This is a genomic window from Empedobacter sp. GD03797 (assembly GCF_029842105.1).
GTDB lineage: Bacteria > Bacteroidota > Bacteroidia > Flavobacteriales > Weeksellaceae > Empedobacter > Empedobacter falsenii_C.
In genome coordinates this window covers 57,672-166,970 of the sequence record NZ_JAOCFS010000005.1, presented here as the reverse complement: position 1 = coordinate 166,970, position 109,299 = coordinate 57,672, and the positions used below count along the sequence as shown (strand labels likewise).

The window sequence follows — 109,299 nt, the reverse complement described above, 5'->3', positions numbered from 1 at the left end:
GTGTTCAATAAAGTTATAGGTTTTAAGTGCTACGTTCTACGTATAACATAAAACATAAAACTTATTACGTAATACTTCAAAAACACCCCTATAATCCCCTCAAGAGGATTATTTGTTTAGAATTTTATTTTGTAAGCCTTAAATCTTACGTCTTATAACTTAAGATTCTTCACTTCACTACGTTCCAAGTAACAGTATTATTTTTGTTTATAATTTAAATTTAACAAGCGAACGCCCAAATTTATTATCTTTACTCAAAACCTAAACATTATGGAAGAAAATCAGTATGATAATCAATTGTTACCAAAAGAAAGTTGGTTTAAACGCAATTGGAAATGGTTAGTGCCTGTTGGCTGTTTGTCGTTTGTCATTTTATTTTTTGCGTTACTAATTGGAGGTGCTTTTTGGGGTTTTAGTAAGATAACTTCGGATAGTGATGTGACGAAACATGCAATCAATATTATTAATCAAAATCCTGAAGTTCAACAAAAATTGGGGACTGATATAAAAACGGATGGAATGTTTAGTGGAAATATTTCTGTTTCGAATAATACTGGAGAAGCCAATATTTCTGTTCCGATAAAAGGTACAAAAGGTTCTGGAACTGCAATTATTGTTGGAGAGAAAGAATTTGATAAATGGAATTATGAAAAGATTGCGGTTCAGGTTGATGAAACTGGAGAAGTGATCGAAATAAATAAAGTAAAAGAGTAAGCTAACGAATGAGTTAGCTTTTTTTGTTTTACATTATTGATAAAGATTTAATTGTTTATTCAAAATAATAACTTTACTTTTGATTAACATTTGGTGCGAACTTAACCGTTCGGTAACAGGGAATCAGGTGAAAATCCTGAACAGACCCGCTGCTGTAAGCTCCATATTTTTTTAGATACATATATCCACTGTTCGTAGAATGGGAAGGATTTCTAAAAAGGGAGTAAGTCAGAAGACCTACTAAAATGATAAATGTTGAATGCTTTCGGGGACTAAAGCGTGAAGTTCAAATTTTGGATAGGTTCGTCCTTTCAATACTTCTTCATACACTCTCGTTAGCAACAATTGATTATTGCTAAATGAGAAATCTAAAAACTATAATTATTTGTTGCAGCTTGATTTTGCTTTCATGCCGCATTGCCTCTGCGCAAATTATTCATGATAGTATTTTAGAGCTTCAGCAAGTAAATATCTTAAAGAATAATGTAAAAGCCGTTGTTCCTGTTCAGGAATTGAAGGGAGAGCAACTAGAGGCTTTAAATAGCCATTCTGTGGCAGATGCTGTTCGTTTTTTTGCAGGTGTACAAATCAAAGATTACGGTGGAGTTGGAGGTTTAAAAACGATTGATGTTCGCGGGATGGGATCTCAACATGTTGCTGTTTTTTATGATGGAATTCAATTGGGAAATGCACAGAATGGAATTGTCGATTTAGGGAAATTTTCTTTAGACGATATGGAAGTGATTTCTTTATATAATGGTCAAAAAAGTAATATTTTTCAATCAGCGAAAGATTATGCTTCTGCTTCTGCGATTTATCTTCAAACCAAAAAACCTGTTTTTATTGGTGATAAAAAAACGAATGCTACACTTCGTTATAAGTTAGGTTCGATTCAATTAATCAATCCTTCTATTCGTATTGAACAAAAAATTACGGACAGATTATCAGCTGTTTTGAGTGCTGAATATGTTAAAACTAATGGTGTATATAAATTCCGTTATCAACGCAAAAATTTGGATGGAACAACTGCATACGATACAGTTTTGAAACGTAGAGATGGACAAGTTGGTGCCAAACGTTTGGAATTAGGATTGATTGGAAAAGGAAATCAATCGAATTGGAATGTAAAAGGATATTTGTATGATTCGGATCGAGGAATTCCTGCTGCAATTGTTCGTGGTCGATTTGATGGACGTGGACAAACTTTGGTTGATCGAAATTATTTTGTTCAAGGAAAATATGAGAAACGATTCAGAAATTTTCAATCGAAGATAAACGCAAAATTTGCTTACGATTTCACTCATTATACAGATACAGTTTCGACCGTAAAAACAGAAAATAAGTACACACAACGCGAGTTTTATGTGTCTTGGGCAAATCTTTATTCGATTACAGATAATTGGGATGTGAATGTTGCAACAGATTATCAGTTTAATAATATGGGAGCAGATTTAAAGAATTTTTCTTTTCCTTCTCGTCATACAAATCTTGTTGCGTTCGCGTCTACTTATCGTCTTGGAGGTTTGAGTTTGCAAGGAAGTTTATTGGGAACTTTTGTAAAAGAATCAGTAGAAATGAACACAAGTGCTCCAGATAAAAATGTATGGACGCCAACAATTATTGCCAATTATCAACCATTCAAATCTCATGATTTTAATGTCAGAGCATTTTACAAACGTATTTTTAGAATGCCAACGTTCAACGATTTGTATTATACAAATATTGGTTATTCTAATCTTCGACCAGAATATTCAACGCAATATAATGTTGGTTTTACATATTCTAAATCAACTCCAAATTTTTTCAAAAATATTACAATTCAAGCCGATGCTTTTTACAATGAAGTAACTGATAAAATTGTTGCTGCGCCTTCGGGAAGCCTGTTTCGTTTTACGATGTTGAATTTGGATGAAGTTAGAATAAAAGGGTTGGATGTTAAAATTCGATCAACATTCCAACTAGGAGAAATAGAAGTTTCACCAATGCTTAACTATGGTTTTTTGCAAGCGTTGGATTATTCGAATTCGAAGAAAAGTTACTACAAAAATCAAATTCCATATACACCAAAACATAGTGGCTCTTTTGTGTTAGCTGCTTCTTATAAAACGTGGAATTTTAATTACAGTTTTATTTATGTGGGCGAACGTTACAATGTTCATCAAGATAATATTAAAATAAATCGTCTTAATCCTTGGTTTACAAATGATTTAGGAATACATAAAGAATTTAGGTTGAATCAAAATTTGTTCAAAGTTTCTTTTGAATTAAATAATATTTTGAATCAACAATATGATGTGGTTTTAAATTATCCAATGCCAGGAAGACAATTCAAACTAATACTAAGCGCAAACTTATGAGAAATTTCAAACAATTATTCGTCTGTTTTTTAACAGCAATCACTTTTTATGCTTGTCAACAAGATACTTATTTGATTGAGAAAGAAGAAGAAGGTGTAACTGATCCCGAAAAAACAGATGTCGTTGGTTTTTATTTGCTAAACGAAGGAAATATGGGAAGCAATATGGCTACGGTAGATTATATGGACTTTACAACAGGAACTTATAATCGAAACATATATGCAACCGTAAATCCTACTATGGTAAAGGAATTGGGTGATGTTGGGAATGATATAAAAATTTATGGAAATAAATTATATGCGGTTATCAATGTATCAAACTTTATCGAAGTAATGGATGCAAGAACAGCCAAACATTTGGGAACAATTCCTTTAGAAAATGGTCGTTACATCACGTTTGCAAATGGTAAAGCGTATGCATCTTCGTATGCTGGTCCTGTTACAATCGATCCGAAAGCACCTTTAGGAAAAGTGGTCGAAATTGATACGATTAATTTATCTGTTACGCGACAAGTGACGGTAGGTTATCAGCCAGAAGAATTAGAAGTTGTTGGGAACAATTTGTATGTAGCAAACTCAGGAGGTTATCGAGTTCCTGAGTATGATAAAACAGTTTCAGTGATTGATTTATCAACATTTAAAGAAACTAAAAAAATTGATGTTGAAGTAAATCTTCATCGTTTAAAAAAAGATGCAGATGGAGATTTATATGTGACTTCTCGTGGTGATTATTATAACGTTCCATCAAATTTATATGTGTTAGATAGTAAAACGTATCAAATCAAAAAGAAATTTGATATTCCTGTTTCTAACTTTACGATTGTTGATAACAAACTCTATTATTATTCAAACGAATTTAGTTACACAACTTTCGAATACACAAAAACTTATGGTGTAATTGATACCAAAACAGAACAAGTTATTAACAAAACATTGGTCAATGATCCTGTTATTAATGAAATTGAAACGCCTTACGGAATTGCTATTAATCCTCAAACCAAAGATCTTTTTTTAACCGATGTCGGAAATTATGTTTCGATGGGTTACATCTATTGTTTTGATAAAAATGGTGCTTTTAAATGGAAAACTGCTGCCGGAAATATTCCTGCTCATTTTGCTTTTGTCTATAAATAAAATTTACATATGAAATATTCTAAAATCTTACTAACCGCACTAAGTTTTGCTTTAATACAAAGCTGTAGTGATGATGAAAACATTATCGAGACAAATCCTGATAATGCTACTTTACAAGCATCTTATGATGCAGCACGTTTAAAAATTGTTTCAATTGAACCAACTGTTTCTGGTTTCGAAAATGCAACATATACATGGAAACTTGGTAATGAAATTATTGGTAATCAGAAAACCTTAGGTTTTGTTTCTGATAAAGTTGGTGCTTATGATTTAACATTAGAAATTACTTCAGGAGCAACTTCTAAAACAATAAAAACAAAGGTTAATGTTACACAAGAATTATCTACTTACAGTAAATACATTTCTCAAGTTTTTGATTATTTGCCAGCTGTAGGTCAGTTTACCAATAAACTACCTGCATATGTTGATGGCGATACACAAACAGAAATGACAGCTAAAGCAGGAAAAGCTTTAGTTGGAGAAAAATCTACAATGATTACACTTGGTGGTTACGGAGGTTATGTGGTATTTGGTTTTGACCATACAATTTTGAATCAGAAAGATAAACGTGATTTTAAAGTTTTAGGAAATGGTTTTGCTGGATCTTCTGAACCTGGAATTGTGATGGTAGCATATGATAAAAATAAAAATGGAAAACCAGATGACGACGAATGGTACGAAATCGCAGGAAGTGAGTACACGAATCCAACTACAATAAAAAATTATACAATTACATATCACAAACCAACAGTTGAAGATTCTAATGCGACTCCTGAATATATAAAATGGGAAGATAACCAAGGAAAATCTGGTTTTAAAGCGAAAAATACGTTTCATAAACAACCATATTATCCAATTTGGTTTGGGCAGAATCAGTTAAAATTCTCAGGTACACTTTTGGCAAGCAATTATACAGAGAAAAATGGTATTTGGACTGGTAAACAATTGGCTTATGGTTATGTAGATAATGCACCAAATAATAGCGAAGATTCAAACATTGATATCGATTGGGCTGTTGATAAAAATGGTAATCCAGTTAAGTTAATGGGAATCGATTTTATCAAAGTTTACACGGCGATAAATCAAGAAGCTGGTTGGTTAGGCGAAATCTCAACAGAAGTTGCAGGAGCTTATGATTTGCATTTATAATTTTTAAAATAACATTCTAAATATTTTTATCCGAGGCTATCATTTTTGGATGATGGTTTCGGATTTCTAAAAAACAATACATGAAGAAATTTTTACTTTCGATTTTTACAATAGCTGCAATTCAAACAAGTTTTGCACAAACAAAAGAATATACAAACGGCGTTTTTATTGTGAATGAAGACTGGTTTGGTAAAGCAAATGGATCAATTAATTTTATTAATGCAAACGATTCGGTTGATTATAATGTTTATAAAACAGTTAATCCTGGTGAAGAATTTGGTGTAACTTCTCAATATGGAACAATATATGGCGATAATTTTTACATTGTTTCGAAACAAGGAAATCGTTTAGTTGTAGCAGATTCCAAAACATTACAGAAGAAGGCAAGCTTCGAAGCAATTGGTGCTGATGGTAGAAGTTTTCTTGGGGTTAATAGTAAAAAAGGTTATATAGGATCTGCAAAAGGAATTTATCTTTTTGATATTGAGAATTTAAAAATTGGTTCTCTGATTGATGGAACTTCTAAAGTTGGTCAAGTAGGAAATATGATTCGTACATCTAAATTTGTTTTTGCTGTTTCAAGTACTGGAGGAATTTTAGTTATCGACCCAAAAACACATCAAATAAAACAAACGATTGCTGGAAGTTTTATTTCAGTTGTGCAATCTAAAGATGGAAATGTATGGGGAGCTTTATCTAAAAAATTAGTCAAAATAAATCCTACGACTTTAGAAACTACAGAAATTGCTATTCCTACGAAAACAGTTCCAACTCCTTCTGCTTGGAATGTTGGTACTTTTTGTTCTTCAACACAAGATAATAGTATTTATTTTCTATCAGGAATCAATGTTGTGAAATACGATGTAACAAATAATAAATTTGAAGAAACTTTTATAGAAATTCCTGGTCAAGATACGACACCAAAGGAAACATATTATGGAGCAGGTTTAAGGATTGATCCGTTGACAAACGAACTAGTATTAACTACTATTGGTTCAGGTTGGGGAACTAATTCGCAAATTAATTATGTGCATAGATTTTCTGATAACGGAAGTCTTAAAAAATCTGTGAAATTAAGTGAGTATTATTGGTTTCCTTCAATGCCTGTTTTTCCAGATAATGCAGCACCAATTATCAATGATTTAGAGACGACTTATCATATCAATACAGCAACAACAATTGATTTGAAAGATAAAGTTTCTGATTTAGATAATTTATCAGCAGCAATTGTAAAAGATTTAGAAATCATTGAAAATGATGATGTAGCAGAAATTTCGATTAATGATAAGGAAGAATTAGTCATTAATCCATTAAAAAATGGAACAGCTAAAATCAAAATTTCTTTCAATTCGAATGGAAAAGTTGTTTCACAAAACATCACAATTTCATCAGCTGTTTTAGGAACAAGTGATCTGAATAAATCATCAATTAATGTTTATCCAAATCCTGTTAACAATGTATTGTTTATCGAAACAAATGAAGCTTCAAAAGCTGAAATTTTCGCTATTACAGGAACTAAAATGACAGAGAAAACACTTCAAAAAGGGAAAAATCAATTAGATGTTTCTTCTTTACCAAAAGGTGTTTACATCATAAAAGTTAACAATTCTACTTTCAAAGTAATCAAAAAGTAGTGTGTTATTTATTTGTGGAAAAAAGGTTGAGCATTGCTCAACCTTTTGTTTTTTATTAAATATTGATTCCGTACGTATTTTTTATTTCGGCCATCACAAAAGAGCTGTGCGTACTCCCGATGCTTTCTAAAGCGCCCAATTTATTGAAAACAAAATCTTGATATTGCTTCATATCCAAAACTTGTACTTTTAAGATAAAATCATATTCGCCCGAAATATTATAACATTCCACCACTTCATCAATCAACAAAATATCTTCCACAAGTTTATTTCCAATCGTACGATCATGTTGTTTTAGCTTGATGCTGCAAAAAACCATAAAGCCTTTGTTTAGTTTTTCGGCATCCAAAACCGCTCTATAATTTTTGATATAACCTTGTTGTTCTAACCTTTTTATACGTTCAAAAACGGGTGAAGGAGATAAATTAACTAAAGCTGCAATTGCTTTTACTGTCAATTTCGAATCTTTTTGTAGAATTCTTAATAATTCTAAATCGGTTTGATCTAATGTTTCCATCCAAATAATATTCTTTTCAATACGATATTTTATTGTTGTTTAAGTGTTTTGTTTTGTAAAATTAATCATAATAAGTGTTATAATCTTATTTTTTAAAGTTTTATAATCGTTTATTTTGTCTTATTACATTTATGAAGAAATAAATAACAAATTATTGGGGAATCGTGTGAGAATCACGAGCTGTCGCGCAACTGTAAGTAATTCAAATTACAAGTCAGATTACCAATAGAAACAAAAGATGATACTTTCGCGATTTGAAGTCAGTCTGTCAAAATAGGTTTACTATTTATCAACTCGCGTTTGTGTTTTTGAACATTAAAAAACAATCAAAATGCAAACACAAATTTTAGGTTATCCAAGAATTGGCGCTAACCGAGAACTAAAAAAAGCCTGCGAAAATTATTGGGCAGGTAAAATTGAACTACAAGCTTTATTGCAAACAAGCCGCACAATTACCAAACAAAATTGGGCATTGCAACAAGCTGCCGGAATTGATTTAATTCCGTGTAATGACTTTTCTTTTTATGATCAAGTTTTAGATTTTACATTATCAGTTGGTGCAATTCCAGCGCGTTTCAATACGGTTGCGCTAAATAAAAAGAACACAGAATTAGACTTATATTTTGCGATGGCAAGAGGCTATCAAAAAGATAATTTAGATATTACAGCGATGGAAATGACAAAATGGTTTGATACCAATTACCATTATATCGTTCCAGAATTTGTAAAAAATCAAGAATTTAAATATTTCTCAAACTTAATTGTAAATGAATTTATCGCTGCCAAAAAAGAAGGTTTTAATCCAAAAACTGTTTTAATTGGACCGATTACGTATTTATTATTAGGAAAAGAAAAAGAAGAAGGATTTGATCGAATTGATTTAATTCAGAATTTATTGCCAGTTTACTTTGAAATTATTCATGATTTAATCAATCATGGAGCAAATACAATTCAGTTCGACGAACCTTTTTTAGCTTTAGATTTAGACGAAAAATCGAAAACGGCTTATCAAGAAGTTTACAAAAAAATAAGAAAAGAATTTCCTCAACTTACGATTCAGGTCGCAACTTATTTTGATGGATTGAAAGATAATACAGCTTTAGCAATCAATTTACCAATTGATATTTTGCATCTTGATTTGGTTCGTGACGAAAATCAACTTGATGAAATATTGAATCAAACTCCTTCTCAATTAAAACTTTCTTTAGGTTTAGTTGATGGTAGAAATATTTGGAAAAATGATTTTCAAAAATCGCTTTCAACGATAGAAAAAGTTGTGAACAAAATTGGAGAAAAACGTGTTATTATTTCAACATCTTGTTCATTATTACATTCACCTTGTGATTTAGATTTAGAAACAAACGAAAAAAATCTTCCGACTACAATTAAAGATTGGTTTGCATTTGCGAAGCAAAAATTAGAAGAAGTTGCTTTCTTAAAAAATTATTTTTCAAATCCGAATGACAAAAAATTGATTCAACAATATGAAGCGAATCAATTCTCAATTAATAATAGAAAAAATTCTCAATTAATTCATCAAACTCAAGTTAAAGAACGAGTAAATGGAATAAAAGACGAAGATTATAATCGTGCAAATAGTTTTGGAAACCGAAAAATTGTGCAACAAAATGTATTGAATCTTCCTCCTTTTCCTACGACAACAATCGGCTCTTTTCCACAAACGCAAGAGGTGAGAAGTTGGCGTGCGAAGTATAAAAAAGGTGAATTATCTGCCGAAGAATATGATACTTTATTGAAACAAGAAACGAAGCGTACGATAGAATGGCAAGAAGAAATTGGCATTGATGTTTTGGTTCATGGTGAATATGAGCGCAATGATATGGTGGAATATTTTGGTGAAAAATTAGCTGGATTTGTCTTTTCTAAAAATGGTTGGGTTCAGAGTTATGGAACGCGTTGTGTAAAACCACCGATTATTTTTGGTGATGTTTATCGCCCAGTTCCAATGACGGTTTATTGGTCACAATATGCGCAATCTATCACAGAACAAAAAGTAAAAGGAATGTTGACAGGACCAGTTACGACTTTGCAATGGTCTTTTGTTCGCGACGATCAACCAAGATCTACGACATGTAAACAAATTGCGTTGGCGATTCGTGATGAAGTTTCGGATTTAGAAAAAGCTGGAATTAAAATTATTCAGATTGATGAGCCTGCAATTCGAGAAGGTTTACCATTGAGAAAAGATGAATGGCAAAATTATTTGAAATGGGCGGTTGATTCGTTCAAATTAGCCTCAAGTAATGTTGAGGATTCTACGCAAATTCATACGCATATGTGTTATTCAGAATTCAACGATATTATTCAAAATATTGCAGATTTAGATGCGGATGTTATTACAATTGAATGTTCGAGAAGTCAAATGGAATTGTTAAATGCTTTTTCAGATTTCAATTATCCAAATGATATCGGACCTGGAGTTTATGATATTCACTCGCCTCGCGTTCCGTCGAAAGAAGAAATGGTTGATTTGATAGAGAAAGCGGCAAAAGTTATTCCGACAGATCAATTATGGGTGAACCCTGATTGTGGACTAAAAACGCGTCATTGGGAAGAAACCGAAAAGGCGTTGATTGAAATGGTTGCGGCGACTAAGGAATTAAGAAAAATACATACGCCAAAAGCGATTTAAACTTAACATCCTACTTTTATGACTTAAGTAGTGTAGTGTTATTTATTTGTGAAGAAAGGTTGAGCATTGCTCAACCTTTTGTTTTTTAATAATAATTTATTGTTCGTTTTACAATATATTTTAAATCTCCATTTGTTGAAATAGAAGCTTTTATCCAATTATTTTTCGAATCATATTCATACGAAACTTGATAAGAAGTTAAAACAGTTTGTCCATTTCGGAAGGATTGTTTTTTGAAGTTGACAATTTCATTTTTCGAATCAAAATCAGCTTGATAAGCTAACGTTTTATTGGCGTCAAATGATTGTAATTTCGAAATATTTCCGTTCTCAAAAAACATTATTTTGCTCGAATTTCCAGCAATTTCTTCCTGAAAAATAGGTGTTTCTTTATCGTAAATATAATACGATTTTCGCCCTTTTTTTCCATCAAAAGAAGTCATTTCGTCCAAAACCAATAAACCGTTTTTGTTATATGTCAAATTATTCCCACTAATCGTAGAACCTTCCACTTTTGTTGTGATTTTATCCAACTTATTCGAATAATTAAAAATCGTTTCATAACTCGATTTTGACGATTTTCCTTCGATCTTTTCGGTCAAGTTTATCAACCGATTTTTATTGTCATAAACAAAGTTTTTGTCAGATGCAATTCGTTTTGGATCTTCACCATTGTTAATAACTATATTCGTCTGTTTATCAATAAAATTTGAGTTATTGTAGTCGTAATTAACATAGTTATAAACAGCTAATTTTCCTTGATAATCTAAATAATTTGTTCGCTTTGTTAACAATCCTTTTTGATTAAATTCTAACGAAATTTGATTGTAAAATTCATTCTCCAAAAAAGGTAAAGTTGTGGTATTTCCTTTTGCATCTGTTGCAGTTGAAGTCACTTTTTCAACCTTTCCTTTCAGATTAAAATCAGCTAAAGTTATTTTAACTTCATAATCATTCGTCGAAATTTTTTGTGCAAAATTAACTTGTGATGCAGTCAAACAAATTGTCGTTAAAATTATTTTTTTCATGTTTTGTTTAAAATTGATAAGCGATCTTAAAGTTAAGATTTAAATTGAAATCTGTAGAAGAACCTTCTTTTTTATAATGATTTTCTAAACCGCCCATAAAATCATCAAAAATTCGAGTATCAACACTTTCTAAATTTGTAACATTCGAATATTTTACATTTCTATTTTTCACACCTAAACCAACTTTTGGAATAAAAACTAATCCTTTATGAGTTGGAATAAAAATATTGTAATTGATATTCAATCCATATTTTACACGTTTATAATCGGCTTCGTCATACGAATATAAATACGAAAAATTTTGAGCATCATTTCGGTAATATTCACCATTTTCGAGATGATCGGTGTGATGAATATAGAAAAACTCAGAAGAAATAAGATGTTTTACTCGCCTGTTTTCGCTTAGATTGATAAAAAATTCTGGTCGAATCTCAAAAAGTTGATAATCTTCGTTGATTTTATATTTTGGTTTGTGACTAACAGGAATGCTATGATAACTTCCGTAGCCAATTTCAGAGCCAATCCAATAACGTTCGTTCAGTTTATACATGTATCCAAACGCCCATCTTGGAGGCGATAATGCTGCTGAAAGAACGCTAAAAGTGATGACATTTTTGCGTTCATCGTTTGATTTTTCTTGTGCAGAAATCAATTGTCCAAAACCAATGACGAACAAAAAAAGTAAAAAATTCTTTTTCATATAAATAGTGTTTAAAGGAAAGAGAATCATTTACTTAAAAGGTTGCGTGAACCAAGATTATTTTGAAGTTAATTATTTCTTCAATTCATACCAAAAACAATCCAAATTCCACATGTCCAGATGAAAAGTTTCAGTGACTTCGAAACCGATTTTTTCCAACACATTTCTTGATGCTGCATTCTCTGTATGTGTTATGGCATTTAGTTTAAAATCAGTCATATTTTCACGGTAAAAATCCATGCAAGCTTTCGCAGCTTCTGTCGCATAACCTTTTCCCCAAGTTTCTTTACGATAACGATAGCCAAAATCTAAGAAATCAAATCGATTATTCATGGCTTCTTTTTCGGTCATGTATTTAAAACCTGTCCAACCAATCATTTTTCCCGATTCTTTTTCCACAACAGCCAATCGTCCATGTCCAAGTTCTTGGTATTGAATCAATAAATTTTCGATGATTTCTCTTGTTTCATCAATCGTTTTAATTGGTTGATTTTTCAGAAATGTATGCACTTCTGGTTGAGAATCCATCTCATAAAAATCTTGCAAATCATCCATCGTAATTGGACGTATTATTAAACGCTCCGTTTCTAATGTTGGTAAATATTTCATATTTATTGAGTTAAGAATAATCTTTATTGTAAATCAGATTAAATTATTTTTATATTTACAGCTAATCTATTACTAAAATACATAAAATGAAACAACAAAAAGTATCTAATGCTTTTATAGCAGCTTCTTGGATTGCCTTAGGCTCGGGAATGATTGGATATATTATTGGATTGACGCGCGCCGAAATGGAATTAAACGAGAAAGGTTATTACTTTACCGTTCTTTTATTTGGACTTTTCGCCGTAGTATCTTTGCAAAAAGCGGTTCGAGACCGATTGGAACAAATCCCTGTAACCGATATTTATTACGGAATTTGTTGGTTTGGAACTATTGCTTCAATCACGCTTTTAATCATAGGTCTTTGGAATGCAACAATCTTACCTTCGGAGAAAGGTTTCTATGCATTTGCTTTTTTATTGGCAATTTTTGGGGCTATTGCTGTGCAAAAAAATACAAGGGACAATATGGCTAATTAATATGTTTTGGGCGTTCCCTACGGGCGGGCTTTTCGTTACAATCTTTGCTATTCAGCAAAGGATTTTCACTACAATCCCTAACGCAAAATAAAAGTAAAAGCCTCGCAATTGCGAGGCTTTTATCTATATTCTCAATACTAAAATCTAGTATCTAAAATCTTTTTTATCCAACGATATTAATGATTTTTCCATGAACGATAATGATGTTTTTCGGCGTACGATCACCCAATTGTTTGATTGTACGTTCGTCATTCATTACAATTTCTTGAATTTCATCTTTTGACAACGATAAAGGTAATTCTAACAAGAATTTCATTTTACCATTGAATGAAACTGGATATTCTTTTGCATCTGCAACTAACCATTTTTCTTCGAAAATAGGGAAATCTGCATGCGCAATTGACGTTTCATGTCCTAATTTTGACCATAATTCTTCTGCAATATGCGGTGCATAAGGCGAAATAATAATTGCCAAAGGCTCTAAAATTGCACGTTTAGTTGTTTTTAATTTTCCTAATTCGTTTGCCGCAATCATAAAAGTAGAAACCGATGTATTAAAAGAGAAATTGTTTACATCTTCGTCCACTTTTTTGATGGTTTGATGCAACACTTTCATTTCTTCTTTTGTTGGCTCATCTTCTGAAACGAAGAAAGTTTCTTCTGCACCTGAATGATATAATCTCCAGAATTTTTTCAAGAATGAATAAACGCCAGATAAACCTTGTGTATTCCATGGTTTAGATTGCTCAACTGGACCTAAAAACATTTCGTATAAACGTAAAGAATCTGCTCCATATTGATTACAAATATCATCAGGATTTAAAACATTGTAATAAGATTTTGACATCTTTTCAACTTCGCGTCCTGTGATGTATTTACCATCCTCTAAGATAAATTCTGCATTAGCAAAATCTTCGCGCCATGCTTTGAATTTTTCTGTATCTAATTCGTCGCCTCCATCTTTTAACAACTTAACATCAATACGGATTGGAGTTGTTTCATGCTGATTTTTCAAAGATTTGGAAACAAAAGTATTTGTTCCATTAATTCTATATGCATAAGCGGTCATTCCCAAAATCATTCCTTGGTTAATCAGTTTTTTTGCATATTCATCTGTTGGAACGAATCCTTTATCAAACAAAAATTTTTGCCAAAAACGAGAATACAACAAGTGACCAGTCGCGTGCTCAGATCCACCCATGTACAAATCTACATTTTGCCAATAATCAACCGCTTCTTTTGATACAAACTCGTTGTCATTTTTTGCATCCATGTAACGTAACCAATACCAAGAAGAACCTGCCCAACCTGGCATAGTGTTCAATTCGATAGGGAAAATTGTTTCATTATTGATTAAACTATTGTCTACAACTTCGTTTGTTGTTGTATCAAAAGCCCATTTTGTCGCACGTCCTAATGGTGGCTCACCATCTTTTGTTGGCAAATATTCGTCAACTTCTGGTAAAATAATTGGCAATGCAGCTTTTGGAATTGTATAAGGCATCTCGTCTTTGAAGTAAACCGGAACCGGCTCTCCCCAATAACGTTGACGAGAGAAAACTGCTTCGCGTAAACGGAAGTTTGTTTTTCCTTGTCCAAAACCTTTTTCTTCTAAAGCTTCAATTGCTTTTGCAACCGCTTGTTTATAATCTAATCCGTTTAAGAAATCAGAATCTTGTAATTCGAATCCACCTTTTTCTGTAAAAGCAGCTTCAGAAATATCTTTTCCTTTGAAAATATTAATAATTGGTAAATTGAAATGATTTGCAAAAGCAAAATCACGTTCATCACCAGCTGGAACAGCCATTACAGCACCCGTTCCATAAGAAGCTAATACATAATCACCAATCCAAATCGGAAGTTGTTTTCCTGTGAAAGGATGAATGGCATAAGCGCCTGTAAATTCTCCCGTAATATTTTTAGCATCTGCTAAACGATCTCTTTCCGAACGCTTTGAAGTATAATCGATATAAGCATCAACTTTTGCTTTGTGTTCTGCAGTTGTAATTTGAGAAACCAAAGGATGTTCTGGCGCTAAAGTCACGTAAGAAACACCAAAAACAGTATCAGGACGAGTTGTAAATACTTCAATTTTAGCATCGTCGAAATTCGAAATTTGAAATTCGATACTTGCTCCAGTCGATTTACCAATCCAGTTTTTTTGTGATTCTTTGATTGGATCTGGCCAATCTAATTTATCTAAACCAGTTAATAAACGATCAGCATAAGCCGTGATACGCATCATCCATTGTGTCATTTTTTTGCGCACAACAGGGAATCCTCCACGCTCAGATAATCCGTTAATCACTTCGTCATTCGCTAAAACAGTTCCTAAATCTGGACACCAGTTTACTTCTGCTTCTGCTAAGAATGTTAAACGATATTTTAATAAAATTGCTTGTTGTTCTTTTTCAGAATAAGCATTCCATTGCTCTGCTGTAAAGATTTCGATATCATCATCTGCCACAGCGTTTACATTCGCATTACCTTCTGATTTGAATGTTTCAATTAATTTAGAAATTGATTCAGCTTTATCAGTTGAATTATCATAATATGAATCAAATAATTGATTGAAAATCCATTGTGTCCATTTATAATATTCAGGTTCCGAAGTTCTGATTTCGCGATCCCAATCATATCCTAAACCAATTTTTTTCATTTGGTTTTCGTATCCAGCAATCACATTTCCTTGTTTATCAACTCCACCTTCGATATTCGTTGTTGTTGTAATCGCAGGATGTTGACCCGTTTGAATCGCATATTGCTCCGCAGGCAAACCAAAAGAATCGTAACCCATTGGGTGTAAAACGTTGAAACCCTTTAATTTTTTGTATCGAGAATAAATATCAGACGCAATGTATCCAAGTGGATGACCTACGTGTAATCCTGCTCCAGATGGATAAGGAAACATATCTAATACGTAAAATTTAGGTTTTTCTGATTGATTTTCAGCTTTGAACGTTTTGTCTTCAATCCAAAATTTTTGCCATTTTGGTTCGATTTCATTCGGATTATATTGCATTATTGGAAGTTATATTAAAATTAAATTTATGCAAATTTACATTTTTTATGTATCTTTTGGGTTAGAATAGCGATATTTGTACATTAACAATCAACACCTAAACCAAATCCATGAAAAAAGAATTGATATTATATTATATCGGTATCCTTATTTTTTTTACTATCCTTATTTTTTCTGTTCGACATATCGTAAATACAACACGCATTTTTGTGGGGTATGAAGATGGTTTTAATCCTGTTAATATCAAATGGAATTTTGATGAAAAAGATTCAACACTTCGTGTCAAAGATCCTATTTATGTCAGAAATGATTACTATTTGATTGATTACAAAGACAAAGCATTCTTAAAAAAAGATACAATTCTTTATGCTGAACTTTTTGAGGATTCGTTGGCTGTAAAAGGAAATGTACTGAATTTGAAACCTCCTTATTTCTTGTGGAAAGAGGCTAAAAATGATACATTAAAAGTTTTTAAACACAACATTACCTTGAAATTTACGAAGAAGCAAGAACAATATTAAGCCTTCTGTAAATAGAAAGAAAAAGTAGAACCTTTTCCTATTTTACTTGTCACATAAATTTTCTGTTTATGGGCCTCTAAAATATGTTTTACAATTGCTAAACCGAGTCCAGATCCGCCATTATTACGATTTCGAGATTTATCAATTCGGTAAAAACGCTCAAAAATTCGGTCAATGTCTTCTTGTTTTATGCCAACTCCTTGATCTTTAATCGAGATTTGAATTTTATCATCATATTCTTCAAAATCGATGTCAATTTCTGTATTTGGATTAGAATAATTGATGGCGTTTACAATTAAATTGATTAAAACTTGTTGTATTTTCTGAATATCACCTACAACTTTTATCGGTTGATGAATAGGATAATTTAGAGAAATTTTGATGTTATTTTTTTCAGCTTTAATTTCTAATAAATCAATCACATCTTGTACAAGCGCTGTCAAATTGAAAACCGAAAATTCGATATTGATTCGTCCACGTTCAAGTTCTGCAATCATGTCCAAATCTTTGACCAAATAAATCAATCGATCAACCGATTTATTGATTCGGTTTAAGTATTTATCACGAATAGATTCATCTTCAACTCCGCCTTCTATCAGCGTTAACAAATAACCTTGAACCGAAAAAAGAGGTGTTTTCAATTCATGTGAAATATTTCCAAGAAAATCTCTTCTGTAATTTTCACGTTCATGTAAAACATCAATTTCTTTGGATTGATCTTCTGTAATGGTAGAAATTTTTTGAGAAAGTTCTTCAAAATCCATTGTACTGGATTGAAATTGTGGAATATTTTTCGAGATTTCAGTAAAATCTTTTCTTCGTTGATTTTTTAAAGAAAACCAATAAAATATTGATAATCCAATCAATAAAAGAAGCATTAAACTGATGAAAAATAGTTTTTCTTGGAGAATAAAATCAATATTTCCAAACCATAAAAAAGAGAACAAAACAAATCCTAAAGCCAAGAATAATGTACTGAGAAAGGCAAATAGAAAGATGTTTTGAACTTTGAAAGTTGAAGCCATTACGAGCTTTTAGTCATTTATTTTGTATCCAATTCCTTTGATTGTTGAGAAACGATCGTTTCCAAATTTTTCGCGTAATTTGCGCATATGTACGTCAATTGTACGTCCACCAACTACAACTTCATTTCCCCAAACTTTCTCCAAAATTTCTTCACGTTTGAAAACGCGTTCTGGATTTGAAGCTAATAAAGCAATCAATTCAAATTCTTTTCGTGGTAACAAAAAGTCTTGTCCTTGGTAATTTACTTTATATGTTTCGCGGTTAATCTCGAAATTATTTAGCTTGATAAATTCGTCTTTTGGCGCTTCGTTAGGTTGTTTTAATTTCAATAAAGCATTTAGTTTACTAATTAAAACTTTTGGTTTGATAGGCTTTAAAATATAATCATTTGCACCAGCATCATAGCCAGCTAATTGAGAAAAATCTTCGGCACGAGCAGAAAGAAAAACGACTAAAGTATCTTGAAAAGAATCTAACTTTCTCAACTCTGCACACATTTCCATTCCGTCCATTTGTGGCATCATTACATCTAATAGAATCAAATCTGGGCGAAAAATTTTGGCTTGTTTCAAACCTTCTAGTCCGTTTTGAGCTGTTTCTACTTCAAAACCTTCTTTTTTTAAGTTGTAACCAATGAATTCTAAGATATCTGGTTCGTCGTCAACTAATAAAATTTTAATGTTCTTCATAATTGTTTGTAATAACTAAATAAAATTAGTCGATGTAAAATTAAGCTTAAATTTTAGGAGAAATTAGGTAAAAACATTTCTTAACATTCATTTAAAGTTACGATAATTTCATAACAATTACCTAACAAAACCTTTACAATTTCTAAAAATGTTTTTCATTGGATTGCAGCAACTTTGCCATCAAACAAACACGAATTATACAATCGCAATGAAACGCAATTTAACTTTACTTTTATTATTAGGTTCGGCAGCACTTTTTGCACAGACTAATATTAAATTAGAAGGAACTTTATTTGATCAAAAAACAAACCAACCACTTTCTGAAAAAACTTTTGTGGTTGAAGGATTAAATATTCAAGCAAAAACAGACGATAAAGGTCACTACGAAATTTCTGTTCCAGATGATACGTATCAATTGGATATTAAAGTAGACGGTTATCAATCTGTTTCTCAAAATTTATCAGATTCGAATACATTAAATATGTATTTGAAACCAGAAGATTTCAAGGATGGAAAAATTGATTTATCAACTGCTGTTGTAACAGGTAGAAAAGATAAATCTGGAGAAGCTTCTTTACTTAATATTCAGAAAAAATCTGTGAAAATGGTAGAGAATATTGGTGCAGCAGAATTGGATCGTAAAGGTGTAAGTGATGCGGCTTCGGCAGTTGCGAAAATGGCTGGTGTTACGAAACAAGAAGGAACAGGAGATGTTTTTGTACGTGGATTGGGAGATCGTTATAATTATACTTCATTGAATGGTTTACCTATTCCGTCAGAAAATCCTAGTAACAAGAATATTAAATTAGATTTATTTCCAACAGACGTTATTGATTACATTTCATTGAGCAAAACATTCAATGTAAGAATGATGGCTGATTTTGGAGGAGCAAATATCGATATTGCATCAAAATTATACGAAGGAAATGGTTTATTAGAAATCGGAACAGGATTAAATTTGAATTCTAACGCGATTACCAATAAAAACTTCAATTTGCAAGATGGACCAAATTGGTTTGGTTTTCAAAAAACAAAAATTCCAGCAAACGCAACAACTGGATATCATTTTACAAATAGTTTCAATCCACAATCTAAATCTGCTGTAGCAGGAGGTTTCAATATAAAAGGAGGAAAAAGTTACAAGTTTGAAAACGGAGCAAAATTTGGATTCTTTGCAACAGCTGCTTTTGATAACTCAGCTCAAAGTATCGAGAAAGGTTTAGCTCGTTCTGTTGATGCTCAAGGAAATAATTTGAAAGGTTTCAACGATTATACAAAAGATAGTTATAATACAAATACAACAGGAATGGTGAATTTGTATTATGATTTTAATCCAAATAATAGATTAAGAGCAAATAGTATTTTTATTAATAACACTTCTCAAAGTTTACAAGAATACAAAGGATTTATTAGAGATTTAGCGGAAGATAATAATGGATTTATTCGTCGTGGAACTTATGAAAGAAACCAAGTTTTTGTCAATCAATTATTAGGAGATCACAGATTAGATGATAAATCTGAGTTTCATTGGGGCGTTTCTTACAATACAGTGAAACAAGATATGCCAGACCGTTTACAAAATACAATGCGTTTGGATAAGCAATCTGGACAATATGTGTTAGCTTCTCAAGATGCTTCGTTAAGTAACCGTTATTATCAAAATCTTAATGAGAACGAGGTTTCTGCGAACTTGGAATATAATCGCGTTTTTGGTGGAGATTTGAAAGATTATAAAGCTAAAATTTCTATTGGATACCAAGGTAGACATAAAGAAAGAGATTTTGAAGCGAATCAATTTAACTTCAAAATTTTGAGAAGTGGAATTCAAGTTGACCCAAATAATTTAGATGCTTTCTTCAATCAATCAAATTATGGTTCAGGGTTCGAAATCACAACGTTTGATATCAAATCTGACGGAAGCTACAGATCTCAAGTTTACAGTGGACAAAAAGATATACAAGTAGGTTTTGCTGAGGTAGAATATAATTTTACAGATCGATTAACAGCAGTTTTGGGCGTTCGTGCAGAATATCTTAAACAAAGCATCGATTGGTACACAGCTTTATCACAAGGTAAAAACTCATTCGATCAATTCGAATTATTACCAAGTTTGATGTTACGTTATAAATTAACAGATAATCAAAACTTGCGCTTCGCTACATCTAAAACATATACACTTCCTCAATTCAAGGAAACAGCCATGTTTGTTTATGAAGATGTAACAGAAACTTTCCGTGGAAATCCAATGTTGTATCCATCGACAAATTACAATGCGGATATTAAATGGGAATGGTTCCCGAAAAGTGGAGAAGTAATCTCTTTGGGAGGTTTCGGAAAATATATTCAAGATCCAATCAATACAACAACAATTGCTTCATCATCTAATGATATTTCCTATGCAAATACAGGTGATTGGGGATATGCAGTTGGTGCAGAATTAGAAGTTAGAAAAGCAATTTTAGATAATAAAACATCGAATCCAGAACAATTAACAGTTGGGTTTAACGGTGCTTATATGTATTCTAATCAAGAATTAAACAATGAAAAAGTATACAAAGAAACATTGTTTAATGGACAACGAATCAATACCAATTTTACAAATGCAGAAGATGCATTTACGGGAGCTTCTAAGTTTATTACAAATGCAGATTTATCTTATTCTAAGAAATGGGCAAGTGGAGGAAGCGTAATGGCAACTGTGGCTTACAACTATTTCTCTGATCGTATTTATGCGCTTGGAACTGAAACAAGAGGAAATCAAGTAGATAAAGGATTTAGCACATTAGATTTCATTTTACGTTCAAAATTGAATAAAAATATTGGAATCAATTTCTCTGCTAAAAACTTATTAAACCCTACAATAGACCGTGTACAAGAGAATTTGAATGGAGATGTAAAAACATTAAGCTATAAAAAAGGAATGAACTTCGGTTTATCTGTAAACTATCAATTTTAAAAACAAAATAAAACAAACACAATAAAACATTTAATTATGAAAAAATCAATTTTAAAACTATTTTTAGTAGGAGCATTTTCTACATTAGCCTTAACAAGCTGTAGTAATAACGACGATAACGGAGATATCGATACAAATCCTTCTGGCTTTGTTGCGAATCCTGCTGATTTTAAAGGTGAATTAAAAAGTGGAGATAAAATTACTTTAGATCCATCAAAAGTATATTATTTAACAGGGAAAATTCAGGTTAACGATGGTGCTGAATTAACAATTCCTGCTGGTACACAAATTGTTGCAAACGGAGGTACATCTTCTTACATTGCAGTAGCACAAGGTGGAAAAATATTTTCTAACGGAACTTCTGCTAAACCAGTTGTATTTACATCAGACAAAAAAGCACCAGGTTCTTGGGGTGGAGTAGTTTTATGTGGTAAAGCACCAATTAACAAAGCAAAAACAGCTACTGCTGAGGTTTCTGAATTAACATATGGTGGTGATGTTGCAAATGATAATTCTGGTACAATAACATATACTCGTATTGAATATGCTGGAGCTATTTATAATTCTGAAAAAGAGTTTAATGGACTTTCTTTATTCGGTGTAGGTAACGGAACTAAAATTGAATATGTACAAATGTATGCAGGTTCTGATGACGGAATCGAATTCTTTGGTGGAACTGTTAATACAAAATATATCGTATCAAATGAAAACGAAGATGATCAATTTGACTGGACAGAAGGTTGGGTTGGTACAAACGAATATTGGTACGGAAAAGAAGGTCGTAGTAAAGGAAATAGAGGTATAGAGGCTGATAACAATTCAAGTAATCATACTTTAACTCCAATTACAAATCCTACAATTAGATATGTTACTTTAATAGGTTTAGGTAAAGATTATGTAGGAGAAGGAGAAAACCAAGCAATGAAATTACGTGTTGGTACAAAAGGAAAATTTGAGAATTTTGTTTTAGCGAACTGGGCTAAAGGTATCGATATCGAGCATGATGCTACAATTTCTTGGATTCCGAATGATTTATTCTTGAAAAACGTTCAATTCATCAACGTTGGAGTAGAAGCAACAGGTAAATCTTCTGCAGGTACTGCTGTAGATGTATCAAAAGCTTATTTACCAGCAAATAATACAGGTGCTGGAAATGGTGTAGATACACCAACTTGGGCAAAAGGATGGACAGTAGGTCTATAATTAAATCCATATAAAGAAAAAACTTTTCTTATAAAAAAGTTCTTCGTGTTTGTAAATCGCTTTTTTGGACTCTCCAAAGAAGCGATTTTCTTCTATTATAACTATTTTATTTTAAGTCATTAAAAATAGTTATTTAGAAAAATTCCACGTAAGCTAAACTATTTGTACATTTGCAGAACAATAACAGTTGATAACAATGGCATTAACAGAACAACAATTAGATTCGATTGGAGAAAAATTGGTTGAAAAATTCAAAACAGTTTACGATCCAGAGATTCCAGTTGATATATATGAACTGGGATTGGTTTACGATGCACAGGTGAATGCAGATGGTGAAGTAAAAGTTACCATGACCCTTACATCTCCAAACTGTCCTGTGGCTGAAAGTTTACCTGTAGAGGTAGAACAGCGCGTAGAAGAGATAGAATATGTAACGAAATGTTACGTAGAAATTACGTTCGATCCACCTTGGGATAGAGATATGATGAGCGAAGAAGCAAAATTCGAATTAGGAATGTTATAACTTAACATTCCTAATTTTTTTTGTATCTTAATCCAACAAATTCAAAACACTAAAACTTATGGGATATTTAGGCGTGATCGTTTTTCTTGGAATTATTTTCCTTTTTTTATTCGTCTTTACAGTAAAACAACAAACTGCGGTTGTAATCGAGCGTTTCGGAAAATTTAATAGTATTCGTAATCCAGGATTACAATTCAAAATTCCGATTGTAGACAGAATTGCTGGAAAAATGTCTCTTAAAATTCAACAATTAGATGTTGTTGTCGAAACGAAGACAAAAGATGATGTATTTGTTCGATTGAAAGTTTCTGTTCAATATCAAGTCATCAAAACACAAGTTTATGATGCATTTTACAAATTAGATAATCCTTATACACAAATAACTTCTTTCGTTTTTGACGTTGTCCGAGCTGAGGTTCCAAAACTTCGTTTAGATGATGTTTTTGAGAAGAAAGATGATATTGCGGTTGCTGTAAAAAGTGAATTGCAAGAAGCAATGAATTCATATGGTTACGAAATTGTCAAAACGTTGGTAACAGATATTGATCCAGATGAGCAAGTAAAGCATGCGATGAATCGTATTAATGCAGCTGAACGTGAAAAATTAGCAGCGCAATATGAAGGTGATGCTGCACGTATTTTGATTGTAGAAAAAGCAAGAGCCGAAGCAGAATCGAAGCGTTTGCAAGGACAAGGTATTGCGGATCAACGTCGCGAAATTGCAAAAGGTTTATTGGAATCTGTAGATGTTTTGAATGGAGCAGGAATTACGTCACAAGAAGCTTCTGCGCTAATTGTGGTGACGCAACATTATGATACATTGCAAGCGATTGGGGAAAAATCTGGAAGCAAATTAGTTTTGTTACCAAATTCACCAACTGCCGCTTCGGAAATGTTGAATACAATGGTCACTTCGTTTACAGCAGCACATGAATTGAATGAGCATCAAATAACAAAAGAAGATAATCCGGCTCAACGAAAAAATAAACCAAATCAAGGCGATTCGTTTACTTTTCCAGAGCATCCTTAGAAATTTTTTTTAATGATAATTAACGATTTAAATAATCAAGTCGTAAGAATTAACGATTTTAATACGAATTATATCACTTTAAATTTTGAGAATATTAATTATCGTTTTGATTTTCTTGGTAAAAAGGAAGCTTTCTTAAAAGAAAAAAATGAATGTAAGTTATTGTTGTTTTCTGATCATCCATTATTAATTGATTACAATGAAAGTTTTTTAGAAATTTTCTTAAATTCAAAACCACAAAACATAGATTTTTTTCTAGAAAATATAGAGAGGATTATTCATAATAGAGTTCTAGGCTTTCGAAAATTAAAAGATTATTTAAACAAATCAAATTTAGATTTTGAAACTTTTTTAAAGAATATAAATGAAGGAAATGGAAAATTTCTGAATGCTCCATTTTCAATAATTAATGAGATAGAGAAATTTTTTATTGAAAATAATATCAAATTTAAAACTTTTGGAGAGCCGAAAAATTTTAAAAATCAGTTATTAATTTTAGATAATCAATATGTTATTGCAACTGAATTTAAACTAAAATAAAACAAAAGCCACTTCATCGAAGTGGCTTTCTAATATCTCAATACTTATATCTAAAATCTAAGTCTATCCAACCTGAACACCGTTTGGCGTTTCTTCTTCTGGATTTACAAACGTTAATTTTCCGTCTGCTTTATCAGCGAATAATAACATTCCGTTCGATTCGATTCCACGAATTTTACGAGGCGCTAAATTTGCTAAAACCATCGCTTGTTTTCCTACGATTTCTTCTAACGTAAAATGTTCTGCAATACCAGAAACAATTGTACGAACATCCATTCCTGTATCCACTTTTAGTTCGAATAATTTGTCAGCTTTTTCAACTTTCTTCGCTTCTAAAATAGTTCCGATACGGATATCCATTTTTTGGAAATCATCAAAAGAAATCAATTCTTTTTGAGGTTCTGCATTTGGATTTGTCATATTATTTTTGACTTTACTTTCGTTTAATTTATTGATTTGTGCTTCGATGGCTTCGTCCTCAATTTTCGCAAAAATTAATTCAGATTGCCCTAATTGATGTCCAGATTTTACAAATTCGTCTGTTGATTCTAAATCATCCCAACTCATTTTTTCTACATTCATCATAGCCAACATTTTCTCAGAAGCGAATGGAATAAATGGTTCTCCCAATTGTCCTAATGCAGCAGCAATTTGCGTCGCAGCATACATAATTCCTTTTACAGCTTCTGGATCATCACCTTTTTTCCAAGGTTCTTGTGCTTGTAAAAATTGATTTCCAAGACGAGCCAAATTCATATATTCTGTCAACGCAGCACGGAATTCATATTTCTCTAAATGATCACCAATGCGCTTTGCAAAATATTTGATTTCAGTTAATTCTTCAAATTCAATTGTTTTTGAAGGAACAATTCCTTCGTAATATTTGTGAGAAAGAACCATTACACGGTTGATAAAGTTTCCTAAAATTCCAACTAATTCAGAATTATTCTTCGTTTGGAAATCTTTCCACGTAAAGTTATTGTCTTTATTCTCAGGCATATTTGCCGTCAACACATAACGCAATGTATCTTGTTGATTCGGGAAATCTTCTAAATATTCGTGTGCCCAAACTGCCCAATTACGAGAAGTTGAGATTTTATCATCTTCTAAATTCAAGAATTCATTTGCAGGAACATTATCAGGCATAATGTAATCGCCATGCGCTTTCATCATTGTTGGGAAAATGATACAGTGGAAAACGATATTGTCTTTTCCGATGAAATGAACCAATTTCGTTTCTTCGTTTTGCCAATAATCTTTCCAATTTTTACCGTTTTTCTCTGCCCATTCTTGCGTGAAAGAAATGTAACCAATCGGTGCATCAAACCAAACATACATTACTTTTCCTTCAGCTCCATCAACAGGAACAGGAATTCCCCAGTTCAAATCGCGTGTCATTGCACGAGGTTTCAAACCATCGTCTAACCAAGATTTTACTTGACCATAAACACTCGATTTCCAATCATTTTTGTGACCTTCTAAAATCCATTTTGATAAGAAATCTTGATATTGATCCAATGGTAAATACCAGTTTTTTGTTTCTTTTCTGATTGGCGTATTTCCAGATAAAGCAGAACGAGGATTAATCAATTCTTCTGGGCTTAATGTAGAGCCACATTTTTCACATTGATCGCCGTAAGCATCAGGATTTCCACATTTCGGACATTCACCACGAATGTATCGATCCGCTAAAAATTCGTGCGCATCTTCATCGTAAAATTGTTCCGTAACATCTTCTGTAAACTTGTTGTTATCATATAACGTTTTGAAGAAATCTTGAGCAACTTCTCTGTGTTTATCAGATGTTGTACGAGAATAAATATCGAACGTCACACCAAAATTAGCCAATGTATTTTTGATGTTCTCGTGGTAACGATCAACAATATCTTGAGGCGTAACGCCTTCTTTTTTGGCACGAATTGTAATTGGAATACCATGTTCGTCAGAACCTCCAATAAATGCTACATCTTTTCCTTTTCTTCGTAAAAAACGCGCATAAATATCAGAAGGAACGTAAACACCTGCCATATGACCAATGTGCAATGGTCCGTTAGCATAAGGTAAAGCCGCTGTAATTGTATATCTTTTTGGTTGACTCATTTGCTTAAAATCTATAAGCGACAAAGATACGATTTGTTGTTTGTTTTGTTAAAACCTTTTTCTAATTTTATAAGGTTAATCAATTGATGGAGGAATGAATATTAGGAAAGAGGAGAAAAGCGATTATGAACAAGTTTTTAAATTGATTGAAAAGGCTTTTGAAAATGAAGAATATAGTGATCATCGTGAACAATTTTTAGTTGAACGATTACGAAATTCTGATGGTTTTGTTCCTGATTTGTCTATTGTTTTTGAAATGAATGGACTTATTGTTGGTTATATTTTATTGACAAAGATTAAAATTAATCATTCAGACTTTTCTTACGATTCTTTAGCGCTCGCTCCTGTAGCGGTTTTACCTAATTATCAGGGAAATGGAATTGGTGGTCATTTAATAGAATTTGCGCATAAGAAAGCGAGAGAATTAGGTTTTGAATCGATTATTTTGTTAGGTCATCCAACTTATTATCCTAAATTTGGTTACAGAAAAGCATCTGACTTTGATATTCAGTTACCTTTTGATGTTCCAGATGAAAATTGTATGGCAATTGAGTTGGTTGAAGATGCGTTGAAAAATATAAATGGAATGGTAGAATATCCGAAAGAATTCTATCAATAATTAAAATATTTCTTATGGAAGAAAACGCTGTTGTAACGCCAGATGAGGTGGTAACGGATACAATTACGAACTTATTTACGTATGCTAATTATTTTTTGGTTGCAGCGCTTGTAGTGTTGTTAACGTATATGACGATTCGTGATTTTAAGAAAAAACAACGCGAAAAGAAATTGGCACAAGAACGTGAAGCGTACAACAATCAGTTTGATAACGAAGAGGAAAAAGAAGAATTATAAATCATAAAAATAGCCACTCAATTTTGAGTGGCTATTTTGTTTTATATCAATTTAATTATTGACCTTCTTCATCAGGAACTTCATAGTTTTCGCCTACGCTTTCACTACCACTTCCTTCGATAATTGGACCTGGATCATACATTTCATCATATTGATGGAATCCGTATGTATTCGAACAATCCCAGTGTTTTTCAATGTCCTTAGGTTTGTCAAATTTATCTCCAGCTGTTACGCCAAATTTTCCTCCTTCTTTGTAAACGCCTTGCATATAGTAAGCCCAAATTGGCATAGCTGTATTGGCTCCTTGCCCTGTGGCTGTACTCGCAAAGTGAGCAAATCGGTCTTCTGCACCAACCCAAACTCCAGTAACTAAATTTGGTGTTAATCCCATAAACCAACCATCAGAGTTTTCGTTTGTTGTACCTGTTTTACCAGCAATTTCGGCAGTCATTCCGTAGCGATTTCTTAATCTCGCACCAGAACCTCTATCTACAACACCTTTCATCAAATCAATCATAGTGTACGCTACGTTTTCATTAACAACTTCTCGTGTTTGTGGCGTATAATCTTTGATAACTTTTCCTTGCTTATCTTCTATTCTTAAGATTAATTGCGGTTTAATGTAAATACCACCATTTGCAAATGCACTCATCGCACCAACCATCTCATATAAAGATAAATCGGCAGAACCTAATGCAATTGTAGGATCTTTTACGATAGGAGATTCAACTCCAAGGTCACGAGCCATTTGAATTACAGGTTCTTCACCTGTTTGCATAATCAAACGTGCAGCGACAATATTTGTAGAATAAGCTAATGCAGTTCTTAAATCTTGAGATCCACCATATTTACCATTATCATTTCGAGGAGACCAATTTCCTGGAATTCTCTCATTAGAAACAGTATGACAAGGTGTTAATCCTAATTGATTAATCGCTGTTGCATAAACAAACGGTTTGAACGTAGAACCTACCTGACGACGTGCTTGTTTTACGTGGTCAAATTTGAAATAATTCCAATCGATTCCTCCAACCCAAGCTTTGATTGTTCCATCTTTTGGATCCATTGACATCAAACCAGCTTGTAAAATATGTTTGTGATATTCGATTGAATCCATCAATGTTTTCCCTTTTTTGTACTGAATTCCGTTCCATGTAAAGAACTGAACAGAGTCGCGAGGTGTATTGAAAACAGTTTCGATTTCAGCTTCAGATTTTCCTTCGGCTTTCATCTTTTTATACAAATCTGTACGAGCCATTGCTTGCTTAAAGATTTGTGTTCTTTTTGCAGCAGAAATATTATAAAATGGTGCTAAACTACGTCCACGTTGCTCTCCAAAGAATTGATCTTGTAAAACTTTTAATTGTTTTTTAACCGCTTCTTCAGCTAAATTTTGCATTCTTGAGTCTAACGTTACATAGATTTTTAAACCATCTTTTTCAAGGTTATATGATTTTCCTGTTTCTTTCTCATAATCAACCATCCATTGTTGAATTTCCTTTCTCAAAGCAGATTTGAAATATGCTGAATGTGATTCATCATGCTGCATAATATCTTGTTTATCTGTAACCAATGGTGTAGCTTTTGCAGCTTCCCCTTCAGCTTGAGAAATTTTGTTGTATTTCATCATTTGATCTAATACAAGATTTCTTTTTTCTGTAGATAATGCAGGATTTTTTACAGGGTTGAATTTTACAGGATTTTGAAACATTGAAACCAATGTTGCAGCTTCATCTAAGTTTAATTCTTTTGTTGTTTTGTTGAAATAAACTTTAGAAGCAGATTCAATACCTTTTGCACCATAGATAAAGTCAAACTTATTGAAGTACATCGCAATGATTTCTTCTTTTGTATACAATTTTTCTAATTGAACAGATGTTACCCATTCTTTTAGTTTTTGTAAACCACGTTTCACTTTATTAGAAGAAGGATCTTTTGTATACAACTGTTTTGCTAACTGCTGTGTAATTGTAGATCCACCTCCTGAATCACCTCCTGAAGATATAGCACGGAAAGCAGCTTTAATATCTACACCTGAATGATCAAAGAAACGAACGTCCTCTTTTGCTAACAATGCATCAACTAAATGTGGTGGTAAATCTTTGTAATCGACTGGTGTTCTGCGTTCTGCTTCGAAACGATCTAACAAAACACCATCAGAAGAAATAATTTCTGATGAAACATAAATATCAGGATTTTCTAAATCACGTACATTGGGAATTTCACCTAACCATCCGTTAGATGTCGCCCAAAAGATTCCGAAAATTCCTAATACGGCACAAAAAAACAGTACCCAAATGGTAACGATTATTTTTTTGGCTAATGAAAAGCTATTGAACTTCTTTTTTGCTTTAGAAGTTGCGCTTGTTTTAGGATTTTTATTGTTTTCCATTCTGTATTATTCAGCTTTATCAACAATCAAACTAATGTCTTCGATTCCTTTCAAATTCTTTGTTCGCATACCTTGCCAAACTTTTAGTTGATAGCGACCAGAGTCTTTTATTGGTAAATTTTCGCGATAAACCAACATCATTTCTTTTGTTGTCATTCCTTTACCAATCCAGCTTCCATCAGGATTTGCAATGTAATACTGTAAGGTATCAATCATTTCATTTCCTTTAGGATCGATGAATTTCGTGAACAAATATAAGTTACTATATTCATACGACGTATTATTTCTTAACACAAATCCAATGTTAACAGCCGAAGGTTTAGGATCTTTTACATCAAACGTAAAGGTTTGAGGCTGATTACTCTTCCATTCGTCTTTCACATCTTTTGTGTCTTGATAATAATGTTTAGCCTCGCAACTAAACAATAAAAAGACTAAAATAAAAAGCAAACTACTGTTGCGTATCATCTGGTTTTGGCCCACGATTAAATCTTTTTTTATTTCGATTCTTCGATTTATTTGGATTCGGTTGAGAATTATTTGCTTGATTCTCGTCCTTAGTTTTCGGTTTTTGTTCAGCATTTTGATTATTTTGCTGAGGTTGTTTTTTTGGTTGTTGAGTTGACTGATTAGCCTGATTTGTTTGATTATTTTGTTGGCTATTATTGCTCGGATTATTCGGTTTTCGCTTTTGTTGATTGCGATTGCGATTATTTCCTTGCGGCTTTTGCTGATCAGTATTTGGTTGAGCTTGTTGCTCTTTCGCCTGAGTTGGCTGTTGCTTCTCTTTTGGCTGATTTTGTTGTTGCTGATTCTGATTAGGATTCGAATTTTTGTTCGGTCTATTTTGATTATTCTTTTTAGACTGATTTGGATTCTTTCCTTGTTTATTTTCAAGACGATTCGCCTTATCTTTCGCTTCGTTAGGCTGTTTTTGTTTTGCCTTCTGAGGTTTTAGATTATTAGCATTCGCCGCAACTTTTTCGTTTCCAGAATTTTGATTATTCTTAATTCTTTTACGTTTTTTGTTTTGCTTTTCTTTACGTTCAAAACGTTCTAAAGAATCTTCACCAATTACATCTGTAAAATCTGGTTTAGATTCTTCTACATTTTTAGCTAAATCTTCTAAAGGTTCAGTTTTTTGACCTTTTGCAGTGATTGCTAAAAATTCTTGAATATCGTCTACCGAAAATTTGTACCAAACAATTCCTCCTTTGTCATAAGCAAACCACATTTCTTTCTTGAAAACGTCTATTTTAACACAATGTGCCCAACCTTTTTCAGTCTCGAAACGGCTTTCCATTGACGGAAAACTATTTAATGCATCTAAATATGAATCTAATTCAAAATTTAAGCAACATTTTAATTTACCACATTGTCCAGCTAACTTTTGCGAGTTAATTGACAACTGTTGATAACGTGCCGCAGCAGTGCTTACAGAGCGGAAATCTGTTAACCAAGTCGAACAACATAATTCGCGTCCACAAGATCCAATTCCACCAACTTTTGCTGCTTCTTGACGATATCCGATTTGTTTCATCTCAATTCTTACGCCAAATTTACCTGCGTATTCTTTGATTAATTGACGGAAATCTACACGTCCTTCTGCTGTATAATAAAATGTAACTTTCGCTCCATCTCCTTGGTACTCAACATCACAAATTTTCATTTCCAAATTAAGGTTTTTCGCCATAATTCGAGAATCAACCATTGTTTGTTTTTCTCTATCTCGAAACTCTACCCAAGTTTCTATATCTTTTTGGTTCGCTTTACGATAAACCTTCTTGACATCTTCCGCAGTCCACGAAAGATTCTTTTTTTTCATCTGGATTCTAACAAGCTCACCCGTAAGTGTAACAACCCCAATATCATGACCAGGTGTTCCTTCAACAGCGATTACATCGCCAATATTTAGAGATATGTTGTTTTCGTTTTTATAATAAAACTTTCGATCGTTTTTGAAACGAACTTCCACAAAATTGAACTTTTCTTGTCCATTTGGAAGTTGCATATTCGATAACCAATCAAAAACTGATAATTTTCCACAACCATCAGTGCCACAAGCACCATTATTGTTACATCCTTTCGGAAGGCCATTAGAAGTTCCACAAGATCCACATCCCATGCTTCTATAATTTTTTTAAATGACAACACAAAGGTATGAAAATATTTTTCTGAATTTGTGAAATCATTTCGGTTATGAAATTGATTTTAAATTGAATCAAAAACTTCTGAGAATGAATAGGTTTGGTCTAATCTAATACCTTTTTCTGTTAATTTTAACGTAGCTAATTCGTTGACATGATCGTGTTCAAAAAACAAAATATATTCATTTTCGACTGCTTTTTGTAAAAACGTTCCTTTTTCTTCAACTGTTATTAAAGGTCGTGTATCAAACCCAATCACATAAATTAGCGGAATATGTCCTACAGTTGGGATTAAATCTGCGATATAAACTATTTTTTTGCCTTTATAGGTAATAATTGGCAACATTTGTTTTTCGGTATGTCCATCTACAAATAAAATATCAAAACCAAGTGGAGAATTTTCTATAATTGCTCCATTTTGAGGTAAATCAATCAAATTAAGTTGTCCACTTTCTTGTAGAGGTAAAATATTTTCTTTCAGGAAAGATGCTTTTTCGCGAGGATTTGGATTTACAGCCCAATCCCAATGATTCGCATTTGACCAAAATTTTGCGTTTTTGAATGAAGCTTCTAAATAATCTTTCTCTTTGTTATATTGAATTGCGCCACCACAATGATCAAAATGTAAATGCGTCAAGAAAACATCTGTAATATCATCGCGATGAAATCCATGTTTGGCTAGAGAATTATCCAAAGTAGCATCGCCCCACAAATAATAAAACCCAAAGAATTTTGCATCTTGTTTAGTTCCGATTCCGGTATCAATTAATATTAATCGTTCGCCATCTTCGATTAATAGACATCTCATTGCAAGATCGATTAAATTTCTATCATCAGCAGGATTGGTTTTATTCCAAATCGATTTTGGTACAATACCGAACATTGCGCCGCCATCTAATTTAAAATTTCCTGTTTCTATTGAATATAATTTCATTTTTATGTGGTTTTATTTTGTTGAATTTTGCTTTCACGAAGATAAAAAATAGAATATTATTTAAAATAAATATCTATTATAGAATTGAACGACTTAAATTTGCAAAAATTTTGATACAATGGCAAAAGAAGTTCGTGTAAGATTTGCGCCAAGTCCAACAGGTGCGTTACACATCGGAGGAGTCCGTACTGCGTTATACAATTATCTTTTCGCAAAACATAATAACGGAAAATTCTTATTAAGAATAGAGGATACAGACCAAACACGTTATGTGGAAGGTGCTGAACAATATATTATCGATTCGTTGAAATGGTTAGGCTTAACTCCTGATGAAGGTGTTGGTTTTGGTGGAGACTTAGGTTCTTACCGTCAATCAGAGCGTAAAGAAATCTACAAACAATATGTAGACGAATTATTAGCTTCAGGAAATGCATATTATGCGTTTGATACGGCAGAAGAATTAGACGCTGCACGTGCAAAAGCAGAAGAAAATAAAGAAACATTTATTTATAACTGGTCGACAAGAGGAAATTTGAAAAACTCTTTATCGTTGACGGAAGATGAAACAAAAGCTTTAATTGAGAATGGAACACCTTATGTGATTCGTTTCAAAATTGATGATTCGCGTACAGTTTTATTGGATGATATGATTCGTGGAAAAATCACGATTGATGCAGCAACTTTAGATGATAAAGTTTTGTTTAAATCTGATGGAATGCCAACGTATCACTTAGCTAATATTGTGGACGATCATTTGATGGGAATTTCTCACGTAATTCGTGGAGAAGAATGGTTACCATCAATGGCTTTACACGAATTATTGTATGATGCATTTGGTTGGGAAGCGCCTCGTTTCGCACATTTACCATTAATCTTGAAACCAGAAGGAAAAGGAAAATTAAGCAAACGTGATGGAGACAAACACGGATTTCCAGTTTTCCCAATGGAATGGAAAACAGAAGAAGGAATTGCAAAAGGATACAAACAAGAAGGTTATTTTCCAGATGCAGTGTTGAATATGTTAGCTTTATTGGGGTGGAATTCTGGAACTGATCAAGAGATTTTTACAATGGAAGAATTGATTCAATTATTTTCATTAGAAAAAGTTTCGAAATCAGGTGCACGTTTTTCTCCAGAAAAAGCAACTTGGTTTAATCACCAATATTTACAACAAAAATCTGTTGAAGAATTATTGCCATCTTTCGAAGAAGTTTTAAAAGAAAACGGAATTGAAGCTAATCCAGCTTTAGATGCAAAAGTGGTTGAATTGTTAAAAGAAAGAGCAAACTTTGTAAAAGATATTTTCGAACAAGGTCAATTCTTTTATATAGCTCCTTCTACTTACGACGAAAAAGCAGCTAAAAAAGCTTGGAAAGATGATTCGAAAGAGATTTTAGGAAAATTTGTTGAAGTTTTAAATTCATCAGAATTTTCTTCAGAAGTTTTACACGATGCAATGGCAGAATTTGTTACAGCTCAAGAAATTGGATTTGGAAAAATCGGAATGCCTTTACGTCTTAGTTTAGTTGGTGCGTTACAAGGACCAGATGTTCCTGTAATTATGGCAATTTTAGGAAAAGAGGAAACAATTGCGCGTATCAACAAAGCGATTGAAGTTTTAGGATAAAATTATTTCTATCATAAATAAGAAAGCCATTTGCATTGCAAATGGCTTTTCTGTTATAAATTGATTTTGACTTCGTCTAATTGATTAAGTTCTTCTTGAGAGAATATTCGATAATTGACTTTAAATGTTTTGCCAAGCGGAACTTCTAACGAAAAACCTCCTGCGCCAATCGCATCAATGACATCTAATTCGAAATGTGCATGTTTCCAATATTCGAATAGATCTTTATCAATCCAAAATTCAACTCCATCAATTTCTCCAATGCAAACATCTTTGTATCGAAGATAAAATTCTCCTTTTCTGAAACATTGCGGTTGCGTTCCTTCACAGCAACCTCCAGCTTGATATAGCATCAAATCGCCATGTTTTGCTTTTAATTCATTCAATAAATTAATCGCTTTTTCTGTTGCATCAACACGTTTCATTTTTTGAGATTTTTAATTAATTATTGATTTAGAAGAAACCTAATTTCTTTTTGCTGTAAGAAACTAACATATTTTTAGTTTGACGATAATGGTCTAACATCATTTTGTGGTTCTCACGTCCAATACCAGATTGTTTATAACCTCCGAAAGGCGCTCCAGCAGGATAACTATGATATTGATTAACCCAAACACGACCAGCCTGAATAGCACGTGGAACTTGGTACAATTGATGTGCATCACGCGTCCAAACACCAGCTCCTAAACCATAAATTGTGTCATTAGCAAGTTCAATCGCTTCTGCCTCATCTTTGAAAGTTGTTACTGCTAATACAGGTCCAAAAATCTCTTCTTGGAAAATACGCATCTTGTTATTTCCTCTAAACAATGTTGGTTTGACGTAATAACCATTTTCGATATCTCCTTGTAAATGATTAGCATCTCCACCAGTTAAAACTTCTGCACCTTCTTCTTTTCCTAATTTAATATAACTTAAAATTTTGTCATACTGAATTTGAGAAGCTTGCGCACCAATCATTGTTTCAGGATCAAGAGGATTTCCTGCTTTAATCATATTTACACGCTCCACAACTCGTGCAATAAACTTATCATAAATAGATTCTTGAATTAATAATCGCGAAGGACACGTACAAATTTCACCTTGATTAAGAGCAAATAAAACAGCACCTTCAATCGCTTTGTCTAAGAAATCATCATCATGATCCATCACAGATTCGAAGAATACGTTTGGCGATTTTCCACCTAATTCTAACGTAACTGGAATAATATTTTCTGTTGCATATTGCATCACGAAACGCCCTGTAGCAGTAGATCCTGTAAATGCAGCTTTCGATACTTTAGGATTTGTCACCAATGCGCGACCTAATTCTCCACCGAAACCATTTACAATGTTCACAACTCCTGGAGGTAATAAATCTCCAATTAATTCGAATAAATATAAAATCGAGATAGGAGTAGATTCAGCAGGTTTTAAAACCACACAGTTTCCAGCAGCCAAAGCAGGAGCTAATTTCCAAACCGCCATCAAAATTGGGAAGTTCCAAGGAATAATTTGCGCAACAACACCAATTGGCTCATGGATAATAATTGAAACAGTATCTTTATCTAATTCGTTGATAGAACCTTCCTCAGCACGAATAACTGAAGCAAAATATCTGAAATGATCGATAGCTAAAGGAATATCAGCATTCAACGTTTCGCGAACAGGTTTTCCGTTATCGTAGGTTTCTACAGCCGCAACATTTTGTAAATTTTCTTCGATTCGATCTGCAATTTTATTCAAAATAATGCTTCGTTGCGTTGGCGAAGTTTGACTCCAACTTTTGAAAGCTTCGTGAGCAGCATCTACCGCTTTTACTAAATCTTCTTCCGAAGAATGCGCAGCTTTTGTAAAAACTTTTCCAGTAAGTGGTGTTACAACATCAAAATATTTTCCGTTTGTAGGTGGCGTAAATTGACCATTGATGTAATTGTCATAATGATCTTTGAATGTAGGTACATTAACTAAGTTTCCCATTTTATTAAAATTTTTTGTGAATTGAATTTTCTCTAATTTATTCAAAATTGTTCAATAATTATGTTTAGAAAAAGTTAATTCTATTTGGTATAAAATTTGTACATTTGGCATCCGTCAATTATTTATTGACAATTTACTTTATGGGGCTGACTGGTTTTGACAGCAGGGCCAATGGGTAAGTAAGCATGCAGTGATAGGTTGTGTACTCACTTTAATCAGGCACTTCAACTTTTTAACTGGCAACGAAGAGTACGCTTTAGCTGCATAATTCTGAATTTTAGTAAGAATACGCCACGTCTATACTAGGTATAGAAGCTGAATGTCCCTCAAAAGCCTTGACTTACGGCGTTTGATACAGGGACACGGGAAAGTAAGAATAGAAACCTTAGTGCATCGGATAGGTTTCGAGATTTTAGATGATAAGCGGATGACAGAGTGTTTATTCTCAGGATTTCGTCGAAAATTAATAATAAACTAAGCATGTAGAAAGCTTATTTGTTGCTTGTTTGGACGCGGGTTCGAATCCCGCCAGCTCCACACAAACAACTTTTATAAACACTAAAAGCTGTTAAACCCTCTAAAATAGAGGGTTTTTTTATGTCCATACTTTTTGGAATTATATAAAAATTGGTGGAAAAACGCTATTTCATCCCCTAATTCATCCCCTCGTATATCAGCTTTAATCCCTCTCATAGAAAGGAATTTTAAAAAAATGATATATGATAAAGACAACATTTGTATTGAAAGAGCCAAAGAGTAGCTCAGAAACGATTATTTATTTGGTCATGCGTTGGGATGGTCTACAGATGAAAATCTCAACTAAACAGAAGGTTAATCCGAAGTTTTGGAATAAAGAAAGGTTGAAGGTCAAGGAAACTATTTCAGAAAAGAATCATCAACATATAAACAAAGAATTGGTCGAAATTGAAAAAGTAGCTTATAAAATGTTTAACAGTTTTACAGATACCTTCAAGAGAAAACCAAATTCGGAAGAGTTAAAGAATTTGATTGAACAGGAATATTTTCAGAATAATCCAATGTTTAAGAAAGTCGATAAGAAAACAATTTTAGATTATTTTGATGACTACATTGAGACTATAAAATCTACAACAGCTCATACAACAGTTCAAAAGTATAAACAAGCCAAAGAAAATTTTAAAGATTTTCAGAAGGATAAGAAGCGTATTTGTAATACTGAGATGATTGATTTGAAATTTAGAAATGAATATGTAGAGTATTTAATCGAGACTAAGAAGTATGCTCCGACTACTGTTTATCGTAAAATGAAATTTTTGAGAACTGTTTTATATTTTATTGAGAATTTAGGTATCAAGGTTAATCCATTTTTGCATAATAGTAGATTTTTGACAAAGGATATCGAAGTAGATAACATTGCTTTGAGTGAAAGTGAGATAGATGAAATGGAGAAATTAAACTTATCTGATAACAAAAGATTGGAACAGGTAAGAGATTTGTTTTTAGTTGCATGCTATACAGGTCAACGATTTTCAGACCTCAACAAAATAAATCAATCAAACATTATTGACGATGAGTACATAGCTATACGACAGCAGAAAACAAATGAGCAATTAACTCTTCCATTGTTGAAAGTTGTAAAAACAATTCTTGTAAAGTATAGTTATAAACTTCCGAAGATATCTAATGTCAAGTTCAATGAGTACATCAAAGAAGTTGCTAAACTATGCGAAACACTCAATAAGCAGTACAACGGTGACAATAAAAAAGTGAGATGGCAGATGATAAGTAGCCATACAGCAAGAAGAACGTTTGTAACGCTTAATTATGGAAAAGGAGTTGATTTAGATACGTTGAAACTCGGTACAGGACACAAGCAAACTAAAACACTACAAACATATATTAAGATGAACGATAAGCAGAAAGCAGATTTGTTGAGGTCGAAACTTGAGCCAAAAAGAAAATAAAATTATGAAAAATAGATTTGAACATTTAGATGAATTAAAACAACATCTTAACCAGCTTAGGAACTTACAAAGCGATAAGGTTATGAAGGCTCTTGATATTGAATATACGTATGAAAGTAATAGGATAGAGGGAAACACTTTGACACTACAAGAAACAGCTCTTGTAATAGAAAAAGGTTTAACGATTGGAGGAAAGTCTTTGAATGAGCATTTAGAAGCAGTTAATCATCAAAACGCAATTGAATATATCAAAGACCTTGCAAAGCAAAATGAAACAATTACGGAAAGAGATTTATTGCAAACCCATTATTTAATTCTGCAAGGAATCAATAACGAACAAGTGGGAAAGTATAGAAATTTACAAGTATTGATTTCGGGAGCAAAGCACGTTCCACCTCAACCATATTTAGTTCAAAAGGAAATAGAAAGTTTGTTTTTATGGTATAATGAGAATAAAGACAAATTGCACCCAGTCGAGCTAAGTGCTGAAATGCACGAACGTTTAGTAACTATACATCCTTTTATAGATGGAAACGGACGTACTGCAAGATTATTGATGAATTTAATCTTATTACAAAATGGTTTCCCAATTGTAATTTTAAAAGGCGATATAGATAGTAGGTTAAAATACTATTCTGTTTTAGAAACTGCACAAGTCGAACGTAACAAAGAACCTTTTATTAATTTTATTATTCAAAATTTAGAAGAAATGTTACAACGAATGATTAGAATATTGGGAAACTTGTAAACTTGTAATTTTTGTAAGAAGCTACTATGGTAGATTACAGGCTCAGGAGATAAAGAAGAGGTTTTATATAGTAAAACAGTCCTGAGCCTTTCGATAATAATATTTAACTGCTATTTTTACAATATTACAAAAGTTACAAAAAATACATAATATGGAAAAACCTACTGTTTATAATTTTCAAATTGTTACTGAAGAAGGTTATAAAGATATAGAAAGAGAGAGTTTGTCTAGGAAAGTTCGTTTTAATAAAAGCTATAGTAAAGGTTTCTTATATGATTTAGAATTCCCTTTTAATGAATTTAGAATTTCTAAGAAAGCAGAATCTTTGCTTGATGATTTATTTAAATCATATGGTTTAGTTGAGCTAAAAGGAAAGTTTTTACAATTAGGGATTCAATACCAATATAATTTTATTAAAAAGTATAACACAATTAGTACTGAAGAAGAGAAAAAGATGCTTCAAGAATTTATTGATGCTCAATCAGAATTGAAACGGCTCAAAAATATTCTTAGTGATGATTTTAATTCTACAGAAGATCTTGTAAAAATTGCTTTTACTCCAAAATCAACATCTGAAGAAGTTGTTAGAATTAGTAATTTTTTCGCATTATTTTCAATAACTCAGAATTTAAAAGAATTATTAACCGATGAATATATCGAATCCTATATGACAAAAGTAGAAATTGATAAAGTAACTCATATAATTCTAAAACATAGACTCTATTCAGAAGTTGAAAAATTGCTTTCTGAAGTAGATGAAAAAATAAAATTTATTGTAATTTTTTGTCACATCTTCCAAATTCCATGTGTTAAAGGTGTTTTTTCAAATTGTAATTTAAACGAAACTACTCTTTCTTCATTCTATAACAAAAGATATTATGATGCTGTAACAAAGGCTATGAGTGGAGAGTCTAAGTAAAAATAATTAAAAAATTAGTCTCCGTTCAATTCTTCAGCTTTCGCTCTAAACTTGCAATAAAGAAAGAACGAATCTTTCTAGGATAAAAAAAATCATTTTATAATGAAAGAAAAATTTTTGAACGTAGAGTTCGTAAGAAATCCATTCTTAAATGGAAATTTTAGTAAGTTAGAGATACACTCTAACGTAGATTTGAAAACAACTTCTAAAAAAGAAGAAGTAGAAATTTCACAAGGAGAGTTGGAGGATTCACAGGCGGAGGTAGAAACTACCACGGAAGACATTACATTTGAAATACCTGAGGATGGGAAATTTCCACAGGAGGTGTTTGACTTGGCTCCTGATGTGTTAAAACCTTTATTAGAAACCTTTACAGGGCGAGAGAAGGATATCGTTCTCCTCTCAAGTTTAACGCATCTTAGTGCGATTTTCCCAAAAGTATTTGGCTATTATAGAGATGAGTTGTTCTTTCCAAATCTCTACTTATTTGTTATTGGGCAAGCAGCTACAGGTAAATCGAAGTTATCGATTGGAGAGAAAATTATTCAAAAAGTAAAAGAAGAAATTCTAACAAAAAATTCTAACTTCTTTATTCCAGCGAATAGCAGTAGTGCAAAATTACAAGAAAAATTGTCGAATTCGTTCTCGGATGGGAGTTATATCCATGATAACGAGGCTGATACTTTGTCTTTTGTATTAAAGAAGGAGTGGGGGGACTACTCAGAGATATTACGTAAAGCATTCCAACACGAACGCATTAGTATTTCTCGTAAATCTTATCCAGAAATTATATGCGATAACCCAAGGTTAACGGTGGCTATCTCAGGAACTGGAGAACAAGTAAAACCATTGATACAATCAAGAGAAAATGGGTTGTTCAGCAGGATTATGTTCTACACCTATTCAGAAAGATCAAAATGGAATGATGGGTCATACGTGGGTAATCGTAGGCAAGAAATTCATATTCTGAACGATTACTTATTCAAGGTGTACGAGGTTGTTAATTCTTTAGAGCGTGAATTTTATTTAAACGAGGAACAACTTGCAGATTTTAATAATTTCTTTGAAGGTTATTTTAAAGCAGTACAAGAAATTGATGAAAATCTAGTAGATATTGTGTTGCGACAAGCAATAATGATGTATCGTTTGTTGATGATTTATACTGTTTTGGAGAATACCGAAGAATTTTCTGATGAAATGGATAGATTTGAATGTTCTGACAGAGCTATTGATTTTATAAAAGTTATTCTGCCTTACTTACTAAGAAATTCTTTAGATACGGCTAGTTTATATGATAAATCAATTGATTTGAAGGCTTCTGAGTCTGAAATTTTACAATTGCTACCTCAAAATTTTAAAAGAGGAGAAGCGGTAAAAATTGTCGTTGAGAAACTTTCGGTTAGTGTTAAGACTGTAGATAATGCATTAAAAAGGTTATTAAATAAAAAGGCATTGACTAAAGTTGGTACCACTTATTCAATAGTTAATTAGAAAATAAGGAGGTTTTTTACCTCCTTATTTTTTTACAAATCAAAAAATACAACATAGGTTACAAATAATATATTGTTCTATCTTTGCAATAATAATATATTGTAAAATTAACGTGAAGCGTTAACTAATTTTCTATTGTAGGTATCTGGTCATTTTAAAAATTAATATATAGAATGAGCTGATTCTCATGTCCTTTTTTATTAAAAGGGTTTGTGTTTCACTTATCTATGCCTCAAGGCTTACTAGATCCCCCTATAGATAGATAATAGTTCCGAGCCTACGCCTTCTTTTCTAATCAAAATCATCTATTTAGGTTCATTAGATACTACATTTATATGAGTGAAATTTTATTGATTTTTTCATCTTTAATGTATATAATATGTTTTTACATTTACATGGAGGCATGGGAGAATAATGATTTATATTTTATCGATTCTGTAATTTCAAGGATTCCGATAATATGTTCGATAATTGTTCCATTTGTAATTATAACATATGTAACAGGTTTACACGTATTTCAGATATTCATTATAAATGCTATTGTATTTTTCATGTATGCGAGAAAAATTACTAGGAAATTTTTAGAAAAATTTTCTAGTGGTAAAGGATTAGGCTATGATTATATGTTGATATTTATTATTGCAACAATGATTCTCATAGTAGGGGTAATTTTTAATAAAGAGATAGAGAGTAAAACATCTATTGCAATAATTATTTTTATAACACTTCTTACTGTTATCTACTTTAATAGTAAAATTTTTTCTAAGTCAAATCTTTTGATTAAATATCAAGATTTGATTTCAAGTTTATTATCCATAAATAAAATAGAGGTTATTCGTAACAAGTCTGGAATTACAACATTAGGTTATATTGAGTTAGATGATAACTATGTTTTAATAACTATAACAGAAGGGATTAATAAAATACATGTCAATTATGAATCTAATGATAAATTCAATGGAATATTTACTAAAGAATGGACTTTTTTTGATAATAAAAATCAAACTGAGATTTTTAAGGAAATAGATATACAAACTTTTTTAGATTCAAAAAATATAGAATATTATAGAAAAAAATATAAACATTCAATTAATAATAGCGCTTACTAATATGAAAAATAAATTTATTTTAAATCTTTCAAGTTTTTTAGGTTTAGTTATACTTTACTTAATTCCTTTATTATTTTTCTTCTCTATTTTAACTTCAGGAGAAAAATATACACCTAATTTTTTCGATAAAAACCCTGCTATAACATTTTTATTAACCTTTGGATTATTTTATTTATCAAGAATTGTAATAAGACCGATTTATAGGTTTAAAAAATATTTAATTAGATATAATAACAATGAAATTTCAGACTTTGAATTTAATAAATATTGGCTGAAAAGTAGAAATTCTGCAATAGTAGTAAGTTTGTTAATTTTTACAATTCCATTTTTAATACCTCATTTTTATTGTTTAAAAGAATCAAGAATTGGATAAGGGGGTTTAAATGAAAATACTGTGAATAACACAATTTATATCATTATCTAAACAGAAAAGAATTATAGTATAAATATAAACCTCAGCTAAAAATTAGCTGAGGTTTTTTGTATTTGTAAAAATTGTACACTTTGTAACTCTGTAATCTATAATAATAAATCAATATATCTTCTATTTATATGTAAGCACAGGAGGATTAAAAAAGGTATTGTAAAATAGAATTAAACTAAAAAACAAAATACATATATAAAATAATAAGCTTACAAGATTTACAATGTTACAAAAAGTACAAAAACTGCAAATTCAACAGATATCTCCTTTACATCTCCTGAGCTTGAAAGCTATCTTGAAACTTAAATAGAAACAGCGGACAAAATCTATATTAACATAACTTGTTGTTATAGTCGCCTACGGGCTATCGGGGACAAGCCCACTATAACCAAATTATGTTAAATATATTTTGGACAATGTTGTTTGTAGTATATTACACTACTAAATCGGTTTTGACAGAAATAATTTTAACCAATAGTGTAAAAGGTTTTTATTTAAAAATGTTATCTATTTCACTATTTCCAGATTTTCCATTAAGTATATTTTTCAGATTTTTCAGGTCATTAATACTCTCTAATTTAATACTTGTTGAGATATTAGGACATCCAAGAGATACTTTAAAATCTCCATTTTTTATACCATAAAAATTAAGTATACATTCTGCCGAAAATTCACTGATAAATTTTTTGTAAAACAAATAACTTTCTTTTTCCATAACTCTAATACGAGTTATCTCTTTTTCAAATTCTTTATTGTGAGTTTTATTTAATTCAGCCCATTCAATTGCTTTTTGAACTCCTGAAATCAAAGATTTTTTATCATTTGATCCTACATAAAAAGACTTGTTGTTTTCAGTTATAGTAGATCCCATGAAGCTTTCAACTTTTCTTGAACTTTCGACAAATATCCCTCCATTTGTTAATTGAACAACCTTTATATTTTGTGACAAACAGAATGAAGAAATTGTAATAAAAATAGTTAGTAAAATATTTTTCATTAATTAAAAGATTTTGATAAATGTATTAAATAATGAGTTAAAAACTTCAAACAATAATTAACTCCTTTTAAATTAATACTACATACCTTACAATTCCTACAAAATTTTTTTATAAAATTTTCGAACACGTAAACTACCCTCGAATAACCCCCGCCTATTTTTGGAAGATTTGGAATCCCCCGCACCACTTTTTAATAGAATGGTTTTTTCTGGTGGATTTATTCATCCTCCTGTGATTCTAAATTAATGTTTAACAAACGTAGATGTAAACGAACTTGCTTGTTTTTGATACTAAATCATCAACAAAATTTATCTCTACTCTAAAATCTTATAGCCAAAAATGAAGGTGTCAGAAATTAAAATCTCATATATGAATGAAGTAGATGAGAAAATCAAAGTAATGGGAAGTAGTGAAGTTTATCAAGTTCTTAAAGCGAATTGGGATTTGGATACAATTGAACTTCAAGAAGAGTTCAAAATATTACTACTAAATCAAGGAAATCAAGTTTTAGGAATTAAAAGCATGTTTAAAGGTGGAATAAACACTTGTAGCATTGATGTAAGGTTAATTATGGGAATGGCATTAAAAGCTAACGCATCTGCTCTTGTAATAACTCATAACCATCCAAGTGGAAACTTAAATGCGAGTGAATCAGATAAACGAATAACTTCTAAAATCAAAGAGTGTTGCGAGTTATTTGATATTCGATTGTTAGACCATATTATTATGGCTAAAAATTCATACCTTAGTTTTGCAGACGAAGGAATTCTTTGATTTAAATAAAATATACGAGTAGGGTTGAAGATGATAATTAGTGGAAATCATCCCCGATTTCATCCCCTTTAGAAGGTTTTTAGAGCTAAGGTATTGATATGTAATGCATATCCTTAATCCCGCCAGCTCCACAAACCTCCTTTAAAAAGTTTTAAAGGAGGTTTTTTTATTAAGAAAACTAAGGTTCCCAAATAATACGTGTCATCACATCAAGGTTGGTTCCGGTATGTTTGGTGATAGGAACTCCAGTAACCAAACCAATCATTAAATTGTGTTGAATAGCCAATCTAATTTGAGGTCTTAAAGTATAATGAAATCCATCGCGGTCAATATCCATATTATTTTCAAGTCCAATAAAGTTTTTCGAATTTGGAAAAACATACATCATACTTGCGTTTATAGTCGCTCCAATATCTATTTTTTGCTCTTTATAATGATGTTCAAAAACAGGACCTGTATAGATTAACGTGTTGAAATTTTTAAAATTTTTTGCTCCAATAAAAACAGGATTCATTTTCATACCCGTAAATACAGAACCTTGATGTCTTAATTCTTTAAAATTATTAAACTCAAATTCATGAACATAAGCCACAGCCAAAGATATTTTTCCTTTTTCATTTACCAAAAAAGTATATTGAGTTGCTAATTTTAAACCTTCAATTTTATTGTTCGGAACATAAATAGAGCCATCGTTATTATCGCTTTTGTGATTAAAAGAAAAAGGTACTTCAACCTCCAATCCCAAACGATCTGCAACAGCCCATTCATACTCAATAAAACCATTATATTCATTATATCCTTTTTTCGAGGTAACTCCAAATCCTACATTTATCTCAGCTTCTCCTTTTCGTGCGCCCAAATCACGCATCAAATCTGTATAGAGAGGTTCTGCATGTTCAACTTTAGGTTTTAATGTTTTTTGTTGAGGTTGAATGGTGATAATTGAATCATTTTTCGTCTGAGCTATCGTAGTAATTGTTAAGAAAGTGCTTGTAATTATTGTTAAGAAAAATTTCATTTGTTTATTATTTTGAGACAAAGGACAAAGAAGATTTAGGAAGAAATTAGGAATTGAAGTTTTACCCCTTTAAAAATCTAACCTATTAAATTTTGAAGTTTTTTGATACTTATCATTTTAAGAATAATAAAAACTATCTTATCTTAGTCGATGAATTAACACCACATTTAAGACAATCAAACAATTATGAGTTCCTACGAATATTATAACTTTCCGATACAGTTGATAAACGGTTTTTTAGATGATTCTAAAAAAGTTTTGATTGATATTTCACATTATTGTATTTATAGAGTTTTTATAGATAATTTCGAGAAATATTCGGGTTCTTTTACAGGTTATCAGAAGGCTTGTGATGATTTTGGAATCGAATTTAAAAATGTTGCAGCAGCTTATCAAAATGGTAAAGATTTGTATGAAGCAACAATAGATAAAAGTCCAATGGTTGGAATGACTTCTGAAATGTATTGGGATTATATGACCAATGAAAAATCTGAATTTGAGAAGGTTTTACTGCTTGGAGATCTTGCTTTTAAAAGCATTTTAGGTGCAAAATCATATATAAAATTGGATAATAAATATTGGTTTAGCCGAATGAATGGTTCTGTAAAATCAATTGCGAAAGAAGAAATTTCTCCAAAACTTCAACGTTATTTGAACGAATATCAAACCAAAAAAATTAAGAATCAATTAATTGCTGGTTGGGGATTAGCTTCGTATTCAAGATATAATCGCGGGTTTTATGTGAGTTATAAAATGACTTTGGATGATTTGGCTTATCACGCAGAAAAGATTAGAAAATCTACCCAAGATAAAAAGATCAAAAATGATGTAAAATCTGCTCACGAAAAAGCATTAGAGAGATTGGAAAAGGAAGGAAAAATGAATTAAGATTTATTTTTTACATAAAGCAAAAGTCCATCAAAATTTTGATGGACTTTTTATATAGCTAATGTTTTAATCTATATTTCTTTTACTGTAATAATATTTACAGGGCAAGCTTTGGCAGCACGTTCGCAATTATCTGCGATAGAATGATCAGGATCTTTCAACGTATGGAAACCTTTTTTATCAATCGCTTTTAATAAAACAGATTTACCATCTTTTTTTGACATTCTGAATCGTTCTGGTGCTAACTCATAACAATAGTTGCATCCGATGCATTTATCGCGTTGTAACGTAATAATGACCATTGATAACTATTTTTTAATGAGAATAAGCGCCTTCTTCAACACTATTTTGTTGTGTTCCTGGCTCTTCTACTTTTACTAATTTGTATAATTTATCAGAAGGACGAATTCTAAATTCCATCGGAATTGTAATCGAATCACCTTTTTTAGCTGTATCAGATTTTACATCTTCCACCATCATTTCTGTAACCACCATTTCTTTGGCTCCAGTTGTTGGTCCTGTTACTAAAATCAAATCACCAACTTTCAAATCATACGCATCAATTACAAATTGACCAATGCTTGGTTTTGGGAAGAAATGAACTCCTTTTCCGATGTAAACTTTTTTCTGAGTTGCCATAGAACCTGGAACAGCAGACCATTCTCCTAATTTTTGACCTAAATAATATCCAGACCAAAAACCACGATTATAAACAGTTTGCAATAATCCCATCCAGTAATCCACTTTTTCTTTCGAATATGTTTTATCCGCAATAGAATCAATCGCTTCTCTATAAGCACGAATCACAGTTGCAACGTATTCTGGAGCACGTCCGCGACCTTCAATTTTCAATACTTTTACACCTGCATCAACCACTTCGTCCAAAAATTCCATTGTACAAAGGTCTTTTGGTGACATCATGTATTCGTTATCTAATTCGATTTCGAAACCAGATTCTTGGTCGATTACCGTATATTTTTTACGACAGTTTTGTTTACAAGCTCCACGATTTGCAGAAGAATTATGCGAATGTAAGCTCAAGTAACATTTACCAGAAACAGCCATACACAGTGCTCCATGACCGAAAATTTCGATTTCAACTAAATTTCCACTTGGTCCACGAACATCATCTTTAATAATTTGTTCACAAATCTTTTTCACTTGTTTCAAACTCAATTCACGCGACAATACCATTGTATCAGCAAACATTGCATAGAATTTTACTGTTTCGATATTCGTAACGTTAATTTGTGTCGAAATATGAATCTCAATCCCAATTTGTCTTGCATAAGCAATAACCGATTGATCCATCGCAATAACAGCCGTAATATTAGCTTCTTTTGCTCTGTCCAATAAGTTTTTGATTAAAGATAAATCGTGATCGTATATAATTGTATTTAAAGTAAGGTAAGAACGCACACCTTTTTCCTCACAACGTTTTACGATTTCTGGTAAATCGTCCATTGTAAAGTTTATTGATGCTCTCGCACGCATATTCAACTGCTCAACTCCGAAATATACAGAATCAGCTCCGTTATCTAAAGCCGCTTGTAATGATTCGAAATTCCCAGCAGGAGCCATCAACTCCATTTTTCCATCTTTGGTCATACGAAAATTCTGATTTTAAGGTGCAAAGGTACAAAAAATATAAGTTTATACTGAATATAAATTAAATATGATTGAAAATGAGTTTTTTAACTGATAAAAAATGTTAAATGAAAATTCTATATTTTTTTGACTGAAAAAGAATTAATTTTGCAAAATGTTAATAGAAAGTCTTCAAAATCCAAGGATTAAAAACTTGCTGAAATTGCAAGAAAAATCAAGAGAACGTAAAAATCAAGGTTTATTTATTGTGGAAGGAACACAAGAAAATGAATTAGCTATAAAAGGTGGTTACGAAGCTGTTGAAATTTATATTTGCGAAGATATTTATAACAAATCAATTGATTTTGGACAAGCGAAAGTCTTTACAATTACTAAACAAGTTTTTGAAAAATTAGCATACAGAAAATCGACAGGTGGAATAATTGGTGCCTATAAAACGAAATCTTCTACATTAACGGATTTACAATTGCCAGAAAATGCGTTGGTTGTTGTGTTGGAAGCGGTAGAAAAACCAGGAAATCTTGGTGCAGTTTTGCGAACTGGAGATGGAGCAAAAGTAGATGCTGTAATTGTTTGCGATGAAACAGTGGATTTTTTCAATCCAAATGTGATTCGTTCTTCGGTTGGAACATTGTTTACTAATCAAATTGCATCGGCGAGTAAAGAGGCTGTTTTAGAGTTTTTAAAATCTCATTCAATTCAAGTTGTTTCCACATTTTTAAGAGAAGAAACGAAGAATTTATACAAGACTGATTTCACAAAATCTTCAGCGATTATTTTAGGAACAGAAGCGACAGGGCTTTCGAATTTTTGGGCTGATCATTCAGATTCGTTGATTAAAATTCCGATGTTAGGTTTTGTAGATTCGCTAAATGTGAGTAACGCAGCAGCGATTTGTGTTTACGAAGCTGTGAGGCAAAGACAATAAGATAGATTATAATAAAAATAAAAGCCACTTCTTTCGAAGTGGCTTTTATTTTTATTTTTTACCGAATAGTTTACTAAAGAAAGAGTTTCCTTTATTATGATTTTCACCATATCCGTACCCATATCCGTATCCATATCCGTATCCTTTTGTAAAGTCAACATCGTTAACAACCATTGCCATATTTTTGAGACGGTTATCTTGATATAATTCTTTAGGAATAGCCAGCATTCGTTTGTCCAAATAATTAGCACGAACAACGTACATTGTAATATCTGCACTATCAGAAATTAATAAAGTATCAGTAACTAAACTAACAGGGGCAGTATCTATTAATACATAATCATAGTTTGCCTTTCCATACTTGACAATATCATCAAAACGTCCGTTCATCAATAGCTCTGAAGGATTTGGAGCTACCTGTCCAGAATAAATAACATCAAATTTGTAATCAGCAGGATTTTTGATGATGATATCACTAATATTAATATCATTTGAAATCAAATATTCTGTAACACCATATTTGTGTCTGTATTGATCAGTAATTCCTAAATAATCTAAAACTTTAGGACTTCTAATATCTGCTCCAATTAATAAAACAGATTTACCTGACATTGTTAATATTTGAGCTAAATTAGTTGATATAAATGTTTTACCTTCTCCGCTTGTAGTAGAAGTTATATAGATAGACTGAGGATCTGTTGAATTTTTAAGTAAAAAATTCATGTTTGTTCTAAGAATTCTAAAAGCTTCAGCAACACTAGAATTATCATTTTGCTCGATAATAGAAATATCACTTTTAGGTACTTGTCCAGCAATTGGAGCTCCAACTGCATCTTCAACATCCTCTTTAGAGTTTACATTATTATTCAATAATTTATAAATATATATACATATAAATGGAATAACTAATCCTAGAATTAGAGCTCCTAATAATATAATACTTTTCTTAGGTGAAACGGGAATCTTAGAATCATAAGCATAGTCAATAACTTTTATATTATCTGGTGTAGCAGCTGCTTTTATTTCGTTCTCTTCACGTTTTTGTAATAAGAATAAATATAAAGCTTCAACAATTTGCTGTTGACGAGAAATATCTCTAAAACCACGTTCTTGACTTGGTACTTTTTGAATTCTGCTCGCAATTTGATTTTGTTTAGATTGAACAGAATTTAACATTGTTTGAGTGTTATTTCTATATAATCTCAAACTATTCTTCAAGTTTCTTTTTACATCATTAATTTGCTCTTGTAATTTGATCGCGTTAGGGTGATCTTTTGTTACAGATTTTAACATATCTTCTTTAGCGAGAACTAATTCATTGTATGAAGATATTTCTGCTGAGATAGATTTATCTTCTAATCCAATATTAGAAGGTAGTAAATCAGTCTTAGAAGAATTTAGAGCAGAGTTCATATAGTCAACTAATTGTAGTTGAGTAGATGATTCTAAAAGTTTCTTTTCGTTATCTGCGGCACTTTCTAAAAAGATATTCGCTTCTGAAGTAACATCTGTAATATTATTTTGAACTTTATAACGTTCAAGATTTTTATCAACTCCACGTAAATCGTTTGTAACAATTTGTAGGCGATCATCAATAAATTTAGAGGTAGCTTCTGTTAATTTATGATTATCACTTACTAAATCTTCATTATAAGTTGTAATAAGATCATTTATTAACTTCTTAGATATATCTGGAACAGGACCAACCAAAGAAAAATTAATAATTTTTGAACTCTTCTCAGTATTTGGAGAAATACTCAATGAGTTTTGATATGCATTAACAATTCTATCAATAGAATTTAAATTAATTTGATATTCAAAACCAATATGTTTTCCTAAGCTTCCATTTGGACTAATTATAAAACTTCCAAAGTCTTCTGTAATCTTTTGTCCAAAAGAATATTCCTTTATAACACTTGTTTTTTTATTTTCAAGTTTAAATTTAGTGTTCGATAATATACTTACAATAAAACTATTATTGTCTAAGCTTTCATTGGCTTTATCGTTCTCATTTAATAAAATGAATTTTATGGGAGATTTTTCTTGTTGTAATTGAATTTCTGCAACTCGACCTACGCTAAAATATTGTATATTAAAGTTATTTTTTTGAATTACTTTAGTTAATAATCTTCTAGACTTTAGTACATCAATTTGATCACCAACTTCTGCGCTTCCTCCAGAACCACCTCCAAGCATAGCTTGATCCATTAAACCAGCTAATTCTCCTGTTGAAGATTCTTTTTCGTTCAATAATATTTTAGCTGAAACTTGATATTGTTTTTGTGTATATTTAACATATAAAAAGGCTATAATTAAAGAAATAATGACTCCAAAAACAAACCATTTCCAATAGTATAAATATTGCTCTAAAATTTGCCTGATATTAATAGTTTCTTCAGACTCATCGAAGTATTGGTCTTCTACTTTGTTTTTATTTTTACTCATTTTTATTTAGAAATAACAGCAATTACAGATATTATAACACCAGCAACAGATATCCATAAAGAATAGTTTGGTGTAAATTTAGATGATGAAATTTTTGCATTATTTGGTTCTACATAAACAACATCATTTTGTGCTAAATAGTAAACAGGGGAGTTTAGTATTTCTTTAGATGTTAAATCGACATTATAGGTTTGTTTTTGTCCATTTTGTTCACGGATAACCATAATATTTTTTCTTACACCATTAATTGTTAAATCTCCTGCCATTCCTAATGCATCAAGAATACTTACTCTTTCATTTGGAATTGTAAAATTACCAGGTCTAACAACTTCACCTAAAACAGTGATTCTGAAATTTGTGAAATTTATATTAACACCAGGATTTACAATGTACTTTGATATCTTAGATTTTAATTCGTTTTCAGCTTCTGTTCTAGTTAATCCTCCAACTTTTACATTACCTATTAAAGGATAGTTGATATACCCATTTTCATCAACAGTATAAACTTTTGCATAAGGATTATTTTGCATTCCAGAATTTACTTGATAAATACTTTGTTGATTAAAAGGTTCTGTTGCTTTGATATCAGCAGCACTAACACTAATAGCTAATATGTCAGAAGATTGAATTTTAGGGATATACTGTTCGAAATTTGTAGTAGACTGTTGGTCTCCACTTAAATAAACTAATTCCTTTTTTGACGCACAAGATGAAATTGTGAGAATAACTATTACAATTAGGAGATTAAAAATTTTATTTTTCATAAATTAAGTTATCAAGTTTTTCAAATTCAGAGTTTTGAGATTTAAATTCTGGTACTATCTCTTTTATTTTAGCTACTAAATGCATGACTTGTTCATGTTTTTCTATAGTTGAAGACATTGAGCATAACTCTTCAATCAACTTTTTATTATCTTGACATTTTGAAGTATTTACTTTAGCAATCATTATTTTTTCATGATGTGTTTTAACTGTATTTTCATCATTGGCTAATAATTCTTCATAAATTTTTTCACCTGGACGTAAACCTACAATTTTTATATCAATTTCTTCAGGATATTTAAATCCACTAAGTCTAATCATCCTTTTAGCAAGATCAATAATCTTCATAGACTCGCCCATATCAAATACAAAAATCTCGCCACCTTTTCCCATTATTGCTGCTTCAAGTACTAACTGACACGCTTCTGGTATTGTCATAAAAAAACGTGTAATATCAGGATGAGTTACAGTTAATGGACCTCCGTTTTCCAATTGACGCTTGAATAAAGGTATTACAGATCCATTAGATCCTAACACATTACCAAATCGTGTGACAATATAATTAGTTTTAGAAATTTCATTTGTACAATTTACATAAATTTCGGCAACTCGTTTAGTTGCGCCCATCACGTTTGTAGGATTTACAGCTTTATCAGTAGAAACCATTACAAACTTTTCAGCACCAAATTCATTTGCTAAATCAGCAATTATTTTTGTTCCATAAATATTTGTGTTGATCGCCTCATAAGGAAATTTTTCCATCAACGGAACATGTTTATATGCAGCTGCATGAAAAATAATTTGCGGATGATATTTATCAAAAAGGCTTAACATCCTTTTTCGATCTCTGACACTCGAAACGATATAATCTATTCTATTTTGTTTTTCTTCAGAAATTTCATTTTTCAAAGATTGCTGAACATCGTAAAGAGCTGATTCTGCTTGATCAATTAAAATTAGTTGAGCAAAATCCATCATTGCAAGTTGTCTTGAAATTTCACTTCCGATAGACCCTGCGGCTCCTGTAACAAGAATTACCTTATCTTGTACATTTTCGTTAATGATTGGGTTTTTAAGTTTGATAGATTCACGACCTAATAAATCTTCAATTTTTAATTGTTTGATTTGAGCAGGTTTATATGTTCCATCAATCCAATTAGAAATAGGCGGAATTATTTTTATATTTACATTCAAATCTTCTAATGATTTGGATAGATTTAATAATTGATTCGTTTTAATATTTTGAATAGAAATAATAATTTCTGAAATATCATTTCGTTCAATGAATTTATCATCAATATCATTTATAGAATAAATTTTTACACCATCTATAAATGTTCCAATTTTAGAAGGTTTGTTATCAATAAAACCTACAACTTTATAATTAAACTGAGTATCATTTTGTAAAATATCTCGAGTAATTAATCCTGAATCTCCCGCACCATAAATCAATATTTTTTGTTGAGCTTTATTTTTAGAGAAAAAATAATCATAAATCCATTTGTAATATAATCTAGCAATAACCATTACTACGGTTGAAATGAATAAATGAACAAAAATAACAGAGTAAGACATTCTGAAAACATATGAAGTAATAGTGTTTTCTGAAATAGTAGATTCAATAAATTGTCTATAGATAAAAGAGATGAAGAAAAGAATCAGAAAAGCAGTTGTATTGGAAACAAAAACATTTTCGGCATCTTTTAGTCCAGTTTTTTTTACAATTCCTTTATATGTTTTAAAATACAAAAAACATATAGTATAAACTGCTACAACAAATGGTAATTTAAATAATAATTTTTCTAAGCTAAAAGAATTTAGAAAGCTATTAAGTATAAAATTGGTTATTACATAGCTAAAGAAAACTATAAGTATGTCTAGCACTAATACTACCCATCTAGGAGCATTAAAGTGTTGGTTAAAAGGATTCAATATTTTAGTAATTTAAGTGGTGATAAAGATAATAAAAAAATCAGGAATAGAGACTCCGAAAACTGGAAAAATCTACCCCTGATTAATATATTAAATAAAGAAAAATTATTTTACTCTGAAAACAACTCTTCTTGCTAATTGATGAGAAGAAACTTGAGAGTTTTTGAACTCATTATCTTTACCTTCACCAACTGTAGTTAATTGAGAAGCACTTGCTCCTTGACTAACTAAAATAGCTTTTACATTTTCTGCTCTTCTACGAGATAAATCTTTATTGAAAGCATCACCTCCTACTGGATCAGCGTAACCTAAAATCTCAATTTGAGCATTTGGTTTAGCTTTTAAGTACTCAGATACAAATTTGATCCCTCCTACAGATTGTTGGTATGGTTTATCAGAATTGTAATCAAAGTAAACATTGATAATACCAGAGTTAATCATTTGCTCTAAGAAATCAGCATCATTAACGATAGTTGTATTTCCTCCAGCATTTTGTTTAATGTATTCTTCAATATTATCTGGAATTCCGTTTCCATTGTGGTCAATTGTAACACCGTGAGTGTCAACAACAGCACCTGGAGCTGAATCTGGTTCTTGATCTAAGTAATCAGCAACACCATCACCATCAGTATCTTTTAACATTTGTTCGATGTTAGAAATACGATCTTCTAAGTCAGAACGAGTTGGTTCGTAAACCCAGTCAGCGTGTTTTTGGTTTTTACCTAAGTAGAAAGTTAAACCTAAAGTAGCATTCCATAATTCACCACCAAAACCTGAACCTGTAATTTCAGAATTTCCATCAAAAGCTACGTTTTGACGAATATTTCTTACGTATGATAAGTCTCCTGTTAATACAACACGATCTGTTAATCTTAACTGAGGAGTTAAACCAACCATAACATTTACCATGTTATCATTGTCGTCGAAAACTTTACCATCAGCACCTTTTGTAGCGTTGTTGTTCATCCAAGAATAACCTGCACCACCATGAGCTAATAAGCCAATTCTATTTGTCCATGTTTCAAAATTCATGATTCGTCCTAAGTTAGCAACCCCTTGTAAATCTACACGGTAATAATTAGAACGGAAACGAGCTACATCTTCACCTTCTTTGATACGGTCATAGCCACCATCTAATTTTAAACCAAACTTATTGTTGAACATATAACGAACTCCAAAATCAGCATGATAGAAACTTGGCGTTTCAGAATAGTAACCTGGAGTGAAAGCTTTACGTGCTTTTACAGCACCTCCATTGGCCTCAATAGACCATTTGTTGTAATCATTGTTAACTGTTTCAGTAACTTCTTGCGCGTGAGCAAAAATTCCTAATCCAATTACACTTAATAGGTATGAAATCTTTTTCATGAGGATATATTTAATTACAAAATTATATAAACACTTAAAAAGGAGTAAACAAAAAACTGTTAAAAACGCTCATAACTAACTAAAATCATAAAGTTCTAAACGTGCTTATCCTTTGAGCTAATATGTTAGTCAATAACTATGCCGAAATTAATTTTTAGTTTTCTTATATCATTTTCAAATCATTTAAATTATTTTTGCACAAATATTTCCCAAAACAAACAATGGAACAATCAGCATTTCTTTTTTCAACCAGAGGATCATTAGAATTAGCACAAAAAATTGCCGATCAATATGGTCAAGAACTTGGTAAATCTAAAATTGTAGAGTTTAGCGATGGCGAATTTGTGCCTGCTTTTGAACAGCCAATTCGCGGTGCTCGCGTTTTCTTAATTGGTTCTACAATGCAACCAACAGACAATTTAATGGAATTACTTTTAATGTGTGATGCTGCAAAACGCGCATCTGCTAAAAGTATTACAGTTGTTATTCCTTATTTTGGTTTTGCTCGTCAAGATCGTAAGGATGCACCACGTGTACCAATTGGAGCAAAATTAGTTGCAAAAATGTTAATGACAGCTGGAGCAACTCGTGTAATGACTATGGATTTACACGCGGATCAAATACAAGGATTTTTTGAAGTTCCTGTTGATCATTTATTCGCTTCAACAATTTTTGTTGAGTATATCAAAGGTTTAGGTTTAGATAATATTTGTATTGCTTCTCCAGACATGGGAGGTGCTAAACGTGCAAATACATATGCTAAATACCTTAATGCAGATATCGTAATTTGTCATAAAGAACGTAAAGTTGCAAACCAAGTTGATAGCATGATGTTAATCGGTGAGGTTGAAGGTAAAAACGTTATTTTAGTGGATGACATGATTGATACAGCGGGTACACTTGCAAAAGCAGCTGAATTGATTATGGAAAAAGGAGCAAAATCTGTTCGTGCAATTGCAACGCACGGAGTTTTATCTGGACCAGCTTATGAGCGTCTTGATAACTCTTTGTTAACGGAAATTGCTATAACTGATAGTATTCCATTAAAAAATACTTCCGTATCTAAAATAAAAGTATTATCTTGCGCTCCGCTTTTTGCTGATGTTATGCATTTAGTACATAGCAATAAATCTATTAGCCAACGTTTTGTTATCTAATGATTTAACTTAAATTTAAATTATTTTTATTATATACATATTATTATGAAGTCAATTACAATTCAAGGTGTAAAAAGAGAAGACTTAGGTAAAGTGGCTACACGTAACCTACGTAATGCTGAACAAGTACCTTGTGTGGTTTATGGTTCTGGAGAGCCTATCCACTTTTCAGCTGATGAAAAAGCATTCAAATCATTAGTTTACACTCCAGATGCTCATACAGCAACTATCGAGTTAGCTGATGGAGCTAAAATTCAAGCAATTTTACAAGACATCCAATTCCACCCAGTAACGGATAAAATCTTACACGTAGATTTTTACCAATTAAACGAGGACAAACCAGTAACTATGGAAGTTCCAGTTCGTTTAGTAGGACGTGCTCGTGGTTTAGTAGCTGGTGGGGTTTTACGTTTCAACATGCGTAAATTAAAAGTTCGTGCTATTCCAGCAAACTTACCAGACGAAATCGAAATCGATATCACTCCAATGAGAATTGGTCACAAAATGTATGTAGAAACATTGAAAAATGATAACTACACATTCGCTCATCCAGATAACGCAGTAGTAGTAGCTATTCGTACTTCTCGTAACGCTGTTAAGGATGCTGATCAAGACGAAGACGAAGATTAAGAAATTTTCTTTTCAGATAAAATTAAACCACTCAATTTTGAGTGGTTTTTTTATTTTTAAAAATTTAATAAGATAAATTTATCCGAATTAAAATTAGTTGTATATTTGCTTCATAATTTATAATGAATAAAAGAAATTAATGTTTTCTAAAGCGTGCGAATATGGAATTAAGGCTTGTGTGTTTATTGCACAAGAATCTGTAGAAGGAAAGAGAGTCAATTTAAAACAAATTGCAAATTCGATTAATTCTCCAGAAGCTTACACAGCCAAAATTCTTCAACAATTAGTTAAAGCAAATGTGATTTCATCTGTCAAAGGAAAAATGGGAGGTTTCCAAATGGATGCAGCGCATTTAGAAGATATCAAATTAGTGAATATCATCAAAGCTATTGACGGAGATGGTCTTTATCACAGTTGCATTTTAGGTTTAGTAGAATGCGATGCTAACAAGCCTTGTGCTTTACATAGCCGTGTATTTGCAATTCGTAATGATTTGCGAGGAATGCTAGAAAAGACATCGATGTTTAATTTGATTGATGATCTAGAGAAAGGAATTGCTTTTCTTAAGCATTAAAAAAAAAAAATTGATTAAAAATAAGATAAAAATATCCGATTATCCGAATTAAAAAATTACAACAATGAACCTATTAATAGAACTTCCTCAAACAACTGCTTCTCATATGAGTTATACTGTAACAGTAAATCTAAATGAAGCGTGCGAAAGACATCATAAGACATTATTTTTTTGTTGGAACATTCGTGCTGGAATAGATAAAGGAGTCGATATTCAACGAATTGTTGATTATGTAAATTGGTATGGGGAAAAAGTGTTATTCAAAAAATTTGAGATAGAAGAAAATTACTTGTTTTCGCTTTTGGATGAAGATCATTACTTGGTAAAAAGAGCATTGAAAGAACATAGACGTTTGAGACGCTTGTTTAAAATAGATGCAAAAAATCCGATGAAAAGTTTGATTTATATCGAAGAAGAATTGGATTTGCATATCAGATTTGAGGAGAAACAAATGTTTCCTGAATTTGAGAAAAATGCAACACAAAAAAAGTTAAAAGTAATTAAAGAACAATTTAATTCACTTTTAACTAACACAGATTGGAAAGATCAATTTTGGTTATAGATCTTTATAGCTAAAAATTTTTACTTATAATTTTTTAGATGATTTTTGAAAAGAAAAGCTCGATTTTGCAGGTCGAGCTTTTTGCTTTTTTACTTAGAAAAAAATTGTTTCTCCAGCATTTGTATTTTTTATCTTTTCGATTATTTCTTCACCATCTTCAATTGATGAACAAGGAATAATTATTTTATTAGGAGGATTTTTGATGTCATTTATAACAGCCAAAGTTCCAGACATCATCCGTTGAATCTTCAATGTTCCTATTATTTTGGGTCTGGTTAATCGCATAAGATTCTACTTCTTAATCTTAATTTCAAAGATTTTGTCCCAGTTTTTACCTGTTAATAACATATTTCCGTTGTCTTTGAAAGCGATTCCGTTCAATTCTTGTGCTTGTGGATTTCCTTGTTTTCCTTTCAATTCAGCAAAATTGAACTCAGCTTTTACAGCGCCAGTTTGCGGATCAATTACCACAATATTACTGTTATCTGCATGTCCAGATTTTAGGTAAACATTTGCATAAATTAAACCATCGTGATACTCAATTTCATTCAAATAACTATATGGTTGCGTGTTATCAAAAGCTTGAACAGTTCTAAGGTAATTAAATTTATCGTCGAAGAAATGAATACGTTGTGAGCCTTCTGTTACGGCTAATTCTTTACCAATTGTAGTAATTCCCCAACCTTCGATAATTTGAGCTGGCATATCAAATTTTTCAACTTGATTAAAGTTTAAATCATATTTATAAATCACACGATCTTGCCATGTTAATTGATAAATAAAACCATTCAGTTCTGTAATTCCTTCTCCAAAAACATCGTCTTTAATTTGGTATAATTTTGTAGGCTCAGTTGCACCCAATTTATATTCAATCAAACGTGTTTTTCCTCCGCGAAGTCCAGTTCCTTCGAAAATATTTCCGTTTTTGAAATAAAAACCTTGCGTAAAATAATCTGGATTATGTGGATAAGTTCCTACAATTTCGTAATTCCATTGTGCAGCTGGCTCATTTGCATAAACAACAAACGTAAAATCGCGCGAATTTGTTTCTTCTTCTCCTTTGAAGAATTTCAAATTAACCGTATGATTTCCTAATCCAATTGTTTTTCCGTCAATCGTAAAATCAGCAGGAACTTCTTGTCCATCCACCGAAACTACAACTTTCGTAATTCCATCCAAATTAGTTAAAGGAATATCGATTTTGTCGCCAATTTTGTATTTATTTTGTTCAATTTTCGAAACAATTTCAGTGATTGCAGTATTGTTTTTTCCTGTAGAATCTTTACAAGAAAATAATACTGAAGAGAAAACTGTTGCACAAACTGAGGCAGCGATTAAATATTTTTTCATTTGATGTGTTTTATGTTTTATGAATTAGGTTGCTAATTCTACTACAAATATATTTTATTTTGTTCGATTCGGATTATTTTTTACAAAGGCATCCCAACTCGAATAAGAACTTGATGTTCCAGTTGTTTTACCCGAATTTAGATAATGACAAACCGCAACGGCAAGACCATCTGTGGCATCCAAACGTTTCGGAATTTCTTTCAATCCAAGTAAATGTTGTAACATTCCCGCAACTTGTTCTTTTGATGCATTTCCGTTTCCGGTAATCGCCATCTTAATTTTTTTTGGCGCATATTCTACCACAGGCATATCGCGATGCAGGCAAGCGGCAATACAAACGCCTTGTGCACGTCCAAGTTTTAACATAGACTGAACATTAACGCCAAAAAACTGCGCTTCAATGGCTAATTCATCAGGATGATATTGATCGATAATGGCTAAAGTTTTTTCGAAAATTTTTTTCAATTTCGTTTGTTGATTCGGAAGTTTATGCAACAACAATTCATCTAAAGTAATCAACTTTATTTTGTTGTTTTTGACTTCAATCAAACCAAAACCCATTACCATTGTTCCAGGATCTATCCCTAAAATAATCTTTTCCATCGTTGCGAAGGTATTAAGATATTCTGAAAATTAAGCCGAATTTCGACTCGCATTAATATTTCCGAATAACGAACGCATTACAATTTGCTCATAGATTGATTTGAATTCACTTTCGAGATGAATTTTGTTCAAAGCAAATTGTTGAATCGTTAATAATGGTAACACAATTTTTTCGCGCATTTGTACTGAAGATTTGTTCAATGGTTCGTCTTGCATCAATTCTGTGTAACCCGAAATTTCTAAACATAATGCTTTTGATAATTCAAATTCATCATGCAAAATATTCCAAAATTCACCATATTCAGGATCATCTTTCATATAAGAAGTTAATGGAAAATAAGTTTTTTCCATCGACATCATACTGTTTTGAATCAACGTTTTGAAGAAGCTCGAATTTTTGAATAAATCTTTTACATCCTCTAAATGACCTTGTTTTTTCAATTCATTTATAGCCGTTCCAACACCAAAATATCCCGGAACATTTTGTTTTAATTGACTCCAAGAACCCACAAATGGAATGGCGCGCAAATCATCGAACTCTAATTTTTTGTCACCACCTCGTTTACTCGGACGGCTTCCGATATTCGTTTTTCCATAATAGTTAAGCGTACTCATATTTTCTAAATAAGGTAAAAATGAAGGATGCGCTTTCAAATCTTCGTATTTCTGATAACTAATTGTGGCTAATTTATCAATCAATGTGCGTTCATCAGGCGAAATCTGACTTGTACTTGTCGAGAAAACATCCGAAATAATTCCAGCCGTGTACAATTGTTCAAAATTATATTTTGCTTGTGGCATTGTTCCGTAATTAGACGTAATTGTTTGCCCTTGAATCGTAATTTGAATTTCGTGATTCGCAATTGTTTTCCCTTGAGAAGCGTAAAATTCGTGCGTTTTTCCACCGCCACGCGCAGGAGGTCCACCACGACCATCAAAGAAAATAACTTCGATTTGATTTTTATCCGAAACATTCGAAAGGATTTCTTTGGTGCGATATATTTCCCAATTCGCTTTGATGTAACCGCCGTCTTTTGTTCCGTCCGAAAAACCTAACATAATCGATTGACGTTGTTTTCTACGTTCTAAATGTTGCGCATAAATAGGTAAATTATACAATTTATTCATTGTATTTTCAGCACCATCTAAACCTCTAATCGTCTCGAAAAGTGGCATAATATCAAACTTAATTTCGTAGTCTTTGTAACCGCAAAATTTGAATAAAGCGTAAACATTTAAAACATCGAAAATGGTTTCAGAATTTGAAATAATGTATCGGTTAACACCTAATTCACCATTTCGTTGCTGAATTGTTTTTAATTGATAAACATTTTTGATTGTATCAACCACAATATCATCTTCAAAATCTTCTGGTTTAGCTGTAAAAGAAGGATTTGTTAACAATTCGATTTGTTCTGGTTCGCTTAAATCTTTCAGATTAATTCCAGTATATTTTTCAACAATTTGGTTAATCACTTTTTGATGAACACGCGAATCTTGACGAATATCTAATGATGCAAAATGCAACCCGAAAATATCAACACGTGTGATAAAATCGTCCAGAATATCTAAGAAAACACCATTGTGTTGTTCAATCAAAATTGTACGAATCGTTTGTAAACGCGTTTTGATTTCATCAATTGTAATCGTTCCATTTTCATTGAACATATTTTCGTAAATCAAATTGCTCAACGCTTTTAAAGGCTCTGTAACATGTTTGAAGGTTAATCGTCTTTGAACAATTTTTAGATGATTGTAATAATTTTTTAAGATACTTGTTCGTAACAAACTTGCTACTTTCAACGTAATTTCTGCTGTAACGAAAGGATTTCCATCGCGATCACCTCCAGGCCAAAAACCTAATTGAATGACAGGAGATTTGAGTGGTTGACTTTCTGTAAAAAACAATTGATTAATTTCGTTATACAATCGTCCAATCGTCTGATAATACACATTTCTTAAGTAATAAATAATCGAAACTGCTTCATCGTAAGGTGTCGGTTTTTCTTCGTTGATGAAAGGTGTTTTTCCTAATTGTTGCAACAATAAATCAATTTTACTTACCGAATCTTGTTGAATTGCATCGCGTAAATCCTGAATAATTTGTTGAACATTTGTCGGATAAAATTGCGTTGGATGCGCTGTAAAAACAACTCTTGTTACAAAATCTTCGATTCTGGTTTTTACTTGCTCCATTTTACCTTGCGCCTGTGCAATATGGTAAATGCTTTCCAAACTTCCTTTTTCATTTTCGGAATGTAATGACGGAAATGCAGCATCTTCGATACTATCAAACAAAACAACTTGTCGCTCGATGTATTGTATCATTCGAAACATCAAATCGATTTGCTCTTGTTCGGTTTTTAAATCAGTGTATTTCTCAAAAAAATTGTTGATGATTTCATTTGGCGATTTACCTTCAGGTAAACCTTTTTGACTTTCATCGTACAAAAACGGAATCAACGATCCGATGTTTTGCATTTTTTCGTAGGGCAGACTCATAAAGAGACTGTTGTAAATTTGAAACTTATTTTCCACAATTTGGTGGAACTTAAGTTCAGATAAATTCGTACTTCGCATTAATAGGTATTTTTTCTCTTAAGAGTAAATTTAAACTTTAATAATGATTTAATGAGTATAATTAATGGTATAAATTAGTTATCAGTAGCTTATTGATAAATAAAACAATACCTTTGCGCAAAATTTCCAAAAAATTTATGAAAATCAATTTATTATTAGCAATTTCATTTTGTTTTATGAACATTTTATTAGCACAAGTAGGTATAGGTACATCTAATCCAAATGCAACACTTGATGTAGCTATCGATTCAAATTACAAAAGTGGAGATAAAGCAGGTGTAGCTTTTCCAATGATGAGTGGAAATCAAATAGAGGCGATGTCTACAACAGATCTAAAAGCAGGAACACTTGTTTATGCAAATGCTATTTCGACGAATACAATTCCTGATATTGATGCATTAGGATTATGGTATTGGTCTGGTGATATGACAAAAAAGTGGGAACCGTTAAATTTAGGATATAAGAAAGTAGTTTCTTATTTCTATGCACCTTCTATTGCTTTGCCAACTGATATAGCAGGAGTTTCAACCGATTCGTCTTCTACAATTTGGTATGATAGTGCTACTTCTATGTTTAATGTAAAGTTGTTCGAAATTTATAAAAGTCAATTTGATTTATCAGGAAATGTTAGTGGAGTTAAAAAAAGTGCATTAAAAAGTCCTTCTGCAACTAGTATTCCAGTCTTAAACAAAACAGATTTAGAATACTTTGTAACGTATTTTGATAATCAAGTCTTTGATCCATCTAAAATTACTTTGGACGATAATGGAGTTTTAAAATATTCTATTTTATCTAACCCAATGGTGACGGAAAATACATTTATGAATATTGTATTTAAAGTAAAATAATCTTATTTCTAAAGCTATTTTTATGAAGAAAATTTTAAGTTTTCTAGCATTTCTATGCGCTATTTTTACTTTCGCGGCTGATTATTATTGGGTTGGAGGAAGCGGAAATTGGACAGATATTAACCATTGGCGAACAACTTCTGGAGGAGTATCTTTACCGTCTGTAGTTCCAGGACCAACGGATAATGTTTTTTTTGATATTAATTCAGGCTTTTCAGCTTCAAGTAAAACGGTAACGATAGACAATATAGTGAATTGTCATAATATAACCTTTTCTGCGAGTACAATCGTTCCGACTTTAACACAAATCGGAACTCAAACTTTAAATATTTATGGTTCGAGTGAGTGGCAAGTAGGAATGGGAATGATTAATGTTGCAAAAATTTATTATCGTCACACAGGCGAGGCGAAGACGATAAAAAGTAATGGAACAATTACAGGGTCAACAAATTCGACTGTTGTTTTTGAAGAAAGAACTTCAGTAAGTTTATTAGATGATTTTCAAGTAGGTTACGAATTATACCATAATGCTGGCACGTGGATTACGAACAGTCATCAAGTAAAGATAGACGGACGTTTCTATGCAAACCAAGGGAATACACCAAGAACCATAGAATTTGGAAGTTCTAAAATTTATTTAACAACTTCTAATCCTTATTTTCAAACTAACCTTGATGTTACAACAATTAATGCTGGGACTTCTCATATTTATTTTACAGGAAAAGTAACATCTAATAGCTATGGCTTAATAACTTATCAAGGACAAAATTTTTACAATGTTACTTTTGAAGAACAAACAAATATAAATTTATCAGGCTCTGCAAATTTTAATCAAGTTGAATTTAAGGGCAATGGAAGTATTTCTGGGAATAACACATTTAAAGCTTTGATTTTTGCACCTGCAAAAAACTATATTATTGAAGCTAATAAAAAACAAACGATTACCAATTTATTTTCTGTAAACACTCCAGCATGCGAAGGATGGGCTAATATTTCATCTAATAGCTACGGAACAACAACTGAAATAGTTGCAACTTCTAATGTAAGTATAATTGTTTCTGGTACTATTCTGAAAAACATTACAGCATCGGGAGGTGCTAATTTTATTGCTAATAATTCAATTGGTGAAGGTGTTACTGATGGTTGGCAAATACCTTCAATTGTAGGTCAAGATTTATACTGGGTTGGTGGTTCTGGTAATTGGAATGATAGAACACATTGGTCCAAAACCTCAGGTGGTACTGGTGGTTACTGTTCACCTGGTCCTAATGATAATACATTTGTTGATAGAGGATCAGGATTTACGTTAAACGATAAAACAATCACTTTAGATAAAACGTCTTATACTCACAATATTTCTTTTGTTTATAGTTCTAATCCACCAACGTTAACAGAAAACGGATCTCAAACGTTGAATATTTACGGTTCAAGTGAATGGCAAGAAGGAATGGGAGCGATTAATTTGTCAAATATTTATTACCGTCATACAGGAGAGGTGAAAACTATAAAAACTAATGGTGTAAAACTAGGTACAGCTAATTCTAGTATTTATTTTGAAGAAGAAAATTCGATTAGTTTGCTAGACGATTTTATTGTTAATGATGAACTTTATCATCAGGCAGGAACATGGACAACTAACAATCATCAAGTTACTATTAATGGTCGATTTTATGCAATATATGGTTCAAAACCTAAGGTAATAAACATGGGCAGCTCAAACTTCTATTTACCCTACACCGTTCCATATTTTCAAACAAATTCAATCTTAACCACGATTAATGCAGGAACATCACATATACACTTTACAAATACAACAAGTAATAGTTATGGACTTATAGCAGGTGAAAATCAACGATATTATAATGTAAGCTTTGATAATTCTTCAACGGCTGGATCGATAAGTGCACAAACAGGGACAGCATATTTTAATCAGGTTGAATTTAAAGGGAATGGAACAATCAATGGAAACAATCATTTTTATAACTTAATTTTAGCTCCAACTAAAAACTACAGCTTTCCTGCTGGGGCAACCCAAACTATAACCAATTTATTATCAGCTTCAACACCACAATGTGGAGGCTGGTCAACAATTAATTCTAGCAAATCAGGAAGCTTGGCGAAAATTGAGGCTGCATCTAATGTTACTGTTAATGTATCTGGTGTTGTTATGCAAGATATATCGGGTAATGGAGGTGCTACATTTATTGCTCAAAATTCAATTGATAATGGTAATAACAATCCTGGATGGCAGTTTCCTAAGATAGCTGGTCAGGAGCTTTATTGGGTTGGTGGATCTGGTAATTGGAATGATAAAATGCATTGGTCACAGAGTAGCAATGGTATAGGAGGTTATTGTGTTCCTGGTCCATCAGATAATACGATTTTTAACCAAGGTTCTGGTTTTACATCCGCAAACAAGACTATAACTGTAGACAATACTTCTTACACTCGAAATATTACATTCTCCGGAAGTGCAGTTCCTCCAATATTGACACAAACTGGCTCTCAGACTATCAATATCTATGGATCTAGTGAGTGGCAGAACGGAATGGGAACAATTAATCTCAATAAAATTTTCTATCGTCATACAGGAGAAGCTAAAACAATAAAAAGTAATGATGTGATATCTGGAAATAGCGCTGTTAATATTTATTTTGAAGAAGAAAATACGATAAGCTTATTAGATAACTATAAAATAGGATATGAATTGTACCATCAAGCAGGTACATGGATTACCAACAATAATGATGTAATAATTTATGGTAGATTTTATGCTAATTCAGGTACTAAACCAAGAACAATAAGTATGGGGTCATCAAATTTTTATTTACCAAACAATTCTCCGTACTTTGATACAAATTCTGCTTATGTTACGATAAACGCGGGAACTTCTCAACTAATTTTTACGGGAATTACAACAGCAAGTTATGGTTTGTCAACTTATGACGGTCAGCGGTTCAATAATGTGGTTTTTGAAAGCAGAGCAAATGCCGCCATTAATTCGACAAAAGGAACAACAAGCTTTAACGCTGTTACCTTTAGAGGTAGCGGAAGTATAAAGGGAATTAATAACATTAAAAATCTAGAATTTTCTTCTGGTAAAAGTTATACTCTTGATGCTTCAAAAACTCAAACAGTAGAAAATTTAATTTTAGGAGGAACGCCTTGTGATGTTACATTTGTTCAAAGTAGTGTTGCTGGTACACGAGCTAATGTAAATGTAACGGGAACTGTAACTAACTTTAATTTTGGTAATCTAAAAGATATCAATGCATCTGGTCAATTGTTACATTTCGGTGAGCAAAGTACAATCGCGAATCAAAACAATAACAACATAACCTATGATCCATATAATCCTGGTGCTTTTGAAGGGTTAGGAGCAGATTGGATTGATCACAAAATAGATGGTTCTAATCCATTAACTTATATTTTATCAACTAGTAAATTCTATGGAAATAGTTATACGACATACAAATGGTATAAAATTGATGGATTGAATAGTAGCACAACTAATGTTATTAGTACAGATAAAGAAATAGATATCCGAAAATTTGGCTACGGAACCTATGAAGTCAAAGTTGATTATTCAAATGGAAATACAATTACATGTAGCGTAAATGATAATATTTTATTGAAAGGATTACTGAAAAAAGTTTTAGTCAATCCAAGTATTCGAATTCGAGTAAGATAGAATAAAAAAGAGAATCATATTGATTCTCTTTTTTTATTATGATCGATTATTTAGTTCAATTAATGGTTCTATAAATTCGCGTGTGTTTGCTAGCCTCGGAACTTTATTTTGTCCACCTAACTTACCACGAGAAGCCATCCATTCGATGAATAATTTTTTGCGTGCTTTGTGTACAATCGGTCGATTAAGTGTCATATTATTGTAACGTTTTGCTTCGTAATCAGAATTAACTTCTTGCAAACCTTTATCTAAACAATCAATAAATTGCTCAAAGTTTTCAGGTTCTTTATCAAATTCGATTACCCATTCATGCGCGCCTTTTTCTTTCCCTTGCATAAAAATTGGACCAGCACTATATTCGGAAACAATCGAATTTGTTTGCATACAAGCACGTTTCAAAGCTTCTTCTGCATTTTCTATCATCAATTCTTCGCCAAATGCATTGATATAATGTTTTGTTCGTCCAGAAACAACAATTCTGTGTGGATTAGTTGAGGTAAAACGAACCGTATCACCAATAATATAGCGCCACAAACCTCCATTTGTTGTAATCACCATAGCGTAATTTTTACCAACTTCAACTTCTCCAATTGTTAAAAATCGTTGATTTTCTGAACCAAATTCTTCCATTGGAATAAATTCGTAAAAAATTCCGTTGTCTAATAATAACAACAAATCTTTACTATTTAATTGATCCTGAATACCAAAAAAACCTTCGGAAGCATTATATAATTCGAAATAATTTAATTTTTTTTGAGTGATTAAATTATAATTTTCTGCATAAGGTTTGAAGCTGATTCCACCATGAAAAAACACTTCGAGATTTGGCCATAATTCGTCCAAATAATTCTTTCCAGTTTCGGCTAATAATTTATTCAAAACGACTAACATCCACGAAGGAACGCCAGTTAAAGAACCAACATCTTCATTTTTTGTTGCATTGATAATCGCATTCATCTTCACATTCCAATCAGACATTAAAGAAATCTCACGATTCGGAATATTTTTCATTTCAGCATAAAAAGGTAAATTATCAATCAAAATAGCTGATAAATCACCAAAACGCGTATCATATTTTTGATAAAGTTCACTACTTCCGCCAATTCTTAGATTTTTGTGCATAAAAATATCCGTTTCGGGATAAGCATTTAAGTACAACGCAAACATTGTTTTTCCTGCTGCGTAATGGCAATCTTCTAAGGATTCATTACTAATCGGAATAAATTTACTTTTCGCATTTGTTGTTCCAGAAGATTTCGCAAACCACTTTATTTTTCCGTGCCAAGTGACATCTTTTTCACCTTTTCTCGCTAATTCAATATAAGGTTGAAAATCCTCGTAATGCACCGCAGGAACTTGCTCTTGAAATTTCTGTGTCGTTTTGATTTCGTCAAAATGAAATTCTTTTCCGTAAATAGTCGATTTGGCTTTTTTGATATTCTCAAATAACACACGTTCTTGCGTACCAACTGGATTTTTGATGCTTTCCTCGATGACATTCATTCGGCTACGCATCATAATTTCCATAATCTTATTGACTATTCCCATCCGCTAAAAGTTTTGTAGATTTACACAAAATTAATTAAACTTTTTTAGCAAGATGCAGTTTGAAGGACAAATTCGTAAAATGACAACTGAAAATGGAACGCCAATCAATTATTATTGGAATTTCAAGAATGATTTTATCGTTATGAATCAATTGTTAGGAAAAAAAATCAAGATTAACTTTGATCATTACGAATGTTTAAACTGTCACGAGGACAAAGAGATTTATCAGATGGGATATTGTAAAAATTGTTTTTTTACAGTTCCAGAAGCTAATCCAAGTATCATCAATCCAGAACTTTCTACAGCTCATTTGGGAATAGCACAACGTGATTTAGAATTCGAAACGAAATTCGAATTGCAACCGCATATTGTGTATTTAGCAAATTCTTCGGGAATTAAAGTAGGTGTAACACGTTTAACGCAAGTGCCAACTCGTTGGATCGATCAAGGAGCTTCAGAAGCTATTATTATTGCGCGAACGGATAATCGTTACGAAGCTGGAATGATAGAGGTTTCGTTGAAAAATGTTATTGCTGATAAAACGAATTGGCAAAGAATGTTAAAAAATGATGTACCAGAAATTAATCTATTCGAAAAGTATCAAGAAATCAGAAATGAAGTGAATCCAGATTTTCAACAATTTTTGGTTGATGAGCCAGAAGTTTGGAAGTTAGACTATCCAGTTTTATCTTATCCAGAAAAAGTAAAATCATTAAACCTGAAAAAAACGCCAGAAATAGAAGGTGTTTTGAAAGGAATAAAAGGTCAATACTTGATTTTTGAAGACAATACAGTTTTCAATGTTCGAGGTCATGAAGGTTTTTATGTCAATTTTGAAGTATAAACTTCTTTTTACAATAAAAGATATTCAAAAGTCGGTTCTATAACAGAATCGACTTTTTTGTTAAGATAGAATTATCCAAGTAAAAAAGTTTAAAATGAATAATCAGTTTTTCCGACACATTCAATTTTCGTTGTATATTGTTTTCTGAATATTCATGCCAAAAATATGTTTTTAAATCAAATTTATCTACAGAAGTTAAAACTTTTATTTGTTCTTGCTTTTACGCTTATAAGTGTATTATCAAATGCACAAAAGAATGTAGAAACAGAAATAGAAAATTATTTGAAAAAGTCATATGAATTTGTTAGTGTTAATCTTGATTCGGCATTACTCTATAACAGAAAAGCAGATGATCTTATTCATAATTTACCTAAGAATGCAGATAAAATATCTGTTTATAAGAATTTAGGAAATATTTATTTAGAAAGAGGAGATTTTGTAAACTCTCTGAATTATTTCTTGAAAGCTTCTAAAATTGTTGAGAATAAATTAATTTATGAACCTAATAATCAACAATATATGACGTACGAAGTAGAATTGTTGATTGCTGTAGGGAATTTAGAGTTGCGTCAAAATAATTTTGATCAAACATTGGGTTTTTATAATCGTGCAAAAGTAAGATTAGAACAAATAAAAAATGAATCGAAAAGACTTCAATTTAAATTAAATATTTTAAATAATACAGCTGGTGTTTTTCTTAAAAAGGAAGAGTTTAATAAGGCTTTGAAATATTATGAATTGGCTCAAGAATTAAATGTAAAAGCAAAAGACGAAAAATTAGAGGCTTCTTTGTTGAATAATATGGGTATATGTTATTTAGAAAATCAGGAATATGTAACATCAATTTTTGTTTTGAATAAGGCTTTAGAGATTCGAAAGAAATTAGATGATCAGAGAGGAATTGCGCAATGTTACAATAATTTAGGAAAAGCTTATGGATTACAAAAAAAGTATAATGAATCAAAATATTACTTAGAAGAAGCGCTAAACATTGGACATAACGTAGGAAACACAGAATCGGTACTTTATTCATTATTTTCTTTAAAAAGACTTTATCAGGAATTGAATGATTATGAAAATGCTTTTAAAACTTTAGATGAATATACTATTCTCAATAAAAAAGTTTATAATGAAGAATCTGTGAAAAAGATGGCGCAATTGGAGCTGAATTATAAATTAGATAAGCAAAAAGCAATTTATTCAGAAAATCTCAAAAGACAAGAGGCAGAGAAAAAAAGAACTAAATTAATCTATTATAGTATCGGTAGTTGTTTGTTTTTATTTCTTATTCTTGCGATTCTTTGGATTTATCTACAAAAAACTAAAATAAAGAATATCAATCTTTTAAAAGAAAAACTACAATTAGAACATAAAAATATTTCACTCGAAAAAGACTTTTTAAAAGATGAGCTTGAATTTAAGAATAGAGAGATAACTGCAAAAATTATGTATTTATTCAAAAAGAATGAGTTGATAAATTCTATTGCTGAAAGGCTTGTCGAGTTAAAGAAAAAAGCAATACCTGAAAATAAAAAAGAAATTCAGGAAATGATCGTTGAAATGCGCCTAAAAAAAGATGATGAAATTTGGACAGAATTTGAAACTTACTTTACAAAAGTTAATCCAGATTTTTATACGAAACTAAATGAACTTTGTCCTAATCTAACACCGAACGAAAAAAAATTATGCGCTTTTTTACGTCTCAAAATGACAACCAAGGAAATTGCTACCATTACTTACCAATCTACAAATAGTATAAATGTTTCTCGTTTTAGACTTCGAAAAAAATTGAATATAAAAGGAGAGGATATTAATTTGATAAATTTTTTAGAAAATTTATAATTATTTGATTTTGATACGTTTGTAAATAAAAGTACTAAAAATGTAATGTGTTCTGTACAACCGAAGTAAGCTATTTTTTTAAGTTTAGATTGATTTTGTACTAATCTTTGTGAAAATTAATTAACACAAAAAAATTAGCATTTATGAAATTAAAACTTTTTACTTTGGCTGCGATTTTGGGTTTAGCGTCTACTAAATCTTATGCGCAATACATTACAACAACACAATTTCAAAATCCACAATCAGTTTCAAATGACGGATTAATTGCAGGATATGCTGCTTGGGCTGGCCCATATTTAATTTGGAATGCAGATACCGATAAAGTAGAAGCTATTGGCGGAATTGCACCTGGGAATAATCATGGTGGTGTTGCGACTTTTACTCCTGATGGAAAATATATTTCTGGAACAAGTCAAACAAGTACAGATCCTACAGTTGGCGAAATGTCAAGATATAATACTATTACTAAAAAATGGGAAACGTTAGGTTTTAACTATAATACAGGAGAATCTAATTCAGATTTTAGTTCTGGTTACTTCATTTCTGGAGATGGAAATACAGTTGTTGGATTATCTTATCTTAAAAGTACTAATCCAGAAGGAACAATAGTAAAAAGACCAACGGCTTATGCATGGAATAGTAGTAAAGGAGGTGTAAATTTAGAGCCATTTAATCCAAGTGCAAAACAAGGACGCGCAAATGCAGTTTCAAATGATGGTTCTGTAATAATTGGCTGGTCAGATATGAGAGGGCCATGGAAAGCACATTATTGGAAAAGAAATCCTGACGGAACTTATCAAAAAGGACAATATATTTTAGTTGATCCTAAAGGAAGTTCTTCAAATGAATTTAATCAATTAGGAGAAGCAAGAGCTATATCTGGTAACGGAAAATGGATTGGAGGAAAAAGCGATGCAGCTTTTGAGAATGCATGGTTATGGAGTGAAGAAACAGGTGTTGTAGATTTAGGAAAGATTGCAAAACCTGAAGAAAATAATGTACAATCGTGGGTGACTTCTATTAATTATGATGCAACAACAGTATTAGGCTATACGATTTCTAAACAATGGGCTGATTCCGCTCCTGTTTATACTCCATGGATATGGACAAAAGAAACAGGTATTCAAGATTTTAATAATTATGTTACAAATACATTAAAGTTTGATATGAAAGGTGATAAAATCTATGTTCCAACTCAATTGTCAGAAAATGAGAAATATATTGTAGGTTGGGGAGTAGATGCAATTAATATCAAAATGTTTAGAATTCAATTACCTGCTAAGTTAGCAACAGATGAAGTGAAAAATCATGTTGAAACAACACTTTTTCCAAATCCAGTTTCAAACGAATTAAATATTGATTCTAAAGATAATATTAAAGAAGTAACTGTATTTAATTTAACAGGTCAACAATTATTTTCGAAAAAAGGAAACTCTAAAACCTCTAAGATAGATGTTTCGAATTTAAAATCGGGAATTTACATTGTAGAAGTAAAAACTGATAAAACCTCGAAAACATATAAAGTTATTAAGAAATAATCTTTTCAATAAATAGTTTAAAAGAGTAGATTATTAAATTTCTGTTCAAAAGTCGATTCTATAACAGAATCGACTTTTTTGTTTCTATCTATTTGATTTCAATAAAAATACTTGTTTTTCATCTTATTTATTTTTACATTAGTTATAATCAATTAACACAAAAAAATAGGAATTATGAAAGCAAGTGCATTACTTATGGTTGGCGGTATTTTGGCTTTAACAGCATGTAATAAAAAATCAGATTTGCCAGATTATAAGGTGAAAGAAGCCGTTTTAGATGTTTACAAATACAGAGCAGATAAGCCAGATTCACTTTTTTCCAAAGTAGAAGGCGTAAATGTGGATGATTTGAATGCGGTGGTTAAACAATATGGACCAGTTGATGTCTACAACTTTGAGAAAATGACGCCTCTTGAAGATGGTGATAAAACAGTTTATGAAGCAGTTTATAAAGTATCTTTTAAAGGAGCAGAAGGAACAGAAACTTTTAAAGTAAGAAAAATTGATAAGTTAGACGGAATTGTTGTTGGCTATGCAAGTGATGTAAAACCTATAGTTGCTCAGTCAGATTCTTTGGCTGTTAAAAAGGATTCGGTGAAATAAATATAAAAAAATAATAAATACGTAATGATTTATTGAAAAAGTTTGTATATTCGTTATCAATAATGAAACAAAACGGATTAAATACAATTATTTCAATTACGACGACTTCTAGTGTTCACACTTAGAGGAGTCTTGTTATGTATTTAATTCTAAAAAAATAATGCAAAAGCATCTTCTCAAAAGGAAGATGCTTTTTTTATGATCAAAATTTAAATTATGAAAGTTTTAAAATTCGGAGGAACATCAGTCGGATCGGTAGAAAGTATCCGCGCGGTCGTAGAAATTGTTAAACAAGAAAGGCAACAAAATAACTCGATTATTTTAGTTGTGTCTGCTATTTCTGGTTTGACCAATTTATTAACCAAAATGTCCGAAGAAGCTTCATCAGGAGGTTTTGATGAAAATGATTTAAAACTTTTTCAAGAAAAACATTTCGAAATTGTAAAATCTTTAATCGATGTGCCAAATCAAAATCCGATTTTAACAAAATTGAAATTGTTGATGAATGAGTTAGAAGCATTATTAGAAGGAGTAGAAATTTTGAAAGAATTAAGTCCTCAAACAAAAGATATGATTTTGAGTTTCGGTGAGAGATGTAGCGCTTTATTAATCGCAAAAGTAATGCAAGAGTACGTTGGAGATTCATTAGCTGTTAATGCATCAGATTATATTGTGACAGATCATAATTTTGGTCAAGCGAATGTGATAGAAGAAATCTCACTTCAAAATATTCAACAATTAGCAAAAGGTCATTCGGATAAATTATTGGTTGTAACAGGATTTATTGCGGCGAATGAAGAAGGGCGAGTGACAACTTTGGGAAGAGGTGGTTCTGATTATACTGCGGCTTTGATTGGTGCAGCTTTACATGTAGAACAAATTGAAATTTGGACAGATGTAAATGGAATGATGACTGCGGATCCTCGTTTTGTAAACAAAGCTTTTTCGTTAGAAAATTTGTCTTATACAGAAGCGATGGAATTATCGTATTTCGGTGCAAAAGTGATTTATCCGCCAACAATGGCTCCAGCTTTTAAGCTTAAAATTCCAATTTTAATTAAAAATACATTTCAGCCAGATTTTGAAGGAACAAAAATTCAGTTTTATTCGCAACCAACAGAGTTTCCAATCAAGGGAATTTCGTCGATCAAAGATATTGCGTTAGTCAATATAAAAGGAAGTGGTTTAGTCGGGAAATTGGGCTTTAGTGGGAAACTATTTTCACTTTTAGCGCAACATCATATCAACATTGTGTTGATTACGCAATCTTCGTCAGAGCACAGTATCACGCTTGCGATTCATCATAATGAAGTCGAAAAAGCGAAACAATTAATTGAAGAAGAGTTTTGTTTAGAAATTGCAGCAAAATGGTTGGAGCCAATTGAAGTTGAAGAAAATCTCGGAATTATTGCAATTGTTGGAGAAAACATGAAAAAGACAGTTGGTGTTTCGGGCAAGTTATTTTATGCGTTGGGACGAAACGGAATCAATGTCAGAGCAATTGCGCAAGGTTCTTCGGAGTATAATATTTCGGTTGTGATTAACGAGAATGATTTATCGAAAGCTCTAAATGCGGTGCATGATGCGTTTTTTAATCACTTGAAAAAAACAATTCATGTTTTCAATGTTGGAGTAGGAAATATTGGTTCGACATTTTTAAATCAATTAGAAAAACAGAAAGAATTTTTAGCAAAAAATAATGATATCGAAATAAAATTGGTTGGATTATCAAATTCTAAAAAAATGCTGTTTGATGAAAACGGAATCAATTTATCGAATTGGAAAAATGAATTAGAAAATTCTTCTTCATCAGCTGATTTGAATCAATTTATCCAAAAAATGAAACAGTATAATTTACCAAATTGTGTTTTTGTTGATAATACTGCGAGTTCTGATTTGCCGAATTATTACAAACAAATTTTCGAAAGCAGCATTTCGGTTGTAACATGTAATAAAATTGCGAATTCGTCTTCTTATCAAGAATATAAGAACTTGAAAGAAACGGCACGAAAATATGGGATTGATTTCCTTTACGAAACAAATGTTGGAGCAGGTTTGCCAATTATTAGTGTGTTGAAAGATCTACGAATGAGTGGAGATCAAATCCTAAAAATTGAAGCGATTTTATCAGGGACAATTTCGTATATCTTCAATCATTTTAATGGTGAAAATACATTTGCCGAAGTTGTAAAAAAAGCGCAAAAATTGGGTTATACAGAACCAGATCCTCGCGATGATTTGAGTGGAATAGATTTTATGCGAAAAATGTTGATTCTTGCTCGTGATAATGGTTACGAGGTGGAAGCAGCAGATGTAAAAATCGATTCTATTTTGCCAAAATCTTGTCTTGAAGCTGCAACTGTAGAAGATTTTTATAAAGAATTAGTCAACGAAAATGATTATTTCGAAAAGATAAAACATCAAGCAGAAGCGGAGCAGAAAGTGATTCGTTACATCGGGATTTTAGAAGATGGAAAAATATCAATTTTGTTAGAATTGGTTGACAATCAACATCCGTTTTATGTCTTGTCTGGAAGCGATAACATTATTTCGTTTACAACAGCGCGTTACAAGGAACGTCCTTTGGTTGTGAAAGGTCCTGGTGCTGGCGCGGAAGTTACGGCGGCTGGCGTTTTTGCAGATTTAGTTAACATTAGTTCAATACGATAAAAGATGAATCAAACAATCGAAAATAAATATAAGCTTGATCAAGCTAAGTTTTTAGAAAAAGTACACGTTTTTGCTCCTGCAACAGTTGCGAATATGATTTGTGGATATGATATTCTGGGCTTTGCGGTTGATCATCCAGGTGATGAGGTGATCATGAAAAAGACCGAAAAATTAGGGATCGAAATTCTGACAATTACAGGTGACGAAGGAAAATTACCTTTGGATGCAATGAAAAATACAGTTTCTCATTCGGCATGGAAATTATTTTGTGATTTAGATTTACAAGATTCTTTTGGATTATCGATAGAATTACACAAGAAAATGCCGATTGGAAGTGGTTTAGGGTCAAGTGCGGCGAGTACAGTTGCTGGACTTTTTGCATTAAATGAATTATTAGGAAAACCACTTTCTAAAAATGATCTTTTACCTTATTGTATGGAAGGCGAACGATTGGCTTGTGGCGCTGCTCATGCGGATAATGTTGCGCCATCGTTGTTTGGTGGAATTACGTTGATTCCTTCTTACGAGCCGCTTTTGGTGCGTTCTTTACCTGTTCCAGAAAATTTATATGTGACGTTGATTTATTCAAAAGTAGAAGTGCCAACAAAGGATGCGCGCAAATTAATTAAAGATAAAGTGCAATTGAGTAAAGCAATAAAACAATGGGGGAGTATTGCAAGTTTGGTTGCGGCGCTTTATGAAAATGATTACGAAGAAATTGGTCGTTCGATGCAAGATGATATTATCGAACCAAATCGTTCTTTATTGATTCCATATTTTAATGAAATGAAAAGTATTTCGCTCGAAAATAAGGCATTAACGTTTGGGATTTCTGGTTCTGGACCATCAGTTATGGCGTTATCTAAAAGTAAATTGGATGCAGAAAATATCGAACAAAAATTAAATGATTTCCTGACAATAAAAGAAATTGAACATTTATCATTTGTCTCTAAAATTAATCAACAAGGACCTTACATAAAACACTAAAAATGAAATTATATAGTACAAATAATCATAATAATAGAGTCGATTTTAAACAAGCCGTTTTTCAATCTTTGCCAGAAGATAAAGGATTGTATATGCCTTTGTCGTTACAAAAAATAGATGATGAATGGATCAATTCGATTGAAAATTATTCATTTCAAGAGATTGCGAAAAAGGTTACAAATCATTTATTAAAAGATGATTTTTCTGAAGAAACTATTAATAATTTGATTGATGAGGTAATCAATTTTCCTGCGCCTTTGGTGTTTTTAGAAGATGATTTAGCTGTTTTGGAATTGTTTCACGGACCTTCTTTTGCGTTCAAAGATTTTGGAGCGAGATTTATGAGTCGCGTGATGGCATATTATTCGAATAAAGATAATCAATTGTTAGATGTTTTGGTCGCGACTTCTGGTGATACTGGAGGCGCTGTAGCACTTGGTTTTCTAGGAGTAGAAGGAACGCGAGTAACGATTTTGTATCCAAAAGGAAAAGTATCGCCGATACAAGAATTGCAATTAACAGCGAATGGAAAAAATATTCGTGCGATAGAAATTGATGGAACTTTTGATGATTGTCAAGCCTTGGTAAAGCAAGCTTTTTTAGATAAAGATTTAATGAAAAATCTAAATTTAACCTCAGCAAATTCGATTAATATTGCTCGCTTAATTCCACAATCTTTCTATTATTTCGAGGCTTTTGCTCAAGCAAAAAGAAAAGGTTTTGAGAAAGTTTCTTTTGTTGTTCCAAGTGGAAATTTCGGGAATATTACAGCTGGTATTTTGGCTTCAAAATTAGGATTGGAAGTAGAACAATTTGTTGCGGCTACAAATGCGAATGATACTGTTCCGTCGTTTTTAAAAACCGAAAATTATCAACCAAAACCTTCTGTACAAACGTTATCGAATGCAATGGATGTTGGAAATCCGAGCAATTGGGTTCGTGTGATGGAATTTTTTGAGCAAGATGTGGAGCAATTAAAATCAAAAATGGTTTCAAAAGCTTATTCTGATGTAGAAACAACAAATGCAATAATAGAAATTAATCAACAATATAATTATATTGCTTGTCCGCATACGTCGATTGCGTGGTTAGCGGCAAAGGAATATCAAGCGAAAAAACAAGATGAAAAAGAATTGGTGGTGTTTTTATCGACGGCACATCCATGTAAATTTCCTGAGGTTTTTCCGAAAGAAATACAAGATAAAATTGTCTATCCAAAAGAAGTCGAAGAATTGAAATTGAAACAATCAAATAAAGTTGAAATGAATAATAATTTTGATGAATTGAAAAATTGGTTGTTGAATAATTAATAAATTAAAAAGCAAAGTTTCTAACTTAATAGAAGCTTTGCTTTTTTTGAATAATATATTAATGATGGAAAAATTATCCAATCATTAACGAAAAAAGTGTGTTGTCTGTATTAAGATATTGATATTCGAAATGATGATTTTCTAATCTAAAAATTAAACCATCTAAATCTTCTTTTTTGTCTAATTCAATGCCAACTACTGCTGGACCTGTTTCTTTGTTGTTTTTTTGCGTGTATTGGAAATAGGTGATGTCATCATTTTCACCCAAAACTTCGTTCACTAATTCTTTTAAAGCGCCGGCACGTTGAGGAAAATTGATAATGAAATAGTGTTTCAAACCTTCATATTGCAAACTTCTTTCTTTTATTTCTTCCATTCGCGTAATGTCGTTGTTGCTTCCGCTAAGCACACAAACCACATTTTTTCCTTTGATTTCTTCCTTAAAAAAATCTAAAGCCGAAACACTCAAAGCGCCTGCTGGTTCTACAACAATTGCATCTTCATTGTACAAACGCAAAATGCTCGAACAAACTTTTCCTTCCGGAACTGCGCAAGTTGTTTCTAAACCTTCTGCACAGATTTTATAGGTTTTTTCGCCTGCTTTTTTTACAGCTGCACCGTCCACAAAAGGATCAATCTTCGCTAATGCAACAGATTTTTTTTGTTTGATAGCTTCTGCCATACTTGCTGCTCCACTCGGTTCTATACCAATAATTTTGGTGTTTGGACTAAGTGTTTTCATCACAGAAATAACGCCAGATGCTAAACCTCCACCACCAATTGGCACGAAAATATAATCGATTGGTTGATCGCATTGATTCAAAATTTCTAATGCAACCGTTCCTTGTCCTGCGATTACTTTTTCATCATCAAAAGGATGAATAAAAGTAATATTTCCTTCTTGTGATAATTGATGTGCAAAAGCCGATGCATCATCAAATGTATCGCCATGTAAAATGATTTCGATTTGATCTTTCCCAAACCATTTTACTTGTTTTATTTTTTGTTGAGGTGTCGTGGTTGGCATCACAATTTTACCTTTAATATTTAATTGTTGACACGAATACGCCACACCTTGTGCATGATTTCCTGCACTTGCGCAGATCACACCATTATTTTTTTCTTGTTCTGATAACTGAACGATTTTATTATAAGCACCACGTAATTTGTACGAACGGACGACTTGTAAATCTTCTCGTTTTAGATAGACATTCGCTTCAAATTGACGACTTAAATTTTCATTGAAATCGAAAGGAGTGTTTTTGGCAACTCCTTTCAAATTCATTTGTGCTAAGTTTACTTCGTCAAGCGAAATGCCTAAGGTCTCAGTTTTTTCATTTCTAAGCCCATTTGCCATAATTCACTGTTTGTTAGTTATTTTATCCATTTTGCATTTTGATAATTTTAGCAATAAAACCGTCAGTTCGAGTGGAATTCTATAAGAATTTTGTATCGAGAAAAAGGTTTTATATGTTAAAATTCTATTCTCGATACAATTTTTATTCAGTTTGTACTGAACTAAAAATCACTCGAATTGACGAATTTTAATTCAAAATGCATAAGATGTTTATTTTAATATTTGACTATGCCGTTTTTATCGTTTTCATAGCAGTCATTGCTTTACGAAGTTTTTTTCCTACAGTTTCGACAGGATGATTACGTAAAACATCATTTATATGTACTAATGTCGCATTGTCAACAGCATTGTCTTTTCCTTCGTTGTAATTTTTACCGACAACGTCTACGTTTACTTTTGTCATGAAATCTTTTAACAAAGGTTTACAAGCTTGATCGAAAAGATAACAACCATATTCTGCTGTATCAGAAATCACACGATTCATTTCGAATAATTTTTTACGAGCAATTGTATTTGCAATTAATGGTGTTTCGTGTAATGATTCGTAATAAGCAGATTCAGGTTTAATTCCAGCTTCCACCATAGTTTCGAAAGCTAATTCAACTCCAGCACGAACAAAAGCAACCATTAAGGTATAATTGTCAAAATATTCTTGTTCTGTAATATTTGCGTCGCCTGCGGGTGTTTCTTCAAAAGCAGTTTCACCAGTTTCAGCTCTCCATTTTAATAAATTTTTATCATCATTCGCCCAATCTTCCATCATTGTTTTACTAAACTCTCCAGAAATAATATCATCTTGATGTTTCTGGAATAAAGGACGCATAATATCTTTTAGTTCTTCTGATAATTCAAAAGCTTTCACTTTAGCAGGATTACTTAATCTATCCATCATACCGCTAACTCCACCATGTTTTAAGGCTTCAGTAATGACTTCCACACCATATTGAACCAATTTTGAAGCATAACCAGCATCAATTCCGTTTTCAACCATTTTATCGAAAGAAAGAATAGAACCTGTTTGTAAGAGACCGCATAAAATGGTTTGTTCTCCCATTAAATCAGATTTTACTTCCGCAACAAAAGATGATTTTAAAACACCTGCTCTATGACCACCAGTTCCTGCACAATATGCTTTTGCTTGGTCAAGTCCTTTTCCTTCGGGGTCATTTTCTGGATGAACAGCAATTAATGTAGGAACTCCAAATCCTCTTAAATATTCTGCACGAACTTCTGAACCAGGACATTTTGGAGCAACCATGATTACCGTAATATCTTTACGAATTTGTACACCTTCTTCTACGATATTGAATCCATGAGAATATAAAAGTGTGGCACCTTCTTTTATAAGAGGTTGAATAGTATTAACTACTTGCGTGTGTTGTTTGTCTGGCGTTAAATTCGCCACAATATCAGCATTTGGGATTAATTCTTCGAAAGTACCAACTGTAAAATTATGACTTGTTGCATTTTTCCAAGAATCTCTTTGTTGTTCAATAGCCTCTTTGCGTAACGCGTACGAAACATCTAAACCACTATCGCGTAAGTTTAATCCTTGGTTTAAACCTTGAGCACCGCAACCTACAATTACAATTTTTTTGCCTTTTAAAGCTTCTGTACCTTTTGTGAATTCAGAGTTATTTAGAAATTCTGCTTGTCCTAGTTGATATAATTGATCTCTTAATGATAGAGAATTAAAGTAATTAGTCATTTTTGTGTTTTTTAATAAAATTATTTGATGAATTGTTTGTCTTTACATTGTGAAAACTGAGTTTCCTTCGTTTAGGAATTCATTTTCGATTACTTCTTTTGATGGCTCGTCTTTCTCGAATTGTAATAATTTTTCATGAAAACCGGCACTTGCTTTGATAATTGCTATTCTTGCTCCTCGAACAAATTCTATTAAGCCATATTTCGTCAATTCTTGTGTCAGATTATCAATTTCTTCACGATGACCAGCTGTTTCAAAAACTGTATAATCATTGCGGATAACGACTGTATTTGCACCATATTGACGCAGTAAACGTTCTACATATGCCTTTTCAGCAATAATGTTGGTTGGTACTTTGTATAAAGCTTGTTCTTGCCAAATTAATTCATCATTATTATTGAAATAAGCTTTAAGAACATCGATTTGTTTCTCAATTTGCATGCAAAGTTTTCGAACTACTTCTTCAGATTCTTCAATCACAATTGTAAATCTGTGTACATTTTCTATTTCTGATGGAGAAGTGCTTAAACTTTCAATATTAATTTTTCGTCGAGTAAAAATTCCTGCAACTCTTCCTAAAATTCCTATGGAATTTTCTGTATATAACGTAATTGTATATTCTTGTTTTGAGTCCATAATAATTTATTTTAATCTAATTTCAGAAACACTTGTACCTTGTTCTACCATAGGAAATACATTATTTTCTTTTCCTACCATAACTTCTAAAAGATATGAACCATCATGTTCTAACATTTCTTTTAATGCATTTTTCAAGTCATTTCTCGCCTCTATTTTTTGACCTTCTATTTGATATGCTTTTGCAAGCGCAACAAAATCTGGACTTGTAATATCTACGAAAGAATAGCGTTTATCGTTGAATAATTCTTGCCATTGACGAACCATTCCAAGGAAGCTATTGTTTAGAATTAACATTTTTACTTTAGCTCCGAATTGCATAATCGTTCCCATTTCTTGTAACGTCATTTGGAAACCTCCATCTCCACAAACCATTACAATGTCTTTTTCAGGTGCTCCGTACCATGCTCCAATTGCAGCAGGTAAACCAAATCCCATCGTTCCTAATCCGCCAGATGTAACTAAAAGTTTAGAATCTTTGAATTTCGCATAACGGCAAGCCGCCATTTGATGTTGTCCAACGTCTGTCACAATAACTGCTTCTCCGTTTGTTAACTCATTTAATGTATTAATAACCTCAGCCATAGACATCACATCAGTTGTTGGATGGAATTCTTTCTCAATAACTTTTGTGCGTTCTTCTTTTTCGAGATCTCTAAATTCTTTTAACCATTCTGAGTGGTCATTAGGATCAATCAAATTTGTTAATAATGGAAGCGTTTTCTTGCAATCACCCCAAACAGGAACAGCAACTTTTACATTTTTACCAATTTCTGCTGGATCAATATCGAGATGAATCACTTTCGCTTGTTTTGCATATTTGTCTAAACGTCCGGTTACGCGGTCATCAAACCTCATCCCAATAGCAATTAATATATCGCAATCATTTGTTTTGACATTCGGAGAATAATTTCCATGCATTCCTAATAAACCAACATATTGTGGATGATCTGTATCTAAAGAACTTAACCCCATTAAAGTTGTTGCTACAGGAATTCCAGATTTTTCTAAGAAATCTTTTAACTCTTGTTCTGCTTTTCCAAGCAGTATTCCTTGACCAATAATCGCAAATGGTTTTTTAGCTTGATTAATAAGTTCAGCAGCAGCTTTTACATATTCAGTTCTTATTTCTGGTTCTGGTCTATAACTGCGAACATGAGTGCATTTCTCATATTTTTTCTTTTCAACAAGCTGTATTTGAGCATTTTTTGTAATGTCAATCAACACAGGTCCTGGTCTTCCAGAGCGTGCGATATGAAAAGCTTTTGCTAAAACATCATTGATTTCTTCCGCATCAGTAATTTGATAATTCCATTTCGTGATGGGATTAGTAATGTTGATAACATCAGTTTCTTGAAAAGCATCCGTTCCTAAAAGAGAAGCGAAAACTTGTCCTGTGATACATACGATAGGATTACTATCAATCATGGCATCAGCAATTCCGGTTACTAAATTCGTTGCGCCTGGCCCACTCGTAGCAAAAGCTACACCTACTTTTCCTGAAGTTCTTGCATAACCTTGCGCAGCATGAATACCACCTTGTTCATGACGAACTAAAATGTGTTCTAATTTATCTTTGTAGTCATACAAAGCATCGTATATAGGCATAATTGCACCACCAGGATAGCCAAAAACTGTTGAAACTCCTTCTGCTAATAAAGCATTAATAATTGCTTGTGAACCTGAAATTTGAGTTGGTTTATTGGTCAGTAAGACATCCTTCTGAAGCGTTTCCGACTTGCTTTGCGTATTTGTATAAGACTCCATTTTTTACTTTTAATGCGGGTTGTTTCCAGTTATTTTTTCGATTTTCTAATGTTTTTTCATCAACCAAAAGATTCAATTCATTCTTGTTGATGTCAATTTCGATGAGGTCATCATTTTCGACTAATGCGATTGGACCTCCTTCAAAAGCTTCTGGTGTGATGTGACCGACGACAAATCCGTGCGTTCCGCCACTAAATCGTCCATCAGTAATTAAAGCGACTTTATCTCCCAATCCAGCGCCGATGATGGCAGAGGTTGGTTTCAACATTTCTGGCATTCCAGGACCTCCTTTTGGACCTTCGTTTCGAATGACGATAACGCTTCCAGCTTTGATTTTTAAATCTTCAATTGCTTTTAAAACTTCAACTTCACTATTAAAAACTTGTGCTTTTCCTTTAAAATAAAAACCTTCTTTTCCAGATATTTTCGATACTGATCCGCCTGGAGCAAGGTTTCCGTAAAGCATTTGTAAGTGTCCAGTTTCTTTTACAGGATTTGATAATGGACGAATAATATATTGTTTCGTAAAATCTAAATCAGGAACTGACTCTAAATTTTCTGCTAATGTTTTTCCAGTAACTGTTAAACAACTTCCATCGATTAATCCTTCTTGTAACATATATTTTAAAACAGCAGGAACGCCACCAACTTTACTCAAATGTTCCATCAAGTATTTTCCACTTGGTTTCAAATCTGCTATAACAGGTGTTTTATCGTTGATTGCTTGTATATCGTCTAATGATAATTTGATATTCATAGTAGCGGCAATCGCTAATAAATGCAAAACAGCATTTGTACTCCCGCCTAAAACAACAATCGTTTTGATGGCATTTTCTAAAGAATTCTTCGTGATGATATCACTTGGTTTAATATCTTTTTCTAATAAAATTCTTAGATAATGCGCCGCAGTTGTGCATTCGTTTTTCTTTTCTTGACTAAGAGCAGGATAAGAAGATGAATAAGGTAAACTCATTCCCATTGCTTCAATCGCCGCTGCCATTGTGTTTGCTGTGTACATTCCGCCGCAAGCACCTGGACCAGGACATGCATTCTGAATGATTCCACAAAAATCTTTGTCATCAAGATTTCCGTTTAATTTTTTACCTAATGCTTCAAATGCAGAAACAATGTTTAATTCCTCTTCTTTGTAGTGTCCAGGAGCAATTGTTCCACCATAAATCATGATCGAAGGACGATTCAAACGTCCCATTGCCATAATCGATCCAGGCATGTTTTTATCACAACCTGGTATTGTGATTACGCCATCGTAAAAGTGTCCTGCACAAACAGTTTCGATAGAATCTGCGATGATTTCTCTACTTACCAAAGAGTAGCGCATTCCAGAAGTTCCGTTGGTAATTCCATCGCTAATTCCGATAGTATTGAACTTCAATCCGATTAGGTTTTCGGCTTTCATTCCGTCTTGTACCAACTGCGCAAATTGATTCAGATGCATATTGCAAGTATTTCCATCGTATCCCATACTTGCAATTCCGATTAGTGGTTTTTTTAGGTCTTCGTTCGTTAGGCCAATCCCATGTAACATCGCTTGTGACGCGGGTAAAGTGTCATCTTGCGTTACGGTTCGGCTGTGTTTGTTTAGTGCTTCGTTGTTGTTTTTCATCACTGTTTATTTGACATTTGTTTGTATTAAAAACATAAAAAAAGCCACCTTGAATAAAGGTGGCTCATAAAAAATCGTTCAAAAAATTCGTCATAAAACCACCTTTCCTAATCGTAAGACCAAGACTAAAATAATAATGATAATAATGACGAAATTGTTTTGCATAATATTGTTTAATTAATTTTTTTCCATAAAAAAAGCCACCTCGTTAAGAAGTGGCTTTAATTGTTATTTTGTATGTACACAACTAATTACCACTCCTAGGAATAAGAATGACTAAAATAATCAAGTTGATAATGTTGTGAACTAATTTCATTTTCTTTTTTTGATAAATCAAAGCTAGGATTAATTTTTTTAACTTAGCTCAACTTTTTTTATAAATTTTCCGAAAAATTTTCATTAATTGAAAATTCGCATTTTAACATTGCTTTTTTTGAAGATTGTTTAAAAATAAGTTTATAAAATTTTATATTTGCAAAACTTTGGAACAGAAAACTATTCACAACGTTTTTAGCTTATACGATTCTTCAGATTTCGTACAGAAGCTTATTGTCAATTTTAAAAATAATCCACAGCATAAAGTCAATATCAAAGGTTTTTTAGGTTCAGGATTGAGCATTTTAACAGGTCATTTATATGATCGTGTTGCGCGTCCTACGATTCTAATTTTTGATGATAAAGAAGAAGCGGCTTATGTGTTGAATGATTTGGAAACTTTGTTTGATAAAGAACAAATTTTATTTTTCCCGTCATCTTACAAGCGTCCTTACGAAATTGAGGAAGTAAATAATGCGAATGTTGTCATTAGAACGGAGGTTTTAAATGTGTTATCGCACTCTAAACGACCAAAAATTGTGGTGACGTACGCAGAAGCGTTGTCTGAAAAAGTGGTGACAAAAAAAGCGCTTTCTACAAATACGCTTAAAGTAAAGGTTGGAAATGATTTGGGAATTGATTTTTTAACGGAAGTTTTATCTTCTTATAATTTTCATCGCGTTGATTTTGTTTCCGAACCAGGAGAATTCTCGATTCGTGGTGGAATTATTGATGTTTTTTCATTTTCAAATGAACATCCTTATCGTATTTCATTGTTTGGTGATGAGGTGGAAACCATTAGAACGTTTGATATCGAGAATCAATTGTCTATTGCAACGACAAAAGAAATTACGATTATTCCGAATCTCGAAAGTAAATCGATTAATGAAAAGCGAGAGAGTTTTTTAGAATATATTTCAAAAGATAGTTTAATCATCGCCAAAAATATTTCTGTTTTAGCAAAACAAATTACTAAGAATTTTGAACAAGCTGAGTCTGCTTTTTCTGAATTAAAAGGAGAAATTAAACAAGCGGAACCGAATCAATTATTTTTGAATGAAAATGGTTTTCTTCAACAAATTTCATCTTTTGGTGTAATTGAGTGTTCGATGAAGTCTTATTTTGAAACTGTTGAAGAAATAGAATCACCATTCAAACCTCAACCAAGTTTTAACAAGCAATTCGAATTATTAATTGATGATTTGAATGAACACAAAACAGAAGGTTTCAAAAATGCACTGATTTGCTCCAATGAAAATCAAATCAAACGTTTTGAAGAAATCTTTGATGATATTGGAAAAGAAGTTTCTTACATTCCAGTTTTGGGTTCTATTTATCAAGGTTTCATTGACGAAGAAATCAAATTAACGTGTTATACGGATCATCAGATTTTTGGTCGATATCATAAATTCAATCTTCGAAATTCATTTTCCAAAAAAGAAGCGATTACGCTAAAGGAAATCAATTCGTTGCAAGTTGGAGATTTTGTGACGCATATCGATTATGGGATCGGAAAATTTGCCGGTCTAGTACGATTGAATAATAATGGCGTAACGCAAGAATCAATCAAATTGATTTATCAAAATAATGATATTCTGTACGTTAATATTCATTCGTTGCATAAAATTGCGAAGTTTAGAGGAAAAGATGGCGCTGAGCCAAAAATCTCGAAACTTGGTTCGCCAGCTTGGAAAAATTTAAAGAATAAAACCAAAGCGAAAGTAAAAGAAATTGCCTTCGATTTGATTAAATTATATGCGAAACGTCGTGCTAGAAAAGGTTTTGCGTATTCGCCTGATACATATTTACAAAATGAGTTGGAAGCTTCTTTTATTTATGAAGATACGCCTGATCAGTACAAAGCGACGCAAGATGTGAAAGCTGATATGGAATCTGAACGCCCGATGGATCGTTTGGTTTGTGGAGATGTTGGTTTCGGAAAAACGGAGGTTGCGATTCGTGCGGCGATGAAAGCTGCAGTAGATGGAAAGCAAGTTGCTGTTTTGGTTCCAACAACGATTTTGGCTTTTCAACATTTCAAAACATTTTCAGATCGTTTGCGAGATTTGCCTGTGAAAGTTGCTTATCTCAATCGATTTGTAACAGGGGCAAAGAAAAAAGCGGTTTTAGATGGCTTAAAATCTGGTCAAGTTGATATTGTGATTGGGACACATCAATTGGTTAATCCAAAAATTGAGTACAAAGATTTAGGCTTATTAATTGTGGATGAAGAACATAAATTTGGTGTTGGTGTAAAAGATAAATTGAAAACACTTCGCGAAAATATTGATACATTAACGTTGACAGCGACGCCAATTCCGCGTACACTTCAATTTTCGTTGATGGCTGCGCGAGATTTATCGGTTATCAAAACTCCTCCGCCCAATAGACAACCTGTCGATACGCAATTGGTTGGTTTCAATGAAGAGATTTTCCGTGATGCGATTATGTACGAAATGCAACGTGGCGGACAAGTTTATATTATTCACAATCGTGTGCAATCGTTGAAAGATATTGCTGGAATGGTGCAACGATTAGTTCCTGATGCGCGTGTGGCGATTGGTCATGGACAGATGGATGGAAAAGAATTAGAGGCTGTTTTGCTCGATTTTATTGATGGTAGATATGATGTTTTTGTCTCAACAACCATTATCGAATCTGGTTTAGATGTTCCGAATGCGAATACGATTTTAATTAATGATGCGCAGAATTTTGGTTTGGCAGATTTGCATCAAATGCGTGGGCGTGTTGGTCGTAGTAACCGCAAAGCGTTTTGTTATTTGGTTGCGCCGCCACTTTCAGTTTTAACGGACGAAGCGCGTAAACGTTTGCAAGCAATTGAACAATTTTCTGATTTAGGATCAGGATTTAATATTGCCATGAAAGATTTAGAAATTCGTGGAGCGGGAAATCTTTTAGGTGCTGAACAAACAGGATTTATGATGGATATCGGTTTCGAAACGTATCAAAAAATCTTGAATGAAGCGATTGAAGAATTGAAAGAAACAGATTTCAAAGATTTGTTCGAAGATCAAAAATCGGGAGAAGTAAAATCCTATGTTTCGGATGTGCAAATTGATTCGGATTTACAAATTATGTTCCCAGATGAATACATTGAAAGTTCGGAAGAACGTTTGTTGTTATACAAAGAATTAGCTGATATAGAAACTGAAATAGATTTACAAACGTTTAAAAATAATTTGATTGACCGTTTCGGAAAATTACCAATTGAAGCCGAAAATTTATTGGAATCAATTCAATTGAAATGGATCAGTAAAAAATTAGGTTTCGAACGTTTGGTGATGAAAAATGGAGTTTTATTGGCTTATTTTATTAATAAACCACAAAGCGAATTTTATCAGTCAGATGAATTTAGATTAATTTTAAATTACGTTCAAAATAACCCTAAAAACATCAGTTTTAAGGAAAAATCACCCAAAAAAGGAGAAGAGTATCCAACATTGTTAGTACGATTTGAACATATCAAAACTGTGCATGAAGCACTACAAAATCTACAAAATTTATTAATTCATTAACTTTTTTAAGTTTTAATTAGTAATCTAATAAAATACATAGGGAGAATTGACCAAGTTGTTAGTTCTCCTTTTTTTATTCAATCATCAAACTTCCGATATAGATAAATAATATATAATTTATCATATGAAGAACTATAACTAGCTGAAAACTAATTTACATAAATAATATGATATTTTATTATTATTTTTATCGATAAAATATTAGTTGGAAAAATAGTAAAGTAGTTATGGAAACAGCATCAAGTTATATTCCTATTCTCATTCTTTTTGTGGTTGCTTTTGCGTTTGTAGCGGGTACTATCGTTGCGACACATTTGCTTGGGCCGTCCAGAAAAACAGACGAAAAATTAGAGAATTTCGAGTCTGGGATTGAGAAAGTAGGAAATGCAAGACAGCCATTTGCAATTAAATACTTCTTAGTAGCCATTTTATTCGTGTTATTCGACGTAGAGGTGATCTTCTTTTACCCATATGCAGCGAATTTCAAAGAATTAGGTTGGGAAGGTTTTGCAGCAGTTGTAACATTCGTTGGATTATTCTTTGTGATGTACTTGTATGTACGCAAAAAAGGAGCTCTTAATTGGGAAAAATAGAGCGATTAAAATTCTAAAATAATAGTATAATGATTCATAATAAAAGACCAGTAACACACAATACCAATGTGAAGATTGTAGAGTCTCCAGGTGGTTTTGAAGGTGAAGGTTTTATGGCGATGCAACTATCAAAAGTAGTTGGATTAGCGCGTAAAAACTCTATTTGGCCTTTACCATTTGCGACAAGTTGTTGCGGAATCGAGTTTATGGCGACTATGGGTTCGACATACGATTTGGCACGTTTTGGATCTGAACGTTTGGCTTTTACGCCTCGTCAGTGCGATTTGTTGATGGTAATGGGTACAATTTCTAAAAAAATGGCGCCAGTTCTGAAGCAAGTTTACATCCAAATGGCAGAACCTCGTTGGGTAATTGCTGTTGGAGCTTGTGCAAGTTCGGGAGGAATTTTTGATACATATTCGGTTTTACAAGGAATTGATGAGGTGATTCCGGTTGACGTTTATGTGCCAGGTTGTCCGCCTCGTCCAGAAGCAATTATCGATGGTGTAATGCGTATTCAGGAGTTGGTAGAGAGCGAAAGTGTTCGTCGTAGAAGTAGCGAAGAATATCAACAACTTTTAGCAAGTTATGGAATTAAATAAGTTGAAATAATGGACAATTCATTTATAAAAGACCGTTTGGTTCAGAAGTTTCAAGAAAATATATACGGATACGAAGAGCATTTCGGTGTATTGACTTTATATGCTAACAAAGATTTCAATCTAAAGATTTTACAATATTTATATGATGATGAGCAATTATCCTTCAAATTTTTGAAGGATTTAACAGCGATTCATTATCCTAATAATGTTGGAGAAGAATTGGTTGTAACCTATTTAGTTTATAATCTATACGAAGGAGTTGAGGTTCGATTAAAATTTGCTTTACCAATCGAAAAACCTTCGATTTTTACAGCAACTAAATTATTCGAAACAGCTAACTGGTTAGAGCGCGAAGCGTATGATTTCTATGGAGTTGATTTTGTAGGACATCCAAATTTGATTCGTGTCATGAATGTTCCAGAAATGGATTATCATCCATTACGCAAAGAGTTCCCATTAGAGGATCAAACACGTAAAGACAAAGACGACGATATGTTTGGTCGTGGTGGTGATTTCAATTATGGAGGTTTTAATGTAAAAGCAAATTAACCATGGGAAAAGAGAAAACTAAAAAATTAAAGCATCTTGATCTTCCAGATGGTTCGTTAGAAAAAAGCACAATTACCTTAAACTTAGGGCCTACGCATCCTGCAACACATGGGGTATTTCAAAATATTTTAGAGATTGATGGTGAAATCATCAAATCTGCGGTTCCTACAGTTGGGTATATTCACCGTGCTTTCGAGAAAATTGCTGAACGTAAACCTTTGTACCAAATTACACCTTTAACAGACCGTTTGAACTATTGTTCAGCGCCGTTAAATAACTTAGGTTGGCACATGACAGTTGAGAAATTCGTTGGAATTGAAGTTCCAAAACGTGTTTCTTATTTGCGTGTTATCATTATGGAATTGGCTCGTATGGCAGATCATATCGTATGTAATTCGATTATGGGTGTTGATACAGGAGCATTTACAGGATTCCTTTATATGATGAAATATCGTGAGTTGATTTATGAGATTTACGAAGAAATTTGTGGTTCTCGTTTAACAACAAATATTGGTCGTATCGGTGGTTTCGAACGTGATTTTTCTGAAGTTGCTTGGACAAAAATCCATCGTTTCGTGAGAGAGTTTCCAGATGTCTTAACAGAGTTTGAAAATTTATTTTTACGTAACCGTATTTTTATGGATCGTACACAAGGAGTTGGAGGAATTTCGGCTGAGCGTGCATTAAATTATGGTTTCACAGGACCAAATTTACGTGCAGCTGGTGTAGATTATGATGTCCGTGTAGCGAAACCATATTCTCGTTACGAAGAATTCGAATTCGATATTCCAGTTGGTACAACGGGGGATTGTTACGATAGATTCTTAGTTCGTGGTCAAGAAATGTGGCAAAGTTTAAGCATCATCAAACAAGCAATTGCAAAGATTGATGCATTAGAAGGAGAAGAAGCTACGCAATATCATGCCGATGCTCCAGACTTCTATTTACCACTAAAGAAAGATGTTTACACAAAAATGGAAGCGTTAATCTATCACTTCAAAATTATTATGGGAGAGGTAGATATGCCAAAAGGAGAAATTTATAATTCAATAGAAGCCGCAAATGGTGAGTTGGGTTATTATTTCGTTTCTGATGGTGGACGTTCGCCATACCGTTTACATTTCCGTAGACCTTGTTTCATTTATTATCAAGCTTATCCAGAATTGATCGAAGGATCAATGATTTCAGATGCCATTATTACAATGAGTAGTTTGAATTTGATTGCTGGAGAATTAGATGCTTAATAAAAATTATTAAAAATGGCAATTCAATTTTCAGAAGAGACACAACAAAAAGTAGATAAAATCATTGCACGTTATCCAGAGGATAAAAAACAAAGTGCATTGATTCCTTTGCTTCATGCGGCACAAGCTGAGTTTGGTGGTTGGTTAGACACACCTCATTTAGATTATGTTGCAGAAGTATTGAATATTTTACCAGTAGAAGTTTACGAAGTAGCTTCATTTTATTCGATGTTTAACTTAAATCCTGTAGGGAAATTTGTGTTAGAAGTTTGTCAAACAGGACCTTGTATGTTAAGAGGTTCAGACAAAATTATCGAGCACATCAAAACAAAATTAAATATCGAGGCTGGTGGAACTTCGGCAGATGGTTTATTTACATTAAAACCAGCTGAATGTTTAGGAGCATGTGGTTACGCGCCAATGCTACAGTTAGGAAAAACCTATCGTGAGAATTTAACGATCGAGAAAGTAGACGAATTAATAGAGGAATTGAAAAAATTAGCATAATGGGACAAAAATTACTGTTAAAAAATATTGATGTTCCAGGTATTCGTCATTACCAAGCTTATCGCGAAAACGGAGGTTATGCAAATGCTGAAAAAGCATTTAAAATGACAACTGATGAAATCTTAGAAGAAGTAAAAACTTCTGGTTTAAGAGGTCGTGGTGGTGCAGGTTTCCCAACTGGAATGAAATGGAGCTTTTTGGCAAAGCCAGAAGGTGTTCCAAGACACTTAGTGGTAAATGCAGACGAATCTGAACCAGGAACGTTCAAAGACCGTTTCTTGATGGAATATATTCCTCATTTATTAATAGAAGGAGTTTTGATTTCATCATTTTGTTTAGGTTCTAATACATCATTTATTTATATCCGTGGAGAATATGCGTGGGTTGCAGAAATTTTAGAAGAAGCAATCGACGAAGCAAAAGCTGCAGGTTGGTTAGGAAAAAACATTCAAGGAACAGGTTTCGATTGCGAAATTTATGTTCAACGTGGGGGTGGAGCTTATATCTGTGGTGAGGAAACGGCATTGTTAGAATCGTTAGAAGGTAAACGTGGAAATCCACGTCTAAAACCACCTTTCCCAGCTGTTAAAGGTTTATGGGGAAGACCAACGGTTGTAAATAATGTGGAAACAATTGCAGCAATTGTTCCAATTATTGAGATTGGAGGTGAAGCATATTCTAAAATTGGAGTTGGGCGTTCTACAGGAACAAAATTAATTTCAGCTTGTGGTAATATTAATAAACCAGGCGTTTATGAAATTGATATGACCATTACGGTTGAAGAATTTATTTATTCAGATGAATATTGTGGAGGAATTCCAAATGGAAAACGTCTTAAAGCATGTATTCCTGGAGGAAGCTCTGTGCCAATTGTTCCAGCAAACTTATTGTTAAAAACTGCTGAAGGTAAACCTCGTTACATGAATTACGAAAGTTTATCAGAAGGAGGTTTCCAAACAGGAACAATGATGGGTTCTGGAGGATTTATCGTGTTAGATGAAGATCAAGACGTTGTTTATCATACCTATACATTAGCTCGTTTCTATCGTCATGAATCGTGTGGACAATGTTCACCATGTCGCGAGGGAACTGGTTGGATGGAGAAAATCTTGAAACGAATCGATGAAGGAAAAGGAAAAATGTCTGACATCGAATTGTTATGGGATGTACAACGTAAAATCGAAGGAAATACAATTTGTCCATTAGGAGATGCAGCGGCTTGGCCAGTTGCAGCGGCAATTCGTCACTTCCGTGACGAGTTTGAATGGCATATTAATAATCCAGAAGAATGTTTGACGCGTAATTTTGGTTTAGCTCATTATGCTGATCCAATTGAAATTAAAGAAACCGCAAATTAATACGAAGATGGCAGAAGAAACACCATTATTTAAAGTTACCATCGATAACGAAACGATTGAAGTACCTGCGGGAACAACGATCCTTCAAGCCGCTCGTATGATTGGTAAAGAAGTAGCACCTCCAGCGATGTGTTACTACGGTAAATTAGAAAATACAGGAGGAAACTGTAGAACGTGTTTGGTAGAAGTATCAAAAGGTAGTGAAGCAGATCCTCGTCCAATGCCAAAATTGGTTCCGTCTTGTCGTACAACAGTTATGGACGGAATGGTTGTAGGCAATAAAACGTCTGAACGTACAGTTGAGGCACGTAAGGGTATTGTTGAATTATTATTAATCAATCACCCTTTAGATTGTCCGGTATGTGATCAGGCAGGAGAATGTAAGTTACAAGATTTAAGTTACGAGCACGGAGCAGAAGCAACGCGTTACGAATTTGATCGTCGTACGTTCCCAAAAGAAGATTTAGGTCCAAATATTCAGTTGAACATGAACCGATGCATTTTGTGTTATCGTTGTGTAAAAACTGCGGATCAAATCACAGGTTGTCGTGAGCATGGTGTAATGAATCGTGGAGATCATGCTGAAATTTCAACGCATATCAACAAAAGTTTAGATAATGAATTCATCGGAAATATTATTGATGTTTGTCCAGTAGGTGCATTAACGGATAAAACATTCCGTTTCAAAAATCGTGTTTGGTTCTTGAAACCAGTTGATGCTCATCGCGATTGTCCTACTTGTTCTGGTAAAGCACAAGTTTGGTTCCGTGGAAATGAAGTTTTCCGTGTAACAGCTCGCAAAGATGAATTTAACGAAGTAAAAGATTGGATTTGTAACACATGTCGTTTCGATAAAAAAGATATCAACGATTGGACGTTAGAAAAACCATCAGAAATCTCTAAAGATTCTGTTGTTCGTCAAGGTCATTACTTTGAGAATAAAGTGGAGCCAAAAGAAACACTTCCGAAAGTGATCAAACGTGATCCAAAAATTTTATTAGATATTCACTCGGTTTCAGAAGTAAATGAACCAAATCGTGATTTATCTAAAATTGATGGACCAGCAACAAGTAAAGATTTTAAAGATTAATCATTCGTAAATAAAATTAACAAAATGACAGAAGAATTTATTGCTGATGCATTAGAAAAGTTAGCTTTAGTAGGCGTAATGATTGGTTTTGCATTAGTTGTTGCCATGTACTCTACTTGGGCTGAACGTAAAGTTGCAGCATTCTTACAAGATCGTATTGGTCCAAACCGTGCAGGTATTTTTGGTTTATTACAACCACTTGCCGATGGTTTAAAATTATTCTCGAAAGAGGAAATTACACCAAAAGATTCGAATAAATTTTTATTCATCTTAGGTCCATCTTTGGCAATGATTGTAGCTTGTATGACAGGTGCAGTTATTCCATGGTCGACAGCTTTCGAGATTGGAGATCGAGTTGTTGTTCCTCAAATTGCAGATGTTAACATCGGATTTTTATACATTTTAGGTGTATTAAGTTTAGGTGTTTATGGAATTATGATCGGTGCTTGGGCATCGAACAACAAATACTCTTTAATGGGAGGTTTGCGTGCAGCTTCGCAGATTATTTCGTACGAATTACCAATGGGAATCGTGTTAATCACAATTTTGATGATGACAGGTTCTTTAAAATTGAGTGATATTGTACATTATCAACAAGAGCATGCGTGGTTTATCTTATTACAACCATTAGGATTTATTATTTTCTTGGTGTGTTCGTTCGCAGAAACTAATCGTACTCCGTTCGATTTACCAGAAGCAGAAAATGAGTTAATTGGAGGTTATCACTCAGAATATTCTTCGATGAAGATGGGATTCTTCTTATTCGCAGAATACATCAACATGTTTATCAGTTCTGTGGTAATTTCTACCTTATATTTTGGTGGATACGATATCCCATTTGTAGACGATGCAACATTAGTAAACTCTATCGGAGTGAATGGAACGGCAATTCTTAATTTCCTTTCATTATTCGGTAAAGCTTGTTTCTTCATCTTCTTCTATATGTGGGTGCGTTGGACGATTCCTCGTTTCAGATATGACCAATTAATGGATTTAGGTTGGAAAAAATTATTGCCTTTAGCATTAATCAATATGTTAATTACAGGCTTAGTGATTTTATTATTAAACAAGTAGAATCATCAAAATCATTAAAAGTATGAAACCAATTACAAATAGAGTAAAACAAGTAGAACGTAAACCCCTTACTTTTTGGGAAAGTATCTATTTGATTTCTATCGCAAAAGGGTTGATGATTACATTGAAGCACTTCTTTTCGAAGAAAGCAACAATTAGTTATCCAGAAAAACAAAGACCGTTTAGTCCTGTATTTAGAGGATTACACGTTTTGAATAGAGACGAAGAAGATCGCGAAAATTGTACAGCTTGTGGACTTTGTGCTTTGGCTTGTCCAGCAGAAGCGATTACAATGGAAGCGGCAGAAAGACTTCCTGGCGAAGAAAATCTTTACCGCGAAGAAAAATATGCAGCGAAATATGAAATTAACATGTTACGTTGTATTTTCTGTGGATTCTGTGAAGAAGCTTGTCCAAAAGATGCTGTTTATTTATCGCAAACAGTTCCACCAGCAAGTTTCAAACGTCAAAACTTTATCTATTCGAAAGAAGATTTATTAATCCCGAAAAAAGCTACAAATTAATGGAATTACCTATCATTTTATTCTATGTTTTGTCGAGCTTAACGGTGTTAAGTGCGCTACTAATGGTGTTCAGTAAAAATCCTGTACATTCCATTTTATATTTAATCGTAACATTCTTCTGCATCAGCGGACATTATGTATTGCTAAACGCACAGTTTTTGGCAATTGTAAATGTCATTGTCTATGCCGGAGCAATTATGGTATTGTTCTTATTCGTGGTGATGTTGATGAACTTGAATAGTGAAAAGAAATCATTTGGTCGACCAGCAAAAATATTAGCAGCGAGTTTAATCTCTTTGTTATTTGTTGCCTTGACAATTGGTATTTTCTCACAAAATCAAGCTTCTGCAAACACAGCTGTAGAAATGGGAACAGGTGATTTAGGATTGATTCACAACTTAGGATCATTGTTATATTCAGAATATGTTTTACCATTCGAGTTGAGCAGTATTTTGTTTATTTCTGCAATGATTGGAGCGGTGATGTTATCGAAAAAGGACGAAGAATTATTGGATTAAATATAAAAAGTAAAAGATGTTACCAATCAGTTATTATATTACTTTATCATTAATCCTATTCGGAATAGGAATGGCAGGTGTTATGCTACGTCGTAACGCAATTGTCATTTTTATGTGTATAGAATTGATGTTAAATTCTGTGAATTTGTTGTTAGTAGCGTTCTCAAAAATGCACTATCATGCAAATCCAGCATTAGAAAAAGGAACAGATGCACAACTTTTAGTATTCTTTATTATGGTTGTAGCCGCGGCTGAGGTTGCTGTAGGATTATCAGTGATAATTTTATTGTTCCGCAAAGTATACTCGGTAGATATTAATGTGTTAAATCGTTTAAAAGGTTAAGAATGGAGCAGTATATATGGTTAATTCCTTTGATTCCATTCATAGGATTTTTGATTAACGGTTTAGGACGAAATGTACTTTCAAAAAGCTTAGTTACTTTCATCGGAAGTGGAGCAGTTTTAGCAAGTTTCATTTTATCAATCATGGTTTTTATGTCAGTTCCATCAGGAGCAGATGCACAACCATTAATTTTTAAGGCATTTGATATTATCAATATTCCAACTTTACAAGTTCCGTTTGCATTTCAAATTGATGCATTAACGAGTTTGTTCTTGTTAATTATTACAGGAGTTGGATTTTTAATTCACGTGTACAGCTCGGCTTACATGAGCGAAGACAAAGGATTTGCAAAATTCTTTTCTTACCTAAATTTATTCATCTTCTTCATGTTGATTCTTGTGATGGGAAACAATTTCGTAATGATGTTTATTGGATGGGAAGGAGTTGGACTTTGTTCATTCTTATTAATTGGTTTTTGGTTTACAAATCCAGAATATATCAAAGCAGCAAAGAAAGCTTTCATCATGAACCGTATTGGAGATGTTGGATTCTTATTGGCAATGTTTTGGATTTTCAAAGAATTTGGAACGTTAGAATATGTAAAAGTATTCAGCCAATTAGCAATTGATCCATCTGCATTTACAGGTTTTGTATTAACAGGAATCACATTATTGTTATTCTTAGCAGCAACAGGTAAATCGGCTCAATTACCATTATTTACTTGGTTACCAGACGCGATGGCAGGACCAACGCCAGTTTCAGCACTTATTCACGCTGCAACAATGGTAACGGCAGGTATCTTTATGATTACACGTTGCAACGAATTATTTTCGGCAGCGCCAATCACATTACAAGTTATTCAGTACGTAGGAATTGCAACAGCTTTTGTTACTGCAACGATTGCAATGCGTCAAAACGATATCAAAAAAGTATTGGCTTATTCTACAGTTTCTCAATTAGGATTAATGTTCGCAGCAATTGGATCTGGAGCGTATATCGCAGCAGTTTTCCACGTAATGACGCATGCATTTTTCAAAGCATTATTATTCTTAGGGGCAGGTTCTGTAATTCACGGAATGCACCACGAGCAAGATATGCGCAAAATGGGAGGTTTGAGCAAATACATGAAAATTACACATATCACTTTCTTGATTGGATGTTTGGCAATCGCTGGTATTCCAGGTTTATCAGGTTTCTTCTCGAAAGACGAAATGTTATTAGGAATGTTTGTTTCTAATCCAGTTGTTTACGGAATCGGATTTATCGTTTCTGTGATGACAGCATTCTATATGTTCCGTTTATATGCAATGACTTTCTTAGGAGATTTAAGAGATAAAGAAGCTCATCCGCATGAAAGTCCAGCTGCAATGACAATTCCATTAATCATCTTAGCAGTTCTTTCTGTTTTTGCAGGTTATATCGGAATTCCAGCGTTGTTTATGCAAGACGGACATAAACTTCAAACTTTCTTAAGTGGAGTTGTATCAATCGGAGAAGCTCATCATGTTTCTCATGCAACAGAATGGATGATGATGGGAGCTTTATTACTTTGTGTACTTGGTGCAATTTATTATGCAATCAAGAAATACACAAACCATGTAGATGGTGAAGCAACAGGAATTGCAAAATTCTTTGAAGACAAATGGTACATCGACGAGTTATATGACAATGCAATTGTAAAACCATTGTTCGAGTTGGGTGATGTCTTGAAAAAATATGTAGAAAAAGCAGGAATTGCAGCTTTTGTTTTAGGAGTTGGAACTGTTTCTGGTCGCGCATCAAAAAATGTACGTCAGCTACAAAACGGAAATGTAGGATTCTATATTATGCTAATGGTTGTAGGAATCGTGGCAGGTATCGCAATCTTTTTTATGGGGTATTTAATTTCAAAATAGGTTAGTAATGCTTTTATCTTTATTTATCATTTTACCATTAATAGTAGGAGTTTTTATGCTATTAATGCAAGGTCAAAAACCACAAAGATGGTTAGGAGCATTCGTTGGTGGAGCGTTGTTGGCGTTGTACTTGTTTATCACTTGCAAAGGTGGAAACAACGAGTTAACGTTTCAAACACAATGGTTCAATTTCAACAGCGTTAAAACTTATTTCGCGTTAAATGCTCAAGGTTTGGGAGGATTAATGATTCTATTAACTAACCTTACTTACTTAGCTCTTTTTGTTTATTTATCAACAACAAAACAAAAATATAGCAATACATTCTATGGATTATTGTTAATCACTTTAGCAGGATTAAACGGAGTTTTCTTAGCAGAAGATTTAATTTTATTCTATTTCTTCTGGGAAGTTGTCTTAATTCCAGTTTATTTCTTAATCGGATTATTTGGAATTGGAAAAGACAAAATTCGCGCAAATATGACATTCTTCTTATATACGATTTTAGGATCGATGTTTATGTTAGGAGGAATTATTTACATCGGATTTTTCTTACAACCAGCATCATTTTTATTAACAGATGTTGTACAAGTTACAGGACCGCATTATTCAACAAACACAGCGTTGGCATTGTTATTCTTAATCGCTTTTGTGATTAAAATTCCAATCTTTCCATTTCATACATGGCAACCAACAATCTATAAAACATCACCAACTCCATTAACAGTTGTACTTTCAGCTTTGATGGCGAAAATGGGATTATTTGCAGTGGTTACTTGGTATTTGGGAATGTTTCCAACGATTTCAGAATTGTTCAAATACATTACTTATTTAGCAATTTTCGGATTAGTTTATGCCTCGTTAATAGCTTTGAGTGCAAAAAATGTGAAGAAAATTATTGCATATAGCTCGATTGCTCACTTAGCTTTAATTTTTGTGTCATTATTTTCTGAATTAGCAAATGGTGTAGCAGGAGCTTATTTCCAAATGTTTTCACATGGTTTAGTTGTTTTAGGATTATGGTTATGTGTAGATATTATGGAAAGAAAATATGATTTGACAGACATCAAATCGATTGGTGGTTTAGCAAAAGTTGATCCAACATTATCTATCTTATTCATGATATTCGGTTTAGCAAACGTAGCATTACCATTGACAAGCTCATTCATCGGAGAGTTTATGATGCTTTCTGCATTATTTACACACAATCCAGTTTTATGTGTAGTAGCTTGTTTAGGTGTTATTTTATCTGCCGTTTATACGTTGAGATTATCAAGCGCATTATTGTTTGGAGAAGTGAAAAACATCAAACAAAAAGATGCTCAAAAAGGAGGTTTTGGACCAATTGCAGTTATTTCTGTAATCGCAATCATCGTGATTATTTTAGGAGTTTATCCAACACCAATTTTTAATTTATTAGCACATTAATCATTTTTGAATAAATAGATATGAATACGATTATTTTATCAGCACTTTCAGGTATTATTTTGATGTTTAGTGGATTCTACATCAAAAATAATCGTGCCTTAAATATACTTTCTGTTGTTCTGTTTTTCGGAATGATTGTAGGAGGAATTTTCGACTTGAAAGGTTGCTCAATGTTCGCAGGAAAATTCGATAATATGATTGGACAATCGCTTTACGGCGTTTCGTTCTTTATCGCATTGGCAGGATTGGCAATTTTTTACTTATTGTTGAACAAAGATTCGTTTGGAAAAGTAGGAAAACATGTGGCAGAATATTATGCCTTAATTTTCTTCTCTTTTACAGGAATCGCAGTTTTAGCACAATTCCACAACTTAGTAATTATGTTCTTAGGAATCGAATTAATGTCAATTCCAATGTACATTATTGCAGGAACAAACAAAGAAAGTCTTAGAAGTACAGAAGCTTCTGTAAAATATTTCTTGATGGGAGCTTTCTCAACAGGAATTTTGATGTTAGGTGTAACATTTTTGTACGGCGCAACAGGAACTTTTATGGTTGATCAATTGGTAAACTATAACAAAGATTTCGAAACAATTTATTACGCAGGATGGTGTTTAATCATCTTCGCATTTTGTTTCAAAGTTTCTGCAGCACCGTTCCACGCATGGACACCAGACGTTTACGACGGAACACCAACTGTGTTTACATCGTTTATGTCGACAATCATCAAAGGAGGATCATTTTTAGGATTTATTTTAGTCCTAAAATCATTCCCAACAAATGTAGAATATGCCGAATATTACCGTTTATTATTCGCGTCAATTATCATTTTGACGTTATTTATCGGAAACTTCGGAGCAGTTTCTCAAAAATCTGTCAAACGTTTGATGGCTTATTCTTCAATCGCGCAAGCAGGTTTCATGTTATTTGTTTTGTTCAACATCAATTCAGCTTCTAAAGAGGCTTTGATGTTCTATACGATTGCTTATTCGGTTGCGAATTTCATTATTTTCTATACGATTGATCAATTCAAAAATCCAAAATTTGAAAGTTTCATTGGTTTAGGAAAAGCAAATCCAGTTTTGGCTGCAGCGATGACAATTTCTTTGATTTCGTTAGCAGGTATTCCATTAACAGGAGGTTTCTTCGCGAAATTTATGGCATTGAGTATTGGAGGAACAAACGATAAAAACCTATTTTTGATTGTAATTGCATTGGTAATGGCAGTTTTGAGTATGTATTATTACTTCAAAATTATCAACTACATGTATTTCAAAAAAGGAAAAAACAAATTAAGAACACAAGATGGATTAACGAATTTCCTTTTAATCATCGGAATGGTTATCTTAATTGTGATGGGAATTTTTCCAGGAATATTATCTTCATTTTTGCAAACGCCAATGTGGTAATTGTAGAATGATTATTATATAGTTTTTTATTATTTATTATTTAAAAGCTCGTGTCAAGTACTTGACACGAGCTTTTTTAGTATATTAACATTCTAAAATGTTCAACTAATTTTATGAAGATAACTTTATCGATTATAGTATTTTGTTTGCATTCAATATTATTCTCTCAACAAATTGAAGAATTAAATCGAATATTGAAAATTGATTCATTGAAATTGCATGAAAATGAAATTAGAATTTATAAAAAATACGCTACATCAACTGCTTTAGAAATGTTTCGTCTTTATAATGTTAAAGATGATTATTGGAAGGCAGAATTGTATCAAACAAAAGCAGGAACAATTAATAATGTAACTAAAATTAGAATTGTTAAAGAGAAATTAAACTCTTTGAGTAATCTTGAATTAATTTGGTTTAAAATTTTAGATACAGATATTTTATACTTGCCAGATTTTGATAAAATAAGCTATAAACTTAAAAATAAATCGAATCAATATTCTATAGAAGAAGGAAATATCGTAAACACGACTAAGAAAACATCGATTCTTGATGGAGTAAGTTATTACATTTTGATTAATAGTAACAAGAAGAAAAATACGATTCATTATTTGAATCCAGAAAACTATCTCGAATATTATCCAAATGTTGATGAATTAATATCGGTAAAAGAATTATTAGACTTGATAAGATTAGAGTTTGGTTGTTTAAAGTAATCAAAAGCTTGAAACAAAACTGACTTGTTTCAAGCTTTTTCGTATTTTTGAGAGATTAAAGTTTAATGATTAGTTAGAAATGAGAAAATTTACTTTACTAATTTGTCTTTGTTTGGTACAATTTGCTTTTGCGCAACGCAAAGGATATTGGCAACAAAAGGTAGATTATAAGATTGATGTTGATATGAAAGAAAAAGCATATCAATACGATGGAAAAATGCAATTGAAATACACGAACAATTCAGGACAAAGCCTGAATAAAGTTTATTTTCATTTGTATTTTAATGCTTTTCAACCAGGAAGTATGATGGATAATCGTTTGCAGAATATTCCAGATCCTGATAAACGAATGGCAACGAATGTCGGAACAAAAGAAAATCCAAAATATGTTAGCCGTATTTCTGAATTAAAACCAGATCAAATCGGTTATCAAAAAGTGACTTCTCTTAAGCAAGACGGTAAAGCTGTTTCGTATAAAGTTGATGGAACAATCTTAGAAGTTACGTTAGCAAAACCAATTGCAGAAGGACAAACTTCTACTTTCGATATGATTTGGAATGCGCAAGTTCCTGAACAAATTCGTCGTTCTGGACGTAATTCGAAAGATGGTGTAGAATTTTCTATGGCGCAATGGTATCCAAAAATGGCAGAATTCGATCCAGAAGGTTGGCATTTAGATGAATATGTTGGTCGCGAATTTTTTGCTCCTTTTGGTAATTTTGATGTCACAATTAACATCGATAAAGATTATGTTGTGGGAGCATCAGGAGAATTACAAAATCCAAATAATGTAAAAGGTTATGTGAAAAATCCGACAATCAAAGCAAAAAATGGTAAAGTAGCTTGGAATTTCAAAGCTGAAAATATTCACGATTTTGTTTGGGCTGCAGATAAAGAGTTTATTGTGGAGCACGAAAAATCTAAACATGGCGTAGATGTTTATTTAGTTTATCAAGACAATGATAAATCTTCTGCGTGGAGACAAGCGATGCCTTATGCATTAGGTTTCTTCGATTATAATTCTGAACATTTTGGTGAATATCCTTGGAAAACGTATTCAATTATTCAAGGTGGTGATGGAGGTATGGAATATGGTACTGCAACTTTAATTGCTGGAGGAAGTAATTTAAATAGTTTAATCGGTACAATTTTCCACGAAGCAGCGCACTCTTGGTACCAACAATTGTTTGGTATCAATGAAACGTACAACGAATGGTTCGACGAAGGTTTTACATCATATATAGAGCAAATGGCACACCTTAATGTGGTAGATAAATTAAAAGTAATGCCTTCTAATCCAAATCCAGATGCTTACAAAGGATATATTAGTTTAGCACTTTCTGGAAAAGAAGAACCTGCGAGTTTATTGGCAGATTATTACAACACCAACTATGCATATTCTTTGGAAGCTTACTACAAAGGTCAAGTTTTAGCAATTCAATTGGGTTATATTATTGGGAATGATAATTTGAACAAAACATTTTTAGAATTCTATAAACAATGGAAATTCAAACATCCTTCTGGTAACGATTTCAAACGTGTGGCAGAAGAAGTTTCTGGAATTAATCTTAAATGGTACTTCAACTTATTTATCAATACAACACGCAAAATTGATTACGCTGTAGAAGCTGTAAACGGAAATACAATCACAATTGCAAATAAATCAGATTTTGCAATGCCGATAGATTTATTGGTTGAATATACAGATGGTTCGAAAGAATTATTTTACATTCCTTTACGTGAAATGCGTGGAGAAAAACCAGCAGAAAATTTAGTGGAATATCAAGGTGCTAAAAGAACGATTTTAGAAGATTGGTTCTGGACAAAACCAACATATGACGTTAAAGTTTCAAAAGAAGTTAAACAAGTTACCATCGATCCAACAAAACGTTTGGCAGATGTAAATGATAAAAATAACGTATTTACAAAATAATGTTATTAGCAGTAAATATTGGAAATACTAATCTTCGTTTCGCGGTTTTCAAAAGTGAAACGGAGATTATTACATGGACAATCAATTCAAAACCTTATCGTACCGAATACGAATTTTTTGCAAAATTCTCGAACATGTACGAACCTTTCGGAATTGAGAAAGATGATATTACAGATATTGTGATTGGTTCGGTTGTTCCACCACTTACAGCAAGTGTTAAGATTGCTTTACAAAAAATTCACAAGTTCAAACCAATGGTTGTGGATCGTAATACACCATCAGCAATCAAGCATAAGTCAAACCAAATTGGAACAGATTTATATGCGAATGCGGTAGCTGCACATTATCAAAATTATCAAGGTAAAAAAATTGTCATTGATTTTGGAACTGCGTTAACTTTTTTAGGGATTGACGAATCGGCAAATGTCGGTGGAGTAGTGATTGCTCCTGGAATTATAACTGCCTTAAATTCATTGGTAGGAGAAACGGCTCAATTACCAACAGTAGAACTGAAAGCGCCTAAAACTGTTTTAGGATCTGATACAGAATCTTGCATGCAATCAGGAATGGTTTATGGTTTTTTGAGTATGGTTGAAGGAATGATTGATCGTATCAATGCCGAAGAAGGAGAACAATGTTATGTGATTTCGACAGGAGGAGTTGGCGGTGTTTACAAATCGTTGACAGATAAAATTGATATTGATGATCGTTTACACACAATAAAAGGTCTTAAAATATTATACGAATTGAATAAAGATTCGTTTCAGAAATAATTTATTTTTGATAAATATGATTAAAAAGCTCGCTAATTGCGAGCTTTTTTCGTTCTATATCAAATCATTTCAAAAAAAATGTTTAATTTTCTGTAACCTTTTTACAAACCTTGAGTCTATTAAGTAAGAAAGCAATTAACACACGTGAAATTATTTGTACTAAATCGAAAAAGTAAAGAAGAAATTTTAGTCGATCGACTAAAAAAGAACGATGCTTTGGCGCAAAAAGAACTCTACGAACAAAGCTCCAAAAAGATGTTGAGCGTTTGTAGAAGCTATATCGAAGACATGCATTATGCAGAAGATTGTATGATTAATGGTTTTTGTAAAGTTTTTAATCATATCGAAAAATTTCAAAATAAAGGAAGTTTCGAAGGTTGGATGCGTCGAATCATGGTCAACGAATGTTTAACTTTTTTACGTGCAAATAAAACATTGATTTATGTTGATGATGTAAGAGTTTCTAATTATGATGAAGCGGATGAAGAAGTAGAGGAAACGTGGTTAAATTTTAATGTGCAAGAGGTGTTAGATCAACTTTCAGAACCTTATCGATTGGTGTTTAATCTTCATATTCTCGAAGATTATTCGCATCAAGAAATTTCAGAAATGCTCAATATTTCGGTGTCGACCAGCAAAACGCAATTGTTTCGAGCAAAGGCAAAACTGAAAGAAATTGTTCTAAGTAAAAAGAAAATGACAAATGAAAAACAACGATAAAATATCAAACTATATAAAAGACGATTTAGAAAATCGTGAATTGAATCCTTCTCATGATGCGTGGGACAGAATTCAAGCTCGTATGGATGTCGCTCCATCACCACAAAAATCAAATTTTAAATGGTGGTTGTCTGCTGCGGTTGTGGCGTTATTTACGGTTTCTACATCAATTTATTTATTCTCGAATCAATCGAAAGATGATCAACCAAAAGAATTTGTAAATCATCAGGAACAAAATAATCCGCAACAAATTCAATCAGACTCTAATACAGTTCATTCTTCAGAATCGATTTTAGCGAATAATGAAAAGATTGATTCTTCTAAAAAAGAAGTTGAAATTCAGACACAAGAAGAGAAGAAACCAATTCAACATGGTAAAGTTCAAGTGGCAATAAACGAAGAATCTCAACAAGTTGAAATGGCTTTTCCAACGAAGAAAGAAGCTATTGTAGAGAAGAAAGAAGATTTAAAATCAGAAGCTCAACCAAAGAAAAATATTGCAGCTAACACAACATTAGATTCTGTAAAAGTGAACAAAAAGAATAAGAATTTTGTAGATCCAAATATGTTGTTGTATTCGATCGAAAATAAAGAAAATCTAAAGGAGTCAAACCAATCGCGCGTGGTTTCTATCGGCTTCAAATAAAACATTAATATCCCTAAATTAGCAAGATTATGATAAAAAAACTTATCGTAGCAGGATTATTATGCTTATCAGCTACATCACTATATGCTCAAAAATTTACATTTGATTTGAATGATAAAAATGAAGAAAAAATCAGTCCAATTGTAAAAGATCGCATCAGCGAATTTACGTTAGTGATTCGTCAAATTGTTCAGGAAGAAAAATCTGCAATGGAAAAGAAAATTGCGGCAGTTGACAAAGAATTAACAGAAGGAAAACTGAATGCTTCTGAGGCTACAGCGAAGAAAGAAGCGATTGCGAGCGTGTATTCGGGAACGATAAATGATCGTATTCAGGAGGTAAATTTCAATTTAGATGATATCATCAAACAACAAGTTGCATTTTCGATTATGAACGGCGAAGATCCAATTACGCCAAAAACGAAACAAGATGTGACGAAACGTTACCGAATTGCGAATCAAATTAATGGTTATGCTTCTTTTGGATACATGGCGTTTACAGGAAAAAAAGATGAGGAATTGAACAAACACGAGAAGTTTTCGAGCAACATTACAGTAGGTTTAATGTACGAAAGACAATTATCGTTAACAAGTCCTGTTAACTTTTTGGCAGGAGGATTATTTTCGTGGAGAACGTATCGCATCGACGATGATATGCGCTTTAATCGTGATGAAAATGGAAATGTTGGCTTGGTAAAAAGTGATAAATCGTTAGATAAATCGAAATTGCGTTCGGCCTATTTTATGGTTCCGGTTGGATTTAAATACAACTTTTCGAAAGTCAAAAATATTACCGATGATTTTGCATATCGTCCGCAAGGAAAACACTATATCGCAGCGTATATGTATGGAGGAACGTTGTTATCATCGAATAATATTTACAAAGGAGATGGTGTTCGCAACAAAGAACGTGGAAATTATAATGTGAATAATTTTATCTACGGAGCTGAAATAACAATTGGTTTAGGATTGATTGATGTTTTTGTAAGAAAAGATTTGAACAATTATTTTAAAGATAACACATTTGATAATCGTAAAATGATTCAGTTTGGCATAAATCTTGGATTATAACAATTATCTCAATCATAGTTTTAGTATTGAAATTTTATAACATAACATTTTTTTTAATATAATGAACCTCAGATTTATCTGAGGTTTCTTATTTGTAGAAAAATTTTCTAAACCTGTTCAAAAAAATTGTAAATTAGTACAAATCCAATGAGAGATGGTAAAATCTAAACTTAGTTGGCAAACAC

Annotated in this window: 92 protein-coding genes, 1 other RNA gene and 2 riboswitches (1 of these 95 cut by a window edge); of the genes, 61 read left to right on the top strand and 32 right to left on the bottom strand. The window is 32.4% G+C overall.

Annotated elements, in window-relative coordinates; genetic code table 11:
- The first annotated feature begins 270 nt into the window (after positions 1-270).
- The 5 genes from N5D90_RS06275 (at position 271) to N5D90_RS06255 (ending at position 6,987) form a co-directional block, all read left to right on the top strand.
- On the top strand, positions 271-714 hold the full coding sequence (locus N5D90_RS06275) for a cytochrome c oxidase assembly factor Coa1 family protein (protein ID WP_280061937.1): 444 nt from the start codon (positions 271-273) through the stop codon (positions 712-714).
- A gap of 74 nt (positions 715-788) precedes the next feature.
- A riboswitch (cobalamin riboswitch) is annotated at positions 789-974 on the top strand.
- Positions 975-1,073: 99 nt separating this feature from the next.
- The gene (locus N5D90_RS06270) at positions 1,074-3,071 is read left to right on the top strand and encodes a TonB-dependent receptor (protein WP_280061936.1); all 1,998 of its coding nucleotides are present in this window, start codon (positions 1,074-1,076) and stop codon (positions 3,069-3,071) included.
- Complete coding sequence (locus tag N5D90_RS06265; RefSeq protein ID WP_280061935.1) at positions 3,068-4,204, top strand: DUF5074 domain-containing protein; 1,137 nt, start codon at positions 3,068-3,070, stop codon at positions 4,202-4,204. Before N5D90_RS06270 ends, N5D90_RS06265 begins: the two co-directional genes overlap by 4 nt.
- A 9-nt stretch (positions 4,205-4,213) precedes the next feature.
- A complete protein-coding gene (locus N5D90_RS06260) occupies positions 4,214-5,353 on the top strand; it encodes a PKD-like domain-containing protein (RefSeq protein WP_280061934.1) in 1,140 nt (379 codons plus the stop codon).
- 80 nt (positions 5,354-5,433) lie between these two features.
- Complete coding sequence (locus N5D90_RS06255; protein ID WP_280061933.1) at positions 5,434-6,987, top strand: DUF5074 domain-containing protein; 1,554 nt, start codon at positions 5,434-5,436, stop codon at positions 6,985-6,987.
- 55 nt (positions 6,988-7,042) lie between these two features.
- Here N5D90_RS06255 and N5D90_RS06250 read toward each other — a convergent pair whose 3' ends face one another.
- Positions 7,043-7,504 carry an Lrp/AsnC family transcriptional regulator gene (locus tag N5D90_RS06250; RefSeq protein ID WP_038336827.1) on the bottom strand — a complete coding sequence of 154 codons (462 nt, stop codon included), beginning with the start codon at positions 7,502-7,504 and terminating at the stop codon, positions 7,043-7,045.
- A gap of 106 nt (positions 7,505-7,610) precedes the next feature.
- A riboswitch (cobalamin riboswitch) is annotated at positions 7,611-7,750 on the top strand.
- An 85-nt stretch (positions 7,751-7,835) separates the two neighbouring features.
- Between N5D90_RS06250 and metE the strand changes: the two genes are divergently transcribed.
- A complete protein-coding gene (metE, locus tag N5D90_RS06245; protein WP_280061932.1) occupies positions 7,836-10,157 on the top strand; it encodes a 5-methyltetrahydropteroyltriglutamate--homocysteine S-methyltransferase in 2,322 nt (773 codons plus the stop codon).
- A gap of 85 nt (positions 10,158-10,242) precedes the next feature.
- On the opposite strand, the gene N5D90_RS06240 is transcribed toward metE, so the two are convergent.
- The 3 genes from N5D90_RS06240 to N5D90_RS06230 form a co-directional block, all read right to left on the bottom strand.
- A complete protein-coding gene (locus N5D90_RS06240) occupies positions 10,243-11,184 on the bottom strand; it encodes a hypothetical protein (protein WP_280061931.1) in 942 nt (313 codons plus the stop codon).
- A gap of 7 nt (positions 11,185-11,191) precedes the next feature.
- Positions 11,192-11,884, bottom strand: coding sequence for a hypothetical protein (locus tag N5D90_RS06235; protein WP_280061930.1), 693 nt, complete (start codon positions 11,882-11,884; stop codon positions 11,192-11,194).
- Between the two features lie 72 nt (positions 11,885-11,956).
- Positions 11,957-12,493: a GNAT family N-acetyltransferase gene (locus N5D90_RS06230; RefSeq protein WP_280061929.1), complete on the bottom strand. Its 537-nt coding sequence runs from the start codon at positions 12,491-12,493 to the stop codon at positions 11,957-11,959.
- Positions 12,494-12,579: 86 nt separating this feature from the next.
- On the opposite strand from N5D90_RS06230, the gene yiaA reads away from it, so the two are divergent.
- Positions 12,580-12,969: an inner membrane protein YiaA gene (gene yiaA / locus N5D90_RS06225; RefSeq protein WP_038336823.1), complete on the top strand. Its 390-nt coding sequence runs from the start codon at positions 12,580-12,582 to the stop codon at positions 12,967-12,969.
- 163 nt (positions 12,970-13,132) lie between these two features.
- On the opposite strand, the gene leuS is transcribed toward yiaA, so the two are convergent.
- Positions 13,133-15,991: a leucine--tRNA ligase gene (gene leuS, locus N5D90_RS06220; protein ID WP_280061928.1), complete on the bottom strand. Its 2,859-nt coding sequence runs from the start codon at positions 15,989-15,991 to the stop codon at positions 13,133-13,135.
- Between the two features lie 110 nt (positions 15,992-16,101).
- On the opposite strand from leuS, the gene N5D90_RS06215 reads away from it, so the two are divergent.
- Positions 16,102-16,512, top strand: a complete 411-nt coding sequence (locus N5D90_RS06215) for a hypothetical protein (protein WP_280061927.1) — start codon at positions 16,102-16,104, stop codon at positions 16,510-16,512.
- Here the strand turns inward: N5D90_RS06215 and N5D90_RS06210 are convergent.
- Both N5D90_RS06210 and N5D90_RS06205 read right to left on the bottom strand, forming a co-directional pair.
- Positions 16,509-17,537: a cell wall metabolism sensor histidine kinase WalK gene (locus N5D90_RS06210; protein WP_280061926.1), complete on the bottom strand. Its 1,029-nt coding sequence runs from the start codon at positions 17,535-17,537 to the stop codon at positions 16,509-16,511. The two genes, N5D90_RS06215 and N5D90_RS06210, sit on opposite strands and share 4 nt — an antisense overlap.
- Before the next feature lie 9 nt (positions 17,538-17,546).
- Positions 17,547-18,227: a response regulator transcription factor gene (locus tag N5D90_RS06205; RefSeq protein WP_280061925.1), complete on the bottom strand. Its 681-nt coding sequence runs from the start codon at positions 18,225-18,227 to the stop codon at positions 17,547-17,549.
- Positions 18,228-18,375: 148 nt separating this feature from the next.
- On the opposite strand from N5D90_RS06205, the gene N5D90_RS06200 reads away from it, so the two are divergent.
- The 5 genes from N5D90_RS06200 (at position 18,376) to N5D90_RS06180 (ending at position 24,479) form a co-directional block, all read left to right on the top strand.
- The gene (locus N5D90_RS06200) at positions 18,376-21,183 is read left to right on the top strand and encodes a TonB-dependent receptor domain-containing protein (protein WP_280061924.1); all 2,808 of its coding nucleotides are present in this window, start codon (positions 18,376-18,378) and stop codon (positions 21,181-21,183) included.
- 36 nt (positions 21,184-21,219) lie between these two features.
- On the top strand, positions 21,220-22,386 hold the full coding sequence (locus tag N5D90_RS06195) for a hypothetical protein (protein WP_280061923.1): 1,167 nt from the start codon (positions 21,220-21,222) through the stop codon (positions 22,384-22,386).
- A 196-nt stretch (positions 22,387-22,582) separates the two neighbouring features.
- Entirely contained in the window at positions 22,583-22,909 is a 327-nt protein-coding gene (locus tag N5D90_RS06190) for an iron-sulfur cluster assembly protein (protein ID WP_280038109.1), read from the top strand.
- A gap of 58 nt (positions 22,910-22,967) precedes the next feature.
- Positions 22,968-23,939 (top strand): SPFH domain-containing protein, encoded by a 972-nt coding sequence (locus N5D90_RS06185; protein WP_280061922.1) that lies wholly within the window; start codon positions 22,968-22,970, stop codon positions 23,937-23,939.
- A 162-nt stretch (positions 23,940-24,101) separates the two neighbouring features.
- Entirely contained in the window at positions 24,102-24,479 is a 378-nt protein-coding gene (locus tag N5D90_RS06180; protein WP_280061921.1) for a hypothetical protein, read from the top strand.
- 63 nt (positions 24,480-24,542) lie between these two features.
- Here the strand turns inward: N5D90_RS06180 and metG are convergent, their stop codons facing one another.
- Positions 24,543-26,579 (bottom strand): methionine--tRNA ligase, encoded by a 2,037-nt coding sequence (gene metG, locus N5D90_RS06175; protein ID WP_280061920.1) that lies wholly within the window; start codon positions 26,577-26,579, stop codon positions 24,543-24,545.
- Between the two features lie 94 nt (positions 26,580-26,673).
- Here metG and N5D90_RS06170 point away from each other — a divergent pair, with 94 nt between their 5' ends.
- Complete coding sequence (locus N5D90_RS06170) at positions 26,674-27,198, top strand: N-acetyltransferase (protein ID WP_280061919.1); 525 nt, start codon at positions 26,674-26,676, stop codon at positions 27,196-27,198.
- Positions 27,199-27,212: 14 nt separating this feature from the next.
- A complete protein-coding gene (locus N5D90_RS06165; protein WP_219034841.1) occupies positions 27,213-27,434 on the top strand; it encodes a hypothetical protein in 222 nt (73 codons plus the stop codon).
- A gap of 55 nt (positions 27,435-27,489) precedes the next feature.
- Here the strand turns inward: N5D90_RS06165 and N5D90_RS06160 are convergent, their stop codons facing one another.
- The 4 genes from N5D90_RS06160 to N5D90_RS06145 all read right to left on the bottom strand — a co-directional run bounded on the left by N5D90_RS06160 (position 27,490) and on the right by N5D90_RS06145 (position 32,907).
- The gene (locus N5D90_RS06160) at positions 27,490-29,826 is read right to left on the bottom strand and encodes a transglycosylase domain-containing protein (protein WP_280061918.1); all 2,337 of its coding nucleotides are present in this window, start codon (positions 29,824-29,826) and stop codon (positions 27,490-27,492) included.
- A 6-nt stretch (positions 29,827-29,832) separates the two neighbouring features.
- A complete protein-coding gene (locus N5D90_RS06155) occupies positions 29,833-30,294 on the bottom strand; it encodes a gliding motility lipoprotein GldH (RefSeq protein ID WP_084106949.1) in 462 nt (153 codons plus the stop codon).
- On the bottom strand, positions 30,278-31,951 hold the full coding sequence (locus N5D90_RS06150) for a regulatory iron-sulfur-containing complex subunit RicT (protein ID WP_280061917.1): 1,674 nt from the start codon (positions 31,949-31,951) through the stop codon (positions 30,278-30,280). The genes N5D90_RS06155 and N5D90_RS06150 overlap by 17 nt, the downstream gene beginning before the upstream one ends.
- 86 nt (positions 31,952-32,037) lie before the next feature.
- Positions 32,038-32,907, bottom strand: coding sequence for an MBL fold metallo-hydrolase (locus N5D90_RS06145; protein ID WP_280061916.1), 870 nt, complete (start codon positions 32,905-32,907; stop codon positions 32,038-32,040).
- A 118-nt stretch (positions 32,908-33,025) separates the two neighbouring features.
- Here N5D90_RS06145 and gltX point away from each other — a divergent pair, with 118 nt between their 5' ends.
- On the top strand, positions 33,026-34,534 hold the full coding sequence (gene gltX / locus N5D90_RS06140) for a glutamate--tRNA ligase (RefSeq protein ID WP_280061915.1): 1,509 nt from the start codon (positions 33,026-33,028) through the stop codon (positions 34,532-34,534).
- Between the two features lie 53 nt (positions 34,535-34,587).
- Here the strand turns inward: gltX and N5D90_RS06135 are convergent, their stop codons facing one another.
- A complete protein-coding gene (locus N5D90_RS06135) occupies positions 34,588-34,959 on the bottom strand; it encodes a DUF779 domain-containing protein (protein WP_180905490.1) in 372 nt (123 codons plus the stop codon).
- 28 nt (positions 34,960-34,987) lie between these two features.
- Positions 34,988-36,493 carry an aldehyde dehydrogenase gene (locus N5D90_RS06130; RefSeq protein ID WP_280061914.1) on the bottom strand — a complete coding sequence of 502 codons (1,506 nt, stop codon included), beginning with the start codon at positions 36,491-36,493 and terminating at the stop codon, positions 34,988-34,990.
- 142 nt (positions 36,494-36,635) lie between these two features.
- Here N5D90_RS06130 and ssrA point away from each other — a divergent pair.
- The 7 genes from ssrA (at position 36,636) to N5D90_RS06095 (ending at position 43,076) form a co-directional block, all read left to right on the top strand.
- Positions 36,636-37,033, top strand: a transfer-messenger RNA (tmRNA) gene (ssrA, locus tag N5D90_RS06125).
- Positions 37,034-37,212: 179 nt separating this feature from the next.
- Complete coding sequence (locus tag N5D90_RS06120; RefSeq protein WP_280061913.1) at positions 37,213-38,436, top strand: site-specific integrase; 1,224 nt, start codon at positions 37,213-37,215, stop codon at positions 38,434-38,436.
- Positions 38,417-39,184 (top strand): Fic family protein, encoded by a 768-nt coding sequence (locus tag N5D90_RS06115; RefSeq protein WP_280061912.1) that lies wholly within the window; start codon positions 38,417-38,419, stop codon positions 39,182-39,184. The genes N5D90_RS06120 and N5D90_RS06115 overlap by 20 nt, the downstream gene beginning before the upstream one ends.
- A gap of 151 nt (positions 39,185-39,335) precedes the next feature.
- Entirely contained in the window at positions 39,336-40,103 is a 768-nt protein-coding gene (locus tag N5D90_RS06110) for a hypothetical protein (protein ID WP_280061911.1), read from the top strand.
- A gap of 102 nt (positions 40,104-40,205) precedes the next feature.
- Positions 40,206-41,594, top strand: a complete 1,389-nt coding sequence (locus N5D90_RS06105; protein ID WP_280061910.1) for a DUF3987 domain-containing protein — start codon at positions 40,206-40,208, stop codon at positions 41,592-41,594.
- A gap of 335 nt (positions 41,595-41,929) precedes the next feature.
- The gene (locus N5D90_RS06100) at positions 41,930-42,703 is read left to right on the top strand and encodes a hypothetical protein (protein WP_280061909.1); all 774 of its coding nucleotides are present in this window, start codon (positions 41,930-41,932) and stop codon (positions 42,701-42,703) included.
- A 1-nt stretch (position 42,704) separates the two neighbouring features.
- Positions 42,705-43,076 (top strand): hypothetical protein, encoded by a 372-nt coding sequence (locus N5D90_RS06095; protein WP_280061908.1) that lies wholly within the window; start codon positions 42,705-42,707, stop codon positions 43,074-43,076.
- Positions 43,077-43,617: 541 nt separating this feature from the next.
- Here N5D90_RS06095 and N5D90_RS06090 read toward each other — a convergent pair.
- Positions 43,618-44,124 carry a hypothetical protein gene (locus N5D90_RS06090; RefSeq protein WP_280061907.1) on the bottom strand — a complete coding sequence of 169 codons (507 nt, stop codon included), beginning with the start codon at positions 44,122-44,124 and terminating at the stop codon, positions 43,618-43,620.
- Between the two features lie 370 nt (positions 44,125-44,494).
- Here N5D90_RS06090 and N5D90_RS06085 point away from each other — a divergent pair, with 370 nt between their 5' ends.
- Positions 44,495-44,899, top strand: coding sequence for a JAB domain-containing protein (locus N5D90_RS06085; protein ID WP_244957982.1), 405 nt, complete (start codon positions 44,495-44,497; stop codon positions 44,897-44,899).
- Positions 44,900-45,077: 178 nt separating this feature from the next.
- Here N5D90_RS06085 and N5D90_RS06080 read toward each other — a convergent pair whose 3' ends face one another.
- Complete coding sequence (locus N5D90_RS06080; RefSeq protein ID WP_280061906.1) at positions 45,078-45,917, bottom strand: HAEPLYID family protein; 840 nt, start codon at positions 45,915-45,917, stop codon at positions 45,078-45,080.
- Between the two features lie 186 nt (positions 45,918-46,103).
- Here N5D90_RS06080 and N5D90_RS06075 point away from each other — a divergent pair, with 186 nt between their 5' ends.
- Positions 46,104-46,805 carry a hypothetical protein gene (locus N5D90_RS06075; protein ID WP_280046197.1) on the top strand — a complete coding sequence of 234 codons (702 nt, stop codon included), beginning with the start codon at positions 46,104-46,106 and terminating at the stop codon, positions 46,803-46,805.
- Between the two features lie 71 nt (positions 46,806-46,876).
- Here N5D90_RS06075 and N5D90_RS06070 read toward each other — a convergent pair whose 3' ends face one another.
- Both N5D90_RS06070 and N5D90_RS06065 read right to left on the bottom strand, forming a co-directional pair.
- Entirely contained in the window at positions 46,877-47,107 is a 231-nt protein-coding gene (locus N5D90_RS06070; protein WP_038336269.1) for a ferredoxin, read from the bottom strand.
- A 13-nt stretch (positions 47,108-47,120) separates the two neighbouring features.
- Positions 47,121-48,413, bottom strand: a complete 1,293-nt coding sequence (locus tag N5D90_RS06065; protein WP_038336270.1) for a peptidase U32 family protein — start codon at positions 48,411-48,413, stop codon at positions 47,121-47,123.
- A gap of 154 nt (positions 48,414-48,567) precedes the next feature.
- Between N5D90_RS06065 and N5D90_RS06060 the strand changes: the two genes are divergently transcribed.
- Positions 48,568-49,341, top strand: coding sequence for an RNA methyltransferase (locus N5D90_RS06060; protein WP_280061905.1), 774 nt, complete (start codon positions 48,568-48,570; stop codon positions 49,339-49,341).
- Between the two features lie 51 nt (positions 49,342-49,392).
- Here the strand turns inward: N5D90_RS06060 and N5D90_RS06055 are convergent, their stop codons facing one another.
- From N5D90_RS06055 to N5D90_RS06040, 4 genes are all read right to left on the bottom strand, one after another.
- Positions 49,393-51,786, bottom strand: coding sequence for a tyrosine-protein kinase family protein (locus N5D90_RS06055; protein ID WP_115002247.1), 2,394 nt, complete (start codon positions 51,784-51,786; stop codon positions 49,393-49,395).
- Between the two features lie 2 nt (positions 51,787-51,788).
- A complete protein-coding gene (locus N5D90_RS06050; protein ID WP_280061904.1) occupies positions 51,789-52,550 on the bottom strand; it encodes a polysaccharide biosynthesis/export family protein in 762 nt (253 codons plus the stop codon).
- On the bottom strand, positions 52,540-54,480 hold the full coding sequence (locus N5D90_RS06045; RefSeq protein ID WP_280061903.1) for a nucleoside-diphosphate sugar epimerase/dehydratase: 1,941 nt from the start codon (positions 54,478-54,480) through the stop codon (positions 52,540-52,542). The genes N5D90_RS06050 and N5D90_RS06045 overlap by 11 nt, the downstream gene beginning before the upstream one ends.
- 105 nt (positions 54,481-54,585) lie before the next feature.
- Positions 54,586-55,848, bottom strand: a complete 1,263-nt coding sequence (locus N5D90_RS06040; RefSeq protein ID WP_280061902.1) for an OmpA family protein — start codon at positions 55,846-55,848, stop codon at positions 54,586-54,588.
- A 221-nt stretch (positions 55,849-56,069) separates the two neighbouring features.
- Here N5D90_RS06040 and N5D90_RS06035 point away from each other — a divergent pair, with 221 nt between their 5' ends.
- The 4 genes from N5D90_RS06035 (at position 56,070) to N5D90_RS06020 (ending at position 58,771) form a co-directional block, all read left to right on the top strand.
- Positions 56,070-57,005, top strand: a complete 936-nt coding sequence (locus N5D90_RS06035) for a ribose-phosphate pyrophosphokinase (protein WP_038336277.1) — start codon at positions 56,070-56,072, stop codon at positions 57,003-57,005.
- A 45-nt stretch (positions 57,006-57,050) separates the two neighbouring features.
- Entirely contained in the window at positions 57,051-57,635 is a 585-nt protein-coding gene (locus N5D90_RS06030; RefSeq protein ID WP_038336278.1) for a 50S ribosomal protein L25/general stress protein Ctc, read from the top strand.
- 139 nt (positions 57,636-57,774) lie between these two features.
- Positions 57,775-58,209 carry an Rrf2 family transcriptional regulator gene (locus N5D90_RS06025; RefSeq protein WP_038336279.1) on the top strand — a complete coding sequence of 145 codons (435 nt, stop codon included), beginning with the start codon at positions 57,775-57,777 and terminating at the stop codon, positions 58,207-58,209.
- A gap of 64 nt (positions 58,210-58,273) precedes the next feature.
- Positions 58,274-58,771, top strand: a complete 498-nt coding sequence (locus N5D90_RS06020; protein ID WP_052217884.1) for a hemerythrin domain-containing protein — start codon at positions 58,274-58,276, stop codon at positions 58,769-58,771.
- A gap of 93 nt (positions 58,772-58,864) precedes the next feature.
- Here N5D90_RS06020 and N5D90_RS06015 read toward each other — a convergent pair whose 3' ends face one another.
- Genes N5D90_RS06015 through N5D90_RS06000 form a run of 4 tightly spaced genes read right to left on the bottom strand, consistent with a single transcriptional unit; the run spans position 58,865 to position 63,304 of the window.
- Complete coding sequence (locus N5D90_RS06015) at positions 58,865-59,056, bottom strand: hypothetical protein (RefSeq protein ID WP_280061901.1); 192 nt, start codon at positions 59,054-59,056, stop codon at positions 58,865-58,867.
- 6 nt (positions 59,057-59,062) lie between these two features.
- Positions 59,063-60,121, bottom strand: a complete 1,059-nt coding sequence (locus N5D90_RS06010; RefSeq protein WP_280061900.1) for a glutaminyl-peptide cyclotransferase — start codon at positions 60,119-60,121, stop codon at positions 59,063-59,065.
- Positions 60,122-60,175: 54 nt separating this feature from the next.
- On the bottom strand, positions 60,176-60,724 hold the full coding sequence (gene ruvC / locus N5D90_RS06005; protein ID WP_038336282.1) for a crossover junction endodeoxyribonuclease RuvC: 549 nt from the start codon (positions 60,722-60,724) through the stop codon (positions 60,176-60,178).
- Between the two features lie 30 nt (positions 60,725-60,754).
- The gene (locus N5D90_RS06000) at positions 60,755-63,304 is read right to left on the bottom strand and encodes a phosphoenolpyruvate carboxylase (RefSeq protein ID WP_280061899.1); all 2,550 of its coding nucleotides are present in this window, start codon (positions 63,302-63,304) and stop codon (positions 60,755-60,757) included.
- Between the two features lie 137 nt (positions 63,305-63,441).
- Here N5D90_RS06000 and N5D90_RS05995 point away from each other — a divergent pair, with 137 nt between their 5' ends.
- Both N5D90_RS05995 and N5D90_RS05990 read left to right on the top strand, forming a co-directional pair.
- Positions 63,442-64,152, top strand: coding sequence for a hypothetical protein (locus tag N5D90_RS05995; protein WP_038336284.1), 711 nt, complete (start codon positions 63,442-63,444; stop codon positions 64,150-64,152).
- A gap of 22 nt (positions 64,153-64,174) precedes the next feature.
- Positions 64,175-67,843 (top strand): hypothetical protein, encoded by a 3,669-nt coding sequence (locus tag N5D90_RS05990; RefSeq protein ID WP_280061898.1) that lies wholly within the window; start codon positions 64,175-64,177, stop codon positions 67,841-67,843.
- Between the two features lie 36 nt (positions 67,844-67,879).
- Here the strand turns inward: N5D90_RS05990 and N5D90_RS05985 are convergent, their stop codons facing one another.
- Entirely contained in the window at positions 67,880-69,391 is a 1,512-nt protein-coding gene (locus N5D90_RS05985; RefSeq protein WP_280061897.1) for a GH3 auxin-responsive promoter family protein, read from the bottom strand.
- A 52-nt stretch (positions 69,392-69,443) separates the two neighbouring features.
- Between N5D90_RS05985 and N5D90_RS05980 the strand changes: the two genes are divergently transcribed.
- From N5D90_RS05980 to thrC, 7 genes are all read left to right on the top strand, one after another.
- Positions 69,444-70,235, top strand: a complete 792-nt coding sequence (locus N5D90_RS05980; protein WP_038333421.1) for a DUF2797 domain-containing protein — start codon at positions 69,444-69,446, stop codon at positions 70,233-70,235.
- Between the two features lie 165 nt (positions 70,236-70,400).
- The gene (locus N5D90_RS05975; RefSeq protein ID WP_280061896.1) at positions 70,401-72,077 is read left to right on the top strand and encodes a tetratricopeptide repeat protein; all 1,677 of its coding nucleotides are present in this window, start codon (positions 70,401-70,403) and stop codon (positions 72,075-72,077) included.
- Positions 72,078-72,220: 143 nt separating this feature from the next.
- Complete coding sequence (locus N5D90_RS05970) at positions 72,221-73,615, top strand: T9SS type A sorting domain-containing protein (RefSeq protein ID WP_280061895.1); 1,395 nt, start codon at positions 72,221-72,223, stop codon at positions 73,613-73,615.
- A gap of 174 nt (positions 73,616-73,789) precedes the next feature.
- Positions 73,790-74,218 (top strand): hypothetical protein, encoded by a 429-nt coding sequence (locus N5D90_RS05965; protein ID WP_125348889.1) that lies wholly within the window; start codon positions 73,790-73,792, stop codon positions 74,216-74,218.
- A gap of 216 nt (positions 74,219-74,434) precedes the next feature.
- Positions 74,435-76,888, top strand: a complete 2,454-nt coding sequence (gene thrA / locus N5D90_RS05960) for a bifunctional aspartate kinase/homoserine dehydrogenase I (RefSeq protein WP_280061894.1) — start codon at positions 74,435-74,437, stop codon at positions 76,886-76,888.
- A 3-nt stretch (positions 76,889-76,891) separates the two neighbouring features.
- Entirely contained in the window at positions 76,892-77,875 is a 984-nt protein-coding gene (locus N5D90_RS05955) for a homoserine kinase (RefSeq protein WP_280061893.1), read from the top strand.
- A gap of 2 nt (positions 77,876-77,877) precedes the next feature.
- Positions 77,878-79,185 (top strand): threonine synthase, encoded by a 1,308-nt coding sequence (gene thrC, locus N5D90_RS05950; RefSeq protein WP_280061892.1) that lies wholly within the window; start codon positions 77,878-77,880, stop codon positions 79,183-79,185.
- Positions 79,186-79,258: 73 nt separating this feature from the next.
- Here the strand turns inward: thrC and ilvA are convergent, their stop codons facing one another.
- The 5 genes from ilvA to ilvD form a co-directional block, all read right to left on the bottom strand.
- Positions 79,259-80,542 (bottom strand): threonine ammonia-lyase IlvA, encoded by a 1,284-nt coding sequence (gene ilvA / locus N5D90_RS05945; protein ID WP_280061891.1) that lies wholly within the window; start codon positions 80,540-80,542, stop codon positions 79,259-79,261.
- A 226-nt stretch (positions 80,543-80,768) separates the two neighbouring features.
- Positions 80,769-82,250, bottom strand: a complete 1,482-nt coding sequence (gene ilvC / locus N5D90_RS05940) for a ketol-acid reductoisomerase (protein WP_280061890.1) — start codon at positions 82,248-82,250, stop codon at positions 80,769-80,771.
- 42 nt (positions 82,251-82,292) lie between these two features.
- A complete protein-coding gene (gene ilvN / locus N5D90_RS05935; RefSeq protein ID WP_038333453.1) occupies positions 82,293-82,886 on the bottom strand; it encodes an acetolactate synthase small subunit in 594 nt (197 codons plus the stop codon).
- 6 nt (positions 82,887-82,892) lie between these two features.
- Positions 82,893-84,653, bottom strand: coding sequence for a biosynthetic-type acetolactate synthase large subunit (ilvB, locus tag N5D90_RS05930; RefSeq protein ID WP_280061889.1), 1,761 nt, complete (start codon positions 84,651-84,653; stop codon positions 82,893-82,895).
- Positions 84,586-86,277: a dihydroxy-acid dehydratase gene (gene ilvD / locus N5D90_RS05925; protein ID WP_280061888.1), complete on the bottom strand. Its 1,692-nt coding sequence runs from the start codon at positions 86,275-86,277 to the stop codon at positions 84,586-84,588. Before ilvD ends, ilvB begins: the two co-directional genes overlap by 68 nt.
- A 482-nt stretch (positions 86,278-86,759) precedes the next feature.
- Between ilvD and mfd the strand changes: the two genes are divergently transcribed.
- The 22 genes from mfd to N5D90_RS05815 form a co-directional block, all read left to right on the top strand.
- Entirely contained in the window at positions 86,760-90,128 is a 3,369-nt protein-coding gene (gene mfd / locus N5D90_RS05920) for a transcription-repair coupling factor (RefSeq protein ID WP_280061887.1), read from the top strand.
- A 227-nt stretch (positions 90,129-90,355) separates the two neighbouring features.
- Complete coding sequence (locus N5D90_RS05915; RefSeq protein WP_038333379.1) at positions 90,356-90,721, top strand: NADH-quinone oxidoreductase subunit A; 366 nt, start codon at positions 90,356-90,358, stop codon at positions 90,719-90,721.
- 29 nt (positions 90,722-90,750) lie between these two features.
- Entirely contained in the window at positions 90,751-91,323 is a 573-nt protein-coding gene (locus tag N5D90_RS05910) for an NADH-quinone oxidoreductase subunit B (protein WP_038333376.1), read from the top strand.
- 9 nt (positions 91,324-91,332) lie between these two features.
- Positions 91,333-91,872: an NADH-quinone oxidoreductase subunit C gene (locus N5D90_RS05905; RefSeq protein WP_038333373.1), complete on the top strand. Its 540-nt coding sequence runs from the start codon at positions 91,333-91,335 to the stop codon at positions 91,870-91,872.
- A gap of 2 nt (positions 91,873-91,874) precedes the next feature.
- Positions 91,875-93,116, top strand: a complete 1,242-nt coding sequence (locus N5D90_RS05900) for an NADH-quinone oxidoreductase subunit D (protein WP_038333370.1) — start codon at positions 91,875-91,877, stop codon at positions 93,114-93,116.
- Positions 93,117-93,131: 15 nt separating this feature from the next.
- Complete coding sequence (locus N5D90_RS05895) at positions 93,132-93,623, top strand: NAD(P)H-dependent oxidoreductase subunit E (protein ID WP_280061886.1); 492 nt, start codon at positions 93,132-93,134, stop codon at positions 93,621-93,623.
- A complete protein-coding gene (gene nuoF / locus N5D90_RS05890) occupies positions 93,623-94,981 on the top strand; it encodes an NADH-quinone oxidoreductase subunit NuoF (RefSeq protein ID WP_038333361.1) in 1,359 nt (452 codons plus the stop codon). Before N5D90_RS05895 ends, nuoF begins: the two co-directional genes overlap by 1 nt.
- A 7-nt stretch (positions 94,982-94,988) precedes the next feature.
- Positions 94,989-96,071: a 2Fe-2S iron-sulfur cluster-binding protein gene (locus N5D90_RS05885; RefSeq protein WP_038333449.1), complete on the top strand. Its 1,083-nt coding sequence runs from the start codon at positions 94,989-94,991 to the stop codon at positions 96,069-96,071.
- Positions 96,072-96,095: 24 nt separating this feature from the next.
- Complete coding sequence (nuoH, locus tag N5D90_RS05880) at positions 96,096-97,145, top strand: NADH-quinone oxidoreductase subunit NuoH (protein WP_038333358.1); 1,050 nt, start codon at positions 96,096-96,098, stop codon at positions 97,143-97,145.
- Positions 97,146-97,167: 22 nt separating this feature from the next.
- Complete coding sequence (nuoI, locus tag N5D90_RS05875) at positions 97,168-97,668, top strand: NADH-quinone oxidoreductase subunit NuoI (protein ID WP_038333352.1); 501 nt, start codon at positions 97,168-97,170, stop codon at positions 97,666-97,668.
- Positions 97,668-98,186 (top strand): NADH-quinone oxidoreductase subunit J, encoded by a 519-nt coding sequence (locus N5D90_RS05870; RefSeq protein ID WP_038333350.1) that lies wholly within the window; start codon positions 97,668-97,670, stop codon positions 98,184-98,186. Before nuoI ends, N5D90_RS05870 begins: the two co-directional genes overlap by 1 nt.
- Positions 98,187-98,202: 16 nt before the next feature.
- Entirely contained in the window at positions 98,203-98,529 is a 327-nt protein-coding gene (gene nuoK, locus N5D90_RS05865) for an NADH-quinone oxidoreductase subunit NuoK (protein WP_219034517.1), read from the top strand.
- 2 nt (positions 98,530-98,531) lie between these two features.
- Positions 98,532-100,424 carry an NADH-quinone oxidoreductase subunit L gene (nuoL, locus tag N5D90_RS05860; RefSeq protein WP_125348901.1) on the top strand — a complete coding sequence of 631 codons (1,893 nt, stop codon included), beginning with the start codon at positions 98,532-98,534 and terminating at the stop codon, positions 100,422-100,424.
- A 7-nt stretch (positions 100,425-100,431) separates the two neighbouring features.
- Positions 100,432-101,850, top strand: coding sequence for a NuoM family protein (locus tag N5D90_RS05855; protein ID WP_125348902.1), 1,419 nt, complete (start codon positions 100,432-100,434; stop codon positions 101,848-101,850).
- A 20-nt stretch (positions 101,851-101,870) separates the two neighbouring features.
- Positions 101,871-103,259, top strand: coding sequence for an NADH-quinone oxidoreductase subunit N (locus N5D90_RS05850; RefSeq protein WP_280061885.1), 1,389 nt, complete (start codon positions 101,871-101,873; stop codon positions 103,257-103,259).
- Between the two features lie 113 nt (positions 103,260-103,372).
- Complete coding sequence (locus tag N5D90_RS05845; RefSeq protein ID WP_280061884.1) at positions 103,373-103,972, top strand: hypothetical protein; 600 nt, start codon at positions 103,373-103,375, stop codon at positions 103,970-103,972.
- 79 nt (positions 103,973-104,051) lie between these two features.
- Positions 104,052-105,905, top strand: coding sequence for a M1 family metallopeptidase (locus N5D90_RS05840; RefSeq protein ID WP_280061883.1), 1,854 nt, complete (start codon positions 104,052-104,054; stop codon positions 105,903-105,905).
- On the top strand, positions 105,905-106,678 hold the full coding sequence (locus N5D90_RS05835) for a type III pantothenate kinase (RefSeq protein WP_280061882.1): 774 nt from the start codon (positions 105,905-105,907) through the stop codon (positions 106,676-106,678). Before N5D90_RS05840 ends, N5D90_RS05835 begins: the two co-directional genes overlap by 1 nt.
- Positions 106,679-106,822: 144 nt before the next feature.
- Complete coding sequence (locus N5D90_RS05830; protein ID WP_115002302.1) at positions 106,823-107,398, top strand: RNA polymerase sigma factor; 576 nt, start codon at positions 106,823-106,825, stop codon at positions 107,396-107,398.
- Entirely contained in the window at positions 107,382-108,044 is a 663-nt protein-coding gene (locus N5D90_RS05825) for a hypothetical protein (RefSeq protein ID WP_115002304.1), read from the top strand. The genes N5D90_RS05830 and N5D90_RS05825 overlap by 17 nt, the downstream gene beginning before the upstream one ends.
- A gap of 29 nt (positions 108,045-108,073) precedes the next feature.
- The gene (locus N5D90_RS05820; protein ID WP_115002306.1) at positions 108,074-109,114 is read left to right on the top strand and encodes a PorT family protein; all 1,041 of its coding nucleotides are present in this window, start codon (positions 108,074-108,076) and stop codon (positions 109,112-109,114) included.
- Between the two features lie 154 nt (positions 109,115-109,268).
- Positions 109,269-109,299 carry the 5' end (the start) of a hypothetical protein gene (locus N5D90_RS05815; RefSeq protein ID WP_280061881.1) on the top strand. It continues 419 nt past the right edge of the window, so 31 of the gene's 450 nt are visible here — the first part of the coding sequence; it begins with the start codon at positions 109,269-109,271; the stop codon falls past the right edge of the window.

Coding starts and splice junctions, on each gene's coding strand:
- N5D90_RS06275 (WP_280061937.1), top strand. CDS start 271: ATGGAAGAAAATCAGTATGATAATCAATTGTTACCAAAAGAAAGTTGG.
- N5D90_RS06270 (WP_280061936.1), top strand. CDS start 1,074: ATGAGAAATCTAAAAACTATAATTATTTGTTGCAGCTTGATTTTGCTT.
- N5D90_RS06265 (WP_280061935.1), top strand. CDS start 3,068: ATGAGAAATTTCAAACAATTATTCGTCTGTTTTTTAACAGCAATCACT.
- N5D90_RS06260 (WP_280061934.1), top strand. CDS start 4,214: ATGAAATATTCTAAAATCTTACTAACCGCACTAAGTTTTGCTTTAATA.
- N5D90_RS06255 (WP_280061933.1), top strand. CDS start 5,434: ATGAAGAAATTTTTACTTTCGATTTTTACAATAGCTGCAATTCAAACA.
- N5D90_RS06250 (WP_038336827.1), bottom strand. CDS start 7,504: ATGGAAACATTAGATCAAACCGATTTAGAATTATTAAGAATTCTACAA.
- metE (WP_280061932.1), top strand. CDS start 7,836: ATGCAAACACAAATTTTAGGTTATCCAAGAATTGGCGCTAACCGAGAA.
- N5D90_RS06240 (WP_280061931.1), bottom strand. CDS start 11,184: ATGAAAAAAATAATTTTAACGACAATTTGTTTGACTGCATCACAAGTT.
- N5D90_RS06235 (WP_280061930.1), bottom strand. CDS start 11,884: ATGAAAAAGAATTTTTTACTTTTTTTGTTCGTCATTGGTTTTGGACAA.
- N5D90_RS06230 (WP_280061929.1), bottom strand. CDS start 12,493: ATGAAATATTTACCAACATTAGAAACGGAGCGTTTAATAATACGTCCA.
- yiaA (WP_038336823.1), top strand. CDS start 12,580: ATGAAACAACAAAAAGTATCTAATGCTTTTATAGCAGCTTCTTGGATT.
- leuS (WP_280061928.1), bottom strand. CDS start 15,991: ATGCAATATAATCCGAATGAAATCGAACCAAAATGGCAAAAATTTTGG.
- N5D90_RS06215 (WP_280061927.1), top strand. CDS start 16,102: ATGAAAAAAGAATTGATATTATATTATATCGGTATCCTTATTTTTTTT.
- N5D90_RS06210 (WP_280061926.1), bottom strand. CDS start 17,537: ATGGCTTCAACTTTCAAAGTTCAAAACATCTTTCTATTTGCCTTTCTC.
- N5D90_RS06205 (WP_280061925.1), bottom strand. CDS start 18,227: ATGAAGAACATTAAAATTTTATTAGTTGACGACGAACCAGATATCTTA.
- N5D90_RS06200 (WP_280061924.1), top strand. CDS start 18,376: ATGTTTTTCATTGGATTGCAGCAACTTTGCCATCAAACAAACACGAAT.
- N5D90_RS06195 (WP_280061923.1), top strand. CDS start 21,220: ATGAAAAAATCAATTTTAAAACTATTTTTAGTAGGAGCATTTTCTACA.
- N5D90_RS06190 (WP_280038109.1), top strand. CDS start 22,583: ATGGCATTAACAGAACAACAATTAGATTCGATTGGAGAAAAATTGGTT.
- N5D90_RS06185 (WP_280061922.1), top strand. CDS start 22,968: ATGGGATATTTAGGCGTGATCGTTTTTCTTGGAATTATTTTCCTTTTT.
- metG (WP_280061920.1), bottom strand. CDS start 26,579: ATGAGTCAACCAAAAAGATATACAATTACAGCGGCTTTACCTTATGCT.
- N5D90_RS06170 (WP_280061919.1), top strand. CDS start 26,674: ATGAATATTAGGAAAGAGGAGAAAAGCGATTATGAACAAGTTTTTAAA.
- N5D90_RS06165 (WP_219034841.1), top strand. CDS start 27,213: ATGGAAGAAAACGCTGTTGTAACGCCAGATGAGGTGGTAACGGATACA.
- N5D90_RS06160 (WP_280061918.1), bottom strand. CDS start 29,826: ATGGAAAACAATAAAAATCCTAAAACAAGCGCAACTTCTAAAGCAAAA.
- N5D90_RS06155 (WP_084106949.1), bottom strand. CDS start 30,294: ATGATACGCAACAGTAGTTTGCTTTTTATTTTAGTCTTTTTATTGTTT.
- N5D90_RS06150 (WP_280061917.1), bottom strand. CDS start 31,951: ATGGGATGTGGATCTTGTGGAACTTCTAATGGCCTTCCGAAAGGATGT.
- N5D90_RS06145 (WP_280061916.1), bottom strand. CDS start 32,907: ATGAAATTATATTCAATAGAAACAGGAAATTTTAAATTAGATGGCGGC.
- gltX (WP_280061915.1), top strand. CDS start 33,026: ATGGCAAAAGAAGTTCGTGTAAGATTTGCGCCAAGTCCAACAGGTGCG.
- N5D90_RS06135 (WP_180905490.1), bottom strand. CDS start 34,959: ATGAAACGTGTTGATGCAACAGAAAAAGCGATTAATTTATTGAATGAA.
- N5D90_RS06130 (WP_280061914.1), bottom strand. CDS start 36,493: ATGGGAAACTTAGTTAATGTACCTACATTCAAAGATCATTATGACAAT.
- N5D90_RS06120 (WP_280061913.1), top strand. CDS start 37,213: ATGATAAAGACAACATTTGTATTGAAAGAGCCAAAGAGTAGCTCAGAA.
- N5D90_RS06110 (WP_280061911.1), top strand. CDS start 39,336: ATGGAAAAACCTACTGTTTATAATTTTCAAATTGTTACTGAAGAAGGT.
- N5D90_RS06105 (WP_280061910.1), top strand. CDS start 40,206: ATGAAAGAAAAATTTTTGAACGTAGAGTTCGTAAGAAATCCATTCTTA.
- N5D90_RS06100 (WP_280061909.1), top strand. CDS start 41,930: ATGAGTGAAATTTTATTGATTTTTTCATCTTTAATGTATATAATATGT.
- N5D90_RS06095 (WP_280061908.1), top strand. CDS start 42,705: ATGAAAAATAAATTTATTTTAAATCTTTCAAGTTTTTTAGGTTTAGTT.
- N5D90_RS06090 (WP_280061907.1), bottom strand. CDS start 44,124: ATGAAAAATATTTTACTAACTATTTTTATTACAATTTCTTCATTCTGT.
- N5D90_RS06085 (WP_244957982.1), top strand. CDS start 44,495: ATGAATGAAGTAGATGAGAAAATCAAAGTAATGGGAAGTAGTGAAGTT.
- N5D90_RS06080 (WP_280061906.1), bottom strand. CDS start 45,917: ATGAAATTTTTCTTAACAATAATTACAAGCACTTTCTTAACAATTACT.
- N5D90_RS06075 (WP_280046197.1), top strand. CDS start 46,104: ATGAGTTCCTACGAATATTATAACTTTCCGATACAGTTGATAAACGGT.
- N5D90_RS06070 (WP_038336269.1), bottom strand. CDS start 47,107: ATGGTCATTATTACGTTACAACGCGATAAATGCATCGGATGCAACTAT.
- N5D90_RS06065 (WP_038336270.1), bottom strand. CDS start 48,413: ATGACCAAAGATGGAAAAATGGAGTTGATGGCTCCTGCTGGGAATTTC.
- N5D90_RS06060 (WP_280061905.1), top strand. CDS start 48,568: ATGTTAATAGAAAGTCTTCAAAATCCAAGGATTAAAAACTTGCTGAAA.
- N5D90_RS06055 (WP_115002247.1), bottom strand. CDS start 51,786: ATGAGTAAAAATAAAAACAAAGTAGAAGACCAATACTTCGATGAGTCT.
- N5D90_RS06050 (WP_280061904.1), bottom strand. CDS start 52,550: ATGAAAAATAAAATTTTTAATCTCCTAATTGTAATAGTTATTCTCACA.
- N5D90_RS06040 (WP_280061902.1), bottom strand. CDS start 55,848: ATGAAAAAGATTTCATACCTATTAAGTGTAATTGGATTAGGAATTTTT.
- N5D90_RS06035 (WP_038336277.1), top strand. CDS start 56,070: ATGGAACAATCAGCATTTCTTTTTTCAACCAGAGGATCATTAGAATTA.
- N5D90_RS06030 (WP_038336278.1), top strand. CDS start 57,051: ATGAAGTCAATTACAATTCAAGGTGTAAAAAGAGAAGACTTAGGTAAA.
- N5D90_RS06025 (WP_038336279.1), top strand. CDS start 57,775: ATGTTTTCTAAAGCGTGCGAATATGGAATTAAGGCTTGTGTGTTTATT.
- N5D90_RS06020 (WP_052217884.1), top strand. CDS start 58,274: ATGAACCTATTAATAGAACTTCCTCAAACAACTGCTTCTCATATGAGT.
- N5D90_RS06015 (WP_280061901.1), bottom strand. CDS start 59,056: ATGCGATTAACCAGACCCAAAATAATAGGAACATTGAAGATTCAACGG.
- N5D90_RS06010 (WP_280061900.1), bottom strand. CDS start 60,121: ATGAAAAAATATTTAATCGCTGCCTCAGTTTGTGCAACAGTTTTCTCT.
- ruvC (WP_038336282.1), bottom strand. CDS start 60,724: ATGGAAAAGATTATTTTAGGGATAGATCCTGGAACAATGGTAATGGGT.
- N5D90_RS06000 (WP_280061899.1), bottom strand. CDS start 63,304: ATGCGAAGTACGAATTTATCTGAACTTAAGTTCCACCAAATTGTGGAA.
- N5D90_RS05995 (WP_038336284.1), top strand. CDS start 63,442: ATGAAAATCAATTTATTATTAGCAATTTCATTTTGTTTTATGAACATT.
- N5D90_RS05990 (WP_280061898.1), top strand. CDS start 64,175: ATGAAGAAAATTTTAAGTTTTCTAGCATTTCTATGCGCTATTTTTACT.
- N5D90_RS05985 (WP_280061897.1), bottom strand. CDS start 69,391: ATGGGAATAGTCAATAAGATTATGGAAATTATGATGCGTAGCCGAATG.
- N5D90_RS05980 (WP_038333421.1), top strand. CDS start 69,444: ATGCAGTTTGAAGGACAAATTCGTAAAATGACAACTGAAAATGGAACG.
- N5D90_RS05975 (WP_280061896.1), top strand. CDS start 70,401: ATGTTTTTAAATCAAATTTATCTACAGAAGTTAAAACTTTTATTTGTT.
- N5D90_RS05970 (WP_280061895.1), top strand. CDS start 72,221: ATGAAATTAAAACTTTTTACTTTGGCTGCGATTTTGGGTTTAGCGTCT.
- N5D90_RS05965 (WP_125348889.1), top strand. CDS start 73,790: ATGAAAGCAAGTGCATTACTTATGGTTGGCGGTATTTTGGCTTTAACA.
- thrA (WP_280061894.1), top strand. CDS start 74,435: ATGAAAGTTTTAAAATTCGGAGGAACATCAGTCGGATCGGTAGAAAGT.
- N5D90_RS05955 (WP_280061893.1), top strand. CDS start 76,892: ATGAATCAAACAATCGAAAATAAATATAAGCTTGATCAAGCTAAGTTT.
- thrC (WP_280061892.1), top strand. CDS start 77,878: ATGAAATTATATAGTACAAATAATCATAATAATAGAGTCGATTTTAAA.
- ilvA (WP_280061891.1), bottom strand. CDS start 80,542: ATGGCAAATGGGCTTAGAAATGAAAAAACTGAGACCTTAGGCATTTCG.
- ilvC (WP_280061890.1), bottom strand. CDS start 82,250: ATGACTAATTACTTTAATTCTCTATCATTAAGAGATCAATTATATCAA.
- ilvN (WP_038333453.1), bottom strand. CDS start 82,886: ATGGACTCAAAACAAGAATATACAATTACGTTATATACAGAAAATTCC.
- ilvB (WP_280061889.1), bottom strand. CDS start 84,653: ATGGAGTCTTATACAAATACGCAAAGCAAGTCGGAAACGCTTCAGAAG.
- ilvD (WP_280061888.1), bottom strand. CDS start 86,277: ATGAAAAACAACAACGAAGCACTAAACAAACACAGCCGAACCGTAACG.
- N5D90_RS05915 (WP_038333379.1), top strand. CDS start 90,356: ATGGAAACAGCATCAAGTTATATTCCTATTCTCATTCTTTTTGTGGTT.
- N5D90_RS05910 (WP_038333376.1), top strand. CDS start 90,751: ATGATTCATAATAAAAGACCAGTAACACACAATACCAATGTGAAGATT.
- N5D90_RS05905 (WP_038333373.1), top strand. CDS start 91,333: ATGGACAATTCATTTATAAAAGACCGTTTGGTTCAGAAGTTTCAAGAA.
- N5D90_RS05900 (WP_038333370.1), top strand. CDS start 91,875: ATGGGAAAAGAGAAAACTAAAAAATTAAAGCATCTTGATCTTCCAGAT.
- N5D90_RS05895 (WP_280061886.1), top strand. CDS start 93,132: ATGGCAATTCAATTTTCAGAAGAGACACAACAAAAAGTAGATAAAATC.
- nuoF (WP_038333361.1), top strand. CDS start 93,623: ATGGGACAAAAATTACTGTTAAAAAATATTGATGTTCCAGGTATTCGT.
- N5D90_RS05885 (WP_038333449.1), top strand. CDS start 94,989: ATGGCAGAAGAAACACCATTATTTAAAGTTACCATCGATAACGAAACG.
- nuoH (WP_038333358.1), top strand. CDS start 96,096: ATGACAGAAGAATTTATTGCTGATGCATTAGAAAAGTTAGCTTTAGTA.
- nuoI (WP_038333352.1), top strand. CDS start 97,168: ATGAAACCAATTACAAATAGAGTAAAACAAGTAGAACGTAAACCCCTT.
- N5D90_RS05870 (WP_038333350.1), top strand. CDS start 97,668: ATGGAATTACCTATCATTTTATTCTATGTTTTGTCGAGCTTAACGGTG.
- nuoK (WP_219034517.1), top strand. CDS start 98,203: ATGTTACCAATCAGTTATTATATTACTTTATCATTAATCCTATTCGGA.
- nuoL (WP_125348901.1), top strand. CDS start 98,532: ATGGAGCAGTATATATGGTTAATTCCTTTGATTCCATTCATAGGATTT.
- N5D90_RS05855 (WP_125348902.1), top strand. CDS start 100,432: ATGCTTTTATCTTTATTTATCATTTTACCATTAATAGTAGGAGTTTTT.
- N5D90_RS05850 (WP_280061885.1), top strand. CDS start 101,871: ATGAATACGATTATTTTATCAGCACTTTCAGGTATTATTTTGATGTTT.
- N5D90_RS05845 (WP_280061884.1), top strand. CDS start 103,373: ATGAAGATAACTTTATCGATTATAGTATTTTGTTTGCATTCAATATTA.
- N5D90_RS05840 (WP_280061883.1), top strand. CDS start 104,052: ATGAGAAAATTTACTTTACTAATTTGTCTTTGTTTGGTACAATTTGCT.
- N5D90_RS05835 (WP_280061882.1), top strand. CDS start 105,905: ATGTTATTAGCAGTAAATATTGGAAATACTAATCTTCGTTTCGCGGTT.
- N5D90_RS05825 (WP_115002304.1), top strand. CDS start 107,382: ATGAAAAACAACGATAAAATATCAAACTATATAAAAGACGATTTAGAA.
- N5D90_RS05820 (WP_115002306.1), top strand. CDS start 108,074: ATGATAAAAAAACTTATCGTAGCAGGATTATTATGCTTATCAGCTACA.